Here is a 115343-nt window from a genome sequence, read left to right as displayed (position 1 = left end):
CTGCACCATGACACCTACATTCCACATACCTTTGAATTTATTCTCAAAACTGTTGAAGACGGAAGGGTTGGTGACCATGTAGTTTCCCATCAATGCGATAGACGGAAGATGTTCGGCGCGGGTTACGTTGACTTTCTGCTTATAGATTTGTGTAGCCAGTTCAAGACTGCGTATCTCCGGACGGTTTTCGTATGCAGTGGACAGATCGAAATGAGTATCTGTCGGAATTAATGGAATATTCTCCATATTTTCATCCGCCAGCGTGATGGGTGAACTCAGATCGAGACCGCATAGTTGACACAACAACATTCGGGCAAGGCTCAATCCGTCTTCCACTTTAGTTAGTGTCATTTCCGCTTCATTGACTTTGACGCGTACGGAAAGACCGTCCGCTTTGGTCGCTACTCCCTCGGCGATCATCTTCTCAACGTCGCTATCCAGTTGTTGCAGAAGTTTTAAGTAACCTTCTGCCAATTTTTTCTTATTGACCAGTGAGATTACCTGCCAATAGGCTTGGTCGGTGCTCATGATAACCTCCTGCATACCACCATTATGTTGTTGGCGTGCCAACTCTTCGGCGTATTTTGTTATTTTATTATAAGCACGGATTTTACCGCCCATATATAAAGGCTGAGTTAATGTGATGGCTCCGGCATATACATTTCTGGTGTCTGTACGAAGCGCGTCCACCAAAGAATTGCCTGCCTGGTCGAGGGCTGCCGGTAAACTCCCGCTTAATGAGGATATGAGTGGAGCCAGTTCGGGATAAGTTGCTATAATTCCGGCTGCGGCTTGCCCGATGGGACCTGCCAGATTACTTCCCAATCCGGAGAGTGCCGCTTTCTGATCGTTGTTCAATAGAGAGAATTCTTTTTGATTTCTCATGTAAGCTCCGGTTGCCGAAAAGTTGGGTAAGTAGTTGGTGAATGCCGCCTTTCGTTGGTAATGGGCTGCATTTATTTTTTCATGACTTATCAACAAATCTTTGTTGTTGGTAAGCGCTAATGCCCGGCAACTATCCAAGCTTAGTGAAGTTTGCGCTTTTACTATAAAAGTCAGGTGTAATAGGATTGTCAGGAGAAATAGTTTTTTCATCGCATCTTGCATATTAATAAGGTGATACTTCTATTTAAATAACCCTGTTTTTATGTAATTTGTTTATGGAAATAGTCTGTTTATTTGTACTTGTTGGCTTAAACAATAATTGCATAAACAACGATGCAAATGTATGTGCTTTCTATGAGAAAGCAAAAAGAATTAGCTTTTTTTAGAAATATAGCAAAATTAGTGATTCCGGTGAAAAGAAAAAGGCCGTTCTTCTGAAATGAAGAACAGCCTTTTAATATATTAAATGTAAAAGGGGATTAAAGAGCACCTACTTCTTTCAAAGCAGCGTTTGTTTTGTGAACAGCAGCAGCACTGGCAGCAAATTTAGCTTTCTCGTCAGCGTTCAGGTCTAGTTCAACAATCTTTTCGATACCGTTTTTGCCAAGAATAACAGGAACACCGATACAGATATCTGATTCGCCGTATTCGCCTTCCAGGAATACAGAGCAAGGAATCATCTTCTTCTGGTTGTGGATGATGGATTCAACTACAAATGCTCCAGCTGCACCCGGTGCATACCATGCGGAGGTACCCAGCAATTTAGTCAGTGTAGCACCACCTACCATAGTAGCGGCAGCTACTTCGTTCAGTTTTTCTTCTGACAGGAAGTTGGTTACAGGCATACCTTTGTAAGTAGCGAAACGAGTCAACGGAATCATAGTAGTATCACCGTGACCACCGATAACCATGCCTTCTACTTCGTTAGCATTGCATCCCAAAGCCTGAGCCAGGAAATATTTGAAGCGAGAGCTATCCAGAGCACCACCCATACCGATAATACGGTTTTTCGGCAAGCCTAAAGATTTCAATGACAAATAAGTCATTGTGTCCATCGGGTTAGAAATTACAACAAGGATAGCGTTTGGAGAATATTTCAAGATGTTCTGTGCTACCGATTTAACGATGCCAGCATTCACACCGATCAGTTCTTCACGAGTCATACCCGGTTTACGAGGAATACCTGAAGTAATCACAACAACGTCAGAATCAGCAGTCTGAGCATAGTCGTTAGTGCAGCCTACTATTGTAGTGTCGAAGCCCAGCAATTGAGCTGTCTGCATCATATCCATTGCTTTACCTTCTGAAACGCCTTCTTTAACGTCCAGCATTACTACTTCGTCTGCTACTTCATTAAAAGCAAGTACATTTGCACATGTAGCACCTACGTTACCTGCGCCTACTACGGTTACTTTTGACATAATACTATATATTTAAAAAGTTGATAATTTGTTTTATCTTTTAGCGCGACAAAATTACAACGATAATCCTGATTAAAGAAATTTTTCCGTAATAATTTTAGTTAAAGGTCTGAGTTTCCAATAATATAATAGGTATGATAATTTAATAATTGCTTGCCTATCCGGATTTACTTCGTCCGCTACTATTACTTCGTTGCACTATAGTGTTCCGCAAGAATAACTATAGTCTCCCTTGCGGATAACTATAGTCATACGCAAGGAAGACTATAGTTAAACGAAATAAGTATAGGCAGTGAAATTAATAATAGTAGGCAGAGAAAGAAATAAAGTTCGTATCATACAATATCAGGAAATGTCGTGGACTATAATACGTTACCTCTTGAAAAAGGTAAGGACTTGGCCGATTGGGAGAGCAGTGTTGCTAACAGAAAAATTGATAATATCTCAAGAGGTATTCGTGAACATACTTCGGCACAAGTCTATTCTTTGATTGCTACCCATCAATAAGTTAAAATTGTATGGATTAGCAGAGGGGATATAAAAAACTCTCTGCTTTTCTGCTTGACTTCTATTGCGAAATGATTACTTTTGCGGCGGTTATCAATTAACGTACTGGAACTATGAACAAAAAAGGCATTCTTATTGCGGCTGTTGCCGTATTAGTGATAGCGATTATCGGTGTTACCTATCTGTTATTTACTGAAAAACAGGCTAACCGGGAGTTGGTGCAAGAATTCCAATTAGATAAGGAGGATCTGGAAAACGAATATACTCGTTTTGCACAACAATATGATGAGTTAAAGATGACAATTTCCAATGACTCTTTATCTCAGTTGCTGGAGCAAGAGCAGTTGAAGACTCAGCGATTATTGGAAGAACTCCGTACGGTGAAAAGTTCGAATGCGACGGAGATTCGTCGTCTGAAGAAGGAATTGGCTACCTTGCGCAAGGTAATGATTGGCTATATCAATCAGATAGATTCACTGAATAAACTGACGGTACAACAGAAACAAGTCATCGCGGAAGTCACCCAAAAATACAATCAGGCTTCACGACAGATTGATAACCTTTCCGAAGAAAAGAAGAATCTGGATAAGAAAGTGATGTTGGCAGCCCAGCTTGATGCGACCAATATTCGTGTCGAACCACGCAATAAACGCGGTAAAGTGGCGAAAAAAGTGAAAGATGTCGTGAAATTGGCTATCAGCTTTACTATTGTGAAGAATATAACGGCTGAGAACGGAGAGCGTACTGTTTATATACGTATTACCAAACCGGATAATGATGTGTTGACCAAGAGTGCATCCAATACTTTCCCTTATGAAAACCGAACATTGACCTATTCCATTAAGAAGTATATCGAGTACAATGGCGAAGAGCAGAATGTGAATGTGTTTTGGGATGTGGAAGAATTCTTGTACGCCGGAAACTATCGGGTGGATATTTTCGAAGGCGGCAACTTGATCGGTTCCCAGGCGTTCACATTAAATTAAGTCGGTGGGTACAAAATGAGTTATTGCGCCCTGCCATCCGCTCCCCACATCATCTTGGTACGGAGTGTATCGAAAAAAACATGATTGAACCTTTTTACCACTTTTACACTGTAGTCAGCCCGACGGATAGTAAGTTGCGTAGTCTCTTTGCAGGTTTCGCTCCGACCGTCGATGGCGACGAGGAAGTTGTGGCTACGGCTTTCTACATCTAGTGTGATTTCCCAATCATCGCGGATAACGATGGGACGGACATTGAGGCTATGTGGAGCTACGGGAGTGATGGCGATAGTGTTGGAGTGAGGCACAATGATAGGCCCGCCTACGCTCAATGAGTATGCGGTTGATCCGGTCGGAGTGGCAATCACCAGTCCGTCAGCCTGATATGTATTTAGAAAAGCGCCGTTGATAGCCGTGCGGATACTGATCATGGAGGAACTGTCCCGCTTTAATACTGCTATCTCGTTCAAGGCATACGGACATTCCTGTAAATGTGTGTCGTTACAAATCAATTGCAGCACGCTTCTTTCCTCCACACTGTACCGTCCAGCATGAATTTCATTGAATGTCTCTTCCATTTCTTCGGGAGAGATGTCGGCAAGGAACCCTAAACGTCCCGTATTAATGCCAAGAATCGGAATCCCTTTTTTGCCTACACGGCGGGCGGCTTTCAGAAAAGTTCCGTCACCTCCGATACTGATCACCATATCGGCTGTAAAATCATCGCCATCCAGTAATTGATCGGCTTCGATTTTCATTTGTTCTGAAATCAAGAACTGGTAGAACTCTCTGCATACACATATTTCAGCTCCCTGTCTCTTCAATAATTGAAACAGGTTGGCGGCATGAAAAGACTTTTTGGGCTGATAAGTATTTCCGAAGATGGCAAATTTCATAAGCTGTATCATTGGTTTCGGTTGCAAATTTGGCACTTTTTCTTGGATTTCTACTTTAAATAACCAAAAAAGAACGGAGAATGCGTTTCGTATTATTAGGCAACTAATAATAATATTTGTATTTTTGCGGCAAATATTACATAGAACTATGACTAAATTAAGTGTGAACATAAACAAGATAGCTACGCTGAGAAACGCACGGGGAGGAAATGTTCCCGATGTGGTGAAGGTAGCCCTTGATTGTGAGTCTTTTGGAGCAGACGGCATAACGGTTCATCCCCGTCCCGATGAACGCCACATTCGCCATTCGGATGTATACGCCTTGCGCCCTTTGTTGCGGACTGAATTTAATATCGAAGGTTATCCGTCGCCTGAGTTTATAGACCTGGTGCTGAAGGTAAAGCCGCATCAAGTAACTTTGGTTCCCGATGACCCTTCACAATTGACTTCCAATTCAGGCTGGGATACAAAAGCAAATCTGGAACTTCTGACGGAAGTTCTCGACCAATTCAACAGTGCGGGTATTCGTACATCCGTTTTTGTTGCCGCCGATTCGGAAATGGTGGAATATGCAGCAAAGGCTGGTGCCGACCGTGTGGAGCTTTATACGGAACCATATGCTACGAATTATCCGAAAAACCCGGAAACGGCTATCGCCCCTTTTATCGAAGCTGCGAAAACCGCTCGTAAATTGGGCATCGGTCTCAATGCCGGTCATGATTTGAGTCTTGTTAATTTAAACTATTTCTATAAAAACATTCCTTGGGTGGATGAGGTTTCTATCGGGCACGCTTTGATTAGTGACGCACTGTATTTAGGATTGGAACGTACCATTCAGGAATATAAAAACTGTTTACGCTGATGAATGCAATGATATTGTTGGCTCAAGGGGCTATGAATATGGCCGACTCGCTGGCTACCGCCAACCCTGTACTGACGGAAGTTGGCACTCCTGAAATGAATATGCTTGATATGGCTATCAAGGGGGGATGGATTATGGTTGTGCTGGGCGTACTGTCTGTGGTCTGTTTCTATATCCTGTTTGAACGTAACTATATGATCCGTAAGGCCGGGAAAGAGGATCCTATGTTTATGGAGCGGATTAAAGATTATATTCATAGCGGAGAAATCAAAGCGGCTATCAACTATTGCCGTACGATGAATACTCCTTCGGCGCGTATGATTGAAAAAGGTATCAGTCGTTTGGGACGTCCGATAAATGATGTACAGGTAGCTATCGAGAATGTAGGTAACATTGAGGTTGCGAAGCTGGAAAAAGGGCTTACCGTGATGGCGACTATCTCCGGCGGCGCTCCAATGCTGGGATTTCTCGGAACGGTGACCGGTATGGTGCGCGCATTCTACGAGATGGCGAATGCGGGTAGCGGGAATATAGATATTACGTTGCTTTCCGGTGGTATCTATGAAGCGATGATTACTACAGTCGGAGGTCTGATTGTCGGTATTATTGCCATGTTTGCTTATAACTATCTGGTGATGCTGGTAGACCGTGTCGTAAACAAAATGGAATCCCGCACAATGGAATTCATGGATTTGTTGAACGAGCCTGCCCAAAAGTAACTTTATAGCTGACAGCTAATCACTAACCATTAATCACTAATAAAGTGGGATTAAAAAGAAGAAATAGAGTATCGCCCAATTTCAGTATGGCTTCCATGACGGATGTCATATTTCTGTTGCTGATATTCTTTATGATAACCTCTACTGTGGTGTCGCCCAATGCTATTAAAGTGCTGTTACCGCAAGGCAAGCAGCAAACTTCGGCCAAACCGCTGACTAGAGTCATTATCGATAAGGACTTGAATTTCTATGCGGCTTTCGGCAATGAGAAGGAGCAACCCGTAGCGTTGAATGATTTGACATCATTTTTGCAGAGCTGTGCGGAGAAGGAACCTGAAATGTATGTGGCATTATATGCGGATGAATCAGTGCCTTACCGTGAAATAGTACGGGTACTGAACATCGCGAACGAGAATCATTTTAAGATGGTGCTGGCTACACGCCCGCCCGAAAACAGATAAGAATGATGGACAGAAGAAAAAAGGGTGAATACATAGGAGCGCTGGGTGCATTGCTGGTGCACGTGGCAGTGATTGCTCTTTTGATTCTGGTGAGCTTCACTGTTCCGCAGCCGGATGAAGATGCGGGTGGAATACCCGTGATGATGGGCAATGTGGAATCGGCGCGTGGCTTTGACGACCCTTCGCTGGTAGATGTGGACGTGCTGGATGAGGATGCGGCAGCTCCTGCGGAAACACAGCCGGAACTACCTTCAGAACAAGACCTGTTGACGCAGACTGAGGAGGAAACGGTCGCCGTGAAACCGAAAACAGAAGAAGTTAAAAAGGAGACGGTGAAACCTAAGGAGACGGTTAAGCCGAAAGAACCTGTGAAGAAACCGGAAAAGACCGAAGCTGAGAAAGCTGCGGAAGCCAAACGGCTTGCAGAGGAAAAGGCGGAACGTGAACGTAAGGCTGCCGAAGAAGCCGCAAGGAAGAAAGTTGCCGGTGCTTTTGGTAAGGGAGCGCAAATGACCGGCAATAAAGGGACGGCAACCGGTGGCACAGGTACGGAAGGCGGCAAAGAAGGCAATTCTTCTACCGGTGCGAAAATAGGAATAGGAGGCGAGGGAACATTTGACCTCGGCGGACGTTCTTTAGGTGCAGGCACCAGTCTGCCGAAACCTGTTTATAATGTACAGGAAGAGGGACGGGTTGTTGTGAATATCACGGTAAATCCTGCCGGACAGGTGATTGCAACCAGTATCAATCTTTCGCATACGAATACTCCGAACCGTTTCTTACGAAAAGCAGCCGAAGATGCGGCAAAGAAAGCCCGTTTTGAGGCGGTGGAAAGAATGACGAATCAGATTGGAACGATTACGTATAACTTTAAGTTGAGATAGAGAATAGTTAACAATCAGTGCGCAGCCAATTGGCACATTAGCATATTGGCACATTAATACATTATTATATATGGGAACTGTATACGCATTTTTTGCAGATGGCTTTGAAGAAATCGAAGCATTAACTGCTGTTGACACGTTGAGACGTGCCGGACTGAATGTAGAAATCGTATCCGTTACACCGGATGAAATCGTAGTCGGAGCACATGATGTGTCCCTTCTTTGCGACGTCAACTTTGAAAATTGCGATTTCTTTGACGCTGAGCTTTTGTTGTTGCCGGGAGGAATGCCGGGAGCAGCTACGCTTGATAAGCACGAAGGATTGCGCAAACTGATTCTTAGCTTTGCGGAAAAAGGCAAGCCTATCGCTGCCATTTGCGCGGCTCCGATGGTATTGGGCAAATTGGGATTGCTGAAAGGTAAGAAAGCTACTTGTTATCCCGGATTCGAACAGTATCTGGAAGGTGCGGAATGTGTCGGTGAACACGTTGTCCGTGACGGAAATATTATAACGGGTATGGGACCGGGCGCTGCTATGGAATTTGCTTTAGCTATCGTAGAGCTGTTGGCTGGTAAAGAGAAAGTAGACGAATTGGCGGAAGCGATGTGTGTTAAGCGCTAAGCCGTTTATGAAGAAATATGTCATTATTGTCGCCGGTGGGAAGGGGTTGCGAATGGGGAGTGAGCTTCCGAAACAATTTCTTCCTATCGGTGGTAAGCCTGTACTGATGCGTACGTTGGAAGCATTCCGGAAGTATGAGGCTACACTTCAGATTATATTAGTGCTTCCCAAAGAACAACAGGATTTCTGGAAACAGCTTTGTGAAGAATATCATTTTGACGTAGGACACCTCATTGCCGATGGGGGAGAGACACGCTTTCATTCGGTAAAGAATGGTTTGGCATTGGTGCGGGAATCCGGATTGGTGGGAGTTCATGACGGGGTTCGTCCGTTTGTCTCGGTCGATGTAATCCGTAACTGCTATGATTTGGCGGAGACAAGGAAGGCTGTAATTCCTGTTATCGATGTAGTGGAAACCGTACGCCATTTGACCGGCAATAGTAGCGAGACAGTCAGTCGCAATGATTATAAACTGGTGCAGACACCGCAAGTATTCGATACTGAACTATTGAAGCGGGCATATACGCAGGAGTTTACTCCGTTCTTTACAGATGACGCTTCTGTGGTAGAAGCAATGGGAGTGCCTGTATATCTTGCCGAAGGCAACCGTGAGAATATAAAAATAACGACCCCTTTCGATTTAAAAATAGGGAGTGCACTTTTGTAAATGTTCGATTTAGTCACACGAGACATAAAGTTTATCTCCGGTGTAGGTCCTCAGAGGGCCGCTATATTAAATAAGGAGCTTGGAATCTACTCTTTGCACGATTTAATTTACTACTTTCCTTATAAATACGTTGACCGGAGCCGCGTCTATTACATTCACGAAATAGATGGCAATATGCCGTATATCCAATTGAAGGGAGAGATTCTCGGCTTTGAGGCTATCGGTGAAGGACGGCAGCGTCGCCTGACTGCTCATTTTTCGGATGGGACGGGTGTAGTGGATCTGGTGTGGTTTCAAGGAATAAAGTACATCTTAGGCAAATATAAACTTCACGAAGAGTATATCATTTTCGGTAAACCGACCGTGTTCAACGGACGTATCAACGTAGCGCATCCCGATATAGACAAATCGGATGAACTGAAACTTTCGTCCGTAGGTTTGCAGCCTTATTACAATACGACGGAGAAAATGAAGCGCAGCTTCCTCAACTCCCATGCGATAGAGAAAATGATGGCTACTGTCATTCAGCAGATACAGGAGCCTTTGCCCGAGACTCTTTCGCCCAAACTGCTGGCGGAACATCATCTGATGCCCTTGACGGAAGCGCTTCGGAATATTCATTTCCCTGCCAACCCCGATTTGCTCCGCAGAGCGCAATACCGTCTCAAATTCGAGGAACTGTTTTATGTGCAATTGAATATTCTTCGGTATGCCAAAGACAGGCAGAGAAGGTATCGGGGCTATGTTTTTGAGAAGGTAGGGGATGTATTTAACACATTCTATGCCAAGAATCTTCCTTTTCAGCTGACGGGTGCTCAGAAACGGGTATTGAAGGAAATACGTAACGACGTAGGCAGCGGGCGGCAGATGAACCGCCTTTTGCAAGGGGATGTCGGAAGCGGAAAAACATTGGTTGCTTTGATGAGTATGTTGCTGGCTTTGGATAATGGTTATCAGGCGTGTATGATGGCCCCTACGGAGATACTCGCCAATCAGCATTATGAAACCATAAAAGAACTGCTTTTCGGCATGGATATCCGTGTTGAGTTGTTGACCGGATCCATTAAAGGAAAAAAACGGGAGGCTATTCTTTCCGGACTGCTGACCGGAGATGTGCATATCCTGATAGGAACGCATGCCGTTATCGAAGATACTGTAAATTTCTCATCTTTGGGATTCGTGGTTATTGACGAACAACATCGTTTCGGGGTAGCGCAACGTGCCCGCCTGTGGAGTAAGAATAATCAACCTCCACATGTGCTTGTCATGACAGCGACCCCCATTCCGCGAACATTGGCCATGACTTTATACGGTGATCTGGATGTGTCTGTTATTGACGAGTTGCCTCCCGGACGAAAGCCGATAACTACTGTGCATCAGTTCGACAATCGTCGGGAGAGCATCTACCGTTCAGTGCAGAAGCAGATTGATGAGGGACGTCAGGTTTATATCGTTTATCCTTTGATAAAGGAAAGTGAGAAGATCGATTTGAAGAACCTTGAAGAGGGGTATCAACATATCCTCGAAGAATTCCCCAAGTGCAAGGTTTGCAAGGTGCATGGCAAAATGAAACCGGCTGAGAAAGACGAGCAGATGCAGCTTTTCGTTTCGGGAGAGGCACAGATAATGGTGGCTACTACGGTGATAGAAGTCGGAGTAAACGTACCGAATGCTTCGGTAATGATTATTGAAAATGCCGAACGTTTCGGACTTTCTCAATTGCACCAGTTGAGGGGACGGGTAGGACGTGGAGCGGAACAGTCTTATTGTATTTTAGTCACTAATTATAAGTTGACGGAAGATACTCGTAAACGACTGGAAATAATGGTGCGTACCAACGATGGTTTTGAAATAGCGGAGGCCGATTTAAAACTTCGTGGTCCGGGAGATCTTGAAGGTACTCAGCAGAGTGGTGTCGCTTTTGACCTGAAGATTGCCGATATAGCCCGCGACGGACAACTTCTGCAATATGTCCGTACCATTGCCGAAGAAATAGTAGAGCATGACTTTGCAGCGCAGAATCCGGAGAACGAGATTTTGTGGCGACAACTGAAAGCATTGCGGAAAACGAATGTTAACTGGGCTGCCATTAGCTGAAAAACGGTTAAACATACAGTTTATTTACGTAAATGTGTTGCAAAACATATTTAGTCCTTATTCTCCCTATTTATAGGAGTTTAGGGGACAATTATTAGCACGCTTACCGGCTAACCGTCTGAAAAATAGTTAATGACTTCCTTGCAGTTTCATCGGAAAATGCTACCTTTGGGGGAATTTTTTAGTAAATGTATAGTTTAACCAATTTATAAAGTCGAGTATTATGCTTGAAAAAACGCTGGTCATTTTAAAACCATGTACCCTTCAACGGGGATTGATAGGTGAGATAACCCATCGCTTTGAACGTAAAGGATTACGGTTGGCCGGTATGAAGATGATGCAACTGACAGATGAATTGTTAGGCGAACATTATGCCCACCTTAGCGGCAAGCCATTCTTTCAACGTGTGAAAGATTCCATGATGACAGCTCCTGTCATTGTTTGTTGTTTTGAGGGTGTGGATGCTATTCAAACAGTCCGTACATTGGCGGGACCAACTAACGGACGTCTGGCTGCTCCGGGAACCATTCGTGGAGATTACAGTATGAGCTTTCAAGAGAATATAGTTCATGCTTCCGATTCTCCGGAAACCGCAGCTGTTGAATTAACGAGATTTTTTAAACCGGAAGAAATATTCGATTACAAGCAGGCTACTTTTGATTACCTGTATGCAAACGACGAATATTAAATGATTTGACAAGAACGAATGAATTTTAACTGCATTATTAAAACCGGATTGGTGGCTGTAGCGGCTATGGTTAGTTTGAGCTCTTTCTCTCAAGACCTGATTGCCCGCCAAGCACCGATAGACAAGAAATTGAAAACTGTTGACTCTTTGGCATTGCAGAAGCAAATCCGTGCCGAACAGTCCGAATATCCTGCCCTTAGTCTTTATCCTAACTGGAATAACCAGTATGTACATGCTTACGGAAACGCTATTATTCCCGAAACTTATACAATCGACCTGACCGGATTCCATATGCCGACTCCGAGTACGAAGATAACTTCGCCTTTCGGTCCCCGTTGGAGAAGAATGCACAACGGTCTTGACTTGAAGGTTAATATCGGCGATACTATCGTGGCTGCCTTTGATGGTAAGGTACGTATCGTGAAATATGAGCGTAGAGGTTATGGCAAGTATGTCGTTATTCGTCACGACAATGGTTTGGAGACTGTTTACGGACACTTGTCCAAGCAGTTGGTAGAAGAAAATCAATTGGTGAAAGCCGGTGAAGTGATAGGTCTGGGTGGTAATACGGGACGTTCTACCGGTTCGCATCTTCATTTTGAGACTCGTTTCTTAGGAATTGCAATCAATCCGATTTATATGTTCGACTTCCCGAAACAGGATATCGTAGCCGATACCTATACGTTCCGGAAAACGAAAGGTGTGAAACGCGCCGGTTCTCATGACACACAAGCGGCAGATGGCACTATCCGCTATCATAAAGTGAAAAGTGGAGATACCCTGTCACGCATCGCTAAATTGCGTGGTGTATCGGTCAGCACGCTTTGTAAGTTAAACCGTATTAAGCCGACAACGACTTTGCGCATCGGACAAGTCTTGCGTTGTTCATAAATATCTTGCTTATAAAACAGTAATACAATATCTTTAGAAGAGGGCACTTTAATATAATTTAGAGTGCCCTCTTTCTGTTTTTACTTAATTATTGTTACCTTTGCACACTATTTGGAAGAAAATGAAAGATACCAAGCAACAATTTGAACATGTCATCGCTTTATGCCGTGACTTATTCTCCAAGAAGCTGCACGATTACGGTCCTGCGTGGCGTATCCTGCGTCCGGCTTCGGTGACCGATCAGATTTTTATCAAAGCCAACCGGATACGTAGTATTGAAACTAAAGGAGTGACTTTGGTAGACGAAGGAATCCGTTCTGAATTCATTGCGATTGTCAATTACGGTATTGTCGGACTGATTCAGCTGGAATTGGGATATGCCGAATCTGCCGACATCAGTAATGAAGAAGCGATGACGCTTTATGATAAGTATGCCCAAGCGGCATTGGAACTGATGCTTGCCAAGAACCATGATTATGATGAGGCTTGGCGGAGTATGCGCGTTAGTTCGTATACAGACTTGATTTTGATGAAAATTTACCGCACCAAGCAGATTGAAAGTCTGTCCGGTAACACATTGGTGTCCGAAGGAATCGACGCTAATTACATGGACATGATTAATTATTCGGTTTTTGGATTGATAAAGATAGAATTTGAAGGATAAGAACTTACATATTATTCAGGAAGTGGTGGCGAACACCGGTCGCTTTATTCTGGCGGCTTCGTTCATATTTTCCGGATTTGTAAAGGCAGTTGATCCACTGGGATTCCAGTATAAGATACAGGATTATCTGGCTGCATTCGGAATGGCTTCTTGGTTCCCTTCATTTTTCCCGCTATTGGGAGGTATCGTGTTATCTTCTGTCGAATTCTTTATTGGTATCTCTTTGTTTTTCGGAACGCGAAGGACGATCGCTTCTTCATTGGCGTTAATGCTGATGATTTTTATGACGCCACTGACACTGTACCTTGCCCTCTTTGATCCGGTTTCGGACTGTGGTTGTTTTGGCGATGCTTGGGTTTTGACGAATTGGGAGACATTTGGCAAAAATGTAGTGCTCCTGCTTGCGGCTGCCGGAACGTTCCGGTATAGGAAGATGGTGTTCCGGTTCATTAGCGTGAAGATGGAATGGCTGGTTTCATTATATACACTGTTTTTTGTGTTTACTTTGTCATTTTATTGCTTGAACCGTTTGCCTGTATTAGACTTCCGGCCGTATAAGATTGGAAAGAATATATCGGAAGGGATGACGATTCCCGATGGAGCGAAACCGAGTGTATATGAAAGTATTTTTGTGCTGGAAAAGAATGGCGAAAAGAAAGAATTTACGCTGGATAACTATCCGGACAGTACTTGGACATTTGTCGATACACGTACTGTACTTAAGGAAAAAGGCTATGAACCGCCCATCCATGATTTTTCCATAATGGATTTGGATACAGGAGATGATATTACGGAAGATGTCCTGACCGATATGGGATATACATTCCTGTTGGTTGCCCACCGGATTGAGGAAGCGGATGACAGTAATATTGATTTGATTAATGAAATATATGATTATTCGGTGGAACATGGTTACAGATTTTATTGCCTGACTTCCTCACCCGAAGAACAAATCGAATTATGGAAAGACAAGACTGGTGCAGAGTATCCTTTCTGTCAGATGGATGATATAACTCTGAAGACGATGGTGCGTTCCAATCCGGGATTAATGCTGATTAAGAACGGGACTATTCTGAATAAGTGGAGTGACGAGGATATTCCGGACGAATACGTGTTGACCGATAAACTGGAGAATTTGCCATTGGGACAACAAAAGTTGGAAAGTGATTTTCACACAGTGGGATATGTTTTCCTGTGGTTTGTTATCCCGTTGTTGCTTGTGCTGGGCGTGGATGTGCTGGTTATTCGCCGTAGAGAACGAAAAAAAAGTTTTATTAACCCTTTAAATAAAGAAAACAAAATGAGAAAGAACATTGTTGCAGGAAACTGGAAAATGAACAAAACCCTTCAAGAGGGTATCGCTTTGGCTAAAGAATTGAACGAAGCATTGGCTAACGAAAAGCCTAACTGTGATGTGATCATCTGTACTCCGTTTATCCACTTGGCTTCTGTCACTCCGTTGGTAGACGCTGCTAAGATTGGTGTAGGTGCTGAAAACTGTGCAGACAAGGCTTCCGGTGCATATACAGGTGAGGTATCGGCTGAGATGGTTGCTTCTACAGGAGCCAAATATGTAATTTTGGGACACTCTGAACGTCGTGCTTACTACGGTGAAACAGTTGCTATCCTTGAAGAAAAAGTGAAATTGGCTTTGGCTAACGGTCTGACTCCGATTTTCTGTATCGGTGAGGTTCTGGAAGAACGCGAAGCTAACAAGCAGAATGAAGTGGTAGCTGCACAGATGGCTTCTGTATTCTCTCTGTCTGCTGAAGATTTCTCAAAGATTATCTTGGCTTACGAACCGGTTTGGGCTATCGGTACAGGTAAAACTGCTACTCCGGAACAAGCTCAGGAAATCCACGCTTTCATCCGTTCAATCGTTGCTGACAAGTATGGCAAGGAGATCGCTGACAATACCTCTATCCTTTATGGTGGTAGCTGCAAGCCTTCTAATGCAAAAGAATTGTTCGCTAATCCGGACGTTGATGGTGGTTTGATCGGTGGCGCCGCTCTGAAGGTTGCTGATTTCAAAGGTATCATTGATGCGTTCAATGCATAATTAACTTTCACCACGGATTACACAGACTCGCACAGATTAACTTCATTCAATGAAAATCTGTATTAATCCGTGTAATCTGTGGTGAACTATTTCATTATCAAATGAGAAAACTTGTTTTATTTGTCCTATTGCTTCTCTTGGTGGGTGCCGGTGCACAGGCGCAGGGCATTATCAGGAGTTTGGAGCGTACGGTGCCGGGGCAGGGAAAGGTGACCATTCACCAGGATCCCCGTATTGAAGCTCTGATTGGCATGGAGCGTCCTGCAACAGGCGAACAGAAGGTGATAAAGACTTCCGGTTTCCGGATACAGGCGTATGCAGGCAATAATACGCGACAGGCAAAAAACGATGCTGATCGTGTAGCTTCAAGAGTCAAAGAGTATTTTCCGGAGTTGTCGGTATATACTTCGTTTATTTCGCCCCGTTGGCTTTGTCGTGTGGGTGATTTCCGAAGTATTGAAGAGGCGGACGCAATGATGCGTCGGTTGAAAGCTACCGGTATGTTTAAAGAGGTTTCTATTGTGAGAGACCAGATCAATATTCCTTTATAAATCTGTCATGTTGGAAAAAGAAGAAATTGTCTCTCCGAATTTGGAGGAATTGAAGAATCATTATCGTAGTATTATAACTTTGTTGGGCGAAGATGCTGAACGGGAAGGGCTGTTGAAAACTCCCGAACGGGTAGCTAAGGCGATGCTGAGTTTAACAAAAGGGTATCACATCGATCCGCACGAAGTACTTCGTTCCGCTAAATTCAAAGAGGAATATAGTCAGATGGTGATTGTGAAAGACATTGATTTCTTCTCTCTCTGCGAACATCATATGCTACCGTTTTATGGAAAGGCACACGTGGCCTATATTCCTAACGGCTATATCACGGGACTTAGTAAGATTGCCCGTGTGGTCGATATATTCTCTCATCGCCTGCAAGTGCAGGAACGCATGACGTTGCAAATCAAGGAGTGTATTCAGGAAACGCTGAATCCGTTAGGTGTAATGGTTGTAGTGGAAGCCAAACATATGTGTATGCAAATGCGTGGTGTTGAAAAACAGAACTCTATTACTACTACTTCCGACTTTACGGGGGCTTTCAATCAGGCAAAGACTCGCGAAGAGTTTATGAATCTCATCCAGCACGGGAGTTAGTGTAGAACAACCCTATCCCCCAAGCGTTTTGCCATAATGCTTTGTACGGTTCTCAGCTCATTATAACGTTGCATTAGTGAGTCGCACTTTTCATTGTCATGAGCGAGCGCCGGGTCCTGCAGTGCATAAAGCATATGCTTCAGTTCTTCCGTAACGATTGCGTATTTAAAGTTAATCATCAACATGGGAACCAGTTCGTAGAGCCGTTCTTCATCTGTCACAATCTTCTGTGATTTGGAGTGGTATTTGCTGAGTTGATAACGTACATTAATCAGGTCTACGCTCAATTTACTGATAATCGGGTCAGGATGTGCCAGAAAGTAACGTTCCGCGATAAAAGCCGAATCATGCATGTGTGCGGCAGCTTCCGACAGCATTTGGCGATGCAATGGATTATGGAAAGCCAAATCATCCTCTTTCAAGTCATTGACAACATATTCTATGACAGTGACTGGGATTTCATTTCCTTCTTCGTCAGTCAGATTACACATGACTTTCTCACCGTAACGGACTACGGCCTGTAATATCAACCGCTCGAATTTATAAAATTCCTGTCCTTCTTTTCCTTCCTGCGGAATAAAAGAAGCATAGTTGTCTTCTTGTGGCGGGAAAGGGGATTCTGTATATCCTGCCTCAGCAATTTCAGGAGGCAATGGAACATCCCCATTGGGAGCGGGCATATTTCCGGCCTGTTCACCTTGTGGCATAGAGGCTGCCCTTTCGGCAATCCGTCGGTCCCGCTCTGTCTGTTCCGCCCGTTTCTCCGCTTGCGTTTCCCGTCTTTTGGCTACTTCCGAAACCAACAGTTTATCTTCTATATGTAATAGTTGGGCACATTCTTTGATATACACATCCCGTACAATTGCTTCCGGTATGACCGAAATGCTTTGTACCAGATTACCGATCAGTTCCGCACGTTTGATGGGATCTCTTCCGGCGTCCTCTAACAACAAGTTAGTCTTGAAGCGGATAAAGTCCGTTTCGTGTTCCGAGATGAAGGCCTGGAATTCCGTAGAGTTATGTTTGCGGGCGAAAGAGTCCGGGTCGTCACCGTCGGGAAGCAGGCAGACTTTGACGTTCATACCCTCTTCGAGCAGCATATCAATACCACGGATAGAAGCTTTGATACCTGCGGCGTCCCCGTCATAAAGCACCGTCATATTGTTTGTGAAGCGGTGAATCATACGGATTTGTCCCGGGGTAAGCGCTGTTCCCGAAGAGGCCACTACATTCTCGATGCCGGATTGATGCATAGAGATTACGTCTGTGTACCCTTCAACCAAAAAGCAACGGTCTTGTTTTACAATCGCCTGTTTGGCAAAATAGATACCGTATAGTTCGTTGCTCTTGTGGTAAATATCCGATTCGGGAGAATTGACATATTTGACCTTAACCCCTTTGGTCGCATTGGCAAGCACACGTCCGCCGAAAGCTACTACCTTTCCCGAAAGAGTGTGTACCGGGAATATGACACGTCCCCAAAAGCGGTCCCGCAGACGATGGTCATCCGTTTCATAACAAAGTCCCGTTTTCACAAGATACTCTTTCTTATATCCTTTCTGTATTGCTTCTTGGGCGAAAGCGTCATGGCTGTCGGTGCAATATCCTAACTGAAACTTCTCGATGATATCATCCCGAAAGCCGCGATTGCGGAAATAAGCCATCCCGATACTGCGGCCGTCTACATGGTTCTTCAGTATATTCTGAAAGTAATCGCGTGCGAAGTTATTGACGATAAACAGGCTTTCCCGTTCGCTTTGCACAAACTTTTCTTCATCACTCAGTTCCCGTTCTTTGATTTCGATATTGTACTTTTTGGCGAGGTATCTTAGTGCTTCCGGATAGGACATCTGCTCGTGCTCCATGATGAAGTGTACGGCATTTCCCCCTTTTCCACATGCGAAACATTTGCAAAGCCCTTTGGCGGGAGAGACATAAAAAGAAGGAGTCTTGTCGTTATGAAAAGGACACAAACCGACATAATTCACTCCACGCTTGCGTAGTGTGACAAAATCTGAAACGACATCCATGATCTGTGCCGCATCCAATATCCGGTCTATGGTAGCTTGATCTATCATTCTTTCTATCTCCTGTAAATCTGTTTTTGCGGATACAAAGGTACACATAAAAAAATCCCCTGCAAAGAACTTTTTTGCAGGGGACCGTTAAATCTTATGTGTAATCAGTGATTGCCGATTACGGGTTATTTGATCTTTTCCCGAATCTTTGTCAGATACTTCTTCATTCCTTCCGCATCCTTGTTCTCAATGATTTCGAGAAGATTTTTCAGCTCGGTGCGGATGTTGGCCACCTGTCCCGGAGTGCGCGGGTTGAACAGAATTTCCTGAAGCAGGTAGTCATCTTCGCTCAGCAAACCTTTGGCAATAGCCATATGCTTCTTGAATGTGGTTCCCGGTGCTTCCTGGTGTTTCATTACAGCTGCAAATACGAACGTCGAAACGAACGGGATGGATAGCGAGTAAGCCACCGTTTCATCATGTTCGTCAAAGGTATATTCGAAGATGTTCAACCGCAAGGTCTGGTAGAGGTCTTTAAAAAAGATCTTACCCAAGTGATCTCCTTCACTGATGATAATGGCGTTCTCGCTGCTTAGATTGCTAAGGCTGGCGAAAGTCGGACCGAACATAGGGTGACTGGAAACATAACGGAAGCCGCTTTCTTCGTAGAACTTCTTCAGTCCCGTTTTAACAGAAGCAATATCACTGATGATGCAATCTTTGGGCAGCACAGGCAACACTTTGCGGAAAGCGTCCAGTGTGTACTTTACTGTTGCGGCGTTGATAACCAGTTCCGGTTCAAAATCCTTGATTTCTTCCAATGTCGTGAAACGATAAGTGTTGTAGACAAAACGTAATTGGTGCGGGTTGACGTCGAACACGGCCGTTTCGTGTTGGAAGCTCAATATATCAGTAAAGAAAGAGCCCATTTTCCCGGCTCCGAGTATTAATATTCTCATATCTATTGTTTATTTGTTGATAATCTCCATCTGTTGGCGGACAGACTCTTCGTGGATAGCCTCGAAGATTTTCTTCATGAATTCCGCATCCATACCGCATTGTTCCCCTTGTGAACCGCGCTTTTCCAGAATTTCATTGTAACGTCCGGTCTGGAGTACGGTGATATTATGTTCTTTCTTGTATGTACCGATTTCACGGGCAATGCGCATTCTTTTTGCCAACTCTTGAATGATGTTGTCATCGCATTCATCAATCTGTTTGCGTAGCAGCCCCAGACTTTCGGTCGATTGGGTCTCGGTACGGATAACCAATAGATTGAGGATATAGTCGAGTACATCCGGTGTCACTTGTTGGGAAGCGTCACTCCATGCACAATCCGGATTGCAGTGGCTTTCTACGATCAGACCGTCGAAGTTAAGGTCCATAGCCTGCTGACAAAGCGGAGCTACCAGTTCGCGTTTTCCACCGATATGACTGGGATCGCAGAAGATGGGAAGATTAGGGATGCGGCGGCGCAATTCGATAGGAATGTGCCATTGGGGCAGATTGCGGTAAATCTTCTTATCGTAGCTGCTGAAACCACGATGAATAGCACCTAGACGTTTCAGACCTGCATTGTTGATACGTTCCAAGGCTCCGATCCACAATTCAAGATCCGGATTTACAGGGTTCTTGACCAATACGGGGATATCAACGCCTTTCAGAGCGTCTGCGATTTCCTGTACGGCGAAAGGGTTGGCAGTGGTACGTGCACCTACCCAAAGAATATCGATTCCGGCTTTCAGACATTCGTAAACGTGCTTGGCTGTTGCAACTTCGGTTGCGACATACATACCGGTTTCTTTTTTCACCTCTTTCAACCAGGCAAGACCTTCGACGCCTATACCCTCGAAGCCTCCCGGTTTGGTACGTGGTTTCCAGATTCCTGCACGGAATATTTTCTGACCTTTCGCTGCCAATTGCTTGGCTGTATCCATTACCTGTTCTTCTGTTTCTGCGCTACACGGGCCGGCAATGACAATCGGTCTTTTAGCCTCAATGCCCGGTAATAAAATTGATTCGAGTTCCATAATAATAATGTATCAATATGCCAATGTGCTAGTAATTCCATTGGCAGTTGGGTTATCTAAACTATTTAATTGTTCTATTTATCGGCACGTTGGCTGTCAGCACATTGTGTCATTGTTTTTATCCTTTCGAGTGCTTCCTCCAACTTGGCGTCTTTGCAGCAAAGAGAGATGCGGATATATCTCGCTCCGTTGCTGCCAAAGATAAATCCCGGTGTGATAAACACTCTGGCTTCATGCAATACCTTTTCCGTCAACTCTTCCACATCTTTGCAGGAAGCGGGGATCTTTCCCCAAAGGAACATACCTACCTGTTTCTCATCGTATGTGCACCCTAGTGTTTTCATAATTTCACCGGCTAGGTGGCGACGGTTACGGTAGTTCTTGTTATTGCCCTCGTACCAGTCGGCTTCGGCTTCCAGAGCAGTGGCTGCTGCCAGTTGCATGGCACGGAACATTCCGCTGTCTATATTGCTTTTCACCTTCAGAATCCATTGTACAAACTCAGCATTTGAGGCCAGCATACCGATACGCCATCCCGGCATATTGTGGCTTTTGCTCATGGAGTTGAATTCGATACAACAGTCTTTGGCCCCCGGTACGCTCAGAATACTGATCGGTTTCTCGTTCAGGATAAAGCTGTATGGGTTATCATTCACGATTACAATATTCTTGCGGCGGGCAAAGTCAACGAGACGCCCGTATAATTCCGGAGTTGCATTGGCGCCTGTCGGCATATTCGGATAATTGGTCCACATCAGTTTTACCCGGCTGAGGTCCATTCTCTCCAGGGCTTCAAAATCAGGCATCCAGTTCTCGTCTTCTTTGAGGTCGTAGTTGATGACTTCCGCACCGAGTATCTTGCTCAGCGAAGTGTAAGTAGGATATCCCGGATTAGGAACCAGCACTTGTTCTCCCGGATTGACAAATGCCAGAGTGACATGGAGTATTCCCTCTTTCGAGCCGATCAAAGGCTGTATCTCCGTGTTCGGATTCAGTTCCACTCCATACCAACGTTGATACCAGGCGGCAAAACCCTTGCGAAGTTCGGGGATGCCCACGTACGGTTGGTAGCCGTGTCCGTTGGGATCATGCGCATTGCTGCACAATGTTTCGATGGTTTTCTCGGAGGGGGGCATATCGGGACTTCCGATACCCAGACTGATGACGTCCTTACCTTCCGCATTCATCTGTGCTACCTCTTTCAGTTTCTTGGAGAAGTAGTATTCACTTACGCTTGCCAGTCTGTCGGCAGGAACGATCTTATACATTTGACTTTCCTTCTGCATATTCGCCTAATGTTTTGAGTTCTTTGGTTAATGGAGTGATTGCTGCAATGGACTGCTTATATCTCAGATAATCGTTGAAAGCCACATCTACATAAAACTGGTATTCCCATTCACGTCCGATGATCGGTAACGATTGTATCTTGGTCAGGTTGATATTATAAAAAGACAGGATGGACAACACTTGCGACAAACTGCCTTCCGTATGCGGCAAGGTGAATACCATGCTTGCCTTGTTGGTAGCATTTGCATGATGTTGGCGTAGTTCATCCGCCTGCCAGGGATCGGCAACTACCAGAAAACGGGTGAAGTTGTGTTTGTTTGTCTCGATTCCTTCTTGAAGCACCTTCATACCGTAACGCTCGGCTGCCGCTTTGGAACAGATGGCGGCGTGTCCTTTCAAGTTCTCGTTCTTGATGATTTCCGCGCTGCGTGCCGTATCCTCACCCTCTACTACTTTCAGTTGCGGATGTTGGTTCAGGAATTCGCGGCATTGCATCAGGGCGATAGGGTGGGAATTTACTTCCGTCAGGTCTTCCCAACTTTCGTCGGGAAGGCAGACAAAACTGTGTGAGATACGCAATTTGTATTCGCCGATAATTTGTGTGCCGCTTTGTCTCAACAACTCATTGTTGTGCAACAAGCTTCCCGCAATTGTATTTTCGATGGCGAGCATTCCGATTACCTGGCTGTCTTTTCGTATCGAAGTAAACACGTCCTCGAAGTTGGCGCAGCAGATTAGCTCTATTTCTTCCCCTTCGAAGTACTTGTGTGCGGCGATATCATGGTAGGAACCTAATGTTCCTTGAATTGCTATCTTTTTCATTGTTCTAAATGGTTTATATAAAAAAATCCCGCGTCCATATTGGAGCGGGATTCATATGATTGATTTCTCTATTCAGTCCTTAAGCATCACTGTCACTTGATACATACAAACTCCCGCTCTACTTTGTTGCTAAAGTAAAAGTAAAAAAAGAAGTAATATGCATAAGTAAACGATTTCATTCGATCCTTTGTTTTTGCTTTGGTTTCTAATTCTAGGGCAAAAGTAATAATTTTCTGTTAGATGCAAACAAAAAGCGATACTTTTTTTCTATTCTTGCCTAAAAAATATAAAAAGGACACTTAGAAGATACCCGGAAGAGTTTCCGGCTTTGCTCCCAGAGTCTTGAATTCACCGTTCAAACCGGCTTCATCTTTCGGGTTCAGCTCCAATGATTTCTTCATGTCCTCGATAGAACCGTCCTTGTCGCCATTTAACAATTTGGCACGTCCGCGTTCCTTATAAGCTTCTGCGAAGTTCGGATTCAGCTCAATGGCTTCGTCAAAGAGTCCGATAGCTTCCGTCAGTTTCTTCTGACTGATGTAAAGTCGTCCCAGATAGAGGTACGCCTGTTCGTTGAAAGGATTTATTTCCGTGACAAGTCGATAATCCTTTTCCGCTTCTTCGGACTCTCCGTTGTCCTCCTTCACTTTTCCATGTAGGAGTATCGCCGTTTCTTCTTCCGGATTCTGAGCCAATATGGCATCTACATCCTCCATTACCTCTTTGTATTGTTTCATTTTCAATAAGGCTTCTGCGCGTAACAGACGGGCTTCGATGAAATCATCCTTCAAGGTGATAGCTTTGGTGAGGTGGGCGATAGTCATCAGGTCGTCGTCCTGGCCTTTGCGGGCTTTTCCCAGCAGATAATGCGCTACGGCATTTCCTTCTTCGATGGCGATGGCCTTGTTGGCTGCCTCTTCCATAGCCTGATAATCTTCCTGAATGAAGCATACATTCGCCAATGTCAGGAAAGTATTGGTAACATGAGGTTCCATTACAGCCATTTTCTCCAAAAGTTCGCGGGCCTTTGCCGTTTCTCCCAATTGGACGTAGAGTTGGCTGAGATATCCCAATGTCTCGAAATCCTCCTCAATGGCAAGGGCTTCCGTGAAACATTTTACGGCATAATCCGGGCGTCCCATGCGTTGCGCGCGCAAACCGTCATATTTGAAGATCTCGAATCTTTTCCGGTCGTTTTTCTGCTTTTCACTTTCCAGTGTCTCCGATTTCCCGGAGAAGAAAGATTTAAAAAAGTTCGGCATGATATGTTGTTTTTGAGTTACACTTGCAAATGTAATAACTTATTTTGATATATGTATCATTCCATCCTGCATCTTCCATTCGCCTTCCTCCAATAAATAGCGGATAACCTCTCCAACCTTTTCTTTCTCCGCTTCCATGTTATTGGCTATTTCTGCCGGAGTAAGCGGTTTTTGAATGAGCAGTCCGGTCATTCGCTTCTTTAATTCTTCAAAGGAGTCATCGGACAGACTGTCTGTGGCGCGGTGGCTGAGGCAGATATCGCATTGGCCGCAATTATGTTCGTTTTTCTCTCCGAAGTAGCGGAGCAGCATCCGGCTCCGACATACGTTTTCTGAAGTGACATATTCCTCCATCGCCTTGATGCGCGCTTCGTATCTTGCTTTCCGTTCTTCGTAGACAGAGGGAGGAATATGTACAAAACGCAGTTCCTGCCGTTCGCGCGTATATATAATATAAGGTGTCTTTTTGTGTGGAATATAATCCACGATGCGGCGTTTGGTCAATGTCACCAGGATGTTATAGATCTGTTCGCGTGTCAGCCCCGTGCGTATCGACAGTGAAGCCTCGCTGATATAGGCATAATCCGTGAATACCCCTGTGTAGGAACGAAGGATTGTCTGTATCAGCGCTTCGGTTTCTTTTCCCATCTCCCGTAGTTTGTACAGTTCGTCCCGGTGAATCGTAAAAAGGATGCGGGAAGCATTATCCTGTTCGTCCGTATATTCCAGATAACCGGCTTGCGTCAGTATCTTCAGCGCACTGTCTACCGGGACCGGAAAGTATTTGAATTTCCGGCAGAATTCTTCCAGATTAAATTCGCGGACACATTGGAAACCGTCGCCCATCGCCATCTGATAGTAATATTGCAAATGCTCGTAAACATCGAGAATATACTCTTTGTCGGGGAAGGTGTCTGCCACCCGTTTGTGCAGGGTAGTCTTATCAGATTTGGCATATAGAATAACAGCATATGCCTTTTTCCCGTCTCTGCCTGCCCGTCCGGCCTCTTGAAAATACGCTTCCGGAGAATCGGGGAGATCAAGATGAAGGACGATGCGGACATCCGGTTTGTCAATACCCATTCCGAAAGCATTGGTGGCTACCATTACGCGGACTTCCCCGTTTTGCCAGCGTTTCTGGCGGAGGTCTTTCACTGCATTATCCAGTCCGGCATGATAGAAGTCAGCGGTAATATCTTCGTTCACCAGCAGTTCGGTGATTTCCTTTGTCCGTCGCCTGTTGCGGACATAAATGATGGCGCTACCTGGTATTTTCCGTAAGATATGCAATAACTCGTTCGTCTTGTTGTCTGTCTTACGGACAATGTACGCCAGGTTCTTCCGTTCAAAACTCATGCGGAAGACATTGCCTTCATGGAAGTTCAGACGATTCTGAATATCCTTTACTACTTCCGGTGTAGCGGTTGCGGTCAGTGCCAGCACCGGAACTCCGGGCAGGAGTTCCCGTATTTCCGCAATTTTCAGATAGGCAGGCCGGAAGTCATATCCCCATTGGGAGATACAGTGACTTTCGTCTACTGTGATCATGGAGACTTTCATTGCCTTCAGTTTGGTGCGGAAAATCTCCGTATCCACACGTTCCGGAGAAATATAGAGGAATTTGTAATCACCGAAGATACAATTCTCCAGTGCGGTGAGAATCTCTTGGCGCGTCATGCCGGAATATACGGCAAGCGCCATGATTCCCCGTTTGCGCAGGTTCTGCACTTGATCTTTCATCAAGGCAATGAGGGGAGTAATGACAATGCAAATACCTTCTTGAGCGAGAGCAGGCACTTGGAAGGTGATGGACTTTCCACCGCCTGTCGGCATAAGCCCCAATGTATCTTTGCCTTCGCCGATACTGGTAATGATCTCCTCCTGCAAGTCGCGGAAGGAGTCATACCCCCAGTATTGTTTCAATATCTCCTGATACTTATTCAATCGGTTTTATATCTTCAATTTGAAGTTGGATTTCGCCACGCTTATGCGTGTTTTCTTCGATGGTGTAGCAGATGTCGAACGAGCGTTTCGTCTTGATATAACGTACGTGCGAACTTTGCCCGAAAGCAATGCCGTTCATTACATTGTTCGATTTATTATCCACTAGTTCCAGTTTGATGTGCTCCTGATCACGTCCCACCACCTTGCTTGTTCCGTAGTCGTAGACATGGTGCGTACAGAAAATAGGTTTCATATTGTCAGGACCGAAAGGATTGAATCTTTTCAGATCATTGAAGAACTTGGATGAAATGTCTCTGAAATCTATCTCCGCATCAATGTCGATTACGGCACTGGTCTGCTCCGGTAAAATATGCTGCGAGACGTATTCTTCAAATCGTCTGGTGAACTCTTCCACGTTTTCTACTTTCATGGATAGTCCGGCAGCATACGTATGTCCTCCAAAGTTCTCCAGCAGGTCGCGGCAATGTTCGATTGCTCTATATACATCGAAGCCGGAAACGGAACGTGCGGAACCTGTCGCCATGTCGTCCGTCCGGGTTAGCACTACAGCCGGGCGATAGTAGACTTCTGTCAGTCGGGAAGCCACAATACCGATCACTCCCTTGTGCCACTCTTCGTTGTAGATCACGATAGAGCGGCGGTCGGCAAGCCCTTCCAGATTGGCGACGATATTGTTCGCCTCTTCCGTCATACTCTTGTCGAGGTCTTTACGAGTCTCGTTGTATTGATTAATTTGTCCGGCTTTCTCCAGCGCTACCGAGAAATCTTTTTCGGTGAGTAAGTCTACCGCTTCTTTTCCATTTTGGATACGTCCCGATGCGTTGATACGCGGTCCTATTTTGAATACGATATCGCTGACGGTAATCTCTTTTTCGGAGAGTCCGCATACATCGATGATCGCTTTCATTCCAGTACTCGGGTTGCTGTTCAGCTGCTTCAACCCATGAAAAGCGAGAATACGGTTTTCACCCATGATGGGCACGATATCCGATGCGATACTTACCGCCACGATGTCGAGCAGCGGAATCAGATGATGAAACTCGATACCGTTGCTGATGGCGAACGCTTGCATAAACTTGAAACCGACCCCGCAACCGGAAAGGTGTGTGTACGGATACGTATTATCCAAGCGTTTGGCATTCAGAATGGCTACGGCAGGTGGAAGCACCTCATCCGGCACATGATGGTCGCAGATGATAAAGTCGATTCCTTTCTCTTTGGCATACGTGATTTCCTCTACAGCCTTTATGCCGCAATCGAGCACAATAATAAGCCCTACACCGGTTTCGGCGGCATAGTCCACTCCTTTTTTAGAAATGCCATACCCTTCATTGTAACGGTCGGGTATATAATAGTCAAGGTTCGAATAGAACTGTTGAATAAACTTGTAGACCAATGCTACCGCAGTAGTGCCGTCTACGTCATAATCTCCATAAATTAGAATACGTTCTTTCTTTCCCATCGCCTTGTTCAGACGTTCTACTGCAACGTCCATATCCTTCATCAGGAATGGGTCGTGCAGGTCGGGCAATTGCGGACGGAAGAATTTCTTAGCGTCTGCCGCTTTCGTAATTCCCCGTTGCACCAAAAGTTGTCCAAGTATCGGGCTAATCCCTAATTCTTGGGCCAATATCTGGCTTGTCTCTGTCTGTTCGGGTGTAATGGGTCGATAATTCCATTTGTGATTCATTTTATATATTGCTTTTTTCTTTTTCTGTTCTCAAGGGTCAGAAAGGCACTTCTTTCCAACAAGGGGTAAAAGTACGAAAAAAAGCGGAAGTGTAGGATAAGATATGACGAAAATATTTCATGATGCTATGTTGAAACGCAAATTATTATGCCACCCTCATAGCAATAGAGTGGCACAATATGTTTTGTAAGCAATCGGAAACCTAGAGCCCGTTGATAAACAGATTCGCTTTTTCCACTACGACGTTTGCCGGAGTCTTTAACAGTTGAAGCTCATCAAAACTTTCAAGTACTCTCTCCAGTTTGCGTAGTGTAGCAGTCTTGTTTTGGGTTTGCAGTTCCGTTTTCAGAATTCGGATTTTCTCGTATGCTTGTATGCCTGCCACCAGATTCTCGAAACGCAGACAAGTCCTTCCTCCCGGATAGAGAAGGTAAGTATCTCCGGCTCCCCATGTGTAGAAGCGGCTGTCTAGTAACGGCTCGATAGTCCAGCTGTTCAATGCCCAACGCAGGTATCCGTCCAGATTCTCTTTCGCTGCATACCAGGCTATCCAAGCGCCTTCTGCCGGGTTGCTGAATGTATATGTGTTGGGATGGGATTCTGCGCAACAGGTGTAGTAAGTTGTGATTTTTCCTTCTGCTTTCCGTTTCGTTTTCATCTCTTCACTGAATTTCTCTGCGATGGCAATGCAATAATCATTCAGTTCGTCTGAAAGTTCTTTATGGAGTGAGCCGGCAAGTGAAACCTTGAAATTCGGATCTGCTTCACGGATAATCTTCAGTGCTTTCAACATATCGGGCATGGGGCGTTCGTCCATAGCGATGTGCGTAATGTCAAACCAGCCTTTGGATTTTAAGTGAGCAGCAAAGTCTTTCAGCATACTTAACCATAGGTCGTGATAAGCCTGTTCTCCCGGCTTGGATTTTAATTCTTTCATGCTGTTGGTGGCTTGGTCGAAATAGAGGAAAGACAGTTTCCAGGGAATCATGGAATAACATCCGATCTCCTTTTTTATTCCCATATCTATCATGAACTCCACCCATTTGTCGAAGATCGTGTAGTCGAACCACCAGCTGCCGTCTATTTTCCGAACCCAAGTGATCATCGTTTCGTATGGATCATAAGTTTGTCCGCCCCAAGGGTGATGCATGATGGGGACGGTAATCACTTTTCCGCCTGCATCCGCGTATGGTTGCAGTTCTGTCTTTAAGATTCTGAAGTGTTCCTCCGACCATAAAGGAACCTGATGATAACGGGCCACTGCAAATGGGTTTTGCCAAAGGTCCAGATGGAAAGCCCATTGATCGGGTTGAGGCAATGTGCGTTGCTGAACCTGTATGGTCAGTTTTAACTTCCCGATCACTTCGTGATTATTCTTTATAAGTACATCGGATGAATAATTGCCGCTAATTGCATCTTCAGGAATCCAGACGCGTATCCAGTATCCTTGAGAGGTCTTCGCTTTTATCGGTAAAGCAGCGGCGAGATGGTCGATAGGGTCAGCTACCAGTGTGGAGTCGAATTGTGACAAGTCCGGTCGGGGACCGCAAGTACCTTTTTGGTTCTTGTTCAGTTCATCTGTCATCACATATCTGACAAACCCTTTCAGAATACGGTCTGCCGAAATACTTTGTTTACCGGAGGAATGCGTCAGGGGAGCTATTTCTACGGAAACATTATCCAAATCGATAGCGGAAGAAACTACCAACTGTGCGGCGACTCTTTCTCCTTTCCATCCTTTGATATCAATCTTTTTCTGATTGAGATGTGGATTTACCTCTTTCTTATATCGGGTGTAAGTGTCTCCCCATGCACAACGAGTGCCGGAAAGGTCTTTCCAGGATTCCTCGTCCGTTGGAGCCGGATTTTTGAGTTCCGTGTACTGTGTCAATGGGAAAGGAGCTTGCGAGGTTGACTGCCCGGAATGGGTAACTCCCATCGGGATTTGTCCGTTCAGGCTTCCCAGACTGCAAAGTCCGGAGAAGATGAGGACGATAGCTTTTACTCTAATGTTCATACGAGTTGTTTTTAATAGGTGATTAAAGGAAATATACTTTAGTTTGATTTAATTCAGAAGAATTGGGACCGATGCCGATGGTAAAGCTTCCGGGTTCCAGTACCTTTTCCATTTTATTATTGTATATGCTAAAATCTGCGGAAGGAATAGTAAAACGAATCTCCTTTTCTTCGCCGGGCTGAAGATGGATGGAAGCAAAGCGTTTTAATTCCTTTTCTCTCGGAATGACGGTAGCCACTTCGTCACGTATATAAAGCTGTACAATTTCTCTGCCGACTACGGAACCTGTATTCTTGATTTTTATCCGTACAGTGACGGAATCTCCCCTTCGGTATTCTGTTTTATCGGTAACGGGAGAGGAATATTTGTATTGCGTGTAACTCAGACCGAATCCGAATGGAAATAAGGCTCCTTGCGGTATGTCGGCGTGGTGTACTGTGTAAAAAGTTCTTCTGGCATTATAAACAATAGGAATCTGCCCCGCATGTCTGGGGAAAGTCTGCGAAAGTTTCCCTGAGGGATTTTCGATACCTGTCAGTAAGGCTGCTACGGCTTTTCCTCCCATAGTGCCGGGATACCAGGCTTCTAGTAGAGCATCGCAGTTCTTGATGACTTCATCCAATACTAGTGGTCGGCCGTTGAATAACACTACGATGATTTTTTTCCCGGTTGTCTTCAATGCTTTCAGCAATCTCATCTGCTGATCTGGTAACTCGATTTTGGCGGTTGAAACAGCTTCTCCAGATAAGTTGGACGGTTCTCCGAGACAAGCTATAATGATTTCATTTTTTTGTGCCAAAGCACAAACATCCGACAAATAGGCCGGTGTAATACCGGAGAAGTCACAAGCCCGTACATCAATCGGGATATCAGTACGTAAGGCTTTGAAGCCTTCTTCTACTGTAATTACCTCTTTGCTGTCTCCTTTCATATTCCAGGAACCCAGCAAATGGTAGCGTGTATTGGCGAATGGACCAACTAGTGCTATTCTTTTAGAATCGGATAAGGGAAGTGTGCGATCTTCATTTTTTAAGAGTACCATACTTTGACAAGCCATTTGGTATGCGTCTTCCTGGCTTTCTTTAGAATAAAGTGTCTGCTTTTCCCGTTCGGTATTAAAATAGGCGAATGGATTATCAAACAGTCCCAACCGGAATTTCAGTTCTAAGGCACGGGCGGCAGCGCGGTTAATCAGTTGCTCCGGAACTTTCTGTGTTCTTACCAGCTCCGGCAGGAATTCGATAAACTGTTTGGCACTCATATCCATGTCTATTCCGCTTTTGATGCCTCTTTCAGCAGCTTCTTGTTCGTTGTCGGCAGCTCCTTCCGTCACCGCATGTTGAAAAGTTGTCCAATCGGTCATTAGCAATCCTTTGAACTGCATTTGTTTACGCAACACCTCTTCATTCATGAAATAGTTCATTGTCAGCGGCTCTCCATCGTAGGAGGTATATGCGCACATGACACTTGCTACTCCTGCATTAATGGCTGCTTGAAAAGGAGGGAGATAAATTTCCTGAAGTTTGCGCAGAGATACGTCCGTTTCTTGATAGTCTCTTCCTGCCATGACTGCCCCATAACCGGCAAAATGCTTTACGCAGGCAGCAATCGTATGAGGGCTTGTCAAGTCGTTCCCTTGAAACCCTCGGACTCTTGCGGCAGCCAGTTCTCCGCACAAGTAAGCATCTTCACCGGATGTTTCCATAATACGTCCCCAACGAGGATCGTATGATATGTCAACCATCGGTGCGTAGGTCAGTTGGATACCTGCTGCAGCGGCTTCCCGCGCTGCCATAGCAGCACTTTGTTCTACTAATTCCGGATTCCAACTACACGATTCGGCTAGTGGAATGGGGGTAATGGTGCGATATCCGTGAATGACATCTTCATGAAAGACTAAAGGAATACCTAACCTGCTATGTTTCAGAGCCTCCTCTTGTAGAGAACGGTTTAGTTCCGCTCCATTCGCTTTCAAAAAAGCGCCGACTTTCCCTGCACGTATCAGAGATCGGCAGATGGAGTCGTCTTTCGTATAATAAGGTATTAAGTTCAGTTCTGCTATTTTTTCTTCAAGTGTCATGCGTGACAATAGATCTTTCACCCGTTGGGGGACGGGGATGGATTCCTTTTGATAAGGATAGGATTGTGCAAGGCATACCGAAAACACGTTTCCCACAAGGAATAGTGTTATAAAGATAAACTTGTTCATGTTTAAAGTCTGTTATGAGTTAAATTAATAAATATTACCGCAGACTTTTCTTATTTATACAGACAAACAGGGGATGTGGAAACATCCCGAATTTAATTGGAGAAGAGAAACACGTTGCAATATTAGGAATAATATTCGAAGTACACAAGTAAAGCGGGCAAAGAATTTGAAAGGGAAAATTTGTTCGTTACTTTATTTATTTATAATATTGCGGACTTTATCATCCAATAAAGCCCTATTTATATGCTAGATACTGATGAAAAAACATTCGAGAAGCTCTTTAGGGAGCATTATTCCCTTCTATGTAATTATGCGAATAGCATTGTCTGTAATGAGCAGGCGGTAGAGGACATTGTACAGAATTTCTTTATTGCCGTCTGGGAGAAGAAACACTTATCTATAACGGAGGATACTTTTCTTCCGTATGCCTATTGTGCTATCAAGAACAGTTGTATCAACTACTATAAGTCAGAGATTGCCAAAGAGAATTTTTTCACTGTGCTGGCGGAGGAATGGCAATTACAACTGCAAGAAGAAGAGGAGTTCAGATATAAACAGGAGGTACATGCCGCTCTTCAGAAGTTACCGGAAAAATGCAGGAAAGTATTTTTGCTGAAGTGTGTCACCGGTCTTCGTTATAAAGAAATCGCGGAAATTTCCGATATTTCGGTCAATACCGTGAAATACCATCTGGGAGAGGCTTTTCGTGTCATGAGGGAAGAACTGAAAGACCTGATGATACTATTAATATTAATTTTTAGCTGATTGTGCCTACCCATTTTAGGGAAAGCAATTGTCATAGTAACAGAAAGATAAAAAGAAAATGATGAAACAGGAATTGATCTATCAAGCTATTCTTTCTACATTAGCTCATGAGGCTACCGATGAGGAACAAAAGATTGTTGACGAGTGGCTGCGTGAGTCTGAGGAAAACAGAGAGGAATATGAGGGGATGCGTCGTATGTATGAGAAAGCGACGGCTCCTCGTAAACCCAAACAATTTGATGCAGACCGGGCTTGGAAACAGGTGGCCGACCATACCATATATAAAAAGAAAAGTTGGTATCTGTCTATGTGGGTGCGCTATGCGGCCGTTGTAGCTGTTGTGGTGGCAAGCGGATTGTTCTTTATCACAGATTGGTTCCGTGCGGACAGTCTGGATGGGATAGACATGATGGCTTACAATGAACCTACCCTGCTTTTGGAAGGGGGGGATGAGATTGATTTGAGCGGGCGGTCCTTTACGATGAAGCGTGATCAGGCTTTGATAAAGAACGATGCGGACAACTTGCTCTCTTATGAGGCGGAAGGCGGGACGGATAAAGCGAAGATTGTTCATAACCGCCTGATTATCCCGAGAGGAAAAATGTACAGACTGGTGTTGGAGGATGGCACGAAAGTATGGCTGAACTCAGAAACGGAACTCTCATATCCGAGCCGGTTTACCGGAACCAAGAGGGAAGTAAAGTTATTGGGTGAGGCTTTCTTTGAAGTCACTCCTGACAAGGAAAGACCGTTCTATGTAAAGGCGAACGGAATGGATATACGTGTTCTGGGAACTTCTTTCAACGTAAGTGCCTATCAAGATAGCGAGAGTACGAGTACGACATTGGTGGAGGGATCGGTAGCTGTGAGCACGGCCAATGGTGCGGAACGGACAATAACGCCTTCCGAACGATTGGCGTATAATAAGAAAAGTCATCAGTTATCTGTGGAGAAAGTGGATACTGAACTTTATACTTCCTGGATCAACGGTGTATACATCTTTAAGAATATGCCTTTAGAGGAAATATTGGAGAAACTTTCCCGATGGTATGATTTCTCTGTTACCTATCAGGATGAAACATTGAAACACACCCGTTTTTCTCTTACCGCAGACCGAAAAACGGATATAGACAAACTCTTGGAAGTGATAAACTACACTTCGGATGTTAAATTGGAGAAACAAGGAAAGAGTATTAATGTAAAAAAAAGGAGGATAGAATGAAGTAAGAAAGAACTGTGTCACGAAAAAACAAAATAGAGCCTATGCTGACCTTGATTAAGATGAAATGGATAGTGATGTTGTTCCTGCTGCTGTATACGGCAGGCAGTTACCTGCATTGCGCTGTTCTCTATGGGGATATACTTGCTCAAAAGTACACTATTGTGCTTGATTTTAAGGATACTCCGGTAGAAGCCGTACTGGACGCCATCACCAAGCAGACTGGAATCAAGATTGCCTATAATAACGAGGTACTCGACCGGAAGAAACCGGTGACCGTCAAGATAGAGACATCCGATATTTTGGAAGCGTTGTATGCCGTATTGGGCGACAGCTATATCTGTCGGCAGATTGATGACTATATCGCTGTTTCCAAACGGCCAAAACCTGTTTCGGGCAAGATTGCCGGTAAATCGCCAACGATGACGGAAGCTTTTTCTTCCGCCATCGTTAGCGGCTTGATTACGGATGGAGACGGAAACCCGCTTATCGGTGTCAATATTCTGGTGAAAGGGAAAAGCACAGGTGTTGTTTCCGATTTATACGGTCGTTATCAGATTGAGGTGACGGAAGGTGACCGGTTGGAATTTCGTTATGTCGGATATAATAGCGAGGAAAGGATCGTGAGGAAGGTCCCGGTCATTAATGTGCGTATGGTGGAATTACCGGTTGGGCTGGGAGATGTGGTGGTAGTCGGATATGGACAGCAGAAGAAATCCAGCGTCGTTTCGTCTATACAGACATTGGAATCGCGAGATATGAACGTGAAACAACGTAATCTGGCAACCAATATTGCCGGACGGATTGCCGGTGTGATTTCCGTACAGCGTAGCGGCGAACCGGGAAATGACGAAGCGGAGTTTTACATTCGCGGACAGAGTTCGTATACGGGAGGAACTAACCCGTTGGTACTGGTGGATGGTGTTCCCCGTAATATGGAAGATATCGATGTAGATGAAATAGAGACTTTTACGGTACTTAAAGATGCCGCTGCCACTGCTGTTTATGGAGCTGAAGGGGCAAATGGTGTCGTGCTGATTACTTCCAAACGCGGAAGGCCACAGAAGACTCTCGTTAATTTCAGCGCACAATATGCCATTGCCACTCCTTTCAGAATGCCCCGGTCGTTGGGTGCCTGTGAGTATCTGTCCATGTATAACGAGGCGGTGTGGAATGATCGGGGAAATCCGGATAAAGATCATTTTCAGCCGGAAGTGACCGATGAGGTTATAGAAAAATACCGTTCGGGAGCGGATACCGATTTATATCCTTCCGTTGATTGGACTGATTTGCTGAAGAAACACACCCAAAGCCAGCGTTATACGATCAATTTCAGGGGCGGTTCCGAGAAAACACGCTTTTTCGTTTCGGGAGCTTATTATACGGAAGAGGGAATCTATCGTTCAAATCCTATTGAGGACTATGATGCCAATATTGACTTGAAGCGTTTTAATCTGCGCTCCAACATTGATATGACAATCACAAAGACTACCCAACTGTCCGTAGATTTGAGCGGGCAGTATGTGATGAAGAATAATCCCGGATATAGTTCCGACCAGATATTTTCGTACATAACCCATAGCCCTACTCACGTTATTCCTATGTATTATTCGGACGGAACAGCTTCTATTTACAGTAATCTAGGCTACGGACACGACAAGCAGCCTTACAGTATGCTCAATCATAGCGGATATACCAAGACATGGGATACATATCTCCAGTCGAAGGTTTGTTTGGAGCAAAAGATGGATTTTCTTCTTCCGGGCTTGTTGGTTAAAGGAATGATGGGGTTTGATGCGGACTTCGGAGCCTCGACGAAGAGAACCAAGTCTCCTAAAACTTATTTTGCGTTGCGCCGGAAAGAGGATGGTACTCTGGAGAAGAAAACGATGGAGGAGGGGACTGCCTTGAGCGATCCTGTCAAGGGAGAGACTTCGGGAGCCAAAAGGATTTATCTGGAGGCTTCTCTGAACTATCAGCAACGCTTTGCGGACAAGCATGACCTTTCCGCTTTGTTTCTGTATATGCAAAAAGAGACCCAGTACCAGCAGGAAGAAGGATTGTTGCGGCTTCCCTATCGGAAACAGAGTCTTGTATCGCGTATCTCATACGCTTATGATGACCGGTATATCGTAGAAGCCAGCATGGGAGCTACTGGCAGTGAGAATTTTGCGCAGAATCATCGCTGGGGGATATTTCCGGCAGTGGGAATAGCCTGGTATATCAGTCATGAGAAATTTATGCAGGGGGTGGAAAACAGCTTGACCAAGCTGAAACTGAGAACGTCTTACGGAATAGCGGGTAACGACAATGTGTTCAGCCAAAATGGTGGATTAGTGCGTTTTCCGTATCGGGGACAAGTCACGACAGACGGTCCCGGATATGATCTCGGACTGACGCCCGGTGCCGGTGGCGGAGTGTCCAATTGGGTCGGTGGGGTGTACGAACGGAGCTTTGCCAGTCCGAATCTTAGTTGGGAAACGGAACGGAAGTTGAATGTTGGGTTGGATGTCGGCTTGTGGGAAGGCAGGATTGATTTTTCTGTTGACTATTTTAGTAACCGTAGAAAAGATATTCTGATTCAGCGGCAGACCATTTCCGCTGTTACGGGTTTCCGGACCGGGATGTATCAGAATTTCGGTATTACGACGAATAAAGGGGTGGATGCAAATCTCATTTTCCGACATCAGTGGGGACCGGTCGGTCTTTCTGCTCGCGGAAATGTAACGTATGCAAGGAATGAAATCATTGAATGTGATGAAATTACTCCTAAATATGGTTGGATGTCACAAGTGGGAACCTCTATTGGTCAGCAATCTCTTTATATTGCGGAGGGGCTGTATACTCCGGATGACTTTGATGTGACGGAAAGGGGAGACGGTTCCCGGACTTATCAATTGAGGGAAGGATTGCCGAAACCTTCGGCAAATGTGGCTCCGGGTGATATCAAGTATAGGGACTTGAACAAGGATGGCATTATCGATTCCTACGATAAGACCTACGACAGTGGATTTTACTCTACGGGTATACCGGAAATTGTATATGGATTCGGGGTGAATCTTTCTTGGAACGGACTGTTTGTCGGGGCTTTTTTTCAGGGAGTGTCTCATGCGTCTGCCAGTCTGATAGCTTCTCCTAGTAATATCATTCCTTTTACGTCGGGCAGGGACAATGGTTCCGCCCGCGATATTATACGTGACCACTGGTCGGCTGAAGCACCTTTCAATCAAAAGGTGTTTTTTCCGCGTCTTCACACAGGAGCGTTTCAGCACAATCAATTGCCTAGTACCTGGTGGATGCGTGATGCGGCGTTTCTGCGTCTGAAGAACATCGAAGTAGGTTATGAATTCGATAAATCGGTACTCCAGCGACTGAGGATGGAGAATCTGCGTGTCTATGTGCAGGGGAATAATGTAGCGGTGTGGGACAAGATTAAATATTGGGACCCTGAATTGGGAAATGCTAACTCGGGAGCTAAATATCCGTTTTGCAGGAACTTTACTGTTGGTTTGGAAATCACTTATTAAAACGGAAGGTCACTCATTAAAAACAGAAAAGTCACTTATTTAAATTAAGGGAAGGAAACAAGATGGAACGAATTTGGAAGAAAATGATAGGGGCGCTCGGTTTTACGCTTTGCATGGCTTTGGCGGCTTGTTCCGATTATCTGGATGTCTCGAATGAGATCGCGGAGTCGTTGGATCTGGAAGCGGTATTCCGTAATCCGGCATATACACGGCAATGGCACGCCAATCTTTTTAATTGTATTTCCGAATATTCATGTACCGGCGGTAACAATGCCAGTGGGTTCACCAATGTCTGGTCGTCTCTTTGTGGTGAAACGTTGATAAGCAGCGGACCTTCTTCCCGGCTGATGGAAGCCGGTTACAATTCGAGTAACGCTCCCCTCCATCGCTGGTGGGTGCTTTATCGGGAGATACGTGACGCTTTTATTTTCTTGAAACGGGTAACGCCGTTGGGAGCGGTGGAAGATGAGCAGCAGTTGACGGAAGAAAGTGTACGCCGTATGAAAGCGGAAGCGAAGTTCTTGATTGCCTATTCCTATTTTTCCCTGTTTGAACTTTATGGGCCGGTGCCGTTACTGACGGAAGAGGTTGATCCGGAAAGTAAGGATTTGAATTTTCCCCGGGCTACGGTGGATGAGTTGGTGGATTATATCGATCGGCTGCTCGAAGAGGTGATTCAGTCGGGCGATTTGCCGCCTACATTGATTAATGCTGCCATCCCTGACGGGAATGAGCGGTATAATTTGAATGAGATTGTCCGTCCTACCCGTTCGGCAGCTATTGCGCTGCGCGCCAAATTATGGGTATATGCTGCTTCTCCATTGTTCAACGGAGGATATGCGGAAGCTTTAGAAGTGAAAAACAATGATGGAGAATATTTGTTTCCTCCTTATGATCCGGAAAAATGGAAGATAGCCAAGAAGCGCCTCGAAGAGGTACTGGAAGATGCGGAAGCTTGTGGATACAGATTGTACAAGGTTTACCAAACCGATGGCTCCATAGATGCCGACCGTTCTGTTTATGAGGTGTTTCAGGCTTATAATGATGAGATAATCTGGGCTACCGGACGAAACTATTATCACACCGGAAGCCAGGATGGTGTAATGGAGGAGAATACGACTCCGCGTGACCTCTATAAAGGATGGGCGCACGTTTGTGTCACTCAAGAGTCGGTCGATGGTTTTTTCATGAAGGACGGACTGACCATTGATGATCCGGGCACTGGATACGATGAAAGCGGATTTACGGAGGTCGTCAATCCGTGCAACGATAGAAAACGTACCGATAAGAATATCTTTACGATGTATGCCGACAGAGAACCTCGTTTCTATGCTGCTGTCACTTATGAGGGGAAAAGCTGGCATATACAGCCACGTTTCAATTATGACTGGGGAGCCGGTTTTGCAAAAGGGGAAGGAAGCGACAACTCGGTTGGCGATTATCCTCGAAACGGATATTTGCTTTATAAGTTCAAGAATCGTCAGATTATGTACACCGGTGATTATATCAAGAAATGGGCACGTCCGTCCATCTTGTTCCGTTTGGCGGATTTTTATCTTTATTATGCGGAAGTCTGCAATGAAATTGATCCCGAAGACGAATGTGTTATTGATTATTTGGATAAGATACGCGAGCGTGCCGGGTTACTTGGATATCGTGAGCTGGCAGCCACCGGGAAAAAGAATATCATAGGCGACCGGAAATTACAACGCAGGGCTATTCAACAAGAGCGCAGGGTAGAGCTTTTTGCTGAGGGACAGCGTTTCTTCGACATCCGCCGCTGGATGATTTGCGGAGAAGGGGAGGATGCCGACCAGCGATTTGTACATGGGATGAATATGAACGGAGAAAGAAACCGCCCTTTGGGTACAGACCAATCCTTTTATCGCCGGACACTGATTGAAAACCGCCCCTGGAAACGGGCGATGTATCTACATCCAATACCCTTCGATGAACTTCAGGTGAATAAGAAAATCGTACAGAATCCTCTTTGGTAGAATTGCTGAAACAATAAGAAAACTCCCTCCGTTACCATCTGTTTCCTTTCTCGGTGGCGGAGGAGGTTTTCCTCGGTGCCGGACTTTCTCTGTGTAAATGGTATAAAAAATCTAGTCGGTTCCGTAATCCATCCTTATATTTATATTTTCTTGATTGTCAACAAACCTCTCTAGAGATTGATAACCTTTCTTCTGAAAGCGCAGTATCTCCCGATTGCCGGTCTTTACGGTGAAATTTCCCCGATTGTCACTTTTCCCTAACAGTTTGCCGGTCGTTTTCTCATAAATCCGGACTTCGGGGATCAAGGTGGCCTGCACGTCTCTGATGACTCCTTGCACGGTTATCTGCCGTTCACTTTTGGGTAGAACCTGTTCCTGCCTGTTCACGACCGGTTGAGGCTGTCCCACTCGGATAGTCTTCCGTAAGAGAATATGGTCGGAGGCAGAACCTACTTGTATCTCGAATTCTCCCGGTTCTACGATGGCTTCATTCTTCTCATTCAGAATGGTAAGCTCACTGACAGGAATACTGAGACGGACAATTTGAGTCTCGCCTGCCTGGAGAGCTACCTTGCGGAAATCTCTTAATTGGCGTACCGGCATGGCAACCGAACTGCATACGTCTGATACATACAATTGCACCACCTCTTTTCCTTCGCACTTCCCGGTGTTTTTCAAACCTATACGTACGTGAACGGTATCGTTGAGCAGATAAGACGCTCGATCCGTTTGTAGGTTGGAATACTCGAAAGTGGTATACGTCAGTCCGTGTCCGAATGACCATAGCGGGACAGGAGCGGAGAAAACATAATCTCTTCCCGGTGAGTCATAACTGCCGGGAGATTTGTAGAATCCACGGTCGGATCGTAGATGATTATAGTAGACTGGGAGATGTCCGGTACTTTCGGGAAAAGAGAATGTCAGCCGACCGGAGGGAGATACCTTTCCGAACAGGATGTCCGCTATGGAGTTCCCGCTCTGTTCCCCGGCATACCATTGTACCAGGATAGCCGGTATATTTTTCTTTTCCCAGGGAATGGCAAAAGGCTTGCCGGTTACTAAGACAAGAATGACAGGTTTGCCTGTGGCTTGAACCGCTTTTATCAAGGCGGGTTGTGCTCCTGTCAAGGTTAGGTCGTTGAGGTCGAATCCTTCTCCGCAAGTCGAACTTTTATAGTCGCGTGCCAAGGCCGCGCTGGCGCTTCCGCAAAAAAGCACACAGACATCGCTTTGCTCGGCGGCCTCGACCGCCTGCCGGATTCCACTTTCATCCATAGATACCAAACTGCAACCTTTAGCGTAATTGACTTTCACGTTTGTGCCTGCCCATTTCCGGATACCTTGTAAGGGGGTAACTCCGAAACGGTTGTCGCGTGTCCATGTGTAATCACCGAATTGTATCTGGTCGGCGTTCGGACCAATGACTGCAATCGATTTCAACTTTCCGATAGAGAGAGGGAGTAGCTGCCGTTCATTTTTCAATAAGACGGTCGATTCGTCCGCTATCTTTTTCGATAGCGCTATCGCTTTCCCGGAGTGAATAGCCCCTTTGGCAAATTTTTCTCCATACGGATCATCAAACAGACCGATCCGGAATTTGGCATACAATACCCGGCGGACAGCTTCGTCCACTATCTCGCGGTTCAGCTCTCCTCTTTCTATCAGTCCGGGGATGGCCGGATAGCAGTCACTCGAAGCTTCTACATCCAGACCGGCGGTCAGTGCCTGCAAGGCGGCTTCTTCCGAATTGCGGGCTGTGAAGTGGAAGTTCTTCAGCATTTCAATGGCTCCCCAATCCGAGTAGACATATCCTTTGAATCCCCATTCTTTTCTTAGAACATCTGTTAGCAGATAGTGCGAGGCGGAATTAGGGATGCGGTTCCATGAGTTATAGGCGGACATCACGGCGAGGGTAGGCGCTTGCTTCATTACCATTTCGAACGGTTTCAGATAGACTTCGTGCAGGTCACGGATACTGGTTTCTACGGATGCGAGGTTGAGGCCGCTTAAAGGGTTGCCGTGCGGACCATAGTGTTTCAGCATGGGGGATATGCCGTTGTCCATATACCCTTTCACTTCGGCTATGCCGAATCTTCCGCAGAGATAAGGATCTTCTCCGAAAGACTCTTCCACTCTTCCCCAGCGGAGGTCTCGCACTACATCAATGCAGGGGGATAACACTTGCCGCATACCTACCGCATGGAGCTCGTCGGCAATCATGGATGTTTTGCGATAGGCGAGATCTGTATCGAAAGTACTTCCTAGAGCAATGTTCTGCGGGAAGACGGTGGCTCCCTCATGCACTACCCCGTGTAACGATTCCGCTACGGTAAAGATAGGAATGCCTAAACGAGTTTTCTCGACCATGAAGCGTTGGATGGCTAGCATATTCTTTGCACAGTTTTCTGCCGTCAGGGGAAACCCCTCAACGAACCCCCAACTCATTCCCTGCGCTTTTTCTTCCAACTTGCGTTCGTCCAGCGCTTGTCCGTTGAATATCTCCCAAGAATGGATATGTCTGATTTGAGCGAGTTTCTCTTCCGGAGTCATTCGTTGTAACAAGTCTTTTACCCGCTCCTCAATAGGTAGATCCGCTCTTTGATAAGGTAGTTTGGGTGAGGCTGTTGCTGATGAAAAGGAGACTGCTGATGATACAGGCACTTGCAGAGTGGTGAGGATATTGATTCCATAACGTCGGTCGGGCGAAATCCACCAAGGAATATCTCCGTTGGCGCAGCGGATAGCAAAGCGGGAAAGGTGTTGGAGCTGTCGGGAACCGTCGGGTATCCATAAACCGAGTTTATAAGTGCCGTTCGCCGTCTTGGGGAGGGTCACTTGTCCTTTGATTGTGTGAATCAAAGGCGTGTAGGTTTTATCTCCCGGTCGATAAGGCTGGAAACTGTTGGTATCCGCATTGGTCAGGAACTCTTTCACTTGGTTGTGTTCGTCCACTAATACGAAGTAGACAGGGTGCTCATTGAACAGCGTAGAGAAGCCACGGTTTATCAATGTGAGCGAAAGGTTGAGGATATGGTTATCCGTATGCTTGAGTGTGTCGATTTGCAGTTCTTGCAATTCGAGACGGTATCCCAGATGATCGCGCACATATTCAAATGCGTTTCTTTGGGCAGCACTGCCGTCGTGTTTCCGAAAATATCCGTCAGAGACGGGCATGTGCTTCTCTTTCAGGTATTCTTCGCTGATGGGTGTTTCTTTCCAGTACATCATGGAATACTTGTCCGGTGCACCGCGCTCTTTGTAATTGTGGATGACGCTTAATGAGGTGTAATGCTCCAGGAATAATTGTCGTGCTGTCTTTTTGCCGTCTATGATCCAGCCGTTCGCGTCTCCGTTCTCTTTGTTCATGCTCCACGTTCCCCAAGGCAGTTCGCCGTCTACGGGCATGAATGCTCCTTCTTCTACAATCTGGTCGAAGTTGGGCGTACCTTCATGCATATTTCCGTCCCATCTGTGTGGGTCTACTACGATAAAGTCGTCATGGAAAGAGGTTTTCCGGTAGGCTTCGCTATCTTTGGGTAACAGGTTCTTGTAGTCCGGCACTCTGACTTGTACCACCCGATCTTGAGGGGTCATCCGGCAGATCTTTTCAAGGATAATACGTTTGTTCGCATCGGAACTTTCGATATTATGTTTGGAACTGTGCCATTCTCCCCATGCACCGATAAATCCGGCTTGAAGAGCCAGTATGACATCTTTGTTTTTCTCGAGGTAAGGTTTCAATTGTTTCATATGGCGAAACATATCTTCCATTGTGGGACCTGACGAGACGGTTCCCATCGGTTCTGTTTCGTAGGCGAACCGTAGCAATGCTTTCTTGCCAAGTTGGCGCAACTTGTTGAAGTAGACATCCATTGTGGCAAAAGCTTCCGGAGGTAGCTGTCGGCCTATATATCCATGCAGATAAAAATATGTTTGAACTAACGAGACACTGTCGCAAGCGTATTTGTTTATCTCTGATTCCAGATAGTCGGTAATTCCCGGATATTCCTGCGGTTTCCACACATCGCATTTTTTAGCGATGTCTACGGCTATTTCCAGGCGGAAACCTCTTTCCGGATTATATATTCCGGCAGTGCCGTTCGGATCGTCGGCGTAGATACCCCGATATGGAATGCGGGTTGTCTGTCCGGCAAATAATACGGGAAGAAGGGCAAGAAGAAATAAAATTGTCAAGTTGAACTTTCGCATATTAATAAGGATTAGATAAGATATGAATAGAGGTGAGGGTGTGCCATAATGAGTAATAATTCGCATTAATCTGCATTTTGACACACTCTCGTTCTCCTATTGAATAAGATTTCTGTTATTCTACAGGTATCAGACTAAATTCGTCAAACCAGTAAATAACACCACCCCAAGCGCCTTTTCCCCAGATTTCGTGCGTGTTGATGTCTCCTACATAGGCGCAAGGCTTGAATACGAATCGTATAAGTACATTTTCGGGGATATCTACTGTAACGGAGTATTTGATCCAGCCTTTTCCGGCTTTATTGTCACAGGTGGCCGCAAGCCCCCAAGTGGGACCGGGAGAAAGAGACTGTGAACCGTCCGGATTGAAAATGATACTCTTCTGATTTTCTTTTAATACCAAAGGTATGTCATCTTCTGTTTCGCATACGACAATACTAAGTGTAAATGGCGTATCGTCTTGATTGGTCTTAACGTAATAACTAAATGTATATCTGCCTTCCATTACGTTTTGTAATGCGTATGACAGGTTAACTTTCTCTGCATCCATTATTTCCGTAGCTTCGTATTTTAGTGAGCGTGAACTGTTGTTCGCTCCTTCGCTTTTATCTATAGTCATATTACAACTTGGAGCGTCCGGTCGGCAGAACCATCTGTCAAGATAATTAAGAATTCCACTTTGATCGGTTTTGTCGGCACTGAAGACACCGGGTTGCTGATCTTCTGCAAAATTCTTCTCGAAGTTTCCGTTCTGAATGAGGTTATCGGAAGGTTCTTCCTCCTCGTCATCGTCATTTCCTTTATTTTCTTTCTCATAATACCGGACATATTCCACCTCCATGTGTGCAGGTAGTCCTCTGTCGTCAATCGGTCCCGGCCATGCGTCCTCACCGCCTACCGAATAGTTGAGAATCAGGTAATAAGGTACATCGAACGGCCATTGCTGCATGAGTGATTCATTCGGAAGATGCAGGTTCGGATAGCTGAAAGTCTCTTCTCCGTTCACCGTAAAGATAATCTTCTCCGCTGTCCATTCAATTCCGTAAATATTGAACTCGCTATCCCGATATTCTCCGTATCCGTTACGGGGAGGATTCTTGTCATAACCTAAATCTAATGTATAATGCGTATGCACCGAATGTTGTGCGATCTTGTCCATGCTTACTTGTTCCATGATATCGATTTCACCGGGATAACTATTGTTTACTGATGGATATTGTCGTTCTTGCGGCATGAGCCAGATAGCTGCCCATCCACCTTGAAAACTAGTAAACTTGGCACAAACCTCCAGCTTCCCATATTTGAAACCTACTTTGTCCATCGTCCACACGCCACCTGTCTTGTATTCACCGTCTTTCTTTTCGGCTATCAGATATAGTTTCCCGTCTTTCACATAAGCTTGGTCGTAGCTTTCGGACATATAGCGATTCCAAGGAGAAGCCTCTTTAGCTGCCAGTGACCAGCTTTGGGCATTCGGAATGTTACTTTCCTGTTCAAACTCTTCCGACCACACCAGATTCCATCCGTCTTTATTTTTCGATATCTCTTTCACGTGCTGGGTATAGATATTTATTTCTTCGGATTGGCAGGATAGAAAACTAATCCAGAAGACTAAAAAAGCAATGATCTGTTTCATATTGTCTCACTTTTAGTTGATTAAAAAAGGGGGAGTGGAGGGAGTATGATTACTCCCAACCACTATTTTGTGTTAAGTTAGGATTCTTGTAAAGTTCTGTTTGGGCGATGGGATACAAGTACATCTTCCTGTCCCATATACGTGTCTGGATTTTTGTGCGGGTATAGGTGTACTTACTTCCTCGCTTGGTGATTTTAATCCCATAGATATCTTTTACTACGTCCCCGTCCATCCAACGGCAAATGTCCCAAAAACGATGGTCTTCGAAAGCCAGCTCTATCCGGCGTTCGTTGCGCAAGCGTTTGGTGAAAGCTTCACCGGTGTCCTCTATAGGTGGCATATTGGCAGCAGCACGTACCTGGTTCAAGGCTTCGCGGGCTGTGAGTCTGTCGCTAACCTTATAATCCGGACCGCCTAATTCGTTCATGGCTTCTGCATAGTTCAACAATGTTTCCGCATAACGGAATAAGATGAAATGGTGGGGTTTTGTTACCGGGTCGGTCGGAGAGAGGGATACCGTTTCGTTCATGTTTTTCCTCAAGTAATATCCGGTCAGTGTAGCACCATTGAGAGGAGCACCGTTTCTGCCGCCTTCGTAAGTCTCGATGGGGGTATTCATGAATGAACTTCCATTGTAAAGAACGGTTTTATAGAAACGAGGGTCACGTTTTGAGTAAGGCCGTGCGGCATGTTTCGGGTTATTCCAATCAAACGGCTTGCCGTCGGACATTTCGAAAGCGTCTACCAGATTTTGTGTGGGCGTGCTTCCACTGTTCCCGTTTTCGAAGCCGATAGGCAGATTCAGTCCTTCGAACGAGTTGCTTGCACCATTGCGGCGTTCGAAGATGAGCTGCGAAGAACTAAGGACGTCATTTCCCCCATTCACATTGTAAAGCGGGTCTACATCAATATTTGGCAAAGAGTACCAATTCTCTTTGATAATATCATAAGCAGCTTCGGCGGCTTTTTCCCATTTGCTTTTCTCACCGGACGGATTGTGTAGTTTGCTGGCAGCATAGAGCAGGGCGCGTGCCTTGACAGACAATGCCATGCCACGTGTTACCCGTCCGGACTCGTTGTAAAAATCCTTTTGCGAGACGGGTAATGCCGGAGCCACTTCGCTACATTCTTTGGCAATGAACTCAATTACTTTGTCGAAAGGAGTCTCTGATACGGTGTTGATCTCGTCAATTCCGTAAGTACGGGTCAGCAGCGGGATGTCACCGTATCTTTTGGCTAGTTCCAAATAGTAGAAAGCGCGCAATGCACGTACTTCGTTCACATACATCTTGGCCTTTTCCATGTTTTCCTTGTAGTTGGGATTCCATTGGAAACGTTCTAGCTTCTCCAGTGAATAGTTCTCCAGAAAAGAATTGGCGGCACGGATGGCGGTATAATAGTTACCCCATACGTCGTCTATGGGATTGAGTGGACTCCAATTACCGTTATAGATGTCGTACACACTGTTGCTGTTCCAGGTATATACGGCATTGTCGGTTGCCGCATCCCGTACAGCACCGCCGATGGCGCCGTAATCTTGAGGCAGTTGGGAATAAATGTAGGTTGCCAGGCTTGAGATATTCTCGAAGTAGGTGTACATCTCGTCCTGTGTCTTACCGATGGATTCATCGAAATCCAGATAGTCGCATCCCGACAGGGAAGTCACTATGCAAGCTATTGTGATATATTTAGTTATTTTCATACAATCAATCTATTAGAATTTGATACTCGCTCCGAAATATACGGAGAACATATCCGGATAGTTAACACTGAAATCTTCGCAGTTCATGTATTTCACATGGTCGATAGAGAACACATTGTTGGCGCGGGCAAAAATCTGGCACTGTTCCAGTTTGACTTTTGAGATCCAGCGCTGCGGCAGGTTGTAGTAGACGTTGAGATTGCGCAGCTTAAAGTAATCACCGTTTACCAGCCATTGGGTACTGTTGCGGAAGTTATTGCTGTTGTTCAGCGTTGTCAGACGCGGTACATTGGCGATGTCTCTCGTTTCCTCCGTCCACCGGATTTTGTCGTGCAGATACCAGTCGGATACATTGGTGTTATTGCGCAATGGCCAATATACACTGCTTACATTCATCATTCTGCTGTAGTCGGCCACTCCTTGAAATAGAGCGTCAAGACCAAATCCCTTGTATTCGAACCCGAGTTTGAGGCCATAATATATTTCCGGTACGGAACTTGAATGTCCGATGGGATGCACGTCGTTGTCGTCGATGATCCGGTCTCCGTTCATATCCTTGTATTTGATATCTCCCGGTCGCACTTCCGAAAACATCTGTTGAGGACTATTGGCGATATCCGCTTCATCCCGGAAATAACCGATTGCTTCCAGACCGAAAAGCTGTCCATCGGGAAGTCCCTTGCCGGAAAGATAGTCGTAGGGAATATATCCTTCCCCGTTTTCTATTACCTCAGTCCGGATATAGTTCAGCGTACCACCCACGTAGTAAGTGAAGTCTTTGCCGACTTTGTCTTTCCAGTCGATTCCCAAGTCAATCCCTTTGTATTCGGTCTTACCGTTGTTCTGTTGCGGGATACTGATACCGATGGCGGAAGAAATGACATTGCTGCCGCTTACCGGCATTTTGCTCCTTTTATCCATATAGGCGTCAACGGACAGGTTCAGTCTTTTGAATAACCGCATCTCCAGACCGATGTTATATTTGTCGGACACTTCGAGCGTCAAGTTATTCATAGCCAGTTTGTCCTCTTTCATACCCTCCGACTGGGTGTTTGCGTCACCAAACCAATAGGCTCCACCCCATGCCCAGTATTGGCGGTCCAGTTCATAACTGATGTTATCCCATCCGGCGCGTCCGTAAGAAGCACGCAGTTTCAGATAGTCAATGACGGTAGCCTTCTTCATGAAGTTTTCGTTGGAGATGACCCAAGCGGCTGATATGGCAGGATAGGTACGGAATTTGTCTCCGTCGGGCAGTACACTTGTCCCTGTGTGATTGACTAGTGCGTGAATCAGATAAGTGTCTTTGTAGCTGTATCCGGCGGAAGCATTCACATACATCCGTTTGTGGGCATTGTTACGTCCGATTCCTCTCTCCGATTCCAGGCGATACGAACCTAAAGCGCTGACGGCATGTTTCCCGAAAGAACGGTTATACTTCAAAGCGGCTTCCAGATTGGCGTTTATGTATTGTTCCGTCATGTCGAGGTTGTTTACTTGCAAGGTACTGTTGTCACCATACACTTTGGAATCCGCTTCTATCTTGTCTGTGATTACATTTCTGACAGGCGTATTGACTTCATATTGGAATTTCTTGTAGCCTTCTTCCTTGTAAACGGCATTGTTATCATACGCTACGGCGGCTTCCAGACTTAATCCCGGAGTGATGAGTGACAAATCCTGCCGGATGCGGAAGTCGGCTTGCAACGTTCGCGGGTTTTCTTTGAAATAACCGATATCTGCGATACGGGCTATCGGATTTGTTTTCAGTACATTATTACTCCCCCAATATCCATTAGACGTCTGCATGGGGAAAGCACCGGATGGTGTGTTGAAAAGCCCGGCGAATAAGTCATACTCACTTGTATTCGGACGTTTCCGTTCGCGGAGTTGTCCTAACATACTGAATTGTGCCAGAGTCGTCGGTGTGATATCTACGTCAATGTTCATCCGCAGTCCCAGTTCGTATTTCCTCATTTGAGCGGTGTAGCGGTCGGAATATTTGGCGTATGTTTCATTCAGGATACCGTAGTCGTTCTTGTAACTTAACAGGGTGAAGTAGCGAAGACGTTTGCCACCCCCGTGAAAGGAGATATCGAGCTGATTGTTGATGGTATGTTTGCGCAGCCCCTCTTTCATCCAATCGGTGTCGGCATATAAATCCCGGTTACTTCCGTTTCTGAACGCGTCCAGCTCTTCACGCGTGTATTGTGGTTCCAGTCCGTCGTAATAAAGCGCTTCGTTCAGTGCCGACGCATACTCGTATCCGTTGGCGAACTTGGGTTGGTTGATTGGAAAATCCATACCGAACTTATAGCTGGCATCTATTTGCATTTTGGTGTTGTACTCTCCTCTTTTGGTGGTAATCAGAATCACACCGTTTGCTCCCCGTGTTCCCCACACGGCAGTTGCGGCACCGTCTTTCAGTACGGTGACCGATTCGATTTCCGCTGTGTTCAGATAAGAGAGCGGACGTGCGAATCCGTCAACTACAATCAGCGGATTATTATATCCTCGCAAAAGAGTAGCTGCATCGTCTGTCCACCCCGTCTGCTGCATGACTGACAGTCCCGGTAGCAACCCATACAATGTATTGGATACATTGGGAGTTGCATTCTTTGATATTTCATCGGCCGATATTGTGGAGACGGCCTGTGTCTTTCGGGCAATGCTGTCCGTTATATCCTGCGCTCCTGCGACGACGGAGGATAATATGGCAACCCCCATTAGTATATATTTACGTTTCATACGTTCTTTCATTTTTAATTAGTCTTTTGTTGATTGTTTATTCCCATCCCGGATTCTGTACGAGTCCGTACTTCTTGTTGATTTCATCCAATGGAATAGGAATGAGGAAGTAGCGGTCTGTCCACCGTTTTATCCAGCCGCGAGGGTTGGCTATCTTGTTATCCCTTACATAATCGAAGCTTCCATCTTCATTCCTGGTGATAACAAGGCGTTCGATGTCGGTTTTGAATAGGTCGGAACGTTTCCAACGTACCAGGTCAAAATAACGTACCTCTTCAAATCCCATCTCTACGGCACGCTCGTGGAGGATGGCTTCTCTCAAAGGCAGTCCGGAAGCTACTTTCTGATTGGTCAATGCTGGCATTTTTACCCGTTCGCGAACCAGATTGACATAATCATAAGCATCTCGCCCGAATTCGTCTTTCTCTGTTGCTTTCCCCAGTTCGTTCATGGCTTCCGCTATATTCAGGTAGATTTCCGGAAGGCGGATAAGCGGGCAGGAGTAGAATTTGCCGCCGACTTCCGTACTCCGGTCTCGCAGGAATTTGCGCATACCGTAACCGTTGTAAGTGGCTCTGGCCAGTTCGTCCGAATATCCGTCACATTGTTCCCGTCCGCCTTTGTATATTTCCAAAGTACGTCCTCTGAAACGGTCACCGTTGACGAAAAGGGTTTCATACAGGCGGATATCCCGGATCGGATTGTTATGCTCGTCAAAGAAAGGATTGGCATACTTATTCGGTTCTCCTAAAGCGAAATCATCCCAGTTGAAAGGAGTTCCGTCGGCCATTTCGAACATATCCGCATAGTTGGAGGTGGCGCCACCCATACCATAAATGAGTTCGTTGAAAGCATTTCCCCATACATTGTAAGTAACCCAACGATGAGAGGCAAGCAGTACCTCGCCATTGTAACGGTCGAAATAGGCGGAGATAAAGTCTTCTCTGGGGTTTCCCGTGTTGACGAGTTTATAATATTCGTTGTTTTCCTTATTGGCGCGCAGAAATTCCAGTCCGGCATCCAAAGCATTTTGCCAACGAGTCTTGTCGAAGTTGCCATACCACACATAATGCTTGTCGGCCGCTTCCCCACTCATGAAAGGGTCTTTGTTATTGAATAGAGGGCTTGCTACAAATTGGAGCATTCTCGATTTCAGACCGAGAACGGCTGCCGCTGTCATTCGTCCTTCGTCGGACGCAGAAACGTTCCATGGTAAAACCTGTACGGCTTCTTTCATTAGTTCGAGGGTCTTTTGTACGGTCTCTTCCACAGTCATACGGGTGAATTTCATCTCTTCATCCGGGCGGTAAGAGCGGTCTACCCATGGCATTCCACCGTAGTAACGCAACATTTGGACGTAGTGGAAGGCGATGATGGCTTTAGCTTCCGCCTTGCGTATCGTTTTTTCACGGTCTGTCATGTCCGGCACACGGTCGATATTCTCCAGAAAGATATAGGCTTTGCGTATGCCCGTCATGGGTGCCATGCCTACGGTAGGGCCATCCTCAGCAGGCGGTACATCCAGACGGTAGGGCAGAGAACCTACGGAGGAGGCATTGACGTCTCCTGCATGATAAGCACGTATACCGCCGGGTTTGGAAGTGTCACCGAGATCGGTCATACACTCTAGTGTCGCCCAAGATAGTCTTCCGCCTGTGGGGAGAAAGTCGGGCAAGGAACGGTAGATTTCCGCTAACGCTTGTTCGGCATATACTTTGCGTGAAAATACGGTGTCGATAGTGACATCGGTTGTAATGGGCTTGTCGAGAAAGTCATTGCCGAACTTGAAGTCCTCGCATGCACTGACAGAAAGCAGTAGCATGGCTGCCATGCCGGTATGTAATATATTCCTTCGTTTCATGATATTGATGTTTTAAAAGGTGATGTTGACTCCGAGATTATAGATCTTGTTGATAGGGTATGAATCGGTCAGTCCCGGCGTACATTCCGGGTCCATAATCTTGAACTTATCGAATGTGAGCAAGTTGTAACCGCTTAGTTTGATGGCAAGTTCGGAGATACCGATTCTTTTCAAGGCAGCCACGTTGCGGAAGTTATACCCTAGTGTGACGGTCTTCAGCTTGAGATAGTTACCGTTCTTTACCCATAGCGAAGAAGTCTTGCTGTTGTGAGTCATAGTCTTCGTTGCAAATCGGGGCACAGTAGCGGTTTCAGCTGTCTCGGGAGTCCATCGGTTGTCGGCATGGAATTGCATCAACGCATTGTTGGAATTGATTCCGAAAGGTATCCGGAAGAACTCTTCCAACAGAAGTGAACGCTCGGCGGCTCCTGTCCAGTTCATGCTGAAGAAGAACCCTTTGTAGTCGGCTCCGTAATTCAGACCGAAAGTATAGGACGGACGTGTAGGATGACCGATTTTGCATTGATCATCTTCATTGATGACGTGGTCGTTATTCAAGTCTTTGTATTTGATGTCACCCGGTTGTACATCTGCGTCGGGGACGGGCAGCCCGTCTTTTAATGCTCCTTCTTTCGTGAAGTCCTCTTCGCCGTAGAATCCGTCGGCCACGTATCCGAAGATACTTCCTACCGGTTGACCGGTACGCCATAGGTAAGTTTCGTTCGGCTCTATCTCGTCCTGAAAGATAATCTTGTTTTTACTGTAAGATACATTGGCATTGATATAATAATGGAAGTCTCCTTTAATCCGGTCTTCCCATTTTATATCGACTTCGTATCCATGGTTTTTCACCTGTCCCATGTTGACCACAGGCATGATGTTACTGTTCAGATCAGTGAAGATGGGAATGGTCTTCCGCTTGATCAGAATGTCTTTCCGATTCTCGAAGAAAAGGTCGGCACTCACTTTCAGACGATTGTTCAGGAAGTTGACATCGATACCGTAATTGTGTTTTAAAGCTGTCTCCCAACTGACGTTCGGATTGCCGATACGGCTTTCGATAGCTCCGAACATCGTGTTACTGTTGTTGTACCCGAAGTTGTATCCGTGCTGGTACGCTCCCCAATTGTCGACGACATTGCCCAGTTGGTCAACTGTCCATCCGTTAGGCAGGTAGAGGAAACGGTTGTCGTTCATATTATCGTTCCCCACCAAACCGACGGAAGCACGCAGTTTTAAATAATCCACTACCTTTTGTTTTTTCATGAACGGTTCTTCTGAAAGTACATATCCGACAGAACCGGCCGGGAAGGCACCAAACCGCTTGTCGGGGGCAAAGTTTTCGGAACCGTTGTATCCGAAGTCAAATTCCGCGATATACCGGGTTTTGTAATCGTAGGTCAGTCGGCCTACCAAACCGACGTATGCCGTCGGAACGTCCGTGAATTCGGAAGGGTAGTATCTTTTATTCTGGTTGTAGAGCAATAATCCGCCTACATTATGGTCGCCGAATTTCCGATTGTAACGAAGACTCGCTTCAAAATACCAATTGCGCCCCCGATAGGTCTTTTCGGCATAGCCCAGCCGTTTGTTCTGTCCGTCTACCCGGTAAACGATGGTTTTGTTATAAGCAGGATCTTTGATATCCAAATCGGGATTCTCCAGTTCCGATTGGTAGTAAGGAGTGTACGATTCGACAGAACCGTGACGCTGCTGCAGGAAAGAGTAAGAAGTATTATAGGCACCTTTAACCTCTACGGATAATCCTTTTGTAATAAAGTCCAGCTTCTGTGTCAATGACAAGTCCATATTCATGGTATTGCTGGTATTCCTGTCGTATCCTTGTCCGTAATAGCGTGCCAATGCATTATTGTTCATCAAGATACCTTCATACTTTCCCGGATTGATGGTGACGAGCTTTCCGTCTATGATTCCCGGACTGTTGAAAGGTTGTGCCATGTTGATGAGCGAGAAGAGACCATATTCATAATTATTGTCATTAGGCTCATGGGTGATACCGACGATACCACCGAGTCCAACTTTCAATAAAGTGCTTTTGGTAATGTCCAAATCAAGGTTTCCCCGATAATTGTAACGGGTATAGTTAAAGTTGTTATTGTAGTCCAGTTCCTTATATTGCCGGAAAAGTCCGTCCTGCCATAAGAATCCCATAGAGATAAAGTAACGGACACGTTCTGTTCCGCCACTTATGTTAAGGTTATGCTGGGTTTGGATAGAAGAACTCTTCATGATATACTTCCGCCAATTCACGTTGGGATACATGATCGGGTCGTCACCGAGTCGGAAACGTTCCAATGTATATTCGTCGAAAGCGTGCTTCGGCTTTTTGTCGTTATCATTCATCTCATTAAAGAGTTGGGCATAGGTGTAACTGTCCGCCATTTCCAGAATCCGTGTGGGTTGTTGGATACCGACAGAGGAAGAAATGGATATCTTGGCTTTTCCTTCCTCTCCTCGGCGGGTGGTAACCAGGATTACACCATTGGCACCACGTACCCCGAATACAGCCGTAGCGGAAGCATCTTTCAGGACGGTCACACTTTCTATCTCATTGGGGTCCATCTGGAAAAAGGAACGTTCTACTCCGTCTACCAATATGAGCGGAGCCGAAGCACTTTCTGTCAATGAACCTACTCCGCGAATGTAGATTGCCGGGTCTTCCTTGCCCGGTTGTCCGCTTGTGGCGACGGAAGAAAGGCCGGTGATTTGTCCGGCAAGAGACGTAGCGATGCTTGCATTGGGAGAGCGGAGCAAGACATCCGTTTTGACAGAAGAGATAGCTCCCGTCAGAGTCTCTTTCTTTTGAGTTCCGTAGGCTACTACCATTACTTCATTCAACGCGTTGGCCTCTTCCTTTAGGATAACTCTGATTCTGGTTTTTCCTTTGAGAGGGATTGTCTGCGTCTCGTAGCCGACATAAGAAATTTGTAATACTGCCGTTTGGGCGTTCGGTACACTTAACTTGAAATTACCTTCGGAGTCTGTAATGGTTCCTTTCTGACTACCGACAAGTAAGACTGTGGCACCGATGGCCCCTTCGTCTCTCTCATCCCGAACATTACCGGTTACGGTAACTTGAGCAAACATCCAAGATGTTATGAATAGCATAGCCAGTAACAATCCGATTCGTTTGCCTTTTGATGCATAGTTTTTCATGGTGATTAAATTAATTGATTTGTAACATTAACAGTTATGGGGTTCGAAATGGGTAGGGGAATCAAAAGATTTTTTTTGGAAGCTAGCTTCTTTTATCTATCTTTGTTTCGTTAACGAAAAGCTGAATAGATGAGAAACTGCTAAAATGAGAAGACTGGATAATACAATAAACACTAGTATGCCATTTGATGATATCTATCTAGAGTATTATCAACGCTGCTGTCTCAAGGATTACCTTTCCTCTTTCCTCTTTTTCTAACTTTTTTCATTTTTCCACTAGTGAACTTCGTGAGTGGCGTGTCTTATATATGTAAGGCGGAAAACTGCTGATATTTTAATTCAAAACCGTATGGACACGAAACTATTAAATAAATATATTGCCGGTGATGTACTTCCCGAAGAAAAGAAGGAAGTGGTACGTTGGCTGAAAGAGAACGAAGAACACCGTGAGCAGTTGATGCAACTACGCCATATCTATGATGCGACTGTCTGGAATGCTAATCTGAAGGAAGAAAAACCGGGAAAGAAAAAGACCGTGACTCATTATCTCCGGACCTCCATAAAGATAGCCGTTGTTGTTGCTATGTTTGCCTTTATTCTTCATAAAGAATATCAGGAGTACCGGTTGGAACATTCTACAGAGATGCAGGTGATGACTGTTCCCGCAGGACAAAGAGCCAGTCTGGTTCTGGCTGATGGAACAACCGTTTGGTTGAACTCGAACTCCATTTTAAAATATCCGGCTGCCGGATTCCACTCCAAAGAGAGGAAAGTGATTTTGGAGGGAGAGGGGTATTTTGAGGTAGCGCGTGATGAGAAACATCCTTTTATTGTTGAAACGGAGAAATATAACGTCAGAGTGTTGGGAACCACGTTCAATGTTTCCGCCTATCCGGATTCCGATCTGTTTGAAACCTCTTTGATAGAAGGTAAGGTTACCGTGTATCAACCCGATACACAGAATGAAGTCACACTGCAACCTAATGAGAAAGTAGAAACGAGAGATGGGAAACTTTGTAAGGAAGCCTTTACGTCAGATCATGCTTTCTTGTGGAGGATAGGTGTTTATTCTTTCAAGAATGAACCGTTGGAAGCTGTATTCAAGAAACTGGAGCAATATTATGAAGTGCGGATTATCAATAAGAACATTGAAATTGCCTCCCGTCCGTGTACGGGTAAATTCCGTCAGAAAGAAGGGATAGAGCACGTGGTAAAGGTATTGCAGAAGTATGTCGGCTTCGACTATACTTTGGATGAAGAGAACAATCAGATAATTATCTATTAACCCTAGTACTTAATCTAAAAAACACAGAAAATGAGAGCAAGAGAACCGGCCCGTCCAGAACAGAAATATCGGTAAGTGCTGCAACACTTACCGATATGTGAGAAGTCAACAAGAAAGACTCGCATCTGTTACAAATCTTTATGTATTAACTTAATAACTCGAAGCAAAGATATGAAAAATAATCTTTAGTGTGGGTGTATTGCCCATAGAAAAACACACTGTACTCAAATTTTAAGAATTATGAGGTTGACTGTCTTTTTCCTGTTATTCATCATTTTTGAGGCGTATTCCGTGAATAGTTATTCGCAAAATCAGAAGGTTAGAATGAATAAAGGAATCGCAACACTGGCTGAGATTATCAGACAGATTGAAAAGCAAACGGACTATTTGTTTATTTACAACGAACGTGAGGTTAGCCTGAAACGCAAAGTGGCTATTTCCACTCCGAACGGGACGGTGGCAAGTCTGTTGATGGATGCGTTGAAAGGTACGGAGTTCTCCTACACGATGGAAGGAAAGCACATCATTCTTACGAAGAAGCAAGTGGAGGGACGGACTCCCACACAACACAAGAAAAGAATAACCGGACTCGTGAAGGAAACTTCCGGTGAAGTTGTTGTGGGATGTAATGTGACCGTGAAGGGTACTACGATCGGTACCATTACCGATATAAACGGTAAATATAGCCTTGAAGTGCCCGAGCATGCAACATTGGTCTTTTCTTTTTTGGGATATAAGAGTATGGAATATCCGGTGAAAGCGCAACAGAACATCAATGTCACGTTGAGTGAAGATTCAAAAGCATTGAATGAAGTAGTTGTGGTAGGCTACGGAACACAGCGCAAGGCATTGGTAACTAATGCTATCAGCTCCTTCAAACCGACAGAATCGAATATGCGTCCGGTGCTTAGCCCGAGCGAACTGTTACAGGGACGAGTAGCGGGGGTTACGGTATCGACAGGTTCCGGCAACTTGGGAAGTTCCGAACGGATGAGTATTCGTGGAGCCGCCTCATTGAGCGCCAGCAATGAACCGCTTTATGTAGTGGACGGGATACCTATTCTCAACAGCAACGCTTCTCTATTTAACATGGGAGAGAATCTAAGTTCGATGGCAGTGTTGAATCTGACAGATATCGAATCCATTGAGGTTCTGAAAGATGCGGCTTCTGCCGCTATCTACGGATCCCGGGCTACCAACGGTGTAGTTGTGATAACGACCAAATCCGGTAAGGAAGGCCGTTCGGACATTCGTTTGAATGTCAGTACGGGTATCTCTAAATTTGCCAATAAAGGACGTATCAAATATGCGGATTCCGACTTGTACGTAGAGACCTATAATGACGGAGTGGAACGCTACAATCGTCAGAACGGATATACCGTAGGGACTTCCGGTTATGTCGTTCCTATCTCAAATCCTTTTCAGGGAATGCCGGATACGGACTGGTTGGATCTGATTACTCAGGTAGGGCATTCTTATAATGTAGACCTGTCTTTCTCCGGTGGCAGCAAGAAAACGAAGTTTTACGTTGGAGCGAATTACAATTATCAGGAGGGCATTATCAAAACGAACGATATAACCAAAATCAACTTGAAGGCGAAAATCAGTCATGAAATGACTTCATGGTTGGAAGTCGGCGCCAATGTTAGTGGCAATTATTTGAAAAATAACCGGGTGCCGGGTGCCAATATTGGTTCTACTATCGTGGCCCGTGCTGTGGAACAGCGTCCTTTCGACCGTCCGTACAAGCCGAACGATGACTATTATTTGGGAGGAACCGACGAGCTGACGCGTCACAATCCGCTTCAGATATTGAACGAGGAAGTGTCCTATATTGACACGTACCGTTATCTGGGTACATTCAACGCTGACCTGAAATATAAGAAATTCAGCTTGAAAAACTCCGTCAGTACCGATATCGGATATACGTATGACTATGTTTATTATAATGAGAACCATCCGTATGGAGCCGGTGGCGGACGTATCGTTGAGTACAATCGTCTGGTAAAGAACATATTGATAGAGAATATCTTCAATTATAATGATAAGTTCGTTGACATTCAGTTACACTTTCCCGCAAGTGATGTTGCAGAAGATCCGGATGAAAGGACTTCGCCTGTATGTTCAGGGGGATAACTTACTGTTGTTTTCCAAATACTCCGGTTGGGATCCTGAAGTGAGTAAGAATATGGATCCGCAGTACTTCGGAGTCGATCTTTACGGAGTGCCGCCTTCCCGTTCGGTCAATTTCGGAATAAACCTTAGTTTCTAATCATAAATGCTCACAATGATGAAAAAGATTATATATATATTTATCGGTTGCCTGTTGCTGACTTCGTGTAGCGGTATGCTGGATATTGAGTCTCATTCCGCAGTATCGCCGGGAAGCGTGACTTCCCAAGATCTCTCCGCTTTGCGTATGGGAATGTACAATAAGGTACAGAACTCTCCAACGAGGGAATCTTACATTACTTTTGATATATTGGGCGGTGACTTGACGCAAAGCACTGGGAATGCGAAGGACTTGATCAACTCAGTGCTCTCTTCGTTGAATTCAATCGTATCCAATAGTTGGAATGGATATTATAATGCCCTTTATCAGGTGAATAATGTACTTTCTATCGTCGAATCTCTCCCTGAATCGGAACTGCGGAATCTGATTATCGGCGAAGCGCATTATTTCAGGGCATACATTTATCATGCACTGGTGACTCGTTGGGGTGGTGTCCCTATTCAGAAAGTGAATACGATGGAAAAGCCTTTCCGCGATTCGGAAGAGGCGGTATGGAGCTTTATCGAAGAAGAACTGCAGACGGCACTTGCCTTTCTCGGCACATCGTCCAGCTATTATTATGTGTCCCGTGATGCGGCTTTGGCATATGATAAGTCCGGCAGCAGGGTATTGGCTGCCGTGAACGGTGATTTCTTTGCAAAGGATGGAACACCGCAAGGAATCTACTACCGGAATGGTACTTGTCTGAAAGGTACGATGACTGATAACGTTTGTACTTTCTTCGCCATTACGAAAAACAAGAGAGCGATCATCGGCTCGTATGATGAATATGATTCGTACAAAGAGAATATTCAGGAAGCTGTGGGAGGGCGTGTGCGTCTGATGACAAACGGGAATGTGCTTCCTCAGACGGTAACCGCATTGGAACCGAGAACCGCTATCGGAGTGACGGATGATAATGTGGTCTATATCCTCGTTGCCGACGGGCGTAACTTCTGGTACTCCAACGGAATGAGATATGCTGAAATGGGTGCGGTGATGAAGGCGTTAGGAGCAAAGAACGCTATCAATCTCGACGGAGGAGGTTCTTCTACTTTTATCATCCGTAAGATTGCCGGATTTGAGGACGGGCGTTTTGCCATACGCAACTGGCCTTATGATAATGGTGGAGTAGAAAGGGAAGTGGCAAACGGACTGCTGGTTGTGACTGATAATTGATTGTTTGAATTTTAAATAGCTGAATATATGATACTAAATAGAATACTATCTTTGTGCGGACAAAGCTGTATCGGAAGAATCGGGCTTTTGTCTTTGCTGATAGGTTTGTCGGGTTGTCAGGATTTTACGGATGATACGGGTATGACTCTGCCGGAACCGGACTTGAAATTTGTGGATGAGGCATTGAATTTGCCTTTGGATGAAAAGGAATATACAGTGGATATCGAATCGAATCTCCCTTGGAGGGTGAAGACTTCTGCGGCATGGATTGACTTGCTGACCTCTAATGGACTGAAATCCGGAAGCTTCAAAATGTCGGTGACCAAGAATACGGATGTGGCCTCTCGTGAAGCCGAAATATCCGCTTGGATCGTGGAAGGTGCTGAAATAAAGTTGAAGGTGGTGCAGGAAGGTATTGGCATTGCCTTGAAGAAGCGTACGTTGAAAGTGGGAGCTAAGGGGAACGAAGAAGAAGTGATTCCTTTTGCTACGATGGTTGCTTATACGTATGAATTGTCGGAAGGCTGCGATTGGATACACATAACCGATGGTGAGCCGATCACTCCCGGTGTTGTGAACGAATCGGAACTGAAACTTAAAATCGATCCTTATAAAGATGTGGAAGACGGCCGCACCGCTTATCTGTATTTGAAGGGCTCGAACGGGGTAACCGATATGCTGACCATTACTCAGGACAAGAAGCCGTTGGAAGATATTGATTATTTGAGGATGTTCTATGAGGGGGCGAACGGAGATAATTGGGTGAAGAAGTGGAACTTTGACGCTCCTTTGGAAACGAATGCGACTCATTGGCCGGGTGTGAAATTTGAGAATGGGAGAGTGGTACAGATTGATATTCAAGAACCGAATAACATTGTGGGAGATATCACTCCGTTATGTGAATTGTCGGAACTGAAAGTGCTGAAGTTCAAGCGTCAAAAGATAACAGGTATTCCGGAAGAGATAGGACATTTGTCTCAATTGACAAATTTGTGGATTATTGAATCAGCGGCGGGTGGCAGTTTGCCGGAGTCTTTGGGGGAATGTCAATTATTGACCAGCTTTAATATATCCAATCATCCGACAGCAACTCCCGCCGGATTTGAAAATTCTTTTAGCGGAAATCTGGATCCGTTGATTAAGATTCCGGGCATTGTCACGATTAAAGCATATTGTAATGATCTGAGTGGCTCTCTTCCGGTGATTCCGTTAGATGGCAGTAATAAACCGACTACTTGGAAAAACTTGATGGAATTTATGGTCTATGACAATGGATTCAATGGAAGTATCCCTTATGGATATGGAATTGTGATCGAGAAGAGTGGTTCTAAAGGGATATTTAGAGTAAATGATAACCAGTTGAGCGGGCAAATTCCTTCGGATATCAAAGCTTGGTCGCAGTATGCTACTCGAAAAAAGGACTGGATATTGAAAGGCAATAACCTCACTGAATAAAATAACTTAATTGATTTATTATACTTAACACATTTATTAATCTGTTTATGATGAAAAGAAACTTGTTACTCGGCATTGTCTTGGCTGTATGCTCTTTGGGAATAGTAAAAGGGCAAACTGTATCGGATTCGCTGGCAATCGTATCTGCGCAATGGAAGATAGAAAGTCCCCAAAAAGGGATTATCCATAAGTATGTTTCCATTCCTCAATTATATCAGGTCCCCCAATCTATCAGCCTGATAGAAATTGATCCCGGTGCAGGATTGAAAGTCGGTGTAACCGTCTCGGATAAGATGAGAGAAACAAGTAGAATGGCTTCGGAACAGGGCGCTATCGCAGCTATAAACGGTTCTTACTTTGATATGAAGCGAGGGAACTCGGTCTGTTTCCTTAAAGTAGACCGCCAGGTGGTAGATACTACTACTTTGGGTGAGTTTGCGAGACGTGTCACCGGAGCCGTTAGTATCCGCAAGGGAAAAATGAAGATAATCTCTTGGAATAGACAGATAGAAAAGCAATATAAAGGGAAAAAAGGTATCGTATTGGCCTCCGGGCCGTTGATGTTGAAAGACGGTCGCTATTGCGACTGGAGTTTATGCGAGAAAGACTTTATCCGGACTAAGCATCCCCGTAGTGCGGTAGCCCTTACCAAAGACGGAAAGATACTATTCATAACCGTGGACGGACGTTTCCCGAAACATGCCGGAGGGGTAAGTATCCCGGAATTGGCGCATCTGATCCGAATCCTGGGAGGCAAAGATGCGATCAATCTTGATGGAGGAGGTTCTACTACTCTTTGGTTGTCCGGTGCACCGGATAATGGAATCGTTAACTACCCCTGCGACAATAAGCGTTTCGACCATCGTGGAGAACGTACGGTACCTAATATCCTTTATATTCACGACTAACATATTTATGACTAACCTTTTTTAATATAGATATAAAATGAAAGACAGGATGACAAGACCTATGAGGCCTGTTTTGTTCGGGCTACTGCTAGTCTGCGCTACATTGGCATACGGAGCGCAGGCGCCGAAATACATATTTTTATTTATCGGTGACGGGATGGGGTTCAATCATGTGGAAGCTTCGCAGATATATGCGGAGAAAGTCGGTACAGATACCGGTGAGCGTTCACTACTGTTCTCTACTTTTCCCGTGATGACACAAGTGTGCACACGGTCGGCCTCTCACTTGATAACTTGCTCTTCGGCGGCTGCCACAGCTTTGGCGACGGGAGAAAAGACGACTAACTATGTAATTTTATGATGCTAGAGGGTGGCAAGATAGATTGGGCGGCTCATGCCCATGATGCGGCTACGGTTGTTACGGAAACTATCGACTTTGACCAATGTATCCGCCTGGCTTATGAATTCTACAAGAAACATCCCGATGAAACCTTGATTCTTGTAACTGCTGACCATGAAACCGGAGGTTTAGGATTGGGAAATTCTGGCACAAACTTGAATATCGAATTGCAGAAATACCAGCAGTGTTCGCAAGAAGCTTTGGCCAATGCTATGCGGAAAATGAAAAGTGCTGTTGCCATTCCTTCTTGGGAGGAGATGAAATTTTTCTTGAAGAAGAATCTGGGCTTTTGGGAACAAATTACGATTACTCCACGTGAAGAGTTGGAACTGTTGATATGCTATGAGCAGCAGTCTTTCTTGAAGAAGAAATCAAAAGATATAGTGAGCCTCTATGCTAAAGATGAGCCGTTGGCGGTGGCTGCGGTCGCCTTGCTAGATAAAAAAGACTCTATTGGGTGGACTACCAAATCTCATACAGGCGCTCCGGTTCCTCTGTATGTTGTAGGGAAACAGGCTCATTTGTATTCGGGCAGAAGAGATAACACGGATATGGCGAATATCTTGAGGCGGCTGTTTAACCTCAAGCAGTGGGAAGAATAAGGTCTTGCTGTGCGAAAAAGAGTGGGGTTTTATGTAGCCGGGTAGTCGTCACCTTACAAGGGGACAATGGTCACTTTGTAGAATGACAATAGTCACCTTATAAAGTGACAAATGTCATTCTATAAGGTGACTACCTATTTTCAAACGGACGTGAGTCCTAAAGATACAAAATTAATTGGTGAAAAGCAATAGTGGGGCAGTAATTTTGATAGTATTATCAACAGATGTTTGCCTTTGTAATGTTTGGGCTCATTTTCGCAAATCCCGTCCCTCATACTTGCATATCGCCTCTATCCACTCTTTTGTCAAGGGGATGGATTCATGCTTTTCGAGGTCGAAAGTCACCATGACGGACTTACAGATACATTTTATTTCATTCGTTGTGGTGTCAATGACCCGTTGGATGAGATGAAAGCTTTTCGTGCCTATTTGGGAGACAGCCGTTTGCACAGCGATGTGGTCTGAGGCGAAGATTTGTTTGACGAAGTCCGCTTCGATGTGAACGACGACAATTCCCATCTTTTCCCAATCGACTCCCGGACATACTGAGGCGAAGTATTCAGTCTTTCCCAAATCATAAAAAGAGAAATAAACAGTATTGTTGACGTGCCCGAATTTGTCTACGTCATTGAAGCGCAACTGGATAGGCAGAGTGTGGTGAAATACGATTTCTTCCATTGTTTTCACTTAATCTTTTTGAATTTGGCGCAAAAGTACTACTTTTGCGTGTTATTCTCAACAGAAATTAATCAAGAAATGATAGAAGATATTAAAAAAGCCTGTCAGGTGATGAATGAAGGAGGAGTGATTCTTTATCCTACCGATACCGTATGGGGAATAGGCTGCGACGCTACTAATGAAGAGGCTGTACGCCGTGTGTATGAGATTAAGAAACGTGCTGATAGCAAGGCTATGCTGGTGTTGGTGGACAGTCCTGTGAAGGTGGATTTTTATGTACAGGATGTACCGGCTGTAGCGTGGGACTTGATTGAAGTTGCCGACAAGCCGTTGACGATTATATATTCCGGTGCGCGCAATTTAGCGACGAACCTGTTGGCGGAAGACGGCAGTGTGGGAATCCGTGTTACAAACGAAGAATTTTCCCAAAGGCTTTGCCAGCAATTCCGCAAAGCGATTGTCTCCACATCGGCCAATGTGAGCGGTCAGCCCGGAGCTGCGAATTTTAGTGAGATCAGCGATGAAATCAAGTCGGCGGTGGACTATATCGTCGGTTTCCGTCAAGAGGATCTGAGTCGGCCGAAACCCTCAAGCATTATTAAGTTGGACAAAGGTGGAGTGATTAAGATAATTCGCGAATAAATGAAAGAAGAAAAATTGAGTTTATTACAGCGTTGTATCAAGTGGCGGGAAGCGAATATAAAGGAAAAGCAGTTTATCCTTATATTAAGTTTTCTGGTCGGTATCTTTACAGCGTTTGCCGCATTAATATTGAAATTCTTTATCCATCAGATACAGAATTTCCTGACCGATAATTTCAACGTGACCCAAGCTAACTATTTGTATCTGGTATATCCGGTAGTCGGAATTTTCCTGGCAGGCTGGTTTGTACGCAACATTGTTAAAGACGATATCAGTCATGGAGTCACAAAGATTCTGTATGCCATTTCCCGCCGACAGGGACGCATCAAACGACATAATATTTGGTCGTCTATCATTGCCAGTGCGATAACTATCGGTTTTGGTGGGTCGGTTGGGGCGGAGGCGCCTATCGTCTTGACAGGTTCCGCTATCGGCTCCAATCTGGGAAGTGTGTTCAAGATGGAGCACCGTACATTGATGTTGCTCGTAGGTTGTGGTGCGGCGGGTGCGGTTGCCGGTATCTTTAAAGCACCGATTGCGGGATTGGTATTTACATTGGAAGTTCTGATGATTGACCTTACCATGTCGTCCCTGCTTCCGTTGCTGATTTCTGCGGTCACGGCAGCTACCGTTTCCTATATTACTACCGGTACGGAGGCTATGTTTAAATTCCACCTCGATCAGGCGTTCGAATTGGAACGTATTCCTTATGTCATCCTGCTGGGTATCTTTTGTGGTTTGGTTTCGCTTTATTTCACACGTGCCATGAATTCGGTGGAGGGCGTGTTCGGCAAGCTCAATAATCCCTATAAGAAACTTGCTTTCGGCGGTGTGATGTTGAGTGTGTTGATTTTCCTTTTCCCGCCTCTCTACGGTGAAGGATACGATACGATTGAGCTGTTGCTGAACGGAACTTCCACAGCCGAATGGGATACGGTGATGAACAACTCCATGTTTTATGGTTATGGCAATCTGCTGCTGGTCTATCTGATGTTGATCATTCTGTTGAAAGTATTTGCCTCTAGCGCGACGAATGGCGGTGGCGGTTGCGGTGGTATCTTTGCCCCTTCGCTTTATTTAGGGTGTATCGCCGGATTCGTCTTTTCCCATTTCAGTAATGACTTTACTTTCTCCGCTTATTTGCCGGAGAAGAATTTTGCTTTGATGGGAATGGCGGGAGTCATGAGCGGTGTCATGCACGCTCCTCTGACGGGAGTATTCCTGATAGCCGAACTGACGGGTGGATACGATTTGTTCCTTCCACTGATGATTGTATCCGTTAGCTCATACCTGACGATTATCGCATTTGAGCCTCATAGTATATATTCCATGCGTCTGGCAAAGAAGGGGCAGCTGATTACGCATCACAAAGACAAGGCTGTGTTGACATTGATGAAGATGGAGAATGTGGTGGAGAAGGATTTTGTAGTTGTACATCCGGAGATGGATTTGGGCGAGCTGGTGAAAGCGATTGCCGCTTCCCATCGGAATGTGTTCCCGGTAACGGATAAAAAAACGGGCGAACTGTTGGGTATTGTCCTGCTCGATGACATCCGTAACATCATGTTCCGACAAGAACTTTATCATCGTTTCACTGTTAACAAATTGATGACATCCGCACCTGCCAAGATATTCGATACGGACGGAATGGAACAGGTAATGCAGACGTTTGACGATACGAAAGCCTGGAATCTTCCGGTGGTGGACGAGGAGGGACGCTATGAGGGCTTTGTCTCTAAATCGAAGATATTTAACTCATATCGGCAGGTGCTGGTACATTTCTCGGAAGACTAGACTTTGCGTTTTAATGATAACATAGTTGGATTATGAAGAAAGAAGACTTAAGAATAGTATATATGGGTACTCCCGATTTTGCGGTAGAGGCCTTGCGTCAGTTGGTGGAAGGCGGTTATAATGTAGTGGGTGTGATCACAATGCCCGACAAGCCTGCCGGACGCGGACATAAAATACAGTATTCTCCGGTCAAGCAATATGCGTTGGAGCGGAACTTACCGTTGCTTCAGCCTGAGAAGTTGAAAGATGAGGCTTTTGTGGAGGCCTTGCGCGAATGGAAAGCCGACTTGCAGATTGTGGTTGCTTTCCGGATGTTGCCGGAGGTGGTCTGGAATATGCCGCGACTGGGTACGTTTAACCTTCATGCTTCTCTGCTTCCTCAATATCGTGGAGCTGCTCCCATCAATTGGGCGGTGATCAATGGTGACACGGAGACAGGAATCACTACGTTTTTCCTGAAACATGAGATTGATACGGGAGAGGTTATTCAGCAGGTACGTGTGCCTATTGCGGATACAGACAATGTGGAAGTGGTACATGACAAATTGATGATGTTGGGAGGGGAACTGGTTCTTGAAACGGTAGATGCTATATTGAATGGAACGGTAAAACCGATTCCTCAAGAAGAAATGGCGGTTGTCGGTGAACTCCGTCCGGCTCCGAAGATATTCAAAGATACTTGCCGGATTGATTGGAATCAACCGGTGAAGAAGGTGTACGACTTTATTCGTGGATTATCGCCTTATCCCGCCGCTTGGAGTGAACTGGTCGCTTCTGAAAATGAAGCGGTAGTGGTGAAAATCTTCGAGACTGAAAAGATGTACGAATCACATCAGCTCTCTGCGGGAACGGTTGTGACGGATGGCAAGAAATATATAAAGGTTGCCGTGCCGGATGGGTTTGTATCCATTCTTTCCTTGCAGCTTCCCGGCAAGAAACGTTTGAAAACAGATGAATTGCTTCGTGGATACCGTTTGGCGGACGGCTGTAAGATGAAGTGATAAACCTTAAATATAGAAGAATTATGAAACCGATTATTGCTCCTTCCATTCTTTCTGCCGATTTCGGACAATTGGCGAAAGATATTGAAATGATAAACCGCAGTGAAGCGGAGTGGGTACATATTGATATAATGGACGGGGTCTTTGTCCCGAACATTTCATTCGGCTTTCCGGTATTGAAGTATGTAGCGAAGTTGAGTAAGAAACCGTTGGATGTGCATCTGATGATTGTTAATCCGGAAAAATTCATCCCTGAAGTAAAGGCGTTGGGCGCTCATACGATGAATGTGCATTATGAGGCTTGTCCGCATTTGCATCGGGTGATACAGCAAATCCGGGAAGCGGGGATGCAGCCTGCCGTAACCATCAATCCTGCTACTCCGGTAGCTCTGCTGCAAGATATTATCCGGGATGTGTATATGGTGCTTGTCATGAGCGTGAATCCGGGATTTGGCGGACAGAAGTTTATCGAACATTCGGTTGAGAAAGTCCGTGAGCTGCGTGCCCTGATTGAACGGACAGGATCGAAAGCGCTGATTGAAGTAGACGGTGGTGTAAACTTGGAAACAGGAGCCCGACTGGTTGAGGCGGGAGCCGATGCGTTGGTGGCAGGTAATGCCGTCTTTGCAGCACCGGATCCGGAGGCGATGATTCATCAATTACATGACTTGTAATTATTGTATCCATCAATATCCTTATATGCGCCTGGTTATCCCCTGGATAGCAGGCGTTTTTTGTGGAGAACGCTTTTTCGACTGTTCGATGGATGTTCTTTGGGGAGTATCGGTTTCCATCTTCCTGTTAATCTTGGCTTTTCTCTTTCATTTCTGTGAGCATTATTCGCAGCGTTGGTGTTTCGGAGCAGTCCTGACAGTCCTGTGTTTCGCGGGCGGATGGACAGGAATAACTTGGCAACTGCGGCAAACACAATATACCTTTCCTGACGATGACGTAATTTATCGGGTTCTGATAACGGATACTCCACAACCAAGGGAGCGTACATCGCTCTGCAGGGTACTTGTGAAAGAATATTATGATTCTATCGGTAGTCATCCGGTAGAGCGAAAAGCGATACTCTATCTGAAACAGGATTCAGCTGCCGCCTGCTTGAAGAGCGGGGATGAATTGTTGGTTTCTACACGCATTTCCCCACCTGCTAATCAGAAGAACTTCGATGAGTTTGATTATGCCCGCTACTTGATGCGAAGAGGTATTAGTGGGACGGGCTATGTCGCTGCCGGAAAATGGATAACACTGCGTTCCGTACAGACAAACGGAACGATTCATTTGCGTCTTCGGTGTCTGGCCGATTCTTACCGTGAGAAAGTGATAGCTCTTTACCGTCAATTAGGCTTTACCGGAGATGAACTAGCCGTGCTGTCTGCTTTGACCATTGGTGATAAGACTGAATTAAGCGAATCTGTTCGCGAAAGCTATTCGATAGCCGGCGCGAGTCATATTCTAGCTCTATCTGGGTTACACATCGGACTTCTGTATGCTTTTCTTTTCTTTATTCTACGACCTGTTGCCCGAAAAGGGCGGACCGGCAGATGTGTCCGTTCCGTGTCTCTTTTAGTCTTATTATGGGCTTTCGCCTTTTTTACGGGACTTTCTCCCTCAGTAGTCCGTTCGGTCACCATGTTCTCCATCCTGGCATTGGCAGATGTATTCGGCCGTCAACCATTCTCCTTGAATACACTAGCTGTGACAGCATGGCTTATGCTGCTTTGTAATCCGGCAGGACTGTTTGATGTCGGCTTTCAGCTTTCCTTCCTTGCGGTTGCCTCCATTTTATTGATTCAGAGGCCGGTTTATCGCCTGTTTGCTGTAAGAAACAGAGTGGGGAAGTCCGTCTGGGGACTGATGAGCGTATCTATTGCCGCACAGATAGGAACTGCTCCGCTTGTCATGTTTTACTTCTCCCGATTCTCCGTACACTTTCTTTTGACGAATCTGCTGGTCATTCCTTTGATTACTATTATCCTGTATGCCGCTATTTTCATGCTTCTTCTGACTCCTTTTCCTTGGCTTCAGATATGGGCAGTGGTAGGTGTCAGAAAACTGTTGGAGGGATTGAACCTCTTTGTGAGATGGGTGGAGCAACTTCCTTGCTCGTCTGTCGATGGAATCTGGCTTTATCAATTGGAAGTTTGCGGTATCTATGTTTTCCTGTTCGGAGCAGTCTGTTACTGTTTGCATAGGCGGCTTAGAAACCTGTTATTCTGTCTTCTTTCCGTTCTTTTATTAAGTATTTATCATGTTACGATGGTTTGGATAGACCGTCCGCAGAGAGGTTTGGCCTTTTATAATGTACGGGGTTGTCCGGCGGTTCATTGCATAGAAAGCAGTGGAGATTCCTGGATAAGTTATGCGGACACGTTACCGAACAAAAAAGCATTGGAACGTGTGACAGCCAATTATTGGAAACGTCGGCATCTTTTACCGCCGACGGAAATCACCTCCGACTGTCGGACTGACGTATTTTCCCGACAACGGCAACTTGTATCATTTCATGGATGTAATATCTGTATTGTAAACGATAATCATTGGCAGACGTTGCGGAACAAATCGACGACTCCCACGTTATATATTGATTATCTTTACTTATGCAAAGGCTATGACGGCCGATTGAAAGAACTTACCAAATTCTTTCTTCCCGGTTGTATCATCTTCGATGCCTCCCTCTCAGAGTATCGTAGAGACTGTTTTAAGGAGGAATGCAAGGAATACGGTTTACGTTTTATCTCCTTATCGGAAGAAGGTTCTGTCCGCTTTTTGCTCTAAGTACAAAGAATTATCGTACATTTGCACCTTGATAAAGAAAAAAAAGTATGTTGACGAAAGTAATAGAACAAGCTAAAATAGACCATTTTACTAAATGGTTTGAGCGAGCTGACAAAATAGTAATAGTATCTCATGTATCTCCTGACGGTGATGCAATCGGTTCATCACTAGGATTATATCATTTCTTGGATTCTCAGGAAAAGACAGTGAACGTAATTGTGCCTAATGCATTTCCCGATTTCCTCAAGTGGATGCCGGGCAGTAAGGACATTCTTTTGTATGACCGCTATAAAGAGTTTGCGGATAAACTGCTTGCTGAGGCCGATGTTATCTGTTGTCTGGACTTCAACGCGCTGAAACGTATCGAAGATATGGCGGATGCCGTAGCTGCTTCTCCTGCGCGTAAAATACTGATAGACCATCATTTGTATCCTGAAGACTTCTGTAAGATAACAATGTCCTATCCGAAGATCTCTTCTACTTCCGAACTGGTGTTCCGCCTTATTTGCCGGATGGGCTATTTCGACGATATTTCTAAAGAAGGTGCCGAGTGTATCTATACGGGCATGATGACCGATACGGGTGGTTTTACCTACAATTCCAACAATCGGGAGATCTACTTCATTATCAGCGAACTCCTTTCCAAAGGCATTGATAAAGACGATATCTATCGCAAGGTGTACAACACCTATTCCGAGAGCCGTTTGCGGCTGATGGGATATGTCTTGTCGAACATGACCGTCTATTCGGATTGTAACTCGGCTTTAATTACACTGACGAAAGCCGAACAAAGCAAGTTCCACTATATAAAAGGAGATAGTGAAGGCTTTGTCAATATTCCTCTCAGCATTAAGAACGTTCGCTTTTCCTGCTTTTTGCGGGAAGATACAGAGAAACCGATGATTAAAATTTCCCTCCGTTCGGTCGGGACTTTTCCGTGCAATCAGTTGGCAGCCGAATTCTTTAGCGGTGGCGGTCACTTGAACGCGTCCGGAGGTGAATTTTTCGGAACGATGGAAGAGGCAAAAGCTGTTTTCGAGAAAGCGCTTGAGAAATATAAGTCTCTATTAACAGCCAAAAGCTAAAGGTGGAAGGTTAAAAGTGAATATGGAAAGGTTAAAAGATACGAACTTTCAACATTGCTCTTTCAACTTTTAATGATTTTGAGATACATTTGTGCGGAATATAGCTAAATAACAGATAATGAAGAAACTTGTATTTTTATTTCTCTCTTTGCTGACTGCCGGAAGTCTGTTCCAGGCGTGCGATGATTCGAAGACATACGCGGAAATGCTGGAAGATGAGAAGAATGCGGTAAGCCAGTTCATCAAAGATAGTGCGATTCATGTGATTTCAGTCGAGGAATTCGAAAAGAATGATACGGTGACGAAAGCGAAAGCGAATGGGGACGCATACGATGAATTCGTGTCTTTCACTAGCGAGGGAATATATATGCAGATTATAGACCGTGGACGTGGTGATGATAATGGTGGAGAATATGCGGACGAGGACAAAGAAAAAGATAAGTTCGTAGACGGTAATATCGTTTGTACCCGTTATGCGGAGACCAACATCGCTACACGCGAACTTGCGGCTTTTAATATACCTATGGAAGAGTATATGGACGCTTCACAGCTGTATGCCTATCCTGCCGTATTCCGTTATGTGAAGACAGACACTTATTCAGCCGGTACATTCATCGAAATGGACTATGTCTGGTCGTCCTATTACGCCAGTACGGCCGTACCTCAAGGATGGCTTTTGGCATTGCCTTACCTGCGTGACAATGCCCACGTGCGTCTGATCGTTCCTTCAAAGATGGGACATACTTCTGCTCAACAGTACGTAACTCCTTACTTCTATGATATCACTGAGTTCCGTAAAGCACGAAGCTAGAAACACTAACATTTAAATAAATCTTTAAGTAAAGAACCTATGACTCTAATCAAATCTATCTCTGGAATCCGCGGAACTATCGGCGGAGGAGCGGGCGAAGGATTAAATCCGCTCGACATCGTGAAATTCACCTCGGCTTATGCTACTTTAATCCGTAAGACTTGTACGGTAAAGAGTAACAAGATCGTTGTGGGACGTGACGCCCGCATCTCCGGTGAAATGGTAAAAAACGTAGTAGTCGGTACCTTGATGGGAATGGGCTGGGATGTAGTGGACATTGACTTGGCTTCTACTCCGACTACAGAACTCGCTGTAACGATGGAAGGCGCCTGTGGCGGTATTATTCTGACAGCTTCTCATAATCCGAAACAGTGGAATGCACTGAAGTTACTGAATGAACATGGTGAGTTTCTGAATGCGGCGGAAGGTAATGAGGTACTTCGTATCGCCGAAGCTGAAGAGTTCGACTATGCCGATGTTGATCACTTGGGCTCTTATCGCAAGGATCTTACCTACAATCAAAAACATATCGACAGCGTATTGGCTCTTGACCTGGTAGACGTTGAAGCTATCAAGAAAGCTGATTTCCGTGTGGCTATTGACTGTGTAAACTCAGTAGGCGGCATCATTCTTCCCGAACTTCTCGAACGTTTGGGTGTGAAACATGTAGAGAAACTATATTGTGAACCTACCGGAAACTTCCAGCACAACCCGGAGCCGCTTGAAAAGAATCTCGGAGACATCATGAACTTGATGAAAGGGGGAAAAGCGGATGTGGCATTTGTGGTAGACCCTGACGTTGACCGTCTGGCAATGATTTGCGAAAACGGTGTGATGTACGGTGAAGAATATACATTGGTTACTGTTGCCGACTATGTGCTGAAGCATACTCCGGGCAATACGGTATCCAACTTGAGTTCTACTCGTGCCCTGCGTGATGTAACCCGTAAATACGGTATGGAATACAATGCTTCTGCCGTTGGTGAAGTAAACGTTGTAACGAAGATGAAAGCAACCAATGCTGTTATCGGTGGTGAAGGAAATGGTGGAGTGATCTATCCTGCCAGCCATTACGGTCGTGACGCTTTGGTAGGTATCGCTTTATTCCTTAGCCATCTGGCTCACGAAGGAAAGAAGGTAAGCGAACTTCGCGCTACTTATCCTCCTTACTTCATTGCGAAGAACCGTGTCGATCTGACTCCGGAAATTGACGTGGACGCTATTCTCGCTAAAGTGAAGGAAATCTATAAGAACGAGGAAATCAACGATATTGACGGTGTGAAGATTGACTTCGCAGACAAATGGGTACATTTGCGTAAGAGTAATACAGAACCGATTATCCGTGTATATAGCGAAGCTTCTACTATGGAGGCTGCCGAAGAAATCGGACAGAAGATAATGGATGTAATCAATGAATTGGCGAAGAAATAATTAATCGCCTGCCTTATAGTAGAAACGCGGATTAACGCAGATTGTCGCAAAGAAGAGTTACGATTTGCGATGATTGCATTGGTCCGCGTTTTAATGTTTGGTTGTCAAACCATAAATCGATGCCTTGAGTAGGGTAATCATAACTTTCGAACAGACATAGTAAGTGTTCGTTGCTGCTTTTCAATGTAGTTTCCGCCTGTGTTTTTTATCCGAAGAAACAATTACTTGGATAGAGAAGGTATAAGAGAGACTTTCTGCAATTCTTCTTCGAAGTTGGGAGTGAAAATCCCTTTGCCCAGATTCTCTTTTATTTCTTCAACTGTCCAGAACCGTCCGCCATCCAGTTCGTCACTGGGATGAATTTCTCCGTCATAAACGGTCTTGTGGACAAAGACAAGCTCCTTTTCACGTTCGGACTCGAATACATAGCTGGTAAGCCGTTCGGGAGTGAAATCTGTGATACCTAATTCTTCATTTGCTTCTCGACTGAGAGCGATATCTACGCTTTCACCCAAATCAATATGTCCGCCTACGGCTGTATCCCATTTTCCCGGTTGGATATCTTTCCATTCGGGACGCTTCTGTAGATACAAGTCTCCGTTGGCATTGAATATATGAAGGTGGACGACCGGGTGGAGCAACTTGCTGCCGCTATGACATTCTCCGCGTGTAGCGGTTCCGGTGATATTTCCCTGCTCATCTACGATAGGGAACATTTCTTGGTTATTATCGCTCTGTGCCATTGTTTTTGTATTCGGGGGATTATGGTATTAATAAAGAAGAGTCTCCATAACTAAGGAAACGGAAATCGTGGCTTAAGGCATAGTCGTAGATCGTCCGCCAATTGCCTTTTACAAAAGCGGAAACCAAAAGCAGCAGGGTACTTTGAGGCTGGTGGAAATTGGTAACCATCGCCTTTACGATTTTATAATCATATCCCGGTGCTATGATAATCTGAGTACTGGTGTGAAGTGTTTCCATGCCGTGGCGGTCGAGATACCCCAGTATTTTCTGCAGGGCAACTACCGGAGGTATCTGGTCGTACTTCTCGTAAGGTTGCCATTGTCTGACGTGTAGTTCCTCTTCCGTTGCGTCCGGATTCTCTGCGAGAGTGACTCCGATATGGTAAAGGCTTTCAAGTGTTCTCACAGAAGTTGTTCCTACGGCGACAGCACAACCGTCATGGTCGATCAGTTTCTTGATGGTACTCCGGTTGACTGATATGTATTCCGTATGCATCTCGTGACCTTCAATCTCTTCACTCTTTACAGGTTTGAAGGTTCCCGCACCTACGTGCAGGGTCAGTTCTTCAAGTTCGATTCCCTTCTCTTGCAGTGCATCCAATACCTGTGGAGTGAAATGTAGTCCGGCGGTAGGGGCGGCGACTGATCCTTTTATCTTCGAATAAACCGTCTGATAAGTTTCTTTATCACTCTCTTCCGTATTCCGATTCAAATAGGGTGGAATAGGGAGTTCTCCGAATACTTCAAGAATATCGGCAAAAGTAACTTCCGCATTATTCCAGGTGAAGTCTACCCAATGGCTGGTCCCTCTGCATTCTCCTCTCGTTGCGGTCAGAGTGATGGGAAATCCTTTCACTGTCATTTCCCGTTTCAGTTCCCCGTCTTTCCATTTCTTCAGATTGCCGATCATGCACAGCCATGCGGCGTGTTCCGTCTGCTGGAAGTTCAGTACATAATCATTGGGCTGAATCGGCTCAAGGCAGAACACTTCAATCAACGCACCTGTTTCTTTCCGAAAATGAAGACGGGCCTGGATGACTTTCGTGTTATTGAATATCATCAGGCTTCCTTTAGGCAAGTAGTCAGGTAAAGAAGTAAAAATGTCTTCGTTCACTTCACCGTGGCGGTAGATCAGTAATTTGGACTGGTCGCGAACGGGCAACGGAAACTTGGCGATACGTTCATCCGGCAACGGATAGTTGTATTCACTGATTCGGATATGTTTCGGATCTTCTTTCATTACTATAGGGCTATTCTTGATAAATACGGGTTTATTGTTCCAAATGTGTTCCTCTAAAAAATAAATCAGCCACTTACTGTTTGTAAATGGCTGATTCTCAATGTCGGGGTGACTGGATTCGAACCAGCGACCACACGCCCCCCAGACGCGTACTCTAACCGGGCTGAGCTACACCCCGAATTGCGGATGCAAAAGTAGTGCTTTATTTTTAATTAGCAAATAAATTCTTTGAATTTTATTGTGCGGTGATTTTTTTTGTGCGGTTTTAAATCTTTTCTTATGTTTGGTAGAGGATAAATGAGGTATGGCAGGTTTAAAGTGTCGAGGTACGGATAAACAATTCACCAGTAGTTTTGTTTATGAATTAATGTAAATAACAGGTATATTATTTCTGTAGAATAATACCATAATTCCACTGATAGTGCTTTGGTATAAGGGGATGTTATACATTTGTAGAAAAGACTAGTTTAGATTAGAAAGGCGTTAAATGTTAGACATTAATAATACAGAGACATTAGAGATATATGTTTTGGGTGATGACTTTAAATTTTACCAGAATCTAAAATACCTTCCTCTGACTTCCTATCCTTCCAATATCCAATCTGCTTTGATTGTATATAGTTTGAGGGGAAAAGCGAAACTTACTGTACATGAGGACGTACATTGGATACAGCCGAAGGAACTGATAATACTGTTGCCCGGACAGTTTGTCTCATTTAGTGATCCTAGCGAAGATTTCTTGACTGTAACAATGGTCATATCATCTTCCTTGTTTAGCGATGCGTTAAGTGGAGCTCCCCGATTTTCTCCACATTTTTTCTTTTATATGCGAAACCATTATTGGTATTCGCAGACGGAATCTGATGTTCTTCGGATCTATAATTTTCTGGGGATGATAAAAGGAAAAGTTACATCTCAGGATATATATAGACGGGAACTGATAGTTCATCTGCTGCGATATCTGTATCTCGAGCTGTTCAACGCTTATCAGAAGGAAGCTACTTTGAAGACTGATAGGAAAGATATACGTAAGGAAGAGTTGGCTAATAAATTCTTCGAGCTTATCATGAAGCATTTTAAAGAGAATAAGGATGTGGCCTTTTATGCGGATAAACTTTGTATCACTTCCAAATATCTGACTATGGTTATCAAGGAGACGAGCGGAAAGTCTGCGAAAGACTGGATCGTTGAATACGTCATATTGGAAATAAAAACACTGTTGAAGAATACAAATATGAATATTCAGGAGATAGCCATTAGGACAAATTTTGCCAACCAGTCTTCGCTAGGACGTTTCTTCAGAAAACATACGGGAATGTCGCTTTCTCAGTATCGAATGTCTCACTTGGGCTAAGGGAATTAAATTCCCATACATTCACGGTAAAAGTCCAACATTTCAAAGATGGTATCCTTATCGGCAGTCTGGTTGATACAGATGTCTCCGATGTCTTTCAATAATGTGAAATTAATTGTTCCTGAAGTATTTTTTTTGTCATGTGTCATGAATGCGTATAGTTGTTCATATTTCTTGCAGTCGAAAGTGAATACTCCATAATTGTCTTTGATAAACCGGATTGTCTGTCTCATTTTCTCTTTCGGAAAACCGACTTTAGTATGGGACAGGTACAATTCACATACAATTCCCCAGGCGACTGCATAACCATGCAGTACCGGACGGTTTTCCGCCAATGCCATGCTTTCGAATGCGTGTCCTACCGTATGCCCCAGGTTTAATGCTTTACGAATGTTACGTTCGAAGGGATCCTGTTCCACTATTTCTTCTTTCACTTGCACCGACTTGCCAACCAGCCTTTTGAGAGCGGCATAGTCGATATTGATGGTATCGAAACTGAGTAACTCTGCCCAATGTTCTACGTTGCTGATCAAACCGTGTTTCAGCATTTCTGCATATCCGGAAAAGAAGTTATGCGCATCCAGTGTGCGCAGGAATTCTGTTTCGAGTAGCACACTGTTGGCCGGAAAAAATGAGCCGATCTCGTTCTTCAGTCCGTTGAAGTTGATTCCTGTTTTACCGCCGACAGACGCGTCCACCATAGCCAATAGGGTAGTGGGTATATTGATATAAGCAATACCACGTTTGAAAGTGGCTGCGGCAAAGCCACCCAAATCCGTAACCATCCCCCCTCCGAGATTGATAAGCAGAGAGTGGCGGGTAGCTCCTTGCGTGCTTAATGCCATCCAGACGGAGGCGAGTGTATCCAACGTCTTATGTACGTCTTCGGCTCCGATACATATTTCAACAGCCTCTTTCAGCAATGATGTTTCCTTTAGGGAAGGGAGACAGAGAGAGCGGGTATGCTCGTCTGTAAGAATGAATAATTTGTCGTGCGGACACTGTTCGATGGCACGGTGCAGGCTTGTTTCCAAGCTTTCACAGAGAATAACTTCTTGTTTACTCATGATTCTTTTGCTTTTCTGTCTGCAAATGTATATAAAATTATCTTTTTTGCTTACTTTTGTCTCGTTAAAACGTTCAATCATTCAATTATGAAAGCATTATTACCTGTCTATTGTCGTCCTTTGGGATATGTTGTCTTGTTGGTAGCTCTGTTCATTCCTTTTATTCTGGTGATGCAAGGGATGGTGACCGACAGAAATCTGTTGTTTTATAAAGAATGTACAAAGTTGCTGATGATGGCAGGATGTTTATTGATAATCTTTGCTTTTAGTAAGCATGAAAGTCGTGAAACGGTGCAGATTCGTAATTCGGCTGTTCGGAATGCGATCTTTCTGACGTTCCTGTTTGTCTTTGGAGGGATGTTATGGCGCGTTATGCAAGGAGATGTCATCAATGTTGATACTTCTTCTTTTCTTACTTTCCTAGTCTTTAATGTGCTTTGTCTGGAGTTTGGTCTGAAAAAAGCGCTCGTTGAGCGATTCTTTAAAAGATAATTATCTTCCCGATTAAACCTTTTACGATCTTATTTGTCAAAAGAGCATTGCTATTGCTACTAATATAATCGTAAATAAGGTAAATGAAAAGATTTTCAGTCGGGTTGGTGTTGCTATTGCTGAGCACCTTCTCTATTTTTGCACAAAATAAGGTGATTACTGTTTCGGGACGTGTTGTAGAGTCCGACTCGAAAGAGCCGGCGGCACAGGCTACAGTTCAATTGTTGTCATTGCCCGATAGCGCTTATGCTGCCGGTATTGCCAGTAATAATCAAGGTTGGTTTACTCTTCCCAAAGTGAAGGCCGGGAAATATCTTTTGAAGGTATCCTATATCGGTTTTCTCACAAAGTATGTACCTCTTCATCTTTATGCGAACATGACGGAAAAGCGTGTGGGGACGATAGCGCTGGAGTCTGACGCTGTTATGCTGAAGGAGGCGGTGATTACTGCCGAAGCTCCCCAAGTGACTGTGAAAGAAGATACATTGGAGTATAATTCCTCCGCTTACCGTACCCCTGAAGGAGCTATGCTCGAAGAATTGGTAAAAAAACTTCCCGGTGCGGAAATTGACGATGAGGGGAATGTCAAGATCAATGGTAAGGAAGTGAAGAAGATTATGGTGGATGGTAAGGAATTCTTTGGCGGTGATGTGAAAACCGGACTGAAGAACTTGCCGGTTAACATGATTGATAAACTGAAGACGTATGATAAGAAATCTGACTTGGCGCGTGTTACGGGAATTGACGATGGAGAAGAAGAAACGGTTCTCGACTTGAAGGTGAAGAAGGGAATGAACCAAGGCTGGTTTGGAAATGCGAGTGCGGCTGTCGGTACGGAAGACCGTTATGGGAGTAACTTGATGTTGAATCGTTTTGTTGATAACAGTCAGTTCTCCTTGATTGGTTCAGCTAATAATGTAAACGATCAGGGATTTTCCGGAGGTGGTGGACCCCGTTTCCGAAACAGTAATGGACTGACTGCAACCAAAATGTTAGGAGTCAACTTTGCTTCCCAGTCGGAGAAATTGGAATTAGGAGGTAGTGCCCGTTATAACTTTAGCGACCGTGATGCGCTTTCTACTAACTATTCGGAACGTTTCTTGCAGAATGGAAATTCTTACTCGAACTCAAATAGCAAGAACCGAAGTAAAAATACGAACTTCAAAGCTGACTTCCGTTTGGAATGGAAGCCTGATACACTGACCAATATAATCTTTCGTCCGAATTTTTCGTATGGAAAGTCTGACAGTTACTCTAAATCCGAGTCGGGAACTTTTAAGAGTGACCCATTCAATTTGGTATCCAATCCTAATGACTTTCTGGATAAAAGTATTTGGAATACGACGGATGATCCTTTGGATGATATCCGTGTGAATGCCAGCAATAGCGAGTCTTCGACTGAAAGTAATAGTCTGTCAGCTAATGCTTCTTTACAAGTGAACAGAAGATTGAATAATCAGGGAAGGAATATAACTTTTCGTGGCACATTTAGTTATGGAGATAATGATAGTGAACAGTTTAGCGAGTCGTTAACACGCTATTTTGATACGGCAGCGGGAAAATCGGATGATGAACGTAAGCAGTATATAACATCTCCGACCCAAAATTATGATTATACGGCAGAACTGACTTATAACGAACCGGTTGCAAAGGCTACTTTTTTGCAGTTCCGGTATAAGTTTCAATACAAATATAGCGAAAGTGACAGAAGTACGTATAGTCTGCTTCCCGATGCTGATAAAGGACAAGACTGGATTTGGAATTATGGTGATGGACTACCTGAAGGTTACGAAAGCAATAAGGATATGAGTCTGAGTAAATATGCTCAGTATAAATATTATAATCACGATATTAATGCGGGGTTGAACATAATCCGTGAGAAATATCGGTTGAACTTTGGAGTATCTTTGCAGCCACAAAACACAACGTTGACTTATAGAAAGGATGATGTGGATACGATTGTCAAAAGAAAGGTGTTCAATTTTGCGCCTAATATCGATTTCCGTTATCGTTTCTCTAAGGTGAGCCAATTGCGGTTTACTTATCGAGGGCGTGCTAGTCAGCCAAGTATGGAAAACCTCTTGGATATTGAAGATAACTCAAATCCGTTAAATGTTCGTAGAGGTAATCCGGGACTGAAACCTTCTTTTTCTCACTCTATGCGGTTGTTCTATAATACTTATAATGGAGACAAACAACGTGGAATGATGGCGCACGCCTTCCTTAATATGACTCAAAACAGCATTACCAATTCTACTACTTATAATCAGACAACCGGTGGGGTGACAGTAAAACCAGAGAATATTAATGGTAACTGGAATGCAATGGGTATGTTCGGATTTAATACGGCTCTGAAGGATAAACGTTTTACTATCAATTCGTTCTCTCTTGTTAACTATACTAATGCAGTGGCTTATCTTTATAACGAAAGTACACAGGTGAATGATAAGAACACGAGTACAACGTTGACTTTGGGTGAAAATCTGAATGGAACTTTCCGTAATGATTGGTTTGAGTTTACTATTAACGGTTCGATCAACTATAATTTCGAACGTAATGAGTTGCGTCCGGAGAACAATCAGGAGCCATATACATTCGGATATGGAGCAAGCACCAATATTTCTTTGCCTTGGAGTATGACATTGTCTACAAACATAACCAACAATGCACGTCGTGGCTATCGTGACGCCAGCATGAATAAGAATGAGCTTATCTGGAATGCGCAGATTGCCCAGAACTTCCTAAAAGGTAATGCCGCGACAATCAGTTTAGAGATATACGATATTCTGAGACAGCAGTCCAATATCAGTCGTTCGTTGACGGCCGATATGCGTTCCGTTTCTGAGTATAATGGAATAAACAGCTACTGTATGCTTCGTTTTTCTTATCGTCTGAACGTCTTTGGAAATAAAGGAGCTCGTGGCAATATGCGTCAAGGCGGATTTGACGGAGGTGGTCATCGTGGACCGCGTGGACCACACGGCGGTGGACCGGGACGGATGATGCGTTTTTGAGGATAAGTGAATACAGATAAAAAGGAAGTCCCGGTGTAATGAACGAGAGTTGTTATCGGGACTTTTTTGTTTATCCGATAAATTACTCTATATTTGTTGCTTAGTATCCGCTTTTAGAAGAGATTCTTATGATAGATTGGATTTACATACTTGGTCAGATTGCAACGGTGGCTTTTGATATTCTCTATTTCGGGGCTATCATCGGTACGATTGTCATCATTATCCTTGACAACCGGAATCCGGTTAAGACTATGGCTTGGATACTGATCTTGCTTTTTCTGCCCATTGTAGGTCTTGTCTTTTATTTTTTCTTTGGGCGCAGCCAGCGTCGCGAACGGATTATCGGGAGGAAGAGTTATGACCGTCTTCTCAAGAAGCCGATGGCGGAATACTTGGCGCAAGATTGCTCGGAAGTGCAATACGAATATTCCCGTCTTATCCGACTATTCCAGCATACCAACCAAGCCTTTCCGTTCGAAGGAAACCGGGTAGCCGTCTATACGGAAGGTTATACTAAACTTCAGTCTTTACTGCGTGAATTGCAAAAAGCGAAGCAGCATATTCACATGGAATATTATATATTTGAGGATGACGCTATCGGGCGTATGGTCAGAGATGTATTGATAGAGAAAGCCATGCAGGGAGTTGAGGTACGGGTGATTTATGATGACGTAGGTTGCTGGCATGTTCCCAACCGCTTTTTTGAGGAGATGCGTAATGCGGGTATTGAGGTGAGGAGCTTCTTGAAAGTCCGCTTTCCCTTATTCACAAGTAGGGTGAATTATCGGAATCATAGGAAAATTGTTGTTATCGACGGGCAGGTAGGCTTTGTAGGAGGAATGAATCTGGCGGAACGTTATATGCGCGGTTTCTCTTGGGGAATCTGGCGAGACACGCACATCATGATAGAAGGCAAGGCGGTACACGGTTTGCAGACGGCTTTTCTGCTTGATTGGTATTTCGTAGACCGTACTCTGATAACCGCTTCCCGTTATTTCCCGAAAATAGACTCTTATGGAAATTCACTGGTACAGATCGTTACCAGCGAACCTATCGGTCCTTGGAAAGAAATCATGCAGGGATTGACCGTAGCGATAACCGGTGCAAAGAAATACTTCTATATGCAAACACCTTATTTCTTGCCGACCGAACAAATATTGGCTGCTATGCAGACGGCGGCATTATCCGGAGTGGACGTACGTTTGATGTTACCGGAACATGCCGATAATAGAATCACCCATCTTGGTTCCTGCTCCTACCTAGCTGATGTGATGCAAGCAGGTGTGAAGGTTTATTTCTATAAAAAAGGCTTCCTGCATTCCAAACTTATGGTTTCGGATGATATGCTTTCTACAGTAGGCTCCACCAATGTGGACTTTCGCAGCTTTGAGCATAATTTTGAGGTGAATGCCTTTATATACGATGTGAACACAGCACTTGAGATGAAGGAGATATTCCTGCAAGACCAACGGGAAAGCACGCAGATATTCTTAAAGAATTGGGTGAAGCGTTCGTGGAGACAAAAAGCGGTAGAGTCTATTGTCCGTTTGTTGGCTCCATTGCTGTAGCCCGAAAGATAGAGAAGTTCACGCTTCCATATACTCTCCTTTCTACAAAATACGGATTTTCCTCAAAGTTATTGTCCTTTCCGTGCTCCAATACTAATAAGCCTCCCTCTTTGAGTAAATTGTTTTGGAAGATAAGTTCGGGGATTGTCTCCAGTTCCTTTAAAGCGTAAGGGGGATCGGCAAAGATGAAATCGAACTGCTCGCGGCTGCTCTTGATGAATTTGAATACATCCCCGCGTATCGGCAGGCATTTGTCTGTCTTCACCTCTTTCATTATTTTGGAGATGAACGCGTGATGAGCAGGTTCTTTCTCAATGCTGATTACACGGTCGCAGCCTCTCGATACAAGTTCGATACTTATGCTTCCGGTTCCGGCAAACAAGTCCAATGCACTGACTCCTTCTTCAAAGTCGATATAATTATTGAGTACATTAAACAGATTCTCTTTGGCAAAATCTGTTGTGGGACGTGCTTTGAATGTTCGTGGCACATCGAATCTTCTTCGTTTGTAAATACCGCTGATTACTCGCATAAGATCATAACCTTTTATAATGTATTGAATATCACTAATGAAAAGCCAGTCTCCCCTGCTTGGAAGTAACAGTATAGTAACGACATTGATGAATCAGACTGTTTTGGTAGACTTTTCATGGTCAAAGATACAGATTCTTTTTGATATAGCAATATATATTGATTGGCGCTTACTTGTTACATTGAACACATTTGCTTACTTTCGCAGAAAAGATATTCCCCAATAGAATACAGCCCAAGTCTGACAGTATATCAATCGCCTGCCTCAATTGTGCTAAAAGAATAACACCAAAGTAGAATAAGATGGAACAACTCGAAGTAATACAGAGTAAGATTTATGATATACGTGGACAAAAGGTTATGCTGGATAGAGATTTGGCAGAAATGTATGGAGTTGAACCCCGCGCTTTAAATCAAGCGGTGAAACGTAATACAGATCGTTTTCCTATTGATTTTATGTTTCAGTTGACAGATGAAAAAACGGAAATCAAAGACGGTCATACAAATAAACATGGGCATTATGCGTGCTTTTGTTGCTGTTCGTTACTGTTAAGTCCTCCTATCAGTCCGGTACATGAACTACAGCGTGAAGTCAAGGAACTGAAAGAGTATATCGAAGAAGTGTTCGCAGACTACAACGACATCAATGACGACACTCGTATGCAATTGGAATTGATAAATCAGACATTAGCCGAATTGCAGGTGCAAAAAGCATTGGCAGACAAGCCGCGTAATCCTATTGGCTTCATTACCCCTAAGAAGAAATAAAAAACAGACTGCTTTATCGTCTCTCCGTTAACCACCGGTTATTCGCATGTCAATAAGGCCTGCATATCAATATTAGTAGCAGGATTCATGATAAATACCTGTAATATAAACTTTTTTAGTTCATTCATCAGAGTTTCTTTATCCGGAAGCGTCCCGGTCAGATGCAGTTCGTCCCTTTCCTGATTGAACTCTAATTGTTTCCAGACATACAACAGATAATAAATGCGGTCCTCCGTATGCGTGCATTCAAAAGAATTGGCTAAAAGCAGATGTCCCCGTTCAAAACAATAAATGTCAATTGCTTCCCGATGTATGGAAACGTACATCTTTTTACTGTTTCCCAGCCTGCTCTTGACGGAGAAATAATCGATGAGCGGGGTAGATTGAGAATAGAAATGGGCTTCGGGGTATTGTTCGCTCAGAAAGGTATGTGCACTCTTGTCCATACCGAAAATGATAGCTACATTATTCTTTTTGAGAATATTGCAGATCACCGTCTCGTTTTCCCGTTTCTGATGATTGTGGTAAAATAGAAGTTCCGCCTGTTCCTCTTCAAACAACTCCAGTGGCACGATAGTAAAACGCTTATCAGCCATCATGATGTTAACCCGTTTGTAGGAGTGGTTTAGAAAGTCCGATTCACGGAAAGTAGCTTTCAGATTAGCAGTAAGAGACAGGGAAGTATCCGTCTCTTTCTCTATCGTCGACAGCGAATTATCGTGAATCGGGTTATAGATAGAAAAAGAAAATCCATCCGTACTAAGACGGATGGATAAAGTATATTGTTGTGATTTAGTAAAATCAATCATTATTCCCAGTTACCGGCACCATTGTTCGGAGTATCGATAGAACCTACCATCAAACCGCAGTATCTACCCAATTTGCTCTGAACATCTTTTAAGTTAATGATTTCCTGTTTGTCAAGACCACCTAGATAAGTTTCGTACGGAGCTTTTACTTCGAACAAGAATACAGGAGCACCGGATTTAGCGGTATCATTCCTAACATTCATTTCGAACTGAGCACCGTTTCCATAAGGAATATATCTCATAGAGTCAGGATTGAATCCTTTAGGGAAGATAGTATCCATAACGGCTACCCACATAGTATCACGTTTGAAACCTTCGAGTCCCCATTTCTTGACTTCGTCATATTTACCTGTCTTCTTAGCTTTGTTGATGATAGCCATTGCCTTCTTTTCAGTCAGTCCGTCTTCCAACTGCTTGTCTGTCAACATACCCATTTTCATTACGAACGGTAGTTTTTGATTTTTAACGAAGTCAATCAGCGTATCAAATTTGTCTGTATACATTCCGTGATTAAGCGTGCGGTATTCCTGCTGCGCTTTACGGATGTCAATCAAACGAGCAATGACTGCTTTTTCTCTGTCTTTTTTTGCGTTTTCAAAATTGATAGGACCCATGATACTGGCGTAGCAGATGTAAACCAATGCGGCAGCACAGAGCACCAATACAATATTAAATACTGTTTTCATGATAAATTATGTTTTTAGTTGTTATATTCGCATCGCAAAAATAGAATAAATATATTTAAATACGATAGTTCCTCGAACTTTTTTCTCGTACAAAAATGATAAATAACTATTTAGAAAGGCAAATTAAGGAAAATTTTCCTTACCAACCAACTTTAGAGCAAGAAATTGCTGTAAAATCTCTTTCAGAGTTCCTGTTATCTACTCTGGCGGATGAAGTTTTTATCTTGAGAGGTTATGCCGGTACCGGTAAGACATCTCTGGTCGGAGCATTGGTGAAAACGATGGAACAGTTGCAGCAGAAGTCTGTCTTGTTGGCTCCTACGGGACGTGCCGCAAAAGTTTTTTCGGCGTATGCAGGCCATCCTGCTTTCACCATTCATAAGAAGATATACCGGCAACAGTCCTATTCCAACGAGTTTACTAATTTCTCCATAAATGACAATCTTGCTACAAACACCTTGTTTATTGTGGATGAAGCCTCCATGATTTCCAACGAGGGTCTGTCCGGCAGCGTGTTCGGTACGGGACGTTTGCTGGATGACTTGATACAATTTGTCTATTCGGGACAAGGGTGTCGTCTTTTGTTGATGGGAGATACAGCACAGCTTCCTCCGGTGGGAGAGGAATTGAGTCCGGCACTTTTTGCCGACGCGTTGAAAGGATATGGGCTTGAAGTCCGTGAGATTAGCCTGATTCAGGTAGTCCGCCAAGTGCAAGAGTCCGGTATTTTGTGGAATGCTACGCAGTTGAGGCAGTTGATAGCGGAAGACGAATGTTACTCTCTACCTAAGATAAAGATAACGGGCTTTCCTGATATCAAGCAAGCGCCTGGCACAGAACTGATAGAAGAATTGACAAACTGCTATGATCACGACGGGATGGATGAGACAATCGTTATTTGCCGTTCCAATAAACGTGCGAACCTATATAATAATGGGATACGTGCGCAAATCCTATGGCGTGAAGATGAATTGAATACGGGCGATATGCTGATGGTGACCAAGAATAACTATTATTGGACAGAGAAGTATAAGGAAATGGATTTCATAGCCAATGGTGAGATTGCTGTTGTCCGTCGTGTCCGTCGCACTCGTGAGATGTATGGATTCCATTTTGCGGAGGTCACCTTGAGATTTCCTGACCAGAATGATTTTGAACTGGATGCTAATCTATTATTAGATACTTTGCATTCAGATTCACCAGCATTGTCGAAAGCGGATAATGACCGTTTGTTTTATACTGTGCTTGAGGATTATGCCGATATTGCCAATAAACGTGACCGGATGAAAAAAATGAAAGTCGATCCGCACTATAATGCCTTGCAAGTGAAGTATGCATATGCGGTGACTTGTCATAAAGCACAGGGCGGACAGTGGCAGAATGTGTTTTTGGATCAGGGATATATGACGGACGAGTATTTGACTCCTGATTATTTCCGTTGGTTGTACACGGCTTTTACTCGGGCAACGAAAACGTTGTATTTGGTGAATTATCCGGAGGGGCAGGTGGAATAGCTAATTTGAATAGTAAGAGGGTATCCTTTCGGATACCCCTATTAATTTGTGTTGGATAATTTATTGTTTTGTCAATTCGTAATTAAGTCCTGTCGGATGTGCTTCTTGGAAAATAGTATGAGTGTATAACCATGTATTTCCGCCATCATTAGAACAATATGGGACAGCTGTACAGTTTCTATTATCGTTGAATGGAAATGGTTTTAAGGTAATTGAACCGTCGCTGTTTAGTATTGCTCTGAATTCTCCTTCTTTTCCTCCTACTGTCCATGAATTGGCTGTGCGTCCAGGAGTGGCCCAACACATTTTCCACATTAGTGGATCTGTGGCATCTGAATAATGGAGAACTTGTGGCATTGGGATACTGAGTGGATTAGTATCAGAATTAGTATATAGCATGGTTAACGGATACTGTTCTAGCAATTTGCCATATGGTGCCCATCCATATACATAATAGGATTCATTTTTAATGTTTTCTTCTATTCTGATGTTGAACTCCATTTTGCTAAATTTATTTTCCCACTTACTTCCTGTCCAATTATATTGTTGAGCTGTTGAGATTTTCCAATTTCCTAAATAATAGTTGTAATCTTTAATAGCTGATGAACGTGAAGGAGTAAAATCAGTTCTTCCATATACTTGTTCAGTCCATATAATGTTGTCATTATATAGTGTTTGACCTATTTCATTAAACTTTGAACTATAAACTTTTGATGCTTTTAAATTATAAATAGCAAAGTATCCCCATTCGTTTTTGATTTTAGACAGATAGACTGAATTAGGATAAAAATTATCTTCTGTCACATTTATTGCGTATGGGCATTGCTTGGTTTTATCAATATGTGATAATTCATTCCATAAATTATAGTTTCCAAAAACAGTATAATCTAACAAATCATTTACATCCTTACCTTCAATTTCTCCTAATGGATAATTGATAGAAGGTTCACCATTTTCCTGTTTACACCAATATACCCCAATTTGTTTATCAGGCATTATTTGTCGGCACTCGTAAATCAGGCGGCTGTATTGCTCTTGTGATGGAACTACCAATCCGGGATGCCCTCCCACTTGTTCATAGTTTGACCATTCATCATCAAAACTTATACCGTCAAATCCATAAATGTCCACATATGATTTTAGTTCTTTGGCAAAATCTTTAGCGGCTTCATCCCCTAAACTTCTCATGCCCGCTGGTGTATGGTCGCCTAAAATGGTTAAATGGACTTTTATTCCTTTTTGCTGTAACGGACGAATTAGCTTATCAGCATTCTCTAAAACGAAAGTTACTTGCGGATTGCAATGTACGTATGGCTTTCCCTCTTCATTTAAACGAATATTGGCGGCAAAAACATTGACTATATCGAAGAATGGTTTCTTACTGTTTTCCATGGTATATTCACCTGCATTCAATATATTTTCATTATTTACCTCTATGTAACAGATTGTTTTGACTCTTCCTTTTTCCGTATTAGGTAGAGTAGCTTGTGGAGTTACAAGATAAATATAAGATTCGTTATTGCTCGAAGTTTCAATTCCGTCAGAAGCAGTAGCTGATACTGCTACCGCATACCTTGTACCGATTGTACCTCCAGGTTGAATATCCAACTCTACAGAAGAGGATTTGCGCTTTCCGGCGGGAATGGTTGTTATTCCTTCATTTTCCAATGAAAGTTTATCTGTCGGATACATTGGATAGTTGGTGCCATTTACTTGATTGTAGGTATTTAGCGCTGACTCATCAACTTTAAATGTTACTGTGATGTCTTTATTGGTGGCTTTGTTCAGTTCAAAGTATAAATGTCCTGTACCATGCTTGTCACCATTAATGGCTATGGCAGTGAGAGCTTTTGCTCCGGCGGCTGATTTTACGTAGCCAAAATTACCTTCTATATTACCAAATGAGTTATTTTCAGATGATATAGTAATGTCATCTTCGCAGGCGGTAAATACGTTACTTGTACAGGCAAGTAGCGCAATCCAAAAAGATGATTTGATAAATCTTGTATATTTCATGACTTAATTCTAATTAAAATTGTTGATTATTAATCCTCTTTAGCCGGAAGAGCTACGTCTACCCAAGTCAGTGTTGAAGAAGGGGTTGCATTATTACCATTTACGGAATAATCTTTTATTTCATCAAGACCGTCATTCAGTTTCCAATACGCTACTAATCCTTCAGAGTTAGGATCTACTTCGTATGCATGATCTTTTGCATTAATTTCTTCTTCACTTAATACACGGTTCCAAATTCGTACTTCGGCAATATCAGCATCTAACCAACGTTCATTATTGTATGAATAACCTATCCAGAAGCAACGTGGTTTGCCATTAGATTCGTCAGAATGAGGAATTCCCCAGTTAATAGCGCCAATATTCATTGGACTATTAGTAACTAATTCTCCATTGTAGTAAGCCTTTAAATTTTTTGCTTCAGCGTCATAAGTGATGACAATGTGTAACCATTCTTCCAATGGTACATCCCGATTAATGTGTATGTTTGTAGCACTTGAGGTTCCTGCTATTTGCAAGTGGTTCGCTGGCACGCCATCATCACCGAATCGGAATAGGAATTTGCCTTCAATTCCCATTAATGTACTAATGTTATGGTCAAAGCTGTGTGGGCGAATTAATGCTTCTGCTGTCATCATTGTTAATTTGTTAACTGCTTCAGGATTTTTCCATTCTACATAGATATTGTTTTCTTTAATATTCGCTACTTTATTGATGAGTGACGCTCCTTTAAATACATAATAGAAAGTTTGTGCTGAAGCTAAAATGCCAATATTAGCATTGTCTATACTGACGGGGAGTATGTACACTTTGTCAATATTCAATTGATTAATTTCTTTGAAGTAGACTGTGATTGGTGCGGAGATAACACTTCCTGCAAATATTTTTCCTTCCATATTTGAGAAAGAGTAATGTTTTTCAGGCAACATTTCCACATCATTTGTATAGTAGATATCTTTGTAAGCAGATACTAATGCAGGGTCTACTTTGATTGTAAAATTAATATCACTTTCTTCCGGTTTTGCAATTTCCAACTGGAAAGTACGTTCGTCGGATTCTATGTTAGATTTGACTAAGATGTTTTCAGGACTAACAGAACTCATGAAAATATTATTGGAGAAGTTTTCCATATCATCATTGCATCCTGTAGAGATGAAAGTCAATAATCCTAACGTAATGCCATATAATTTTTGTAGTTTCATAATAGTTTAATTATTTGGTGGGGGCTGGATTCATTATATTAATGGTCTTTTTCACATTGTGGTAATTCCCGCTTGTTTGATAATAATCATTTTGGACATTATTAATAGCTATGCCACATTTATCATATTCTTGAGTGTCTGCTGTTATCCAATAAGCAGTTTCAATAATAGCCCTTTCTGTGCCTATGAAGCCTGTACTTGTGTCAGACGTGTCCAAAGAAGGAGTTGAAACAGCCATGATGAAACGGTCTGTTGGTACTCCTGTTTCCAAACAGTCTTGAATGGCAAGAGTAAATTTATTTTTATCTGTTACTTGGTACATCTCTATGATGAGATGAAGGAATTTGGATAGAATATTCTTATCTACTACATTTTGAGGTTTTCCTTGTAAAGAGAGGAATTTTCCCTCATTTTTATTAATCCAGTTTAATGCAGCATTGAAAAAGATATTTTGACTGGCAGTGTAAGCAGCTTTATCTTCGGCTGTCATATATTTCGGATTTTGTCCGATAAACTTTAGTATAATTCCATCAAAGGGGGCAGCATATGCCAATTGCTTTTCTATTTCTTTTGAAAGAAAATAGTCAAATGTATTTTCATTTTCAGCTTCTGATTGGGTAGAAATAATGTCCTCATATTGCTTATGTATCTCATCATAACTGATGGCGTAAACTACTTTTGTACCCTTTTGTTGTAAAGTCATTATTTCTTCTTTTTCAAAAGCTGCCAACTCTGAAGGATACATCAAACCGACAATATCAATGCTGTCAGGTAGGCTTGTTATATGTTGTGCATAACTGGAAGGATTCTTTTCGCTATTATCAAACCACGCGTACACTTTTTTATGTTCCGTATCGGCTTTGTATTGGCGTAAGTTCTCCAAGTACTTGGTATATAACTCAGGATTCTGCTCCTGAATGTTAGGTTGTTTGATATCTATACCTTCAATATCTGTCCAATCACTACATGCTCCTAATGTGAAGCTTGTAGTAAAGAACAATAAGGTTGCTATTTTAAATTTATTCTTCATAATATTTAGATTTTATTCATTTGACAATCTAGGATTGCAGTCCCACCATATGTGAGTCGACATTTTATCTCCTCCTGGTAACGTACTGACAATTTGCTCTACATTAACTTTATTCGTATTATATTCTTGTTGCGGATATTTCAACCGACGGGCAAATTTACCTTCAGCAATCTCGTTGCTTTTGTTATTAGGAGTGGATAGCAATCTGGGATAACCGGTTCTGCGGAAATCTGCCCATCCTTCCAAACTTAACGGGAAATTTGCAATCCATTTTTGCGTAATGATACGTTCCAGATTAACTTCATTGTCAGCTCCTGACCATTTTACAGAAACTGCGCTTCCCGGTAATGTTACAGTATATGTGTCTTTAGGATCTTTATAACTGCTAGGTGCTGTGGTTCCTTCCAAATAGCTTTCTACGTTACTAACCCCATGTTGACCAAATGACAAACGGATACCTGCTTTATAATAATTTTCCGGTGTGTCTTTGGTATCCCATCCCAACAGGGCAGCTTCTGCTCTCAGGAACATAACTTCGGCAGCATTCATCCACATTAATGGTGCTGTAGCCGCAACATTCATATTTGAATACATTTTGGCATCAACAGCAGTATGCTCGTTTCCAATACGTAAACCATGATAACCGTTTGTTATCGATGAACCGGCAAATGTGCTCTTCAATGCATAAACAGAGCGACGGGGATCTTCATAAGCATTCATGTATGTAAGTAAGTCGGCACCGATTCTGGAGTCTCCCCAACCGAAAATAGTATAAAACGGATTGAGGGAAACTTTCATAAATGCATTATCGTCATTATTCTCCATTACACCAACCTGGCCATTTTCCGTACTGATAGCTTCTTTTACCATTTGTTCTGCCAATGTAGCATCCGCATAGCGAATACGTATAGCCATACGCAGTTTTAGTGAATTGGCAAACTTTATCCACTTTTCAACTTTACCACCAAAGACTTGATCAGCATTCGGAGAAAAGTCATTTGTACGGTTGGCGGTCAAAGTAGTGATGGCATCAGATAATTCCTGAAACATTTTGGTGTAAACATCCTTTTGTGTGTCAAAAGGAGCTGTCAGTTTACCATCCTGTCCTACCTGTGAATAAGGAATAGGACCATACACATCTGTAACACGAACGATGGCTGTTACTTTTAGCACTTCCGCTACTGCCAATGGGATAGGATCGGTAGTGGATTTTTTTACTTCAGCAAGATTGGAGTAAATTTCAGGCATGATATCCAGATAGACCTTTCCGTTCCAATCTTCTGACTGATTAAAATATGAGAACGAATTTCCCCATGTTTTAGAGTCTGCCATATAGCCGCTGAAAACACCTCCCAACAAACATTCGGAGAACTGTGCCAGATGTTCTCCTACAGGCACGATTACACTTTGCATACCCACGAGTGCTGCCCCCAATTTGTGGGCATCCCGTTCCATTTCGTCATCGGTCACTTCGTATGGGTTTTTATTATAATCCATATAATTGTCTGTACAGGAAGTTATTGAGGTTATAGTCAATCCTCCTAACAGAAATAATTTTATAATTGATTTATTCATTGTACTTTAATAAAAGAGGTTAAAACTTGAATCGAACGTTGAATCCTAAGCTGCGTGCGCTGGGAGTCATGAAGTTATCAATCCCTTGGTAATAGTTGCCGGTAGTTGCGACCGCTTCAGGGTCAAATGGTGCTTTACAATACAACATCCAAAGGTTACGTCCTACCAATGATACCGTGATGTCTGCAATTCCCCATAATTTATTTTTAGGAATAGTGTATCCAATAGACGCTTCCTGCAAACGTACATTAGTTGCGCTATATGTATAGTATTGGGGAATACCGTTCTGTGCTCCGACAACCGAATACCATTTTTGTGCATTAATCACATCACTGCCATTTACGGTAACTCCACCGAAATCGCGTGCGGCAGCCGAAGCTTCAGATACTCCGTAATAGTCAAGATAAGACTGAGTTGCAGAATAAACAATGCCGCCAAAACGTGCTGAAAGCATAAAACCGAAGTTCAGATTCTTCCATTTGAAATCGTTACGCCATGAAAGATTGCATTTAGGGAATACACTGCCTAACTTAATATCTTCTGATGCTACACTGGCAACTTCTCCTTTTTCATTCACATATATGTTGCCGTTACTATCACGTTGCAGATCTTTAATGGAGTAAAGGTCTCCTAAGCTGCCACCTTTTTTCAGAACAAATTTAGCATCTCCCAAGCCACCTACTTCTAAACGATCCAATGTTATGATAGCACCTGTTTCCGGATGTTTGTAATTTTCCATCAATTCAAGTATTTCATTTTTGTTGGCACTGAAAGTAACAGTGGAACCCCATCTGAATTTTCCATTCCAATCGTTGTCGTATCCTAAAGATAACTCGATACCCTTATTGCGTACACTACCTGTTTGTACATAAATTGTAGAATATTGAGAAGACACTGAGATATTTGGTTCGAATGTCTGGTTATATGTCTTAGTTGTGTACAATCCTAAGTCGAAGTTGAAATGGTCAAGGAAACGTGCAGTAATACCTATTTCCCATGAATTTGTCTTTTCCGGCTTTAATTCATACATTGGATAATGAGTCTTTACTGCCCATTTTTGTGCTTTCTGATCCCATTCGTATGTAGGATTTGCCAGAAAACGTGGGAAAGGAAGACCTACTGAAGCATAAGAAGCCCTTAACTTCAAGAATGAAATCTGCTTAGGCATCGGTAACAGCTCTGACAAAATCACCGAACCACCAATAGAAGGATAGAAGAAAGCGCTCTTTACAGAATTCGGACCAGCTAATTGTGAAGGCCAGTCTGTACGTCCTGTCAATGTCAGATAATAGGTACTTTTATATCCTAATTCTACACTGGCGAAAATAGATTGTGTCTGTTCACGATAACCGGATTGCGAGCGTTTGGTCTTGTCATTATCCAAATGGAAAACATTGAATACATTGGCAATACCTTTTGTATCACTGATAGGACCTTCATTGCTAAATACATCTTGCTGCATATCTGAATAAGATGCACCGAGATTAGCTTGTAGGCTTAATACTTCTTTAAATGTTTTGTTAATGTTGACCATGAAGTCTGCATAAGTCTGTTTGTCATTGGTTTGGCTGATTCCATAAAGACCGTTCTTTGAATTTTCTACCAGAATTTCATTACTGGTTGCATATAATTTGCGGGTATATCTGGAATCCGAATTATCAACACGTACACGACCTGAAACGCTTAACCAATCCAATATCTTGTAATTTAATGCTGCACTCAACATGTAACGATCTTTATCCGTTTCACGTAAGTTACGATAGGCGATCCAGTAAGGGTTTTGCCCGGTTAGACCGGAAAAATCCTGTGGCCAATATTGAGTGTAGATTTTACGTGTGGTGTCATAGCGTTCATACATCTTAATGTCGTTCCAGTCATCACCACGTGGAAATAAATAAGCGGTGACTAGAGGATTGGAGTAAGTCCCTTGATTGACCATATTGCGGTCGTTTTGTTTAACGTAATTGGCGCTTACGTCCAAAGTCATCTTGTCTTTCAAGAAAGAAGTAGTATTTCGGAATGTAAAATTATAACGATTATAATCATTATTCGGCACCATGCCGTCAGAGTTTATTGCACTTGCAGAAAAGTAAGTTTGATTACGTTCTGTTCCTGTAGAAAGAGCAACAGTTTCGGTCGTAACAACTCCCGTTTGTAAAAAATCATCTACAGGAGAATAACCCATATAATTCGAAGAATTGAGTTTATGCCCCCAACTTTTTTCTACCGAAGAGGTATTGGACAACAAATCCCCCGTTCCGTAACGGTTTTGGAATTCCGGCATTCTGAAAGGGCGCAGAAATTCTGTATTTTGACTTACAGTTAATTGCAGTCGTCCTTCTTTTCCTTTTTTAGTCGTGATGACGATTGCTCCATTGGCTGCATGACTTCCGTAGAGTGCTGCTGCGGCGGCACCTGTCAGTACAGACATGGATTCGATATCTTCCGGATTGATGTCGGCAATAGCTTCTGTTGTTCCTTTAGAGTCATTTTCTTGTCCGCCTTCACTTCCTAAATTGAACATGGGAACCCCGTCAATGACATATAATGCATTGCTAGATTGGTTTATGGCTTTTGTTCCACGCATCACAACTTTACTTGCACCACCAACACCGGAAGATGAACTGTTGATTGTGACGCCTGCTACTTTACCGGACAAAGCGTTGATGAAGTTGGCGTCTTTATTGGTGAGGAGTTCGTCGCTTTTAACTTCTTGCACATTATAACTCAAAGCTTTTGTCGCCCGTTTGATACCTAAGGCTGTGACTACAACTTCATCAATTACTTGTGTGTCATCCATTAACGTTATATTCAAAGAAGTTTGACCGTTTAATGGAATTTCTTGGGTTTTGTATCCGATATAAGAATACACGATAATAGGGCTATTGCTTTTAGTAGTAACTTTGTAATTACCGTTCAAATCGGTGATAGCACCATCGGTTGTGCCTTTAACCAAAATACTGACACCAATCAATGGTTCGCCTTTTGAATCTAATACCTGCCCTGTTATAGTGCGTTCTTTGTTTGTTTGCTGTTGATTGGAATTCAAATCTTCTTTTTCCGACAAATAGATTATATTATCATCTATCTTGTAGGCAATGTTTTTGTTGTTTAAAAGTTTATTCAGGACTTGCTCCAATGAAGCGTCTTTTACTTTGAGAGGATCCACAGCAGTAGTTGACAGTTTGTCATTGTAGAAAAACTGATACTTGGATTGTGACTGAATTTGCTTGATTACAGCTCCTAAAGTTGTACGGGGAGTTGATAAGGTCAACTGTGCAGTAGCCCATTGTAAAGGAACTGCCATAAACAGGAGAATCAATAAAGTTCGAAATAGCTTTGGCTTTCGAAGCGAATGTTTGCTTTCCATACATTTAATTTAATGGTTATAACTTTTTAAAACTCTATAAAGGAGAGTGTCGACTTTCTCTCCTTCTGTTAATAAAACAATAATGATATAATAAACACTTAGTCTGTTTTCTCTTTTTTTTCTAAAAATGAAAATATTGCAATGTATTGTTAAACAGAGAATGATTAAAATACCAAGTACTTGGAGAACTTACGCCAATACAAAGCCGATACGGAACATAAAAAAGTGTACGCGTGGTTTGATAATAGCGAGAAGAAGTCCGTCAGTCGTGCACAGCATCTTGTTGATTTACCCGATAGTCTTGATGTTGTGTCCTTGCTATGTCCAGATAACTTATCAGATTGGGAAATAAGAGAAATGTCAGAAATCCAGATGGAAAAAGGTACGAAAGTGATTTATGACATAAGTTTTGATTCTATAAAAGTTGCTTATAATAGGAAGCAGGGGGATGTTTTGAGTGTAGAACCTGTATCAGAAAGATTTGAAGATTTCCTGATGGATTCTTTGTTGAATGCGTTGAAAATTGTACCAAAATATAATTATGATGGTATTTGTGTGAGTTATACAGGACGGAAAAGTACTCATATGACTGAGGAAGAAAGAGATGAGTATATAATGAATGAGAGTATGTTTACTGGAATTATAAAGGATTGGCATATCCGGAATTCAGGTAAACTGGTTTCGTTCAAAGGAAGACCTCAGAATCTGTACTTCAAAACCTTTTTGAAAGAGTGTGGTATGATTTGGGTATTGGGAACACAAGTTACTAATAAAGACATGCTTACTTATGAATATTCTCTTGCAACGGCGGAAGGTGTAGATGATAGTCCAGTGGGAATGGTAGTTACTATGCCATCGTTGGATACTTCCGATAAGATAACCGGATATCTGGGAAGTGTACTTGCTGCTGATATCGTTGCTGAATGGGCGATATCGCTTCAAGGAGGAAGACAGGTGGGAGGTGTCGGTATTTATAATATCTCAAATGACTACTTCTATGCGGATAAAAACTATAAATATACCAAGAAAATAATTTCATCGCTTAATCCGTCAGTTAAATAAAAGGAGGTTTTTAATATGAAGAAATATAACTCAATTTTCAGTCTTTTTGTATTGCTGTTGGCAGTAAATGTAGTATCCTGTCAGGACGATGCCGAGAGTTTTGACAGCAAGGTGATTACCGGAGATGTGTCCAAAAAGGTTGCAACACATTTGCTTAAACCCGGTGTAGACGAAATGTTGCAGACTTTTCAGGCTACCATTCCCCAGCCGGTGGAGAGTGATATACATATTGTATATAAGGCAGAACCGTCATTGGTTACAACATATAATGAGATTTATTATGATGCAGCTGTTGCGCTGCCGGAGGATTACTACGAAGTAAAAGAGTCGAATGTCATAATTAATAAGGGAAGTGTTGTTTCTACTGATGTTGTATTGCATTTTAAGGACTTGACGGCGTTGAACAGTAATTTGGTCTATGTATTGCCTGTAACTGTAGCTGAGTCTGATTGGGAACTTTTGGAAAGCGCACGTACAGTTTATTATGTATTTAAAGGTGCTGCATTAATCAATACAGTGGCCAATATAAAAGAAAGAAGGTTGAAGCCGAATTTTCTTCACGCCGGTGTATTGATAGGCTTGAAGACAATAACGGTAGAAGCACTTGTTCGTGCCGATGAACTGAATAATAAAATCAGTACTTTGATGGGAATAGAAGGAAAGTTTCTGCTCCGTTTCAGTGATCAGGGACTTCCGGGAAATCAGCTTCAGCTTGCTACGACTTCCACTAATGCTACAAATCCCAACTGGACAATAGAAACGGGGAAATGGGTACATATTGCTTTTACTTATGACGGAAATACCGGGCAGTCGGAAATGTTTGTGGACGGTGTGTCAAGGGGATATGGGAATAAAACTATTCGTACCACGGTGAATTGGGGATACTCTTATCCGGTGGAAGAAGAAACTGAACTTAAACGCGGTTTCTGGATTGGTTATTCTTATGAAGCTGCGCGTTATTTGGATGGTGATATTTGTGAATGCCGTATTTGGAATCGTGTTTTGACAGTGGAGGAAATTCAAGCTAAGAATCATTTTTATTATGTGGATCCAAAGTCGGAGGGTTTAGTTGCTTATTGGAAATTTGATGAGGGGCAAGGGATGAGCATAACTGATTATGCAAGTGGAAATAATCTTACTGCTAATAAGGATTTGACATGGAAGCCTCTTGAATTACCGGAGAAAAATCAATAATGTAGATCAAAAATGAAGAATATGAAATATCTGAATCTATTAAAACTGCAATGTATGGCTCTCCTGATGTTGGGAGGCCTGTTTATTTCTTCTTGTACAGAAGATGACATGACAGTGGGTACTGTTGATGAAAAATTATATGAATTTCATGATGATTTATTAGGATATTTAACTGATAGCCAGGGGAAACAATTGGCCTCAAATGTTGAATTCAGATCATCCGGTGATTTGTTATTGTATCTTAATCTGACAAAAAAAACGACATCGGATTGTGCTGTGTCGGTTGTTTATGACGAAAACGTGCTTGAAGACTATAATGTCAGAAACTCTGCTTCGTATGAATTGTTTCCCCAATCACAAGTAATGTTACCGGAGGAAGCGGTATTGGAAGTGAAAGCCGGTGAAAAGAAATCTTCTCCGCTTCAGATTTCTTTTGTCTCAAATGGTGAACTTTCAATGGATAAAAAATATGTTATTCCTTTGAAAATAAACGTGATTTCCGGTAATTTGGATTTAGTGCAGGAGGAAAATACCTGGTTGGTTTTTGTTACAGACAAAACCGGCATGCCTGATTGCAACAAAGCAAGCGGAGTTAAAATCTTCAGTTGTATGGAAGTAAATGACACCAATCCGCTCAATAATTTAAGTTTCACCTTGAAGAATAGTAAGAAGTTGCTGATTGACGCTTTGATTATGTTCTCAGGCAACATGATGTATAATCGGGAGACCGGCCAGGTTACAATGAAGTATAATGCTAATGTACAGGCATTGCTTGATAAAAATGAGCATTATCTGAAACCTTTACAGGATCATGGGATGAAAGTATTTATGGGTATAATGCCCGATCATGATGGTTCGGGTTTATGCAATCTGGCCCCTGAAACTTGTCGGGAATTTGCTTTGGAAATTAAGGCGATGTGCGATGCCTATAATTTGGATGGTATTTTTCTGGATGAAGAATATGCTGATTATAATGATTATAATTTATATTTGACGGTTCCCGGATTTGTCAGACCGGCTGCATCGGCCTGTTCGCGTCTTGCCTATGAGGTACATAAACTTCAGCCTGAAAAGGACATTGTAGTATATGCTTATGGTACTATTTTTAGTTTACCGTCAATATATGTGGATGGTCGCACGATACAATCCGGTGAGTATGTAACTTATGCAGTGCGTGATTATGGGGTGGCCGGTAATATGAGCAGTTCTTTCCCGGGACTACCCAAAAGTAATATGGGATTATATTCTCAAGAGTACACCGGTAGATTTATAGCAAAGAAGAGCCAATTGCAATGGATGGTCGATGGAGGGTATAAGACGCACATGATTTTTGCTATGGATCCGTATAGATTGAATTTTGAATATCAACAATTACCTTCCATGCAAGATATTGCAGAAGTATTTTTTGATGATGAACTTGTATATGATGGAGTGAAATATCCTAAGGATTGGGAATAATATTATATATGAAAATAAAAATAGATATGAGTATGAAGATTATATATAAAACCATGTTGATGACTGTTGTGGTACTGTCATTTTTCAGCTGTGGTAATGATGATGAACCGGGAATAGATACACCGCCTTCGAATCCTGAATTGATGGTTGCTGAAGATGCATTATTTGTGAAAATCGGAGAAGATACCGACGCCGAGCTTGAAATATTGCAAGGTGGTGGCGAATACAATGCTTTTTCGACTAATGAAAATATTGCAAAGGCGGAAGTTGTAGACGGAAAGATCATGATAAAAGGTATCAGTATTGGTAAAACTTATATCGTGGTATCCGATAAAAATGGTTATTATGAAAAGAAACCGATACTGGTAGGCCTTACAGATGTAATAGAATTGGATAAAACAGAAGTGGAGATTGAATCTCTCCTTAATATATCAGCGTATGCAACAGTTAATATAATAGAGGGTAATGGCGGTTATAAGGTTGTATCTGATAATCCGAAAGTAACTGTTTCTGCTTCGGAAAGCGGAACGATTACCATAATGGGAAAGCCAGAAGACATAGAAACTCCTACAACTGCAGCTGTTACCGTTACTGATGTTTTGGGCATGATATCTGTATTTGACGTTTGTATATCAGCGCATCGTACTGATGTTCTCAAACTAGACGAAACGAATGTGGAAGCAGAAGGTGCTGTTGGAAAGTCGTTCGCTGTAACGATAAACGTTGTAGATGGTAACGGCGGCTATAAAGTTGTCTCTGATAATCAGGATATACAAGTTTCCGTAACTGCTTTAGGAGCAGTTAAAATCACAGGTATACTTAAGAATTCGGATACAGACCTTGTTGCTACAATTACGGTTACTGATATTCTGAATTTGAAGGCGACTTGTATCATACGTGTTCTTCCGACAGACAAGACTTATACAGAAGAAGAAATACAAGCGATTGTTGCCGATAACTCGCGCCGCTATTATTTGGATGACAATGACCAAATTATAGGAGGATTGGCAGTTAGCTTTAAAAATGAGCAACAAAATGGGCAAGTAACTTATGGATGGGAATATTACAATGTTTATTATTCTTTATTAACGTTTAGCGGTGATAAGAGTGAAGGAAAAAAGATGGATGCTTCTTTCTCATATTATAGTTATTTTTATCCTAATTATATATATTACCAGAATGAGCCGGTAACTTTAGAGATTATAAAAAATGATGGCAGGCGTATATGGGGAATCTTTTCATTCATTAAAGATGAGGTTTCACATAGAGGGTATTTCTGCGATTCCATTTAGTCAATTATGAGATAAATATAACATTTGTATAAGGCAGTCTCCTTTTTCTTTGTTTGATACAAAACAAAGAAAAAGGAGATTTTTGTTTCTGTTTACTTCAGATGTATTAATAAGGGTTATTCCTAAAATAATAAAAATAAGGCAACTAGTTTATAACGGGTTAGTTGCCTTTTTGTGTCTTTAAGCATTCAGTGCGACAAGAAGTCGTACAAGTCATTGCTATAAGCTATAGCCAAAAAGCGGGTAGTCGGGATAGGCTTTGGGGGATGTAGGGTTACACGGATATCATACGGAGGAACATCTCAAGGTGGCATTATTTCCTTGGTTTTAATGATTTGTGCCACCGTAGTGGCATGACTGTGCTATCACCTTGTCACAAGCGTGCCACCTCGATGGCATAACTGTGCCAATAGAATGTTACTGTCATAGCATTTAAAGCTTGTCACCAATCATAAGCTTCGATATACTCATCGAACTTAGGTGGTTGTAAAACACCACAATATTTAAGGACATTCAAAACTTGCTGCTGCTCGGCAGGAGAGAGTAAACGTTCACCTTTGCGGACACGATAATAGGTTCTTCGACTGAAAAAACTCATTAAATGTATGATTACATTTTCCATTTGCTTATGAGGCAGACTTTCCAAGATGCCGATGAATCCTTTTGCATAGCTCGCTTTGATATTGGAACGATAATAAGGACAATCTCCTTTTGTAGTAGTTAAACGCTTGGGACTAATAATTGTCCAATGTTCGACCTTTTCCGGTATACTTTGTTCGGCGAGTTGTCTAAGGCATATGTCGGCTTTCGGACATTGCCGGTTAAGGCACATCGAGTATTGATAAGGAACTTCTGAAAAGTCAAGTTTTTCTTTCATGCTCATGAATTTTGTTTGTGTGAGCAAAGGTAGTGAAAAAGTAATTAAGAGAAGATAAAAACAACCTGAAAGTAAGAAGATACTTTCAGGTTGTTTTTTATCAGCCGGAATCTTGATAAATAGGATTTTATTATGTCTTAAGTTTTTTTATTCTTTAGAAAAAGAATAAGGCATATCCTCTTCTTTCGTTCCTCTGTTCTTGTTCGGTTGGTTGCTCATATCTACTTTGATAGTGCCACCTTTGAATAAATCTCCATGACAAAGATAATTCTTGGTATAATCGGTTCCGTTGAAACTCATGGAGTTGATATAGAAATTCTTTTTGTTGTTGTTTGGAGCGTCAATGACCAGACTGTTGCCGTTCTCAAAATGAAGTGTGGCTTTCTTGAACAGCGGAGCACCTATGATATATTCGTCCGTTCCCGGACAAACAGGGTAGAAGCCTAATGCCGAAAATACATACCAGGCGGAAGTCTGCCCGTTGTCTTCATCACCACAATAGCCGTCCGGTGTCGGAGTGTACATCCTGTCCATAACCTGACGTAGCCAGTATTGAGCTTTCCAGGGCTGACCTGCATAGTCGTACAAATATATCATGTGCTGGATAGGCTGGTTGCCATGTGCATAGTTCCCCATATTCATAACGGTCATTTCACGGATTTCGTGAATCACTTGCCCGTAGTAGCTTTCATCGAAAACGGGAGGTACGGCGAATACGGAGTCCATCATGGTAATAAATTCATCTTTTCCGCCCATCAGGTCGATAAGTCCTTGAGGATCGTGGAATACAGACCAAGTATAGTGCCAGCTATTGCCCTCCGTAAAGGCGTCACCCCATTTCAGCGGAGAGAACGGAGATTGGAATGTACCGTCTGCATTACGTCCGTGCATTAATTTAGACTCTTTATCGAAAAGGTTCTTATAGTTCATGGCACGCTTGGCAAAGCGGTTGATTTCTTTTTGGGGACGTTTCAACTCTTTGGCTAGTTTATAAATACACCAATCATTGTAAGCGTATTCCAAAGTGCGGGCAGCGTTCTCGTTGATTTTTACGTCATATGGAACGTAACCCAGTTTGTTGTAGTATTCGTGTCCTAAGCGACCTGTTGAAGAAACTTGAGGATGCACATTCTCTGTTCCGTGAAGCAAGCCTTCATACAAAGTTTTTATGTCGTCTACTCTGACTCCTTTCATATAGGCATCTACTAGGACGGAGGCGGAATTGTTGCCAACCATACATCCTCTGTGTCCGGGACTTGCCCATTCGGGAAAGAAGCCGCTTTCTTTGTACGTATTGATAAGTCCTTCCTGCATTTCCTTGTTGATGGAAGGATACATCAGGTTCAATAATGGGAACAGGCAACGGAATGTATCCCAAAATCCTGTGTCGGTATACATATAACCGGGTAATACTTGTCCGTTGTAGGGGCTGTAGTGAATAGGTTTCCCGGTAGCATCCAGTTCGTAGAATTTACGTGGAAAAAGTAAGGAACGATACAGACATGAATAAAACGTACGATATTGATCGAGATTTCCTCCTTCTACTTCTATCTTGCCCAAAACTTGATTCCAGGCATCTTTCCCTTTCTTGGCTAGTTGTTCTATATTGTCTTTGCTCAGCTCTTTCATGTTTGTGGCGGCCTGTTCGAAGCTGATAAAAGAGGAGGAGATGCGGGCGTGCACCTGTTCTCCTTTATGTGTACGGAAGCCGATGATTGCTCCGGCATGGTCAGCTGTTTGTTCGGCAACATTTTCTTGCAGATTGCCATTGGCTACCGTCGCTTTATAGGTAAAAGGTTTGTCGAACTCGATGATAAAGTAATTCTTGAAGTTTTCGGGAACTCCACCGCTATTGCGGGTAGTATAGCCGATAACCTTGTTTTCTTCGGGAATCACTTTGATATACGAACCTTTGTCGAAAGCATCTATTACGATGTATGAATGGTCATTCTCAGGGAAAGTGAAACGGAAAAGGACGGCACGCTCCGTAGGTGCCATTTCCGTCACTATGTCATGTTCGGCGAGATATACTTTATAATAATAAGGAGTAGCTGTTTCTCCTTTGTGTGCAAACCAACTGGCACGTTTCTCTTCGTCAAATACAGGCTTTCCGACTATCGGCATGATGGAGAATTGACCATAGTCATTAATCCATGGACTGGGTTGGTGGGTCTGTTTGAAACCGCGGATCTTATTGGCAGTATAGGTATATTGCCATCCGTCTCCCATTTTTCCTGTTTGAGGAGTCCAGAAGTTCATTCCCCAAGGATGCGCAATGGCCGGATAAGTATTACCTGTTGATAACTCGAAAGTAGACTGAGAACCCATTAACGGGTTTACATACTGCGTCCAATCTTTTGCCTTGGCAAAGAGTGTACAACCAAGTACACAAGCAATTAGTAATGTTCTTCTCATGGTATAAGTGTTTTGTTATTAGGTTTGTCGCTCATATTGATTTCCATTGTTCCACCATTTGCTATGTCTTGGTGGTTGAAAAATGGAGTATTCAGAGACTCGCCGTTTAGTGATATGCTTTCGATGTATTTATTCTTTTTGGAATTGTTTTTTACTATTATACTGAATGTCTTGTCTTCGGGCAGATTGATCACTGCTTTGTCAAACACGGGACGTCCGATGGAATATACCGGTTTTCCCGGACACACCTGATAGAACCCCATGGAGTTGAGAACGTACCACGCAGACATCTGACCGCAATCCTCATTACCGGATAATCCGTCTACACTGTTGGCATACTGACTGCGATAGACACTATCTACCAGTTCTTGTGTCCTCCACGGGCGATTTACGTAATTATACAAATGGATCACATGATGGCTGGGTTCGTTGCCATGTGCATATTGACCGATAAGTCCGCTGATGTCTGACGATGTCGTTTCACCTTCGAGTGATGAATCGGCTGTGAATAACGAATCGAGTTTCTGGGCGAATGCATCCTCACCGCCCATCAGATTGACCAACCCGTCTACATCATGAGGCACAAACCAAGTCCATTGCCAGGCTGTTCCTTCACAATAATCATCGTTGCGGTGGGTGGATGCACGCGGATTGAACGGGATGCGCCATTCTCCTTTCGAGTCAAGTCCGCGCATGAAGCGGGTTGATTTGTCGAAATAGAATTCGTATGCTTTGGCAAAACGTTCATATTTGGCTTTGGATTCAAAATCGTTCATTGCTTCTGCAAAAATAGAGATACACCAATCGTCATATGCGTACTCCAAGGCTTTGGCTACAGACTCATTTTCACGGTCGCAGGGAATATAGCCGATGGAATTTTTATAATATTTCGCTTTCGGCATGAGATGCGGAAGTACCAGTTCCGGGCATTGAATGCCGGTTGTATCATATTCGGCTGCGCGCAGACAGGCTTTGTAGGCTTCTTTGGCGTCGAAATTACGGTATCCTTTCATATAAGCGTCTACAATGACGGGGACTGCGTGGTAACCAATCATGGTTCCGGTATAGTTGGAAGCCAGGTCCCACATCGGATATATTCCGCCTTCCTGGTGTTTCTTTATCAGTGAATTTATAAATTGATTGTTCAAATCGGGGGCGATAATTGTCATTAACGGATGCAATGCACGGAAGGTGTCCCATAATGAGAATACCGTATACACCGGGTTTATCGTATCTCCCTGATGTACTTCGAGATCCATTCCTAAATAACGTCCGTCCGCATCGCTGAGCAGGTTCGGGCTGATTCCCGTATGATAGAGGGCAGAGTAGAAGATGGCTTTATCTTCTTTGTCCGAGGTAGTAATGTCTATTTTGGACAGATATTGATTCCACGCCCGACGTGCGTCTTTGCGTACCTTATCGAAATCCCATCCCGGAATCTCTGATTCGACATTCTTGCGTGCCCCTTCCATGTCGACGGCAGAAATCCCTGTTTTTACAAGCACCTGTTCGTCCTTCTTTGTCTCGAAATGCAGTAGCGCTTTGCATATGGGAAGCCGTTTACCGTCATCCATGGTAATGGAATCCGCAATCAATGTATAAGAGAATGGTTTGGAAAATTTGGCATAGAAATTAATATATTGGTCGAAAGCCCAATAGGTCGTTTTTTTATGTCCGCAGATTTCCGTATCACTGATTATTTCGATTTTCATTTCCGAGTTGGTCTGGCGTTGCAGGCTGTAATCTAAATCAATGATGAAACCGGATTCGGTACTTTCGGGAAAAGTATAACGGTGGATAGCTCCACGTTTGGTGGCTGATATTTCTGCTTTTACCTGATAAGTGTCCAGAAAAACAGCATAATATCCCGGTTCTGCTACTTCATTCTCGTGGGAAAAAGAAGAAGCATAGGCTAGTATTTGACTTTGAGGATCGGTAGTCAGGTATTGTTGTTTGCCGACAGTTGGCATAAACAGTACGTCTCCGTAGTCGCAACAACCTGTTCCACTGACGTGTGTGTGGGAGAAGCCATTGATAGTAGAGTCGGCATAATAGTAACCGGAACAAGCATCCCATCCGTCAATTCGGGTGTCCGGACTAGGCTGAATCATGCCGTGCGGAACTACTGCTCCGGGGAAAGTATGACCATGTCCGCCGGTACCGATGAAAGGGTTGACGTGAGCACTATAGTCTTTCGTATTCGTGGGGGCTGTACAGGAGCTAAGTGTGAATAAACCTCCTAAACATCCTACTGTTAGGAATGTTTTCAATTTCATGGTATTAATAACTTTTTAGTTTTGTCGTGATACCTTGTACTTCTTATTTGGGAGAAATAAAGATATTGTTTCCGACAATTTTATAATTAATAGGTATGGAGTTCTGCAATGATTTCAATACGGATTCGATGTTGGATTTCCTTTTCAGTACACCGGAGTAAGTTTTATCCGGTTGTATATCGGGAGACAGTATAATCTTTACATCATAGAAACGTTCCAATGTTCTGGTTATTGCAAATATATCCGCTTTTTGGAATGGAATCAGGTTGTTATGCCATACTGCATCTAACTTGGCATCTACTTGTTTCACGGTCAGCCGTCCGTTACTTTTGTTCAGTTCCGCACGCTGTCCGGGAGTAAGGATGATTTGTCCTTCTTCTTTGTTGCCTTTCACTTCGATTTCACCTTCAATCAAGGTGGCTTCGGCTATCCGGCAACGTTTGTCGCATTTGAAATTGAATGTTGTCCCCAATACACGTACGCACATGGCGTCACTTTGTACTGTGAATGGCTTGTGGCGGTTTTTGGTTACTTCGAAGTAAGCTTCTCCTTCCAAATGCACATTACGCTCGTTTTCGGAAAACTCACGCGGGTATTTTAAGGTAGCCGAGTTGTTTAGCCAGACTTTAGTACCATCCGGCAGGACAACTTCCTTCACAATACCTTCACCGGCAACTGCAACCATCATTTGCTGGTCGGATCCATTATGAGACCAATATCCGATTCCACCGCTGATGGCGAATATTATAGCAATGACTGCTGCATATTTCATCCAACGATGTATGCGCAGTATTTTATTCCGTTTCCCTTGCTCTTCGTCCAATTTCTTATAAAGCTGTTTTTCTGCACGAAGTATCCGTTGTCCATCGGTATATCGGCCGAATTTACCTAAATGATAAATTTCTTCCATACGAAATAACCGGAGGGCATTTTCTTCCGATTCCTTCATCCAAGCGTTCACTTCGATAAGTTCCTCTTCGGAACATTGTCCTGTCAGATATCTGTTGATTATATCTTCACTTAGATTACTCATTTTCTTTTCCTTCATATTAATAATACAATTCAGGACATAAAAACACTTATCAGTCTTCTCATAAAAATAAGAAAAGAATTATCCAAAGCGGATCGAGGCGGCTGCGCAAGTACTTCAAGGCCTTGTACATATGAGCCTCTACCGTGCGGAGTGAAATACCGAGAACATCGGCTATCTCCTTGTTTTTCATTTCGTGCAGATAGCTTAGCTTGAAAACTTCCTTGCACTTGTCCGGCAATTCATTAATGGCGTTGTAGATCTCTTTACGGAGTTCTCTGTCTTCAATTCGCCGGATTACTTCATTGTTGTCCGGCTGATAGAATTCTGCACGTCTTTGGTTGATTTCTTCCATAGCAGCACAGTAGCCGTCTTCCACATTGCGATGTTTCAACACGTTGAGGGCACGGGTGTAGACGGCACGGTAGAGAAAAGCCTGTATCTGGTCGCCTATCTCTATGCTGTCTTTCCGTCTCCATAGCTCCACAAAGACATCCTGTACCACATCTTCCGCCTCCTCTTCCCCTATCAGGCGGGTGGCGTAGAAGATGAGGCTGGGGTAGTACTTGCGGAATAATGCTTTGTAGGTTACATCGAAGTTTTCATTCATTCTCTCAATAGATATTAGTTCAGATATACTTAAGGCCGTTTTTCTTCGAATATGACTCCGATTGTTTTTGGGGTACTGCCCATCTCGAATTCTACGGTGGCTCCACTCATGATTTGTTCATGGGTGATATACGTTTTGTCGTAGGGGTGTCCGTTTACTTTGGTTGACTGTATATAGATATTCTTCTTGTTTACATTAGGAGCCAGTACGGTAAATGTTTTACCGTTTGTCAGATGCAACTGCATTTCCGGGAAGAGCGGGGTTCCTATTTCGTACTTGCCGCTGACCGGATTTACCGGATAGAAGCCCATTGCGCTGAATACATACCATGCCGACATTTGCCCGCAATCTTCGTTGCCGCAAAGACCGGCAGGCTCGTTCTTATAAAGTTCGTTCATTACTTTTGCCACGTAATATTGAGTCCGTTCATTGAAGCCTATTGAGTTGAAAAGGTAGATAACATGATGGCTCGGTTCGTTTCCATGTGCGTATTGACCGATCATTCCCGTACTGAACAGTGGAAGTTCGGCGTCTGCTGCTGGATGATAGGTGAACATACTATCCAGTTTCTCGGCAAATCTGTTTTTGCCGCCTACAAGGTCTATCAATCCGTCGATATCGTGCTGTACTGACCAAAAATACTGCCATCCGTTGCTTTCGCAGATGTGTGGAGTATAGTCGTCGGCTTTGAAACCTTTGATAAAGCGCCCCTTGTCATCGCGCGGTTGCATGAAAGAGGTTTCCGGGTTATAAAGATTTCTATAGTTCCGGGAACGTTTGTAGAATGTGTCCGCAATGTCTTGTTTGCCCATCTTCTTAGCCATTTCGGCAATACAGTAATCATCGAAGGCATATTCCAAGGTTTTAGATAATGACCAGTTCTCAGCGTTGTAATGGTCTGTCACGTTGTAGGGAATATATCCTAATTCTTTGTAAAGCCCGATACCGCGATAACTGTCCAGATTAGCGGTCGCAACACAAGCGTTCAATGCTTTCTCCGCATCAAAATCACCGATACCTTTCAGATAGGCGTCTGCGATGACAGGAACGGCATGATAGCCGATCATCATGTCTGTTTCACTTCCGTAGAAGTTCCATACCGGCAACCGGTTATTTTGCTCGTAGAAGGCAATGAAAGATTTTATCATGTCGTTGACGCGCTCCGGCTCTGTGTAAGTGAAGAGAGGATGGGCTGCACGATAGGTATCCCACAGGGAGAAAGTGCTGTAGTTCACCCAGCCGTCTGCCTGGTGCACTTTCTTATCAGGACCGTAGTAAGCGCCGTCCACATCATTGTAGATGGTCGGGGCAATCATCGAATGATAGAGAGCGGTGTAGAAGTTTACTTTGTCGTCTTCGTTACTGCCTTTTACTTCGATTTTACCAAGTTGGCGGTTCCAATTCGCTTTCGTTTCAGCCAGGTATTTATCGAAGTCGTTTTCGGGGACTTCCGCTTGCAGGTTTTTGGCTGCACCGTCCATGCTTGTGCCGGAAATGGCAGTGTTGACGAGAATTTGCTCACCTTCTTTGGTATTGAAGTCGAAGCGGGCGATGACGGCTGTACCGATACGTTTGTTGTCTTTGATAATAGCCGTAGTGTCCAGTTCCATTTTCTCGAAAGGCTTGGAGAAACGGGTGCGGAAATAGATGTGCTGGTCGCGTGCCCAGCCATCAGAGAAGCGGTAGCCTTGAATGGTAACGGAGTCTACCTTTTCGATATAAGAATCATTAGTGAAGTCCCAATTCATAGCCTTTTTCAAATTTAGGAAGATGGCGGATTGGGCTTCGGGAAAGGTGTAACGTTGGATACCGCAACGTTCGGTTGCAGTCAGTTCGACGTTGATATTGTAGTCTTTCAATCGTACTTGATAATAACCTGCGTAGGCACTCTCATCTTCATGAGAAAATTTGGAATGAATGCCTAGAGGCGCTTCCGCTTCTTTATAAGGAAGGGTGACAGGCATGAAAGAGATGTCGTACAGATCTCCTGCTCCGGTACCGGAAAGGTGGGTGTGGCTGAATCCGGCAATGGTACTGTCCGGATAGAAATAACCGGAGATGCGGTCCCAACCGGGAAGTCCGTTGTCAGGGCTGAGCTGCACCATGCCGAAAGGAGCTTGAGCACCGGGATACGTGTTTCCGGTGAAGTCGGTTCCGATGAACGGATTTACGTACAATGTGTAATCTGTTTCGTGTTTTTCTTGCGTAGGGGTACAGGAAACCAGCATGCAGGTTAACAGCAAGCATAGATAAATAGGCGTTCTCATTGCTCTTTAGGTATTAGTGATTACTTATTTTATTTATTTGAAGGATAAGAAAATAATTAATCTGTTGGCAAAGATAGAAAATCTTTTCTAGATGTCTTATAACAATGAATTTATTTTGTCGGTTTCTCTCGGTTCTTATCTTTAGCTTTTTTATTTAGCGGTTGAATAGTTCTTAAATATTCCTGTTCGACAGGTGACAGTGTGCGTACTTCGAATTTGTGGTATTCTTGGGTCGCTTTATCCATCGCTTGATTATGGCTGACATTACCTGCTCCTTGCATTCGAACCTGTCGGAATTTCCGACAGGTTGATATTTCATCTGATTCTCTTTCTTCATAAATATGTTTGATGTGTTCCACCACATTGGTTCTCGGGTTCTTGAAGTTTGATAAAGATCGGATAGTTGCTGTTAGGAAAGCCACACGGTCTCCTCTTCCATTCTTACTTCTATACGAGTTTGCCCGTCTTCGGTTTGGTATATGATTATGTTACTTTTATTCGGTTCCATATATGTTTTTTGTCATGTGATTATGATAATAAGACACTATCCTCAAACAATAAAGAGAAACTTGTTGTCCCCCAAGTTTCTCTTTATTATAAACTAGACTTTCAGTTTTCTATTTTAGATTCCTGCCAGCTCTATCACTTTTTCAACTGCTGCCGGTAGTCCGTCGGCATTCTTACCTCCGGCGGTAGCAAAGTGCGGTTGACCACCGCCGCCACCTTGAATCAGCTTGGCGGCCTCTTTCACCAAGTTGCCTGCCTTCAGGCCGGTTGCTACGAGGTTGTCGCTCAACATGACTGTCAACATCGGTTTGCCATTGTCCGTGCTTCCGGCTACGAAGAACAAGTTTTCCGTAATTTCACCGCGAAGTTGGAAAGCAATGTTCTTCACCACTTCTGCAGGCAGTGGAGCGCAAAGCTTAATAACCTTGACACCGTTTACTTCCTGTATATTTTTCAACAGTCTTTCTTTCAAGGCTGCTTCTTTTTCTTTCATGAAGTCTTCCACCTGCTTCTTCAAACCTGCGTTTTCGTCAATGTATTTACGGATAGCGATACCCAGATCCGGAGTATTGTTGAAGAGAGCTTTCAAGTCATTGAGGGTGTCTTGAATAGTGTCCAGCATTTCTTCTACCCGTGCTCCTGTGTAAGCCTCGATACGGCGGACACCGGCAGCAACGGAACTTTCGGAGATGATTTTCACCATACCAATGTTTCCTGTAGCAGCTACGTGTGTACCTCCACAGAATTCGATGGAAGATCCAAACTGTATCACACGCACTCTGTCGCCGTACTTCTCGCCGAAGAGAGCGATAGCACCCAGCTCTTTCGCTTCTTCGATAGGAATATTGCGGTATTCCTTCAAAGGAATGTTGGCACGTATCTTGGCGTTGACAATGTGCTCTACTTTGCGGATTTCTTCATCGGTCACTTTCTGGAAATGAGAGAAGTCGAAACGTAAGGAATCCGGTGTAACCAACGAACCTTTCTGTTCTACGTGTTCACCCAAAACTTCACGGAGAGCGGAGTCCAGTAAGTGAGTGGCCGAGTGATTGGCTGCGCAGGCAGCGCGTTTGTCGGTGTCTACACAGGCCATCATCGGAGCTTCCGGATGTTCGGGTAACTTTTTGGTAATATGTATCGGAAGGTTGTTTTCTTTCTTGGTGTCGATCACTTCAATTGTTTCGAACTCGCTTACCAACACACCGGTATCACCCACTTGACCACCGCTTTCCGCATAGAACGGAGTATAGTCTAGTACAATCTGATACAAGGTCTGGTTTTTTTGCCTGATCTGGCGATAGCGAAGAATTGAAGCTTCGTATTCCGTATAGTCGTAACCGACGAATTCGGTCGTCCCTTCTTTCAGCGTGATCCAGTCACCGGTTTCGATTGCGGCAGCGTTACGGGCACGTTGCTTCTGCTGTTGCATCTCTTCGTTGAACTCTTCGATGTTGACGATCATACCGTTTTCACGGAGAATCAGTTCTGTCAAGTCGAGCGGGAACCCGAAAGTATCATATAAGGTAAAGGCGTCTTTACCGCTGATTTCTGTTTTTCCGGCAGCTTTGGTATCTTCCATTGTTTTATCCAACAGACGGATGCCTGTCTCCAATGTGCGGAGGAATGATTCTTCTTCTTCTTTGATTACCTTTTCAATCAATGTCTTTTGTGCAATCAGTTCCGGATAAGCCTCACCCATATTCTCAATCAGCACAGGAAGCAACTTGTACATGAATGCTTGCTTCTGTCCGAGGAATGTATAGCCATAACGGACGGCACGGCGGAGGATACGACGGATCACATAACCTGCTTTAGCGTTGGAAGGCAACTGACCGTCCGTGATAGAGAACGCAATGGTACGGATGTGGTCGGCAATCACACGCATGGCGATATCTTGCTGCTTGTCTTTTCCGTATTCAGTGTCCGACATGGCTGCAATCGCTTTCAGCATTGGCTGGAATACGTCCGTATCATAATTGGACGTTTTGCCTTGGAGTGCCATACAAAGACGCTCGAATCCCATACCGGTGTCGATCACTTTTGCGGGAAGCGGCTCGAGACTGCTGTCCGCCTTACGGTTGTACTGCATGAATACGAGATTCCAGATTTCGATTACTTGCGGATGATCGTGGTTTACGAGGTCACGGCCGGAAATCTTGGCACGTTCTTCTGCCGGACGAAGGTCGATGTGGATTTCGGAACAAGGGCCGCAAGGTCCTGTATCACCCATTTCCCAGAAGTTATCGTGCTTGTTGCCGTTGATGATATGGTCTTTCGGCAGGAATTGTTCCCAATAAGAAGCGGCTTCGTCGTCACGGCTCAATCCTTCTTCGGGACTTCCTTCGAATACGGTTGCGTAGAGATGTTCCGGATTCAGTTTCAAGACATCTACCAGATATTCCCATGCCCAACTGATGGCTTCTTTCTTGAAGTAATCGCCGAACGACCAGTTGCCGAGCATTTCGAACATGGTATGATGGTAAGTATCGTGTCCTACCTCCTCCAAGTCATTGTGCTTTCCGCTTACGCGCAAACATTTCTGAGAGTCCGCGACTCTTTTGTATTTCGCCGGGTGGTTGCCCAAAATAATATCTTTAAACTGGTTCATACCCGCATTGGTAAACATCAGGGTAGGGTCGTCTTTAATCACCATTGGAGCCGACGGAACGATGTGGTGTCCTTTCGACTCAAAGAAATTCTTGAATGAATCTCTGATCTCTTTTGCAGTCAACATATAATGAAGAATTATGAGTTATGAATTATGAACTATGTGGCTGTGGGATATGAGAGAAGGGAGGAATCTCCAATAAATCATAAATCACAGCTCATAAATTCGTAAAAACAGTGCAAAGATAGCTCGTTTTTATTACTTTTGCCGTATTAACAAGCGAAATATTTTCAAAAAGATGCGCAAAGTTTACTATATCTATAATCCACAGACGCAGACATACGATCGAATTTACCCCACCGTACGGCAGCGTGCGCTTAGTATTTTGCGTCGGCTTTTCTATGGTATGGGGTTGGGAGCGGGCTGTTTTATCGTGTTGCTTCTTATCTTCGGCTCTCCATCGGAGAAGGAATTAAGAATTGAAAACAGCCGTCTTTTGGCACAATATAATGTACTTTCCCGTCGTTTGGACGATGCTATGGGGGTACTTCAGGATATTCAGCAGCGTGATGATAACCTCTATCGGGTAATCCTGCAGTCCGATCCCGTTTCTCCCGCCATCCGTCAGGCCGGTTACGGAGGTACGAACCGTTATGAGGAACTGATGGACTTAGCGAATGCGAAACTGGTGGTGAATACTACTCAGAAGTTGGATGTTCTATCTAAACGGCTCTATATCCAATCGAAATCTTTCGATGACGTGGTGGATATGTGCAAGAATCATGATGAAATGTTGAAATGTATTCCTGCCATTCAGCCTATTTCCAATAGGGACCTTCGTCAGACGGCTTCCGGTTATGGTACACGTATTGATCCTATTTACGGTACGACGAAGTTCCATGCGGGAATGGACTTTTCCGCTCATCCGGGAACGGATGTGTATGCTACCGGAGACGGAACTGTGGTAAAGGTAGGATGGGAAACCGGATATGGCAATACCATTGAGATTGATCATGGCTTTGGATATCTCACTCGATATGCTCACTTGCAGGGGTTTAATACGAAAGTCGGAAAGAAAGTGGTGCGTGGAGAGGTGATTGGAAAAGTGGGTAGTACGGGAAAGAGTACCGGGCCGCATCTCCATTATGAAGTGCACGTGAAGGGACAGGTGGTGAATCCGGTGAATTATTATTTCATGGATTTAAGTGCTGAGGATTACGAAAAGATGATTCAGTTGGCTGCCAACCACGGTAAGGTATTCGATTAATTCTAAAAAAAGACAGGGGTATTATGCTTAATACGGATAAAGAACTGAAACTATATTATTCCATAGGAGAAGTTGCCGATATGTTCGGAGTCAATACTTCTCTGCTCCGTTTTTGGGAAAAGGAGTTTCCGCAGATTTCCCCCAAGACTGCCGGTAGAGGAATACGCCAATATCGTAAAGAAGATGTGGAAACAATCGGGCTCATCTATCATCTGGTGAAAGAGAAAGGCATGACGCTTCCGGGCGCTCGCCAACGTTTGAAAGATAATAAAGAAGCTACTGTCCGGAATTATGAAATCATGAATCGGTTGAAGGCGATTAAAGAAGAGCTTCTGGCTATTAAAGGAGAATTAGATGGTCGCAAGTAAAGACGGCATGGTATAAGAATAATAAGAATTAAACGCAGGGATATTCAGTAAATGTTCCTCTTTCTAAAAAATCAAGAGAAAAGCTCACGTAAAGCAAAGCTTTTCTCTTGATTTTTTCGTTCAACTCTCCCAGTCTTCTATCTTTTTTGTAGAATATTGTTTACATATTCTTGTTTTTTCCTTCCCACCCATGCATTATGTACATGTCTTTTTTAG

Annotated in this window: 82 protein-coding genes, 1 tRNA gene and 2 pseudogenes (1 of these 85 only partly in view); 45 read left to right on the top strand and 40 right to left on the bottom strand. The window is 43.7% G+C overall.

Annotation, left to right across the window (positions count from 1 at the left end):
* Positions 1 to 1095, bottom strand: the 5' portion of a protein-coding gene (locus tag BACFIN_RS16130; protein ID WP_032839280.1) for a TolC family protein. It extends 360 nt beyond the left edge of the window; the window shows 1095 of its 1455 coding nt (coding positions 1–1095); it begins with the start codon at positions 1093 to 1095; the stop codon falls past the left edge of the window.
* A gap of 269 nt (positions 1096 to 1364) precedes the next feature.
* Complete coding sequence (gene mdh / locus BACFIN_RS16135) at positions 1365 to 2306, bottom strand: malate dehydrogenase (RefSeq protein WP_007749415.1); 942 nt, start codon at positions 2304 to 2306, stop codon at positions 1365 to 1367.
* A 620-nt stretch (positions 2307 to 2926) separates the two neighbouring features.
* Here mdh and BACFIN_RS16140 point away from each other — a divergent pair.
* Positions 2927 to 3799, top strand: coding sequence for a hypothetical protein (locus tag BACFIN_RS16140; protein ID WP_007749407.1), 873 nt, complete (start codon positions 2927 to 2929; stop codon positions 3797 to 3799).
* A 20-nt stretch (positions 3800 to 3819) separates the two neighbouring features.
* Here the strand turns inward: BACFIN_RS16140 and BACFIN_RS16145 are convergent, their stop codons facing one another.
* A complete protein-coding gene (locus BACFIN_RS16145; protein ID WP_032839279.1) occupies positions 3820 to 4692 on the bottom strand; it encodes an NAD kinase in 873 nt (290 codons plus the stop codon).
* 148 nt (positions 4693 to 4840) lie between these two features.
* On the opposite strand from BACFIN_RS16145, the gene BACFIN_RS16150 reads away from it, so the two are divergent.
* The 13 genes from BACFIN_RS16150 to folE all read left to right on the top strand — a co-directional run bounded on the left by BACFIN_RS16150 (position 4841) and on the right by folE (position 16452).
* Positions 4841 to 5554, top strand: coding sequence for a pyridoxine 5'-phosphate synthase (locus BACFIN_RS16150; protein ID WP_022275731.1), 714 nt, complete (start codon positions 4841 to 4843; stop codon positions 5552 to 5554).
* Positions 5554 to 6273, top strand: a complete 720-nt coding sequence (locus BACFIN_RS16155) for a MotA/TolQ/ExbB proton channel family protein (RefSeq protein WP_007749402.1) — start codon at positions 5554 to 5556, stop codon at positions 6271 to 6273. The genes BACFIN_RS16150 and BACFIN_RS16155 overlap by 1 nt, the downstream gene beginning before the upstream one ends.
* 44 nt (positions 6274 to 6317) lie before the next feature.
* Positions 6318 to 6734, top strand: a complete 417-nt coding sequence (locus BACFIN_RS16160; protein WP_029425952.1) for an ExbD/TolR family protein — start codon at positions 6318 to 6320, stop codon at positions 6732 to 6734.
* 5 nt (positions 6735 to 6739) lie between these two features.
* Positions 6740 to 7618: a cell envelope integrity protein TolA gene (locus BACFIN_RS16165; protein ID WP_032839278.1), complete on the top strand. Its 879-nt coding sequence runs from the start codon at positions 6740 to 6742 to the stop codon at positions 7616 to 7618.
* A gap of 70 nt (positions 7619 to 7688) precedes the next feature.
* Positions 7689 to 8240 carry a DJ-1 family glyoxalase III gene (locus BACFIN_RS16170; protein WP_007749390.1) on the top strand — a complete coding sequence of 184 codons (552 nt, stop codon included), beginning with the start codon at positions 7689 to 7691 and terminating at the stop codon, positions 8238 to 8240.
* Positions 8241 to 8247: 7 nt separating this feature from the next.
* Positions 8248 to 8907, top strand: coding sequence for a 2-C-methyl-D-erythritol 4-phosphate cytidylyltransferase (locus BACFIN_RS16175; protein WP_007749387.1), 660 nt, complete (start codon positions 8248 to 8250; stop codon positions 8905 to 8907).
* Positions 8908 to 11004 (top strand): ATP-dependent DNA helicase RecG, encoded by a 2097-nt coding sequence (recG, locus tag BACFIN_RS16180; RefSeq protein ID WP_007749386.1) that lies wholly within the window; start codon positions 8908 to 8910, stop codon positions 11002 to 11004.
* A gap of 223 nt (positions 11005 to 11227) precedes the next feature.
* Positions 11228 to 11692: a nucleoside-diphosphate kinase gene (ndk, locus tag BACFIN_RS16185; RefSeq protein ID WP_007749384.1), complete on the top strand. Its 465-nt coding sequence runs from the start codon at positions 11228 to 11230 to the stop codon at positions 11690 to 11692.
* An 18-nt stretch (positions 11693 to 11710) separates the two neighbouring features.
* A complete protein-coding gene (locus BACFIN_RS16190; RefSeq protein ID WP_007749383.1) occupies positions 11711 to 12583 on the top strand; it encodes a peptidoglycan DD-metalloendopeptidase family protein in 873 nt (290 codons plus the stop codon).
* 121 nt (positions 12584 to 12704) lie between these two features.
* Entirely contained in the window at positions 12705 to 13247 is a 543-nt protein-coding gene (locus tag BACFIN_RS16195; RefSeq protein WP_007749381.1) for a DUF1599 domain-containing protein, read from the top strand.
* A complete protein-coding gene (locus BACFIN_RS21200) occupies positions 13237 to 15306 on the top strand; it encodes a BT_3928 family protein (RefSeq protein ID WP_007749380.1) in 2070 nt (689 codons plus the stop codon). The genes BACFIN_RS16195 and BACFIN_RS21200 overlap by 11 nt, the downstream gene beginning before the upstream one ends.
* Positions 15307 to 15407: 101 nt before the next feature.
* The gene (locus tag BACFIN_RS16200) at positions 15408 to 15857 is read left to right on the top strand and encodes an SPOR domain-containing protein (protein ID WP_007749378.1); all 450 of its coding nucleotides are present in this window, start codon (positions 15408 to 15410) and stop codon (positions 15855 to 15857) included.
* Between the two features lie 7 nt (positions 15858 to 15864).
* The gene (gene folE, locus BACFIN_RS16205) at positions 15865 to 16452 is read left to right on the top strand and encodes a GTP cyclohydrolase I FolE (protein WP_007749368.1); all 588 of its coding nucleotides are present in this window, start codon (positions 15865 to 15867) and stop codon (positions 16450 to 16452) included.
* Here the strand turns inward: folE and dnaG are convergent.
* The 10 genes from dnaG to BACFIN_RS16255 form a co-directional block, all read right to left on the bottom strand.
* On the bottom strand, positions 16449 to 18530 hold the full coding sequence (dnaG, locus tag BACFIN_RS16210; protein WP_032839272.1) for a DNA primase: 2082 nt from the start codon (positions 18528 to 18530) through the stop codon (positions 16449 to 16451). The two genes, folE and dnaG, sit on opposite strands and share 4 nt — an antisense overlap.
* 125 nt (positions 18531 to 18655) lie before the next feature.
* Positions 18656 to 19429: a prephenate dehydrogenase gene (locus BACFIN_RS16215; RefSeq protein ID WP_007749366.1), complete on the bottom strand. Its 774-nt coding sequence runs from the start codon at positions 19427 to 19429 to the stop codon at positions 18656 to 18658.
* 9 nt (positions 19430 to 19438) lie between these two features.
* Positions 19439 to 20500 (bottom strand): bifunctional 3-deoxy-7-phosphoheptulonate synthase/chorismate mutase type II, encoded by a 1062-nt coding sequence (locus BACFIN_RS16220; protein ID WP_007749364.1) that lies wholly within the window; start codon positions 20498 to 20500, stop codon positions 19439 to 19441.
* 74 nt (positions 20501 to 20574) lie between these two features.
* Entirely contained in the window at positions 20575 to 21786 is a 1212-nt protein-coding gene (locus BACFIN_RS16225) for a pyridoxal phosphate-dependent aminotransferase (RefSeq protein ID WP_007749361.1), read from the bottom strand.
* Positions 21761 to 22609 (bottom strand): prephenate dehydratase, encoded by an 849-nt coding sequence (locus BACFIN_RS16230; protein ID WP_007749359.1) that lies wholly within the window; start codon positions 22607 to 22609, stop codon positions 21761 to 21763. Before BACFIN_RS16230 ends, BACFIN_RS16225 begins: the two co-directional genes overlap by 26 nt.
* Positions 22610 to 22908: 299 nt before the next feature.
* Positions 22909 to 23871: a tetratricopeptide repeat protein gene (locus BACFIN_RS16235; protein WP_007749358.1), complete on the bottom strand. Its 963-nt coding sequence runs from the start codon at positions 23869 to 23871 to the stop codon at positions 22909 to 22911.
* A gap of 39 nt (positions 23872 to 23910) precedes the next feature.
* Positions 23911 to 25815: a RecQ family ATP-dependent DNA helicase gene (locus BACFIN_RS16240; protein WP_007749356.1), complete on the bottom strand. Its 1905-nt coding sequence runs from the start codon at positions 25813 to 25815 to the stop codon at positions 23911 to 23913.
* Complete coding sequence (recJ, locus tag BACFIN_RS16245) at positions 25808 to 27526, bottom strand: single-stranded-DNA-specific exonuclease RecJ (protein WP_007749355.1); 1719 nt, start codon at positions 27524 to 27526, stop codon at positions 25808 to 25810. Before recJ ends, BACFIN_RS16240 begins: the two co-directional genes overlap by 8 nt.
* A 202-nt stretch (positions 27527 to 27728) precedes the next feature.
* Positions 27729 to 29543 (bottom strand): DUF4091 domain-containing protein, encoded by a 1815-nt coding sequence (locus BACFIN_RS16250; RefSeq protein WP_007749353.1) that lies wholly within the window; start codon positions 29541 to 29543, stop codon positions 27729 to 27731.
* A gap of 22 nt (positions 29544 to 29565) precedes the next feature.
* Complete coding sequence (locus tag BACFIN_RS16255; RefSeq protein WP_007749352.1) at positions 29566 to 31752, bottom strand: glycoside hydrolase family 3 N-terminal domain-containing protein; 2187 nt, start codon at positions 31750 to 31752, stop codon at positions 29566 to 29568.
* Positions 31753 to 31995: 243 nt separating this feature from the next.
* On the opposite strand from BACFIN_RS16255, the gene BACFIN_RS16260 reads away from it, so the two are divergent.
* From BACFIN_RS16260 to BACFIN_RS16275, 4 genes are all read left to right on the top strand, one after another.
* Positions 31996 to 32517, top strand: a complete 522-nt coding sequence (locus tag BACFIN_RS16260) for an RNA polymerase sigma-70 factor (protein ID WP_007749347.1) — start codon at positions 31996 to 31998, stop codon at positions 32515 to 32517.
* A 58-nt stretch (positions 32518 to 32575) separates the two neighbouring features.
* The gene (locus BACFIN_RS16265) at positions 32576 to 33739 is read left to right on the top strand and encodes a FecR family protein (protein ID WP_007749346.1); all 1164 of its coding nucleotides are present in this window, start codon (positions 32576 to 32578) and stop codon (positions 33737 to 33739) included.
* Between the two features lie 14 nt (positions 33740 to 33753).
* The gene (locus BACFIN_RS16270) at positions 33754 to 37263 is read left to right on the top strand and encodes a SusC/RagA family TonB-linked outer membrane protein (protein WP_232281630.1); all 3510 of its coding nucleotides are present in this window, start codon (positions 33754 to 33756) and stop codon (positions 37261 to 37263) included.
* Between the two features lie 62 nt (positions 37264 to 37325).
* Complete coding sequence (locus tag BACFIN_RS16275) at positions 37326 to 39260, top strand: RagB/SusD family nutrient uptake outer membrane protein (protein WP_007749344.1); 1935 nt, start codon at positions 37326 to 37328, stop codon at positions 39258 to 39260.
* A 111-nt stretch (positions 39261 to 39371) separates the two neighbouring features.
* On the opposite strand, the gene BACFIN_RS16280 is transcribed toward BACFIN_RS16275, so the two are convergent.
* From BACFIN_RS16280 to BACFIN_RS16305, 6 genes are all read right to left on the bottom strand, one after another.
* Positions 39372 to 43469 carry a glycoside hydrolase family 3 N-terminal domain-containing protein gene (locus BACFIN_RS16280; RefSeq protein ID WP_007749343.1) on the bottom strand — a complete coding sequence of 1366 codons (4098 nt, stop codon included), beginning with the start codon at positions 43467 to 43469 and terminating at the stop codon, positions 39372 to 39374.
* A 115-nt stretch (positions 43470 to 43584) separates the two neighbouring features.
* Positions 43585 to 45105 carry a glycoside hydrolase family 16 protein gene (locus tag BACFIN_RS16285; RefSeq protein ID WP_007749342.1) on the bottom strand — a complete coding sequence of 507 codons (1521 nt, stop codon included), beginning with the start codon at positions 45103 to 45105 and terminating at the stop codon, positions 43585 to 43587.
* Between the two features lie 49 nt (positions 45106 to 45154).
* Positions 45155 to 46807 (bottom strand): RagB/SusD family nutrient uptake outer membrane protein, encoded by a 1653-nt coding sequence (locus BACFIN_RS16290; RefSeq protein WP_007749338.1) that lies wholly within the window; start codon positions 46805 to 46807, stop codon positions 45155 to 45157.
* 12 nt (positions 46808 to 46819) lie between these two features.
* Positions 46820 to 49555, bottom strand: coding sequence for a SusC/RagA family TonB-linked outer membrane protein (locus BACFIN_RS16295; RefSeq protein ID WP_032839268.1), 2736 nt, complete (start codon positions 49553 to 49555; stop codon positions 46820 to 46822).
* A 37-nt stretch (positions 49556 to 49592) separates the two neighbouring features.
* Entirely contained in the window at positions 49593 to 51416 is a 1824-nt protein-coding gene (locus BACFIN_RS16300) for a RagB/SusD family nutrient uptake outer membrane protein (RefSeq protein ID WP_007749335.1), read from the bottom strand.
* Positions 51417 to 51428: 12 nt separating this feature from the next.
* The gene (locus BACFIN_RS16305; RefSeq protein WP_007749334.1) at positions 51429 to 54593 is read right to left on the bottom strand and encodes a SusC/RagA family TonB-linked outer membrane protein; all 3165 of its coding nucleotides are present in this window, start codon (positions 54591 to 54593) and stop codon (positions 51429 to 51431) included.
* A gap of 349 nt (positions 54594 to 54942) precedes the next feature.
* On the opposite strand from BACFIN_RS16305, the gene BACFIN_RS16310 reads away from it, so the two are divergent.
* The 7 genes from BACFIN_RS16310 to BACFIN_RS16335 all read left to right on the top strand — a co-directional run bounded on the left by BACFIN_RS16310 (position 54943) and on the right by BACFIN_RS16335 (position 62694).
* Positions 54943 to 55878, top strand: a complete 936-nt coding sequence (locus tag BACFIN_RS16310) for a FecR family protein (RefSeq protein WP_007749333.1) — start codon at positions 54943 to 54945, stop codon at positions 55876 to 55878.
* Positions 55879 to 56202: 324 nt separating this feature from the next.
* A complete protein-coding gene (locus BACFIN_RS16315) occupies positions 56203 to 58014 on the top strand; it encodes a SusC/RagA family TonB-linked outer membrane protein (RefSeq protein ID WP_230325558.1) in 1812 nt (603 codons plus the stop codon).
* 151 nt (positions 58015 to 58165) lie between these two features.
* On the top strand, positions 58166 to 59329 hold the full coding sequence (locus BACFIN_RS23190) for a phosphodiester glycosidase family protein (RefSeq protein ID WP_050761237.1): 1164 nt from the start codon (positions 58166 to 58168) through the stop codon (positions 59327 to 59329).
* Positions 59330 to 59356: 27 nt separating this feature from the next.
* Positions 59357 to 60784: a BACON domain-containing protein gene (locus BACFIN_RS16320; protein ID WP_007749309.1), complete on the top strand. Its 1428-nt coding sequence runs from the start codon at positions 59357 to 59359 to the stop codon at positions 60782 to 60784.
* A gap of 50 nt (positions 60785 to 60834) precedes the next feature.
* Complete coding sequence (locus BACFIN_RS16325; protein ID WP_149923704.1) at positions 60835 to 61692, top strand: phosphodiester glycosidase family protein; 858 nt, start codon at positions 60835 to 60837, stop codon at positions 61690 to 61692.
* A 37-nt stretch (positions 61693 to 61729) separates the two neighbouring features.
* On the top strand, positions 61730 to 62053 hold the full coding sequence (locus BACFIN_RS16330) for an alkaline phosphatase (RefSeq protein WP_007749301.1): 324 nt from the start codon (positions 61730 to 61732) through the stop codon (positions 62051 to 62053).
* Positions 62050 to 62694, top strand: a complete 645-nt coding sequence (locus BACFIN_RS16335) for an alkaline phosphatase (protein ID WP_007749298.1) — start codon at positions 62050 to 62052, stop codon at positions 62692 to 62694. Before BACFIN_RS16330 ends, BACFIN_RS16335 begins: the two co-directional genes overlap by 4 nt.
* 249 nt (positions 62695 to 62943) lie before the next feature.
* Here BACFIN_RS16335 and BACFIN_RS16340 read toward each other — a convergent pair whose 3' ends face one another.
* Complete coding sequence (locus tag BACFIN_RS16340; protein WP_007749297.1) at positions 62944 to 63372, bottom strand: acyl-CoA thioesterase; 429 nt, start codon at positions 63370 to 63372, stop codon at positions 62944 to 62946.
* Between the two features lie 78 nt (positions 63373 to 63450).
* Here BACFIN_RS16340 and BACFIN_RS16345 point away from each other — a divergent pair, with 78 nt between their 5' ends.
* The 8 genes from BACFIN_RS16345 to glmM all read left to right on the top strand — a co-directional run bounded on the left by BACFIN_RS16345 (position 63451) and on the right by glmM (position 72920).
* Complete coding sequence (locus BACFIN_RS16345; RefSeq protein WP_007749289.1) at positions 63451 to 64014, top strand: L-threonylcarbamoyladenylate synthase; 564 nt, start codon at positions 63451 to 63453, stop codon at positions 64012 to 64014.
* Positions 64015 to 65808, top strand: coding sequence for a chloride channel protein (locus tag BACFIN_RS16350; RefSeq protein WP_007749286.1), 1794 nt, complete (start codon positions 64015 to 64017; stop codon positions 65806 to 65808). It abuts the gene before it with no gap.
* Positions 65809 to 65840: 32 nt separating this feature from the next.
* The gene (gene fmt, locus BACFIN_RS16355) at positions 65841 to 66809 is read left to right on the top strand and encodes a methionyl-tRNA formyltransferase (protein WP_007749285.1); all 969 of its coding nucleotides are present in this window, start codon (positions 65841 to 65843) and stop codon (positions 66807 to 66809) included.
* A gap of 23 nt (positions 66810 to 66832) precedes the next feature.
* On the top strand, positions 66833 to 67483 hold the full coding sequence (gene rpe / locus BACFIN_RS16360) for a ribulose-phosphate 3-epimerase (protein ID WP_007749283.1): 651 nt from the start codon (positions 66833 to 66835) through the stop codon (positions 67481 to 67483).
* 25 nt (positions 67484 to 67508) lie between these two features.
* The gene (locus BACFIN_RS16365; RefSeq protein WP_007749272.1) at positions 67509 to 69593 is read left to right on the top strand and encodes a ComEC/Rec2 family competence protein; all 2085 of its coding nucleotides are present in this window, start codon (positions 67509 to 67511) and stop codon (positions 69591 to 69593) included.
* A 47-nt stretch (positions 69594 to 69640) separates the two neighbouring features.
* Positions 69641 to 70678, top strand: coding sequence for a DHH family phosphoesterase (locus BACFIN_RS16370; protein WP_007749269.1), 1038 nt, complete (start codon positions 69641 to 69643; stop codon positions 70676 to 70678).
* 118 nt (positions 70679 to 70796) lie between these two features.
* Positions 70797 to 71489 (top strand): DUF4827 domain-containing protein, encoded by a 693-nt coding sequence (locus tag BACFIN_RS16375; protein WP_007749266.1) that lies wholly within the window; start codon positions 70797 to 70799, stop codon positions 71487 to 71489.
* A gap of 39 nt (positions 71490 to 71528) precedes the next feature.
* The gene (glmM, locus tag BACFIN_RS16380) at positions 71529 to 72920 is read left to right on the top strand and encodes a phosphoglucosamine mutase (RefSeq protein ID WP_007749265.1); all 1392 of its coding nucleotides are present in this window, start codon (positions 71529 to 71531) and stop codon (positions 72918 to 72920) included.
* A 221-nt stretch (positions 72921 to 73141) separates the two neighbouring features.
* Here the strand turns inward: glmM and BACFIN_RS16385 are convergent, their stop codons facing one another.
* The 3 genes from BACFIN_RS16385 to BACFIN_RS16395 form a co-directional block, all read right to left on the bottom strand.
* Positions 73142 to 73663 carry an NUDIX hydrolase gene (locus tag BACFIN_RS16385; RefSeq protein WP_007749264.1) on the bottom strand — a complete coding sequence of 174 codons (522 nt, stop codon included), beginning with the start codon at positions 73661 to 73663 and terminating at the stop codon, positions 73142 to 73144.
* A gap of 19 nt (positions 73664 to 73682) precedes the next feature.
* The gene (locus BACFIN_RS16390) at positions 73683 to 74903 is read right to left on the bottom strand and encodes an S-adenosylmethionine:tRNA ribosyltransferase-isomerase (RefSeq protein WP_007749262.1); all 1221 of its coding nucleotides are present in this window, start codon (positions 74901 to 74903) and stop codon (positions 73683 to 73685) included.
* Positions 74904 to 75006: 103 nt separating this feature from the next.
* Positions 75007 to 75081 (bottom strand) — tRNA-Pro (locus BACFIN_RS16395).
* Positions 75082 to 75390: 309 nt separating this feature from the next.
* On the opposite strand from BACFIN_RS16395, the gene BACFIN_RS16400 reads away from it, so the two are divergent.
* The gene (locus tag BACFIN_RS16400) at positions 75391 to 76257 is read left to right on the top strand and encodes a helix-turn-helix domain-containing protein (RefSeq protein WP_007749259.1); all 867 of its coding nucleotides are present in this window, start codon (positions 75391 to 75393) and stop codon (positions 76255 to 76257) included.
* Positions 76258 to 76262: 5 nt separating this feature from the next.
* Here the strand turns inward: BACFIN_RS16400 and aroB are convergent, their stop codons facing one another.
* Entirely contained in the window at positions 76263 to 77324 is a 1062-nt protein-coding gene (gene aroB / locus BACFIN_RS16405; RefSeq protein ID WP_032839186.1) for a 3-dehydroquinate synthase, read from the bottom strand.
* 87 nt (positions 77325 to 77411) lie between these two features.
* On the opposite strand from aroB, the gene BACFIN_RS16410 reads away from it, so the two are divergent.
* The 3 genes from BACFIN_RS16410 (at position 77412) to cls (ending at position 82398) form a co-directional block, all read left to right on the top strand.
* Positions 77412 to 77816: a hypothetical protein gene (locus BACFIN_RS16410; RefSeq protein ID WP_007749253.1), complete on the top strand. Its 405-nt coding sequence runs from the start codon at positions 77412 to 77414 to the stop codon at positions 77814 to 77816.
* Between the two features lie 83 nt (positions 77817 to 77899).
* Positions 77900 to 80830 (top strand): TonB-dependent receptor, encoded by a 2931-nt coding sequence (locus tag BACFIN_RS16415; RefSeq protein WP_007749249.1) that lies wholly within the window; start codon positions 77900 to 77902, stop codon positions 80828 to 80830.
* 128 nt (positions 80831 to 80958) lie between these two features.
* Positions 80959 to 82398, top strand: a complete 1440-nt coding sequence (gene cls / locus BACFIN_RS16420; RefSeq protein ID WP_007749246.1) for a cardiolipin synthase — start codon at positions 80959 to 80961, stop codon at positions 82396 to 82398.
* Here the strand turns inward: cls and BACFIN_RS16425 are convergent.
* A complete protein-coding gene (locus BACFIN_RS16425) occupies positions 82367 to 82930 on the bottom strand; it encodes an RsmD family RNA methyltransferase (protein ID WP_007749245.1) in 564 nt (187 codons plus the stop codon). The two genes, cls and BACFIN_RS16425, sit on opposite strands and share 32 nt — an antisense overlap.
* 302 nt (positions 82931 to 83232) lie before the next feature.
* Here BACFIN_RS16425 and BACFIN_RS16430 point away from each other — a divergent pair.
* A pseudogene (locus BACFIN_RS16430) lies at positions 83233 to 83697 on the top strand (ORF6N domain-containing protein).
* Between the two features lie 38 nt (positions 83698 to 83735).
* Here the strand turns inward: BACFIN_RS16430 and BACFIN_RS16435 are convergent.
* Both BACFIN_RS16435 and BACFIN_RS16440 read right to left on the bottom strand, forming a co-directional pair.
* Entirely contained in the window at positions 83736 to 84506 is a 771-nt protein-coding gene (locus tag BACFIN_RS16435) for a DUF3822 family protein (protein ID WP_007749235.1), read from the bottom strand.
* Positions 84506 to 85192, bottom strand: coding sequence for a hypothetical protein (locus tag BACFIN_RS16440; protein ID WP_007749233.1), 687 nt, complete (start codon positions 85190 to 85192; stop codon positions 84506 to 84508). Before BACFIN_RS16440 ends, BACFIN_RS16435 begins: the two co-directional genes overlap by 1 nt.
* A 95-nt stretch (positions 85193 to 85287) precedes the next feature.
* Here BACFIN_RS16440 and BACFIN_RS16445 point away from each other — a divergent pair, with 95 nt between their 5' ends.
* Positions 85288 to 86706, top strand: coding sequence for an ATP-dependent DNA helicase (locus BACFIN_RS16445; RefSeq protein WP_007749232.1), 1419 nt, complete (start codon positions 85288 to 85290; stop codon positions 86704 to 86706).
* A 60-nt stretch (positions 86707 to 86766) separates the two neighbouring features.
* Here BACFIN_RS16445 and BACFIN_RS16450 read toward each other — a convergent pair whose 3' ends face one another.
* The 5 genes from BACFIN_RS16450 to BACFIN_RS16470 form a co-directional block, all read right to left on the bottom strand.
* A complete protein-coding gene (locus BACFIN_RS16450; protein WP_007749231.1) occupies positions 86767 to 88722 on the bottom strand; it encodes a BT_3987 domain-containing protein in 1956 nt (651 codons plus the stop codon).
* Between the two features lie 29 nt (positions 88723 to 88751).
* Positions 88752 to 89921 carry a DUF1735 and LamG domain-containing protein gene (locus tag BACFIN_RS16455; RefSeq protein ID WP_007749230.1) on the bottom strand — a complete coding sequence of 390 codons (1170 nt, stop codon included), beginning with the start codon at positions 89919 to 89921 and terminating at the stop codon, positions 88752 to 88754.
* Between the two features lie 10 nt (positions 89922 to 89931).
* Complete coding sequence (locus BACFIN_RS16460; protein WP_007749229.1) at positions 89932 to 90951, bottom strand: glycoside hydrolase family 18; 1020 nt, start codon at positions 90949 to 90951, stop codon at positions 89932 to 89934.
* A gap of 12 nt (positions 90952 to 90963) precedes the next feature.
* On the bottom strand, positions 90964 to 92448 hold the full coding sequence (locus BACFIN_RS16465) for a RagB/SusD family nutrient uptake outer membrane protein (protein WP_007749227.1): 1485 nt from the start codon (positions 92446 to 92448) through the stop codon (positions 90964 to 90966).
* A 97-nt stretch (positions 92449 to 92545) separates the two neighbouring features.
* The gene (locus BACFIN_RS16470; protein WP_007749226.1) at positions 92546 to 95896 is read right to left on the bottom strand and encodes a SusC/RagA family TonB-linked outer membrane protein; all 3351 of its coding nucleotides are present in this window, start codon (positions 95894 to 95896) and stop codon (positions 92546 to 92548) included.
* A gap of 180 nt (positions 95897 to 96076) precedes the next feature.
* On the opposite strand from BACFIN_RS16470, the gene BACFIN_RS16475 reads away from it, so the two are divergent.
* Genes BACFIN_RS16475 through BACFIN_RS21190 form a run of 4 tightly spaced genes read left to right on the top strand, consistent with a single transcriptional unit; the run spans position 96077 to position 100902 of the window.
* Positions 96077 to 96958: a glycoside hydrolase family 18 gene (locus BACFIN_RS16475; protein ID WP_007749224.1), complete on the top strand. Its 882-nt coding sequence runs from the start codon at positions 96077 to 96079 to the stop codon at positions 96956 to 96958.
* Positions 96959 to 96973: 15 nt separating this feature from the next.
* The gene (locus BACFIN_RS16480) at positions 96974 to 98152 is read left to right on the top strand and encodes a DUF1735 and LamG domain-containing protein (RefSeq protein WP_007749223.1); all 1179 of its coding nucleotides are present in this window, start codon (positions 96974 to 96976) and stop codon (positions 98150 to 98152) included.
* Between the two features lie 12 nt (positions 98153 to 98164).
* Entirely contained in the window at positions 98165 to 99610 is a 1446-nt protein-coding gene (locus BACFIN_RS16485) for a BT_3987 domain-containing protein (protein ID WP_007749219.1), read from the top strand.
* An 8-nt stretch (positions 99611 to 99618) separates the two neighbouring features.
* Positions 99619 to 100902 (top strand): hypothetical protein, encoded by a 1284-nt coding sequence (locus BACFIN_RS21190; protein WP_007749210.1) that lies wholly within the window; start codon positions 99619 to 99621, stop codon positions 100900 to 100902.
* Between the two features lie 442 nt (positions 100903 to 101344).
* Here the strand turns inward: BACFIN_RS21190 and BACFIN_RS16490 are convergent, their stop codons facing one another.
* From BACFIN_RS16490 to alaS, 8 genes and pseudogenes are all read right to left on the bottom strand, one after another.
* Positions 101345 to 101779, bottom strand: coding sequence for a DUF6078 family protein (locus BACFIN_RS16490; RefSeq protein ID WP_022276172.1), 435 nt, complete (start codon positions 101777 to 101779; stop codon positions 101345 to 101347).
* 147 nt (positions 101780 to 101926) lie between these two features.
* Positions 101927 to 104194, bottom strand: coding sequence for a GH92 family glycosyl hydrolase (locus tag BACFIN_RS16495; RefSeq protein WP_007749206.1), 2268 nt, complete (start codon positions 104192 to 104194; stop codon positions 101927 to 101929).
* Positions 104191 to 106470 carry a GH92 family glycosyl hydrolase gene (locus BACFIN_RS16500; protein WP_007749205.1) on the bottom strand — a complete coding sequence of 760 codons (2280 nt, stop codon included), beginning with the start codon at positions 106468 to 106470 and terminating at the stop codon, positions 104191 to 104193. The genes BACFIN_RS16495 and BACFIN_RS16500 overlap by 4 nt, the downstream gene beginning before the upstream one ends.
* 43 nt (positions 106471 to 106513) lie before the next feature.
* Entirely contained in the window at positions 106514 to 107518 is a 1005-nt protein-coding gene (locus tag BACFIN_RS16505) for a FecR family protein (RefSeq protein ID WP_007749204.1), read from the bottom strand.
* A gap of 43 nt (positions 107519 to 107561) precedes the next feature.
* Positions 107562 to 108110: an RNA polymerase sigma-70 factor gene (locus BACFIN_RS16510; RefSeq protein WP_007749203.1), complete on the bottom strand. Its 549-nt coding sequence runs from the start codon at positions 108108 to 108110 to the stop codon at positions 107562 to 107564.
* Positions 108111 to 108139: 29 nt separating this feature from the next.
* On the bottom strand, positions 108140 to 110377 hold the full coding sequence (locus tag BACFIN_RS16515; protein WP_022276168.1) for a GH92 family glycosyl hydrolase: 2238 nt from the start codon (positions 110375 to 110377) through the stop codon (positions 108140 to 108142).
* Positions 110378 to 110646: 269 nt separating this feature from the next.
* Positions 110647 to 110885: pseudogene (locus tag BACFIN_RS23835) on the bottom strand (cell filamentation protein Fic); the annotation flags it as partial.
* A 114-nt stretch (positions 110886 to 110999) separates the two neighbouring features.
* Positions 111000 to 113618, bottom strand: a complete 2619-nt coding sequence (gene alaS / locus BACFIN_RS16525) for an alanine--tRNA ligase (protein WP_007749200.1) — start codon at positions 113616 to 113618, stop codon at positions 111000 to 111002.
* 172 nt (positions 113619 to 113790) lie between these two features.
* Here alaS and BACFIN_RS16530 point away from each other — a divergent pair, with 172 nt between their 5' ends.
* On the top strand, positions 113791 to 114759 hold the full coding sequence (locus BACFIN_RS16530; protein WP_032839181.1) for a M23 family metallopeptidase: 969 nt from the start codon (positions 113791 to 113793) through the stop codon (positions 114757 to 114759).
* Between the two features lie 23 nt (positions 114760 to 114782).
* Positions 114783 to 115127: a MerR family transcriptional regulator gene (locus BACFIN_RS16535; RefSeq protein WP_007749190.1), complete on the top strand. Its 345-nt coding sequence runs from the start codon at positions 114783 to 114785 to the stop codon at positions 115125 to 115127.
* Positions 115128 to 115343: the final 216 nt, after the last annotated feature.

This window comes from Bacteroides finegoldii DSM 17565, from assembly GCF_000156195.1.
Lineage (GTDB): Bacteria > Bacteroidota > Bacteroidia > Bacteroidales > Bacteroidaceae > Bacteroides > Bacteroides finegoldii.
This window is presented reverse-complemented; position numbering and strand designations above follow the sequence as displayed.

What these genes read in the sequence shown, in the direction of transcription:
- mdh (WP_007749415.1), bottom strand. Translation starts at nt 2,306, where the DNA reads ATGTCAAAAGTAACCGTAGTAGGCGCAGGTAACGTAGGTGCTACATGT.
- BACFIN_RS16140 (WP_007749407.1), top strand. Translation starts at nt 2,927, where the DNA reads ATGAACAAAAAAGGCATTCTTATTGCGGCTGTTGCCGTATTAGTGATA.
- BACFIN_RS16145 (WP_032839279.1), bottom strand. Translation starts at nt 4,692, where the DNA reads ATGAAATTTGCCATCTTCGGAAATACTTATCAGCCCAAAAAGTCTTTT.
- BACFIN_RS16150 (WP_022275731.1), top strand. Translation starts at nt 4,841, where the DNA reads ATGACTAAATTAAGTGTGAACATAAACAAGATAGCTACGCTGAGAAAC.
- BACFIN_RS16155 (WP_007749402.1), top strand. Translation starts at nt 5,554, where the DNA reads ATGAATGCAATGATATTGTTGGCTCAAGGGGCTATGAATATGGCCGAC.
- BACFIN_RS16165 (WP_032839278.1), top strand. Translation starts at nt 6,740, where the DNA reads ATGGACAGAAGAAAAAAGGGTGAATACATAGGAGCGCTGGGTGCATTG.
- BACFIN_RS16170 (WP_007749390.1), top strand. Translation starts at nt 7,689, where the DNA reads ATGGGAACTGTATACGCATTTTTTGCAGATGGCTTTGAAGAAATCGAA.
- BACFIN_RS16175 (WP_007749387.1), top strand. Translation starts at nt 8,248, where the DNA reads ATGAAGAAATATGTCATTATTGTCGCCGGTGGGAAGGGGTTGCGAATG.
- recG (WP_007749386.1), top strand. Translation starts at nt 8,908, where the DNA reads ATGTTCGATTTAGTCACACGAGACATAAAGTTTATCTCCGGTGTAGGT.
- ndk (WP_007749384.1), top strand. Translation starts at nt 11,228, where the DNA reads ATGCTTGAAAAAACGCTGGTCATTTTAAAACCATGTACCCTTCAACGG.
- BACFIN_RS16190 (WP_007749383.1), top strand. Translation starts at nt 11,711, where the DNA reads ATGAATTTTAACTGCATTATTAAAACCGGATTGGTGGCTGTAGCGGCT.
- BACFIN_RS16195 (WP_007749381.1), top strand. Translation starts at nt 12,705, where the DNA reads ATGAAAGATACCAAGCAACAATTTGAACATGTCATCGCTTTATGCCGT.
- BACFIN_RS16200 (WP_007749378.1), top strand. Translation starts at nt 15,408, where the DNA reads ATGAGAAAACTTGTTTTATTTGTCCTATTGCTTCTCTTGGTGGGTGCC.
- folE (WP_007749368.1), top strand. Translation starts at nt 15,865, where the DNA reads ATGTTGGAAAAAGAAGAAATTGTCTCTCCGAATTTGGAGGAATTGAAG.
- dnaG (WP_032839272.1), bottom strand. Translation starts at nt 18,530, where the DNA reads ATGATAGATCAAGCTACCATAGACCGGATATTGGATGCGGCACAGATC.
- BACFIN_RS16215 (WP_007749366.1), bottom strand. Translation starts at nt 19,429, where the DNA reads ATGAGAATATTAATACTCGGAGCCGGGAAAATGGGCTCTTTCTTTACT.
- BACFIN_RS16220 (WP_007749364.1), bottom strand. Translation starts at nt 20,500, where the DNA reads ATGGAACTCGAATCAATTTTATTACCGGGCATTGAGGCTAAAAGACCG.
- BACFIN_RS16225 (WP_007749361.1), bottom strand. Translation starts at nt 21,786, where the DNA reads ATGCAGAAGGAAAGTCAAATGTATAAGATCGTTCCTGCCGACAGACTG.
- BACFIN_RS16230 (WP_007749359.1), bottom strand. Translation starts at nt 22,609, where the DNA reads ATGAAAAAGATAGCAATTCAAGGAACATTAGGTTCCTACCATGATATC.
- BACFIN_RS16235 (WP_007749358.1), bottom strand. Translation starts at nt 23,871, where the DNA reads ATGCCGAACTTTTTTAAATCTTTCTTCTCCGGGAAATCGGAGACACTG.
- recJ (WP_007749355.1), bottom strand. Translation starts at nt 27,526, where the DNA reads ATGAATCACAAATGGAATTATCGACCCATTACACCCGAACAGACAGAG.
- BACFIN_RS16250 (WP_007749353.1), bottom strand. Translation starts at nt 29,543, where the DNA reads ATGAACATTAGAGTAAAAGCTATCGTCCTCATCTTCTCCGGACTTTGC.
- BACFIN_RS16255 (WP_007749352.1), bottom strand. Translation starts at nt 31,752, where the DNA reads ATGAACAAGTTTATCTTTATAACACTATTCCTTGTGGGAAACGTGTTT.
- BACFIN_RS16260 (WP_007749347.1), top strand. Translation starts at nt 31,996, where the DNA reads ATGCTAGATACTGATGAAAAAACATTCGAGAAGCTCTTTAGGGAGCAT.
- BACFIN_RS16265 (WP_007749346.1), top strand. Translation starts at nt 32,576, where the DNA reads ATGATGAAACAGGAATTGATCTATCAAGCTATTCTTTCTACATTAGCT.
- BACFIN_RS16275 (WP_007749344.1), top strand. Translation starts at nt 37,326, where the DNA reads ATGGAACGAATTTGGAAGAAAATGATAGGGGCGCTCGGTTTTACGCTT.
- BACFIN_RS16280 (WP_007749343.1), bottom strand. Translation starts at nt 43,469, where the DNA reads ATGCGAAAGTTCAACTTGACAATTTTATTTCTTCTTGCCCTTCTTCCC.
- BACFIN_RS16285 (WP_007749342.1), bottom strand. Translation starts at nt 45,105, where the DNA reads ATGAAACAGATCATTGCTTTTTTAGTCTTCTGGATTAGTTTTCTATCC.
- BACFIN_RS16290 (WP_007749338.1), bottom strand. Translation starts at nt 46,807, where the DNA reads ATGAAAATAACTAAATATATCACAATAGCTTGCATAGTGACTTCCCTG.
- BACFIN_RS16295 (WP_032839268.1), bottom strand. Translation starts at nt 49,555, where the DNA reads ATGAAACGTAAATATATACTAATGGGGGTTGCCATATTATCCTCCGTC.
- BACFIN_RS16300 (WP_007749335.1), bottom strand. Translation starts at nt 51,416, where the DNA reads ATGAAACGAAGGAATATATTACATACCGGCATGGCAGCCATGCTACTG.
- BACFIN_RS16305 (WP_007749334.1), bottom strand. Translation starts at nt 54,593, where the DNA reads ATGAAAAACTATGCATCAAAAGGCAAACGAATCGGATTGTTACTGGCT.
- BACFIN_RS16310 (WP_007749333.1), top strand. Translation starts at nt 54,943, where the DNA reads ATGGACACGAAACTATTAAATAAATATATTGCCGGTGATGTACTTCCC.
- BACFIN_RS16315 (WP_230325558.1), top strand. Translation starts at nt 56,203, where the DNA reads ATGAATAAAGGAATCGCAACACTGGCTGAGATTATCAGACAGATTGAA.
- BACFIN_RS23190 (WP_050761237.1), top strand. Translation starts at nt 58,166, where the DNA reads ATGATGAAAAAGATTATATATATATTTATCGGTTGCCTGTTGCTGACT.
- BACFIN_RS16320 (WP_007749309.1), top strand. Translation starts at nt 59,357, where the DNA reads ATGATACTAAATAGAATACTATCTTTGTGCGGACAAAGCTGTATCGGA.
- BACFIN_RS16325 (WP_149923704.1), top strand. Translation starts at nt 60,835, where the DNA reads ATGAAAAGAAACTTGTTACTCGGCATTGTCTTGGCTGTATGCTCTTTG.
- BACFIN_RS16330 (WP_007749301.1), top strand. Translation starts at nt 61,730, where the DNA reads ATGAAAGACAGGATGACAAGACCTATGAGGCCTGTTTTGTTCGGGCTA.
- BACFIN_RS16335 (WP_007749298.1), top strand. Translation starts at nt 62,050, where the DNA reads ATGATGCTAGAGGGTGGCAAGATAGATTGGGCGGCTCATGCCCATGAT.
- BACFIN_RS16340 (WP_007749297.1), bottom strand. Translation starts at nt 63,372, where the DNA reads ATGGAAGAAATCGTATTTCACCACACTCTGCCTATCCAGTTGCGCTTC.
- BACFIN_RS16345 (WP_007749289.1), top strand. Translation starts at nt 63,451, where the DNA reads ATGATAGAAGATATTAAAAAAGCCTGTCAGGTGATGAATGAAGGAGGA.
- BACFIN_RS16350 (WP_007749286.1), top strand. Translation starts at nt 64,015, where the DNA reads ATGAAAGAAGAAAAATTGAGTTTATTACAGCGTTGTATCAAGTGGCGG.
- fmt (WP_007749285.1), top strand. Translation starts at nt 65,841, where the DNA reads ATGAAGAAAGAAGACTTAAGAATAGTATATATGGGTACTCCCGATTTT.
- rpe (WP_007749283.1), top strand. Translation starts at nt 66,833, where the DNA reads ATGAAACCGATTATTGCTCCTTCCATTCTTTCTGCCGATTTCGGACAA.
- BACFIN_RS16365 (WP_007749272.1), top strand. Translation starts at nt 67,509, where the DNA reads ATGCGCCTGGTTATCCCCTGGATAGCAGGCGTTTTTTGTGGAGAACGC.
- BACFIN_RS16370 (WP_007749269.1), top strand. Translation starts at nt 69,641, where the DNA reads ATGTTGACGAAAGTAATAGAACAAGCTAAAATAGACCATTTTACTAAA.
- BACFIN_RS16375 (WP_007749266.1), top strand. Translation starts at nt 70,797, where the DNA reads ATGAAGAAACTTGTATTTTTATTTCTCTCTTTGCTGACTGCCGGAAGT.
- glmM (WP_007749265.1), top strand. Translation starts at nt 71,529, where the DNA reads ATGACTCTAATCAAATCTATCTCTGGAATCCGCGGAACTATCGGCGGA.
- BACFIN_RS16385 (WP_007749264.1), bottom strand. Translation starts at nt 73,663, where the DNA reads ATGGCACAGAGCGATAATAACCAAGAAATGTTCCCTATCGTAGATGAG.
- BACFIN_RS16390 (WP_007749262.1), bottom strand. Translation starts at nt 74,903, where the DNA reads ATGAAAGAAGATCCGAAACATATCCGAATCAGTGAATACAACTATCCG.
- BACFIN_RS16400 (WP_007749259.1), top strand. Translation starts at nt 75,391, where the DNA reads ATGTTAGACATTAATAATACAGAGACATTAGAGATATATGTTTTGGGT.
- aroB (WP_032839186.1), bottom strand. Translation starts at nt 77,324, where the DNA reads ATGAGTAAACAAGAAGTTATTCTCTGTGAAAGCTTGGAAACAAGCCTG.
- BACFIN_RS16410 (WP_007749253.1), top strand. Translation starts at nt 77,412, where the DNA reads ATGAAAGCATTATTACCTGTCTATTGTCGTCCTTTGGGATATGTTGTC.
- BACFIN_RS16415 (WP_007749249.1), top strand. Translation starts at nt 77,900, where the DNA reads ATGAAAAGATTTTCAGTCGGGTTGGTGTTGCTATTGCTGAGCACCTTC.
- cls (WP_007749246.1), top strand. Translation starts at nt 80,959, where the DNA reads ATGATAGATTGGATTTACATACTTGGTCAGATTGCAACGGTGGCTTTT.
- BACFIN_RS16425 (WP_007749245.1), bottom strand. Translation starts at nt 82,930, where the DNA reads ATGCGAGTAATCAGCGGTATTTACAAACGAAGAAGATTCGATGTGCCA.
- BACFIN_RS16435 (WP_007749235.1), bottom strand. Translation starts at nt 84,506, where the DNA reads ATGATTGATTTTACTAAATCACAACAATATACTTTATCCATCCGTCTT.
- BACFIN_RS16440 (WP_007749233.1), bottom strand. Translation starts at nt 85,192, where the DNA reads ATGAAAACAGTATTTAATATTGTATTGGTGCTCTGTGCTGCCGCATTG.
- BACFIN_RS16445 (WP_007749232.1), top strand. Translation starts at nt 85,288, where the DNA reads ATGATAAATAACTATTTAGAAAGGCAAATTAAGGAAAATTTTCCTTAC.
- BACFIN_RS16450 (WP_007749231.1), bottom strand. Translation starts at nt 88,722, where the DNA reads ATGAAATATACAAGATTTATCAAATCATCTTTTTGGATTGCGCTACTT.
- BACFIN_RS16455 (WP_007749230.1), bottom strand. Translation starts at nt 89,921, where the DNA reads ATGAAACTACAAAAATTATATGGCATTACGTTAGGATTATTGACTTTC.
- BACFIN_RS16460 (WP_007749229.1), bottom strand. Translation starts at nt 90,951, where the DNA reads ATGAAGAATAAATTTAAAATAGCAACCTTATTGTTCTTTACTACAAGC.
- BACFIN_RS16465 (WP_007749227.1), bottom strand. Translation starts at nt 92,448, where the DNA reads ATGGATTATAATAAAAACCCATACGAAGTGACCGATGACGAAATGGAA.
- BACFIN_RS16470 (WP_007749226.1), bottom strand. Translation starts at nt 95,896, where the DNA reads ATGGAAAGCAAACATTCGCTTCGAAAGCCAAAGCTATTTCGAACTTTA.
- BACFIN_RS16480 (WP_007749223.1), top strand. Translation starts at nt 96,974, where the DNA reads ATGAAGAAATATAACTCAATTTTCAGTCTTTTTGTATTGCTGTTGGCA.
- BACFIN_RS16485 (WP_007749219.1), top strand. Translation starts at nt 98,165, where the DNA reads ATGAAGAATATGAAATATCTGAATCTATTAAAACTGCAATGTATGGCT.
- BACFIN_RS21190 (WP_007749210.1), top strand. Translation starts at nt 99,619, where the DNA reads ATGAAAATAAAAATAGATATGAGTATGAAGATTATATATAAAACCATG.
- BACFIN_RS16490 (WP_022276172.1), bottom strand. Translation starts at nt 101,779, where the DNA reads ATGAAAGAAAAACTTGACTTTTCAGAAGTTCCTTATCAATACTCGATG.
- BACFIN_RS16495 (WP_007749206.1), bottom strand. Translation starts at nt 104,194, where the DNA reads ATGAGAAGAACATTACTAATTGCTTGTGTACTTGGTTGTACACTCTTT.
- BACFIN_RS16500 (WP_007749205.1), bottom strand. Translation starts at nt 106,470, where the DNA reads ATGAAATTGAAAACATTCCTAACAGTAGGATGTTTAGGAGGTTTATTC.
- BACFIN_RS16505 (WP_007749204.1), bottom strand. Translation starts at nt 107,518, where the DNA reads ATGAAGGAAAAGAAAATGAGTAATCTAAGTGAAGATATAATCAACAGA.
- BACFIN_RS16510 (WP_007749203.1), bottom strand. Translation starts at nt 108,110, where the DNA reads ATGAATGAAAACTTCGATGTAACCTACAAAGCATTATTCCGCAAGTAC.
- BACFIN_RS16515 (WP_022276168.1), bottom strand. Translation starts at nt 110,377, where the DNA reads ATGAGAACGCCTATTTATCTATGCTTGCTGTTAACCTGCATGCTGGTT.
- alaS (WP_007749200.1), bottom strand. Translation starts at nt 113,618, where the DNA reads ATGTTGACTGCAAAAGAGATCAGAGATTCATTCAAGAATTTCTTTGAG.
- BACFIN_RS16530 (WP_032839181.1), top strand. Translation starts at nt 113,791, where the DNA reads ATGCGCAAAGTTTACTATATCTATAATCCACAGACGCAGACATACGAT.
- BACFIN_RS16535 (WP_007749190.1), top strand. Translation starts at nt 114,783, where the DNA reads ATGCTTAATACGGATAAAGAACTGAAACTATATTATTCCATAGGAGAA.